This is a genomic window from Agromyces binzhouensis (assembly GCF_042672355.1).
Taxonomy (GTDB): domain Bacteria; phylum Actinomycetota; class Actinomycetes; order Actinomycetales; family Microbacteriaceae; genus Agromyces; species Agromyces binzhouensis.
Window position 1 is genome coordinate 1 of record NZ_JBHXVJ010000004.1, and the last position, 113,515, is coordinate 113,515.

Annotated in this window: 99 protein-coding genes, 3 tRNA genes and 1 rRNA gene (1 of these 103 cut by a window edge); 62 read left to right on the forward strand and 41 right to left on the reverse strand. The window is 71.8% G+C overall.

The window, feature by feature from the left end:
• Window positions 1–94 (forward strand): 5S ribosomal RNA (gene rrf, locus ACFVHK_RS07845); the annotation flags it as partial.
• Between the two features lie 70 nt (window positions 95–164).
• Here rrf and ACFVHK_RS07850 read toward each other — a convergent pair.
• Both ACFVHK_RS07850 and ACFVHK_RS07855 read right to left on the reverse strand, forming a co-directional pair.
• Complete coding sequence (locus tag ACFVHK_RS07850) at window positions 165–1,358, reverse strand: WD40 repeat domain-containing protein (protein ID WP_376928328.1); 1,194 nt, start codon at window positions 1,356–1,358, stop codon at window positions 165–167.
• Between the two features lie 98 nt (window positions 1,359–1,456).
• Window positions 1,457–6,436 carry an nSTAND1 domain-containing NTPase gene (locus ACFVHK_RS07855; protein ID WP_376928329.1) on the reverse strand — a complete coding sequence of 1,660 codons (4,980 nt, stop codon included), beginning with the start codon at window positions 6,434–6,436 and terminating at the stop codon, window positions 1,457–1,459.
• A gap of 388 nt (window positions 6,437–6,824) precedes the next feature.
• On the opposite strand from ACFVHK_RS07855, the gene pulA reads away from it, so the two are divergent.
• Window positions 6,825–13,019 carry a pullulanase-type alpha-1,6-glucosidase gene (pulA, locus tag ACFVHK_RS07860; RefSeq protein WP_449224250.1) on the forward strand — a complete coding sequence of 2,065 codons (6,195 nt, stop codon included), beginning with the start codon at window positions 6,825–6,827 and terminating at the stop codon, window positions 13,017–13,019.
• 150 nt (window positions 13,020–13,169) lie between these two features.
• On the opposite strand, the gene ACFVHK_RS07865 is transcribed toward pulA, so the two are convergent.
• Together ACFVHK_RS07865 and ACFVHK_RS07870 are read right to left on the reverse strand one after the other, a co-directional pair.
• A complete protein-coding gene (locus ACFVHK_RS07865) occupies window positions 13,170–13,571 on the reverse strand; it encodes a hypothetical protein (RefSeq protein ID WP_376928331.1) in 402 nt (133 codons plus the stop codon).
• 185 nt (window positions 13,572–13,756) lie between these two features.
• Window positions 13,757–14,767, reverse strand: a complete 1,011-nt coding sequence (locus ACFVHK_RS07870; RefSeq protein WP_376928332.1) for an o-succinylbenzoate synthase — start codon at window positions 14,765–14,767, stop codon at window positions 13,757–13,759.
• A 136-nt stretch (window positions 14,768–14,903) separates the two neighbouring features.
• On the opposite strand from ACFVHK_RS07870, the gene ACFVHK_RS07875 reads away from it, so the two are divergent.
• The 3 genes from ACFVHK_RS07875 to ACFVHK_RS07885 all read left to right on the forward strand — a co-directional run bounded on the left by ACFVHK_RS07875 (window position 14,904) and on the right by ACFVHK_RS07885 (window position 18,243).
• Window positions 14,904–15,836 carry a 1,4-dihydroxy-2-naphthoyl-CoA synthase gene (locus ACFVHK_RS07875; RefSeq protein WP_376928333.1) on the forward strand — a complete coding sequence of 311 codons (933 nt, stop codon included), beginning with the start codon at window positions 14,904–14,906 and terminating at the stop codon, window positions 15,834–15,836.
• Window positions 15,837–15,894: 58 nt separating this feature from the next.
• Window positions 15,895–17,064 (forward strand): AMP-binding protein, encoded by a 1,170-nt coding sequence (locus tag ACFVHK_RS07880; RefSeq protein ID WP_376928334.1) that lies wholly within the window; start codon window positions 15,895–15,897, stop codon window positions 17,062–17,064.
• Between the two features lie 159 nt (window positions 17,065–17,223).
• The gene (locus ACFVHK_RS07885) at window positions 17,224–18,243 is read left to right on the forward strand and encodes a 1,4-dihydroxy-2-naphthoate polyprenyltransferase (protein WP_376928335.1); all 1,020 of its coding nucleotides are present in this window, start codon (window positions 17,224–17,226) and stop codon (window positions 18,241–18,243) included.
• 54 nt (window positions 18,244–18,297) lie between these two features.
• Here the strand turns inward: ACFVHK_RS07885 and ACFVHK_RS07890 are convergent, their stop codons facing one another.
• Complete coding sequence (locus ACFVHK_RS07890) at window positions 18,298–18,579, reverse strand: DUF4229 domain-containing protein (protein ID WP_129235856.1); 282 nt, start codon at window positions 18,577–18,579, stop codon at window positions 18,298–18,300.
• Between the two features lie 74 nt (window positions 18,580–18,653).
• Here ACFVHK_RS07890 and ACFVHK_RS07895 point away from each other — a divergent pair, with 74 nt between their 5' ends.
• From ACFVHK_RS07895 to ACFVHK_RS07905, 3 genes are all read left to right on the forward strand, one after another.
• Window positions 18,654–19,112: a PLD nuclease N-terminal domain-containing protein gene (locus ACFVHK_RS07895; RefSeq protein WP_129235855.1), complete on the forward strand. Its 459-nt coding sequence runs from the start codon at window positions 18,654–18,656 to the stop codon at window positions 19,110–19,112.
• On the forward strand, window positions 19,105–20,964 hold the full coding sequence (menD, locus tag ACFVHK_RS07900; RefSeq protein ID WP_376928336.1) for a 2-succinyl-5-enolpyruvyl-6-hydroxy-3-cyclohexene-1-carboxylic-acid synthase: 1,860 nt from the start codon (window positions 19,105–19,107) through the stop codon (window positions 20,962–20,964). The genes ACFVHK_RS07895 and menD overlap by 8 nt, the downstream gene beginning before the upstream one ends.
• Window positions 20,965–21,158: 194 nt before the next feature.
• The gene (locus ACFVHK_RS07905; protein WP_376928609.1) at window positions 21,159–21,983 is read left to right on the forward strand and encodes a PPK2 family polyphosphate kinase; all 825 of its coding nucleotides are present in this window, start codon (window positions 21,159–21,161) and stop codon (window positions 21,981–21,983) included.
• A gap of 59 nt (window positions 21,984–22,042) precedes the next feature.
• On the opposite strand, the gene ACFVHK_RS07910 is transcribed toward ACFVHK_RS07905, so the two are convergent.
• Together ACFVHK_RS07910 and ACFVHK_RS07915 are read right to left on the reverse strand one after the other, a co-directional pair.
• The gene (locus ACFVHK_RS07910) at window positions 22,043–23,347 is read right to left on the reverse strand and encodes an isochorismate synthase (RefSeq protein ID WP_376928337.1); all 1,305 of its coding nucleotides are present in this window, start codon (window positions 23,345–23,347) and stop codon (window positions 22,043–22,045) included.
• A gap of 31 nt (window positions 23,348–23,378) precedes the next feature.
• Window positions 23,379–23,663 (reverse strand): DUF427 domain-containing protein, encoded by a 285-nt coding sequence (locus tag ACFVHK_RS07915; protein ID WP_129233391.1) that lies wholly within the window; start codon window positions 23,661–23,663, stop codon window positions 23,379–23,381.
• Between the two features lie 474 nt (window positions 23,664–24,137).
• Between ACFVHK_RS07915 and ACFVHK_RS07920 the strand changes: the two genes are divergently transcribed.
• From ACFVHK_RS07920 to ACFVHK_RS07930, 3 genes are all read left to right on the forward strand, one after another.
• Window positions 24,138–24,857: a demethylmenaquinone methyltransferase gene (locus ACFVHK_RS07920; protein WP_376928338.1), complete on the forward strand. Its 720-nt coding sequence runs from the start codon at window positions 24,138–24,140 to the stop codon at window positions 24,855–24,857.
• Between the two features lie 61 nt (window positions 24,858–24,918).
• Window positions 24,919–26,037 carry a polyprenyl synthetase family protein gene (locus tag ACFVHK_RS07925; RefSeq protein WP_376928339.1) on the forward strand — a complete coding sequence of 373 codons (1,119 nt, stop codon included), beginning with the start codon at window positions 24,919–24,921 and terminating at the stop codon, window positions 26,035–26,037.
• 37 nt (window positions 26,038–26,074) lie between these two features.
• Window positions 26,075–27,454, forward strand: coding sequence for an FAD-dependent oxidoreductase (locus ACFVHK_RS07930; protein WP_376928340.1), 1,380 nt, complete (start codon window positions 26,075–26,077; stop codon window positions 27,452–27,454).
• 64 nt (window positions 27,455–27,518) lie between these two features.
• Here ACFVHK_RS07930 and ACFVHK_RS07935 read toward each other — a convergent pair whose 3' ends face one another.
• Window positions 27,519–27,839, reverse strand: a complete 321-nt coding sequence (locus ACFVHK_RS07935) for a hypothetical protein (protein ID WP_376928341.1) — start codon at window positions 27,837–27,839, stop codon at window positions 27,519–27,521.
• Window positions 27,840–27,914: 75 nt separating this feature from the next.
• Between ACFVHK_RS07935 and ACFVHK_RS07940 the strand changes: the two genes are divergently transcribed.
• The 9 genes from ACFVHK_RS07940 to ACFVHK_RS07980 all read left to right on the forward strand — a co-directional run bounded on the left by ACFVHK_RS07940 (window position 27,915) and on the right by ACFVHK_RS07980 (window position 36,025).
• Complete coding sequence (locus ACFVHK_RS07940) at window positions 27,915–28,574, forward strand: prepilin peptidase (RefSeq protein WP_376928342.1); 660 nt, start codon at window positions 27,915–27,917, stop codon at window positions 28,572–28,574.
• Between the two features lie 255 nt (window positions 28,575–28,829).
• Window positions 28,830–29,030: a Flp family type IVb pilin gene (locus ACFVHK_RS07945; RefSeq protein ID WP_376928343.1), complete on the forward strand. Its 201-nt coding sequence runs from the start codon at window positions 28,830–28,832 to the stop codon at window positions 29,028–29,030.
• 103 nt (window positions 29,031–29,133) lie between these two features.
• A complete protein-coding gene (locus ACFVHK_RS07950; RefSeq protein ID WP_376928344.1) occupies window positions 29,134–29,535 on the forward strand; it encodes a TadE/TadG family type IV pilus assembly protein in 402 nt (133 codons plus the stop codon).
• Window positions 29,523–30,515 (forward strand): TadE/TadG family type IV pilus assembly protein, encoded by a 993-nt coding sequence (locus ACFVHK_RS07955; protein WP_376928345.1) that lies wholly within the window; start codon window positions 29,523–29,525, stop codon window positions 30,513–30,515. Before ACFVHK_RS07950 ends, ACFVHK_RS07955 begins: the two co-directional genes overlap by 13 nt.
• Before the next feature lie 48 nt (window positions 30,516–30,563).
• Window positions 30,564–31,328: a Flp pilus assembly protein CpaB gene (gene cpaB, locus ACFVHK_RS07960; RefSeq protein WP_376928346.1), complete on the forward strand. Its 765-nt coding sequence runs from the start codon at window positions 30,564–30,566 to the stop codon at window positions 31,326–31,328.
• Window positions 31,325–32,743 (forward strand): AAA family ATPase, encoded by a 1,419-nt coding sequence (locus ACFVHK_RS07965; RefSeq protein WP_376928347.1) that lies wholly within the window; start codon window positions 31,325–31,327, stop codon window positions 32,741–32,743. Before cpaB ends, ACFVHK_RS07965 begins: the two co-directional genes overlap by 4 nt.
• Window positions 32,740–34,206 carry a CpaF family protein gene (locus tag ACFVHK_RS07970; protein WP_376928348.1) on the forward strand — a complete coding sequence of 489 codons (1,467 nt, stop codon included), beginning with the start codon at window positions 32,740–32,742 and terminating at the stop codon, window positions 34,204–34,206. The genes ACFVHK_RS07965 and ACFVHK_RS07970 overlap by 4 nt, the downstream gene beginning before the upstream one ends.
• A complete protein-coding gene (locus ACFVHK_RS07975; RefSeq protein ID WP_376928349.1) occupies window positions 34,206–35,159 on the forward strand; it encodes a type II secretion system F family protein in 954 nt (317 codons plus the stop codon). The genes ACFVHK_RS07970 and ACFVHK_RS07975 overlap by 1 nt, the downstream gene beginning before the upstream one ends.
• 8 nt (window positions 35,160–35,167) lie before the next feature.
• On the forward strand, window positions 35,168–36,025 hold the full coding sequence (locus tag ACFVHK_RS07980) for a type II secretion system F family protein (protein ID WP_376928350.1): 858 nt from the start codon (window positions 35,168–35,170) through the stop codon (window positions 36,023–36,025).
• Window positions 36,026–36,043: 18 nt separating this feature from the next.
• Here ACFVHK_RS07980 and ACFVHK_RS07985 read toward each other — a convergent pair whose 3' ends face one another.
• Complete coding sequence (locus ACFVHK_RS07985) at window positions 36,044–36,679, reverse strand: methyltransferase family protein (protein ID WP_376928351.1); 636 nt, start codon at window positions 36,677–36,679, stop codon at window positions 36,044–36,046.
• A gap of 218 nt (window positions 36,680–36,897) precedes the next feature.
• On the opposite strand from ACFVHK_RS07985, the gene ACFVHK_RS07990 reads away from it, so the two are divergent.
• A complete protein-coding gene (locus tag ACFVHK_RS07990; RefSeq protein WP_376928352.1) occupies window positions 36,898–38,019 on the forward strand; it encodes an alpha/beta hydrolase in 1,122 nt (373 codons plus the stop codon).
• On the opposite strand, the gene ACFVHK_RS07995 is transcribed toward ACFVHK_RS07990, so the two are convergent.
• Both ACFVHK_RS07995 and ACFVHK_RS08000 read right to left on the reverse strand, forming a co-directional pair.
• Complete coding sequence (locus ACFVHK_RS07995) at window positions 37,952–38,686, reverse strand: NUDIX domain-containing protein (protein WP_376928353.1); 735 nt, start codon at window positions 38,684–38,686, stop codon at window positions 37,952–37,954. The genes ACFVHK_RS07990 and ACFVHK_RS07995 overlap by 68 nt on opposite strands.
• Before the next feature lie 54 nt (window positions 38,687–38,740).
• The gene (locus ACFVHK_RS08000) at window positions 38,741–39,229 is read right to left on the reverse strand and encodes a YajQ family cyclic di-GMP-binding protein (RefSeq protein ID WP_129233407.1); all 489 of its coding nucleotides are present in this window, start codon (window positions 39,227–39,229) and stop codon (window positions 38,741–38,743) included.
• A gap of 379 nt (window positions 39,230–39,608) precedes the next feature.
• Here ACFVHK_RS08000 and ACFVHK_RS08005 point away from each other — a divergent pair, with 379 nt between their 5' ends.
• Window positions 39,609–40,631 carry a hypothetical protein gene (locus tag ACFVHK_RS08005; protein WP_376928354.1) on the forward strand — a complete coding sequence of 341 codons (1,023 nt, stop codon included), beginning with the start codon at window positions 39,609–39,611 and terminating at the stop codon, window positions 40,629–40,631.
• A gap of 86 nt (window positions 40,632–40,717) precedes the next feature.
• Here the strand turns inward: ACFVHK_RS08005 and ACFVHK_RS08010 are convergent, their stop codons facing one another.
• Complete coding sequence (locus ACFVHK_RS08010; RefSeq protein ID WP_376928355.1) at window positions 40,718–42,454, reverse strand: glycoside hydrolase family 13 protein; 1,737 nt, start codon at window positions 42,452–42,454, stop codon at window positions 40,718–40,720.
• Between the two features lie 121 nt (window positions 42,455–42,575).
• Window positions 42,576–43,595 carry a LacI family DNA-binding transcriptional regulator gene (locus ACFVHK_RS08015; protein WP_376928356.1) on the reverse strand — a complete coding sequence of 340 codons (1,020 nt, stop codon included), beginning with the start codon at window positions 43,593–43,595 and terminating at the stop codon, window positions 42,576–42,578.
• A gap of 177 nt (window positions 43,596–43,772) precedes the next feature.
• Here ACFVHK_RS08015 and ACFVHK_RS08020 point away from each other — a divergent pair, with 177 nt between their 5' ends.
• From ACFVHK_RS08020 to ACFVHK_RS08045, 6 genes are all read left to right on the forward strand, one after another.
• Complete coding sequence (locus ACFVHK_RS08020; protein ID WP_165307681.1) at window positions 43,773–43,937, forward strand: hypothetical protein; 165 nt, start codon at window positions 43,773–43,775, stop codon at window positions 43,935–43,937.
• Between the two features lie 10 nt (window positions 43,938–43,947).
• Entirely contained in the window at window positions 43,948–44,625 is a 678-nt protein-coding gene (locus ACFVHK_RS08025; protein WP_376928357.1) for a PH domain-containing protein, read from the forward strand.
• 110 nt (window positions 44,626–44,735) lie between these two features.
• A tRNA-Tyr gene (locus tag ACFVHK_RS08030) sits at window positions 44,736–44,820 on the forward strand.
• A 108-nt stretch (window positions 44,821–44,928) separates the two neighbouring features.
• Complete coding sequence (locus ACFVHK_RS08035) at window positions 44,929–45,762, forward strand: inositol monophosphatase family protein (protein WP_376928358.1); 834 nt, start codon at window positions 44,929–44,931, stop codon at window positions 45,760–45,762.
• A 1,545-nt stretch (window positions 45,763–47,307) separates the two neighbouring features.
• A complete protein-coding gene (locus ACFVHK_RS08040; RefSeq protein WP_376928359.1) occupies window positions 47,308–48,369 on the forward strand; it encodes a M23 family metallopeptidase in 1,062 nt (353 codons plus the stop codon).
• A gap of 366 nt (window positions 48,370–48,735) precedes the next feature.
• A complete protein-coding gene (locus ACFVHK_RS08045; RefSeq protein WP_376928360.1) occupies window positions 48,736–49,695 on the forward strand; it encodes an endonuclease domain-containing protein in 960 nt (319 codons plus the stop codon).
• Window positions 49,696–49,926: 231 nt separating this feature from the next.
• Here the strand turns inward: ACFVHK_RS08045 and ACFVHK_RS08050 are convergent, their stop codons facing one another.
• Window positions 49,927–51,609, reverse strand: coding sequence for a glycoside hydrolase family 13 protein (locus ACFVHK_RS08050; RefSeq protein ID WP_376928361.1), 1,683 nt, complete (start codon window positions 51,607–51,609; stop codon window positions 49,927–49,929).
• 251 nt (window positions 51,610–51,860) lie between these two features.
• Between ACFVHK_RS08050 and ACFVHK_RS08055 the strand changes: the two genes are divergently transcribed.
• The 6 genes from ACFVHK_RS08055 (at window position 51,861) to ACFVHK_RS08080 (ending at window position 56,986) form a co-directional block, all read left to right on the forward strand.
• The gene (locus tag ACFVHK_RS08055; RefSeq protein WP_376928362.1) at window positions 51,861–53,099 is read left to right on the forward strand and encodes a sugar ABC transporter substrate-binding protein; all 1,239 of its coding nucleotides are present in this window, start codon (window positions 51,861–51,863) and stop codon (window positions 53,097–53,099) included.
• Between the two features lie 82 nt (window positions 53,100–53,181).
• Window positions 53,182–54,804 carry an ABC transporter permease subunit gene (locus ACFVHK_RS08060; RefSeq protein WP_376928363.1) on the forward strand — a complete coding sequence of 541 codons (1,623 nt, stop codon included), beginning with the start codon at window positions 53,182–53,184 and terminating at the stop codon, window positions 54,802–54,804.
• Window positions 54,804–55,784: a sugar ABC transporter permease gene (locus ACFVHK_RS08065; RefSeq protein WP_376928364.1), complete on the forward strand. Its 981-nt coding sequence runs from the start codon at window positions 54,804–54,806 to the stop codon at window positions 55,782–55,784. Before ACFVHK_RS08060 ends, ACFVHK_RS08065 begins: the two co-directional genes overlap by 1 nt.
• 453 nt (window positions 55,785–56,237) lie before the next feature.
• On the forward strand, window positions 56,238–56,732 hold the full coding sequence (locus ACFVHK_RS08070) for a DUF4190 domain-containing protein (protein ID WP_376928365.1): 495 nt from the start codon (window positions 56,238–56,240) through the stop codon (window positions 56,730–56,732).
• A gap of 76 nt (window positions 56,733–56,808) precedes the next feature.
• Window positions 56,809–56,880, forward strand: a tRNA-Thr gene (locus ACFVHK_RS08075).
• A gap of 32 nt (window positions 56,881–56,912) precedes the next feature.
• A tRNA-Met gene (locus tag ACFVHK_RS08080) sits at window positions 56,913–56,986 on the forward strand.
• A gap of 380 nt (window positions 56,987–57,366) precedes the next feature.
• Here the strand turns inward: ACFVHK_RS08080 and ACFVHK_RS08085 are convergent.
• Window positions 57,367–57,774 (reverse strand): winged helix-turn-helix transcriptional regulator, encoded by a 408-nt coding sequence (locus ACFVHK_RS08085; protein ID WP_376928366.1) that lies wholly within the window; start codon window positions 57,772–57,774, stop codon window positions 57,367–57,369.
• A gap of 144 nt (window positions 57,775–57,918) precedes the next feature.
• On the opposite strand from ACFVHK_RS08085, the gene ACFVHK_RS08090 reads away from it, so the two are divergent.
• Entirely contained in the window at window positions 57,919–58,521 is a 603-nt protein-coding gene (locus tag ACFVHK_RS08090; protein WP_376928367.1) for an ester cyclase, read from the forward strand.
• 271 nt (window positions 58,522–58,792) lie between these two features.
• Complete coding sequence (locus tag ACFVHK_RS08095; RefSeq protein ID WP_376928368.1) at window positions 58,793–59,044, forward strand: hypothetical protein; 252 nt, start codon at window positions 58,793–58,795, stop codon at window positions 59,042–59,044.
• 6 nt (window positions 59,045–59,050) lie between these two features.
• Here the strand turns inward: ACFVHK_RS08095 and ACFVHK_RS08100 are convergent, their stop codons facing one another.
• The 3 genes from ACFVHK_RS08100 to ACFVHK_RS08110 are packed head-to-tail and all read right to left on the reverse strand — an operon-like array spanning window position 59,051 to window position 61,610.
• A complete protein-coding gene (locus ACFVHK_RS08100) occupies window positions 59,051–60,061 on the reverse strand; it encodes an LLM class flavin-dependent oxidoreductase (RefSeq protein WP_376928369.1) in 1,011 nt (336 codons plus the stop codon).
• Window positions 60,058–60,675 (reverse strand): alpha/beta hydrolase, encoded by a 618-nt coding sequence (locus tag ACFVHK_RS08105; RefSeq protein WP_376928370.1) that lies wholly within the window; start codon window positions 60,673–60,675, stop codon window positions 60,058–60,060. The genes ACFVHK_RS08100 and ACFVHK_RS08105 overlap by 4 nt, the downstream gene beginning before the upstream one ends.
• On the reverse strand, window positions 60,672–61,610 hold the full coding sequence (locus tag ACFVHK_RS08110) for a VOC family protein (RefSeq protein ID WP_376928371.1): 939 nt from the start codon (window positions 61,608–61,610) through the stop codon (window positions 60,672–60,674). The genes ACFVHK_RS08105 and ACFVHK_RS08110 overlap by 4 nt, the downstream gene beginning before the upstream one ends.
• A gap of 420 nt (window positions 61,611–62,030) precedes the next feature.
• Here ACFVHK_RS08110 and ACFVHK_RS08115 point away from each other — a divergent pair, with 420 nt between their 5' ends.
• Window positions 62,031–62,924, forward strand: a complete 894-nt coding sequence (locus ACFVHK_RS08115) for a hypothetical protein (RefSeq protein ID WP_376928372.1) — start codon at window positions 62,031–62,033, stop codon at window positions 62,922–62,924.
• 10 nt (window positions 62,925–62,934) lie between these two features.
• Here the strand turns inward: ACFVHK_RS08115 and ACFVHK_RS08120 are convergent, their stop codons facing one another.
• The 5 genes from ACFVHK_RS08120 to ACFVHK_RS08140 all read right to left on the reverse strand — a co-directional run bounded on the left by ACFVHK_RS08120 (window position 62,935) and on the right by ACFVHK_RS08140 (window position 67,799).
• Window positions 62,935–64,731, reverse strand: coding sequence for an acyl-CoA dehydrogenase (locus tag ACFVHK_RS08120; protein ID WP_376928373.1), 1,797 nt, complete (start codon window positions 64,729–64,731; stop codon window positions 62,935–62,937).
• 226 nt (window positions 64,732–64,957) lie between these two features.
• Entirely contained in the window at window positions 64,958–66,667 is a 1,710-nt protein-coding gene (locus ACFVHK_RS08125; RefSeq protein ID WP_376928374.1) for a M4 family metallopeptidase, read from the reverse strand.
• 18 nt (window positions 66,668–66,685) lie between these two features.
• Window positions 66,686–67,159, reverse strand: a complete 474-nt coding sequence (locus ACFVHK_RS08130) for a hypothetical protein (protein ID WP_376928375.1) — start codon at window positions 67,157–67,159, stop codon at window positions 66,686–66,688.
• A gap of 66 nt (window positions 67,160–67,225) precedes the next feature.
• Window positions 67,226–67,570, reverse strand: a complete 345-nt coding sequence (locus ACFVHK_RS08135; RefSeq protein ID WP_376928376.1) for a DUF1036 domain-containing protein — start codon at window positions 67,568–67,570, stop codon at window positions 67,226–67,228.
• Window position 67,571: 1 nt separating this feature from the next.
• Window positions 67,572–67,799 (reverse strand): hypothetical protein, encoded by a 228-nt coding sequence (locus ACFVHK_RS08140; protein WP_376928377.1) that lies wholly within the window; start codon window positions 67,797–67,799, stop codon window positions 67,572–67,574.
• 420 nt (window positions 67,800–68,219) lie between these two features.
• On the opposite strand from ACFVHK_RS08140, the gene ACFVHK_RS08145 reads away from it, so the two are divergent.
• The 3 genes from ACFVHK_RS08145 (at window position 68,220) to ACFVHK_RS08155 (ending at window position 72,037) form a co-directional block, all read left to right on the forward strand.
• The gene (locus ACFVHK_RS08145; RefSeq protein WP_376928610.1) at window positions 68,220–69,620 is read left to right on the forward strand and encodes an MFS transporter; all 1,401 of its coding nucleotides are present in this window, start codon (window positions 68,220–68,222) and stop codon (window positions 69,618–69,620) included.
• A gap of 85 nt (window positions 69,621–69,705) precedes the next feature.
• Entirely contained in the window at window positions 69,706–70,641 is a 936-nt protein-coding gene (locus ACFVHK_RS08150; protein ID WP_376928378.1) for an alpha/beta fold hydrolase, read from the forward strand.
• A 4-nt stretch (window positions 70,642–70,645) separates the two neighbouring features.
• Window positions 70,646–72,037, forward strand: coding sequence for an MFS transporter (locus ACFVHK_RS08155; protein WP_376928379.1), 1,392 nt, complete (start codon window positions 70,646–70,648; stop codon window positions 72,035–72,037).
• Between the two features lie 128 nt (window positions 72,038–72,165).
• Here the strand turns inward: ACFVHK_RS08155 and ACFVHK_RS08160 are convergent, their stop codons facing one another.
• Window positions 72,166–72,453 (reverse strand): iron-sulfur cluster assembly accessory protein, encoded by a 288-nt coding sequence (locus ACFVHK_RS08160; RefSeq protein WP_129233909.1) that lies wholly within the window; start codon window positions 72,451–72,453, stop codon window positions 72,166–72,168.
• 110 nt (window positions 72,454–72,563) lie between these two features.
• Window positions 72,564–73,250, reverse strand: a complete 687-nt coding sequence (locus ACFVHK_RS08165) for a hypothetical protein (RefSeq protein WP_376928380.1) — start codon at window positions 73,248–73,250, stop codon at window positions 72,564–72,566.
• Between the two features lie 91 nt (window positions 73,251–73,341).
• On the opposite strand from ACFVHK_RS08165, the gene ACFVHK_RS08170 reads away from it, so the two are divergent.
• From ACFVHK_RS08170 to ACFVHK_RS08195, 6 genes are all read left to right on the forward strand, one after another.
• Entirely contained in the window at window positions 73,342–74,310 is a 969-nt protein-coding gene (locus tag ACFVHK_RS08170) for an aldo/keto reductase (RefSeq protein WP_376928381.1), read from the forward strand.
• A 177-nt stretch (window positions 74,311–74,487) separates the two neighbouring features.
• Window positions 74,488–75,603, forward strand: a complete 1,116-nt coding sequence (locus tag ACFVHK_RS08175; protein ID WP_376928382.1) for a glycosyltransferase — start codon at window positions 74,488–74,490, stop codon at window positions 75,601–75,603.
• The gene (locus tag ACFVHK_RS08180; RefSeq protein ID WP_242492328.1) at window positions 75,600–76,637 is read left to right on the forward strand and encodes a glycosyltransferase; all 1,038 of its coding nucleotides are present in this window, start codon (window positions 75,600–75,602) and stop codon (window positions 76,635–76,637) included. The genes ACFVHK_RS08175 and ACFVHK_RS08180 overlap by 4 nt, the downstream gene beginning before the upstream one ends.
• Window positions 76,634–78,115, forward strand: a complete 1,482-nt coding sequence (locus ACFVHK_RS08185; protein WP_129235103.1) for a glycoside hydrolase family 130 protein — start codon at window positions 76,634–76,636, stop codon at window positions 78,113–78,115. The genes ACFVHK_RS08180 and ACFVHK_RS08185 overlap by 4 nt, the downstream gene beginning before the upstream one ends.
• Window positions 78,116–78,123: 8 nt before the next feature.
• The gene (locus tag ACFVHK_RS08190; RefSeq protein ID WP_376928383.1) at window positions 78,124–79,143 is read left to right on the forward strand and encodes a glycosyltransferase family 4 protein; all 1,020 of its coding nucleotides are present in this window, start codon (window positions 78,124–78,126) and stop codon (window positions 79,141–79,143) included.
• A 53-nt stretch (window positions 79,144–79,196) separates the two neighbouring features.
• Window positions 79,197–81,122: a DEAD/DEAH box helicase gene (locus tag ACFVHK_RS08195; RefSeq protein ID WP_376928384.1), complete on the forward strand. Its 1,926-nt coding sequence runs from the start codon at window positions 79,197–79,199 to the stop codon at window positions 81,120–81,122.
• Window positions 81,123–81,126: 4 nt separating this feature from the next.
• Here the strand turns inward: ACFVHK_RS08195 and ACFVHK_RS08200 are convergent, their stop codons facing one another.
• The 3 genes from ACFVHK_RS08200 to ACFVHK_RS08210 all read right to left on the reverse strand — a co-directional run bounded on the left by ACFVHK_RS08200 (window position 81,127) and on the right by ACFVHK_RS08210 (window position 84,172).
• Window positions 81,127–81,696 (reverse strand): GIY-YIG nuclease family protein, encoded by a 570-nt coding sequence (locus ACFVHK_RS08200; RefSeq protein ID WP_376928385.1) that lies wholly within the window; start codon window positions 81,694–81,696, stop codon window positions 81,127–81,129.
• 116 nt (window positions 81,697–81,812) lie between these two features.
• Window positions 81,813–82,454, reverse strand: coding sequence for a response regulator transcription factor (locus ACFVHK_RS08205; protein WP_129234303.1), 642 nt, complete (start codon window positions 82,452–82,454; stop codon window positions 81,813–81,815).
• Window positions 82,451–84,172, reverse strand: coding sequence for a GAF domain-containing sensor histidine kinase (locus ACFVHK_RS08210; protein WP_376928386.1), 1,722 nt, complete (start codon window positions 84,170–84,172; stop codon window positions 82,451–82,453). The genes ACFVHK_RS08205 and ACFVHK_RS08210 overlap by 4 nt, the downstream gene beginning before the upstream one ends.
• A 107-nt stretch (window positions 84,173–84,279) precedes the next feature.
• Between ACFVHK_RS08210 and ACFVHK_RS08215 the strand changes: the two genes are divergently transcribed.
• The 3 genes from ACFVHK_RS08215 (at window position 84,280) to ACFVHK_RS08225 (ending at window position 86,906) form a co-directional block, all read left to right on the forward strand.
• Window positions 84,280–85,101 (forward strand): universal stress protein, encoded by an 822-nt coding sequence (locus tag ACFVHK_RS08215; protein ID WP_376928387.1) that lies wholly within the window; start codon window positions 84,280–84,282, stop codon window positions 85,099–85,101.
• A 121-nt stretch (window positions 85,102–85,222) separates the two neighbouring features.
• A complete protein-coding gene (locus ACFVHK_RS08220) occupies window positions 85,223–85,810 on the forward strand; it encodes a hypothetical protein (protein ID WP_376928388.1) in 588 nt (195 codons plus the stop codon).
• A gap of 130 nt (window positions 85,811–85,940) precedes the next feature.
• Window positions 85,941–86,906: a phosphodiesterase gene (locus ACFVHK_RS08225; RefSeq protein ID WP_376928389.1), complete on the forward strand. Its 966-nt coding sequence runs from the start codon at window positions 85,941–85,943 to the stop codon at window positions 86,904–86,906.
• Between the two features lie 42 nt (window positions 86,907–86,948).
• Here ACFVHK_RS08225 and ACFVHK_RS08230 read toward each other — a convergent pair whose 3' ends face one another.
• Window positions 86,949–88,694 carry a stealth family protein gene (locus ACFVHK_RS08230; RefSeq protein WP_376928390.1) on the reverse strand — a complete coding sequence of 582 codons (1,746 nt, stop codon included), beginning with the start codon at window positions 88,692–88,694 and terminating at the stop codon, window positions 86,949–86,951.
• Window positions 88,695–88,868: 174 nt separating this feature from the next.
• Between ACFVHK_RS08230 and ACFVHK_RS08235 the strand changes: the two genes are divergently transcribed.
• Both ACFVHK_RS08235 and ACFVHK_RS08240 read left to right on the forward strand, forming a co-directional pair.
• Window positions 88,869–90,221 carry an aminotransferase class V-fold PLP-dependent enzyme gene (locus ACFVHK_RS08235; RefSeq protein ID WP_376928391.1) on the forward strand — a complete coding sequence of 451 codons (1,353 nt, stop codon included), beginning with the start codon at window positions 88,869–88,871 and terminating at the stop codon, window positions 90,219–90,221.
• Window positions 90,222–90,311: 90 nt separating this feature from the next.
• Window positions 90,312–90,806, forward strand: a complete 495-nt coding sequence (locus ACFVHK_RS08240) for an FBP domain-containing protein (RefSeq protein WP_129235640.1) — start codon at window positions 90,312–90,314, stop codon at window positions 90,804–90,806.
• Window positions 90,807–90,834: 28 nt separating this feature from the next.
• Here the strand turns inward: ACFVHK_RS08240 and ACFVHK_RS08245 are convergent, their stop codons facing one another.
• From ACFVHK_RS08245 to ACFVHK_RS08255, 3 genes are all read right to left on the reverse strand, one after another.
• Window positions 90,835–91,602 carry an SGNH/GDSL hydrolase family protein gene (locus ACFVHK_RS08245; RefSeq protein ID WP_376928392.1) on the reverse strand — a complete coding sequence of 256 codons (768 nt, stop codon included), beginning with the start codon at window positions 91,600–91,602 and terminating at the stop codon, window positions 90,835–90,837.
• A gap of 86 nt (window positions 91,603–91,688) precedes the next feature.
• The gene (locus ACFVHK_RS08250; protein WP_129235638.1) at window positions 91,689–91,874 is read right to left on the reverse strand and encodes a DUF1918 domain-containing protein; all 186 of its coding nucleotides are present in this window, start codon (window positions 91,872–91,874) and stop codon (window positions 91,689–91,691) included.
• An 83-nt stretch (window positions 91,875–91,957) separates the two neighbouring features.
• Window positions 91,958–93,511 (reverse strand): PucR family transcriptional regulator, encoded by a 1,554-nt coding sequence (locus ACFVHK_RS08255; RefSeq protein ID WP_376928393.1) that lies wholly within the window; start codon window positions 93,509–93,511, stop codon window positions 91,958–91,960.
• Window positions 93,512–93,642: 131 nt separating this feature from the next.
• On the opposite strand from ACFVHK_RS08255, the gene gabT reads away from it, so the two are divergent.
• The 6 genes from gabT to ACFVHK_RS08285 all read left to right on the forward strand — a co-directional run bounded on the left by gabT (window position 93,643) and on the right by ACFVHK_RS08285 (window position 101,757).
• Entirely contained in the window at window positions 93,643–95,001 is a 1,359-nt protein-coding gene (gene gabT / locus ACFVHK_RS08260; RefSeq protein ID WP_376928394.1) for a 4-aminobutyrate--2-oxoglutarate transaminase, read from the forward strand.
• Window positions 94,998–96,317 carry a Glu/Leu/Phe/Val family dehydrogenase gene (locus ACFVHK_RS08265; protein WP_376928395.1) on the forward strand — a complete coding sequence of 440 codons (1,320 nt, stop codon included), beginning with the start codon at window positions 94,998–95,000 and terminating at the stop codon, window positions 96,315–96,317. The genes gabT and ACFVHK_RS08265 overlap by 4 nt, the downstream gene beginning before the upstream one ends.
• Before the next feature lie 43 nt (window positions 96,318–96,360).
• Window positions 96,361–97,827: an NAD-dependent succinate-semialdehyde dehydrogenase gene (locus tag ACFVHK_RS08270; RefSeq protein WP_376928396.1), complete on the forward strand. Its 1,467-nt coding sequence runs from the start codon at window positions 96,361–96,363 to the stop codon at window positions 97,825–97,827.
• Between the two features lie 119 nt (window positions 97,828–97,946).
• Complete coding sequence (locus ACFVHK_RS08275; protein WP_376928397.1) at window positions 97,947–99,323, forward strand: flavin monoamine oxidase family protein; 1,377 nt, start codon at window positions 97,947–97,949, stop codon at window positions 99,321–99,323.
• Window positions 99,320–100,195, forward strand: a complete 876-nt coding sequence (locus tag ACFVHK_RS08280) for a universal stress protein (protein ID WP_376928398.1) — start codon at window positions 99,320–99,322, stop codon at window positions 100,193–100,195. The genes ACFVHK_RS08275 and ACFVHK_RS08280 overlap by 4 nt, the downstream gene beginning before the upstream one ends.
• Window positions 100,196–100,206: 11 nt before the next feature.
• Entirely contained in the window at window positions 100,207–101,757 is a 1,551-nt protein-coding gene (locus tag ACFVHK_RS08285; protein WP_129235402.1) for an APC family permease, read from the forward strand.
• Between the two features lie 100 nt (window positions 101,758–101,857).
• On the opposite strand, the gene ACFVHK_RS08290 is transcribed toward ACFVHK_RS08285, so the two are convergent.
• From ACFVHK_RS08290 to ACFVHK_RS08305, 4 genes are all read right to left on the reverse strand, one after another.
• Window positions 101,858–102,511, reverse strand: a complete 654-nt coding sequence (locus ACFVHK_RS08290) for an SRPBCC family protein (RefSeq protein ID WP_376928399.1) — start codon at window positions 102,509–102,511, stop codon at window positions 101,858–101,860.
• A gap of 1 nt (window position 102,512) precedes the next feature.
• Window positions 102,513–102,875: an ArsR/SmtB family transcription factor gene (locus ACFVHK_RS08295; RefSeq protein WP_376928400.1), complete on the reverse strand. Its 363-nt coding sequence runs from the start codon at window positions 102,873–102,875 to the stop codon at window positions 102,513–102,515.
• Window positions 102,876–102,941: 66 nt separating this feature from the next.
• Window positions 102,942–104,612 (reverse strand): amidohydrolase, encoded by a 1,671-nt coding sequence (locus ACFVHK_RS08300; protein WP_376928401.1) that lies wholly within the window; start codon window positions 104,610–104,612, stop codon window positions 102,942–102,944.
• Complete coding sequence (locus ACFVHK_RS08305; RefSeq protein WP_376928402.1) at window positions 104,609–105,862, reverse strand: MFS transporter; 1,254 nt, start codon at window positions 105,860–105,862, stop codon at window positions 104,609–104,611. Before ACFVHK_RS08305 ends, ACFVHK_RS08300 begins: the two co-directional genes overlap by 4 nt.
• 183 nt (window positions 105,863–106,045) lie before the next feature.
• Here ACFVHK_RS08305 and ACFVHK_RS08310 point away from each other — a divergent pair, with 183 nt between their 5' ends.
• From ACFVHK_RS08310 to ACFVHK_RS08330, 5 genes are all read left to right on the forward strand, one after another.
• Window positions 106,046–106,663 carry a TetR/AcrR family transcriptional regulator gene (locus ACFVHK_RS08310; protein WP_376928403.1) on the forward strand — a complete coding sequence of 206 codons (618 nt, stop codon included), beginning with the start codon at window positions 106,046–106,048 and terminating at the stop codon, window positions 106,661–106,663.
• An 86-nt stretch (window positions 106,664–106,749) separates the two neighbouring features.
• Window positions 106,750–107,322 carry a DUF937 domain-containing protein gene (locus ACFVHK_RS08315; RefSeq protein ID WP_376928404.1) on the forward strand — a complete coding sequence of 191 codons (573 nt, stop codon included), beginning with the start codon at window positions 106,750–106,752 and terminating at the stop codon, window positions 107,320–107,322.
• A gap of 65 nt (window positions 107,323–107,387) precedes the next feature.
• Window positions 107,388–107,834 carry an FAS1-like dehydratase domain-containing protein gene (locus tag ACFVHK_RS08320; protein ID WP_129235620.1) on the forward strand — a complete coding sequence of 149 codons (447 nt, stop codon included), beginning with the start codon at window positions 107,388–107,390 and terminating at the stop codon, window positions 107,832–107,834.
• A complete protein-coding gene (locus ACFVHK_RS08325; protein ID WP_376928405.1) occupies window positions 107,834–108,271 on the forward strand; it encodes a MaoC family dehydratase in 438 nt (145 codons plus the stop codon). Before ACFVHK_RS08320 ends, ACFVHK_RS08325 begins: the two co-directional genes overlap by 1 nt.
• A 1-nt stretch (window position 108,272) precedes the next feature.
• On the forward strand, window positions 108,273–109,493 hold the full coding sequence (locus tag ACFVHK_RS08330) for a UDP-N-acetylmuramate dehydrogenase (RefSeq protein ID WP_376928406.1): 1,221 nt from the start codon (window positions 108,273–108,275) through the stop codon (window positions 109,491–109,493).
• Window positions 109,494–109,535: 42 nt separating this feature from the next.
• Here ACFVHK_RS08330 and ACFVHK_RS08335 read toward each other — a convergent pair whose 3' ends face one another.
• From ACFVHK_RS08335 to ACFVHK_RS08355, 5 genes are all read right to left on the reverse strand, one after another.
• Window positions 109,536–110,501, reverse strand: a complete 966-nt coding sequence (locus ACFVHK_RS08335) for a diacylglycerol/lipid kinase family protein (protein WP_376928407.1) — start codon at window positions 110,499–110,501, stop codon at window positions 109,536–109,538.
• A gap of 187 nt (window positions 110,502–110,688) precedes the next feature.
• Window positions 110,689–111,339: a response regulator gene (locus tag ACFVHK_RS08340; protein WP_376928408.1), complete on the reverse strand. Its 651-nt coding sequence runs from the start codon at window positions 111,337–111,339 to the stop codon at window positions 110,689–110,691.
• Window positions 111,336–112,535, reverse strand: a complete 1,200-nt coding sequence (locus ACFVHK_RS08345) for a sensor histidine kinase (protein WP_376928409.1) — start codon at window positions 112,533–112,535, stop codon at window positions 111,336–111,338. The genes ACFVHK_RS08340 and ACFVHK_RS08345 overlap by 4 nt, the downstream gene beginning before the upstream one ends.
• Window positions 112,536–112,574: 39 nt before the next feature.
• Entirely contained in the window at window positions 112,575–113,438 is an 864-nt protein-coding gene (locus ACFVHK_RS08350) for an ABC transporter permease (protein ID WP_129235460.1), read from the reverse strand.
• Window positions 113,435–113,515 carry the 3' portion of an ABC transporter ATP-binding protein gene (locus ACFVHK_RS08355; protein ID WP_376928410.1) on the reverse strand. 819 nt of this gene lie beyond the right edge of the window, so only the last 81 of its 900 coding nucleotides appear in the window; its start codon lies beyond the right edge, outside the window; the stop codon is at window positions 113,435–113,437. Before ACFVHK_RS08355 ends, ACFVHK_RS08350 begins: the two co-directional genes overlap by 4 nt.

Genomic DNA, 113,515 nt, shown 5'->3' on the forward strand with positions numbered 1-113,515 from the left:
AACGCCCGGACACATTCCGAACCCGGAAGCTAAGACTCGCAGCGCCGATGGTACTGCAGGGGCGACCCTGTGGGAGAGTAGGACACCGCCGGACACACATTCCAGAAGAGCCACCCCGAACAGGGTGGCTCTTCTGCATTTAACACCCACCCCACAGATCGGTGTCACCCGCGGAGACTGTGGACATGCACGATGCCGTTGTTCTGGACCGCCGCGAGGTAGCGCCCGTCGGGGCTGATCCGGACGTGCGCGATGCGCTGGAGCCCGTCCCCGGGGATCGAGAGCTGCTCCGCGCCGCTCTCGGCATCCCACATCGCGATGGTGCCATCCGAGTGCCCGGTGACGATCGCGGATCCGTCGGGCGCGAACCACGCCGTCTCGAACGGGGAGTCCGCCGAGAGCGTCATGAGTCGTTCTCCGGTGCGAACGTCCCACACCGTTGCCTCCGGCAGTTCGGGGTCGGTCGCGATGACGCGCTCACCGGCCGCATCGAACTCGGCCTTGATCGCCGGCGTCACCATGACCTGGCGCTGCGCGCCCGTCGCGGCGTCCCAGACGACGACCTCGGACGCTGCGGGGCCATCCTCGGCCGGTTCCGCGTCGTGGTCGAGGACGCGCGTGGCGGCGAGCAGGCTCGCATCGGGGCTGAAGGCGACGGCTACGTACTGCGTGCCATCGGGCGCGGGGTAGTTCGCGATCACCTCGCCCGACGTAGCTCGGATCTCGATGCGCGGATCATCGCCCTGGACGACGGTGGCGAGACGTTCCCCGTCCGTGCTCAGGTCCATGCCCCAGATCCATCCCTCTTCGAGTGCCGGCGTCGAGAACAGCGCCTCGCCCGTCGTCGTTCGGAAGAGATGTTCCTGACCCTTCCAACTCGCCGTCGCGGTGAACGCGCCTTCGCGCCCGAGGGAGAGATGACCCGTCTCGAGCCGACCGATGCCCACGGGTGCGGGAATCGTCGATACCTGGACTCCGGTCGCGATCTCATATGTCGACACCGCGCCGTCGATCTCGATGATCGCGATGTGTCGGCCGCTGGGCAGGAACTCGGCCGCGCTGTAGTCGACGTTGCCCTGCGAGTTGCCGTACTCGACACCTCGGACGCTCATCACCTCGGGCAGCGTCGAACCGCCAGGGGCCTCGGCAGAGTCGACGGCGACGGGGCCGTCCCCGCTCCGTTGCGGCGAGAGCGTCGCGCCGAGCAGGTATCCGGTGGCCAGCAAGGCAGCCCCGGCGGCGACCCATCCGAGGATGGGGCCGGCACGGCGACTGCGGCGAGCTCCCGCTTCGGTTCCGACGCGCTCCCGCTGGACGTCCACGTCCTGGACTGCGGACTCGTGTACTGAGGTGTCCATGACGGCTCCTTTGCTCCGGCCGCGCGATGCAGCTGATACCCGAAGGGTCGCGCGCGCGTGTGGCAGCGGCGTGGCGGACGCGTTGCACCACGTTGGCATCAGCCGCAGGTCGGGCGGTCGAAGTACCGCCGGCACTCGTCGTCGGTGAAGCCGCGCGTGAGACGCTGACGCGCGAGAACGACGAGGTCGTCCACGTCGAGCGCCCAGACCTTGACGACTCCGTCTTCGCCCGCCGACGCTGCCTTCGAGCCGTCGGGGCTGAGCGCGACTTGCGCGACGGGCCCGCCGCCGCCGCCGACGGCGAGGTGCTCGACGCCGTTCCGGGCATCCCAGAGACGGATCGTGCCGTCGCGATGTCCCGAGACGATGGAACCACCGTCGCTACTGAAGGCGAGATCCTCGAACGCCGCGTCCGCCTCGAGTGACACGATTCGTGCACCCGACCGGACGTCCCAGACCGTGACATCCGCCCCCGTCACCGTGATCGTGGCGATCCGATCTCCGCTGGGGTCGAAGGCGACGCGATCGGCCGGTGTCCGGATCTCCTGGACGAGGTCCCCGGACGCGCGGTCCCAGATCAGCACTGCCATCTGGGAAGGATCGTGGCCGACGGCAGGCACGCGCGCGGCTGCGACCAGCCGAGCCCGTGCGCTCAAGCTCACGTTGCCGAACGAGCCGCCGGGCTCGGCGGGAAGGGTGAGCACGACGTCGCCCGATGCGTCGTAGACCGAGACCGAGTCGTGATCACCGGTGACGGCGACCGCCACGTAGTCGCCGTCGTCGCTCAGGTCGATGCTCGACAACACAGCATCCCGGCCTTCGTGAGACGTCGTGTCGGCCGTGAAGAGCCCGCGGGCGCCCAGGTCGGAAAGTGCCAGCAGTCCGAGCCGGCTGCCAGCAGCGACGCGAGCTCCTTCGGTGCTGACGTCGAGGTGGACGACACCCGGGTCCTGGCGGCCCGGCAGACGGGTGTCCAATTCCCCGATGTGCCGTCCGGTCTCGGTGTTCGTGACCACCACACGGCCGGACGGATCGACCACGGCGAGCCGGCGACTGTCCGCGAGGAACACGACTGCACGCTCCCCGGAGCCCGAAGGCCGAATGCTCGGAATGCTCGTCCATTCGCCCCCTGCGGTGCCGGCGTCCCAGATGCGGACACTCGTGGCGGCGGTGTCGCCCGTCACCACTCGCGTGCCGTCGGGCGACACCGCCGCCCCGTCCAGCCCGGCCCGCGTGCCACGGGCGGCGTACGTCTGCAAGTGCCGAATGCCGTTCGGCGTGATCGCCGTGAGCATCGCCGTCCCGTCGTCACTCGCCGAGACGAGCACGCCACCCGTCGCGGCCCAGTCGATGCAGGTGACTCGATCGCTGTGGTCGCTGACCGTGTAGAGGCGCTCGCCGGTCTCGGCATCCCAGATGCGGACAGTCGCATCGCCGTGCGCGGTGGCGATCCAGCGTCCATCGGGGCTCCACGCGATGTCCGTGAGGATCGGGTCGTCGATAGGCCCGGACTCGAATCGGCGGGCCGCCGTGTCGATCTCGAAGACCGTGACGGACGGTGATTCGACGTGCTCGCCGCCGACGGCGACGAACGCGCCATCGGGGCTGAAGGACGTCGGCCCGACGGGCGCTGGGACCGCGAGCGCGACGTCGCCGGTGACGACATCCGTGACGCGCAGGACACCGTCGGGCCGGACGAAGGCGATCCGGCTCCCGTCGGGGCTGACCGACATCCCAGTCGCGGATGCTGCCGCCTCGGAGCCGTTCTGGACCGTTCGCACCAAGGCCAGGGTCCCCGAGGACGCGTCCCACACACGCACTGCGCCGTCGATGCCGGCGGTCGCGAGCCGCGAGCCATCCCGGCTGTACTCGATCTCGTCGATCGCACCGTCGTGCGCCTGCACGCCCCTCGTGACGGCACCGGACGTCGCGTCGTGCAGCATCAGGATCCCCGAACGCCCGGGGCCGTCCGTGGCGAACGAGTCACCCGCGGGACTCCAGTCGAGGGCTCCGCCGCTCCCGGTCACGGTCTGCAGCACGCGGGATGCGGTGACTGCCCGGTGCAGCGACTCCTGGGCGGCCCGGGGCACCGGTACGCCGAGGTCCATGGGGGCGTCGACCGCAGCGAGCGACAGCAGCGTCGCCAGTTCCGCGTCGTCGGCGAGCACGGCGTCGGAGGCAGCGGCGAACGCGAGCGAGGTCGCGACGATGCGCGCGTTCTCGGCGCCCCCGCGTTGGGCGACGGCGACGAACCCTCCGACGAATGCTCCGATCAGCGCGACCACCATCACCGCGAGCTGCAGTCGAAGACGCCGCGTGGTGCGGGCGCCTTCCCGAGCGCGTGCGGCGTCGGCCGCACGTTCCCGGTCGCGTGCCTCGCGCGCGGCATCGAGGTAGGCCCGCTCCGGGACACCCAGCGTCTCGGGATGCGCGGTGGCGGATTCCAGGGCGAGCTCGAGTCGCGCACCGCGATAGAGCGCACCCGGATCCCGACCGAACCCCTCCCACTCGGCTGCGGCGTCGCGCAGTCGGCCGAGTGAAACGAGGATCGCCCGGTCCTCGCGGATCCAGTCTCGCAGGCGCGGCCACGCCGACAGCAGCGCCTCGTGGGCGATCTCCACGGTCGGCGCACGCGTGTGCGGGTCGCGGTCGAGGGCGAGAAGTCGGGCATCCGCCCAGCGATCGATCGCGCGATCCATCTCACCTCCGTCGTCGCGATCGGCGAGCTCGGCGCGAGTCTGCCGCCGGCGCGTCGGCTCACCCTCAGGGGTCAGCGTGACGAGCCGCTCGAACAGCGCGCGCGCCACCGCCCTGCTCTCGTCGGGCAATGCGCGGAACAGCCCGTCGGCCCGCGCAGCGATCGCGCCACCGACCCCGCCGAGCTCCCGGTACGCCGCGAGCGTCAGGGTGTCCGCGGTCCGTTCCGCCAGGTCCTGGAGTGTGAACTGCAGGGCGGGCAGCGCGGCCGGCCGGTCGACCACAGCGCTCACGACCTCGGCCACGAGCGGCGGTTCGACGGCGAGCGACGCGCGCGCGGCCGGCCCGGTGATCGCGGACTCCAACTCGGCCGCGGTCATCGCGGGCACGAGGACCGCGCCATCCTGCATGAGGGCAGCGAACCGGGGGACCGCAAGCGCCCGGTCGGAGAAGTCCGCCCGAAGTGTCGCCACCACGCGGAGGCGCGCGTCGGGTGCGCGCAGTGCATCGACGAGCGCGTCCAGGAGCGCCCGACGCTCGTCGGCATCGGCGAGTGTGAACAGCTCTTCGAACTGGTCGATCACGAGGAGCACCTGTGCTCCGTCAGGGGTGAGATCGCGGATCGCACCATCGAGCGCGGACGGGTCGTCGGCGATGCGCCGGACGAGGCCGTGCACCTCTGCCACGGCCACATGGCGCAGCGCCTCGGCGAGCGATCGGAGCGGCCGGGGGCCGGGCCGCATCGTCGTGACGAACCATTGCGACGACCCATGGATGATCCCCGCTCTCACTCGGGGCAGCAGGCCCGCCCCGACAAGGCTCGTCTTGCCGGACCCCGAGCCCCCGAGCACCACGACGAGCCGCCGGCGACTCAAGCGGGCCACGAGCGCATCGACGAGTGCGCCGCGCCCGAAGAAGTCGGCTGCATCCGCCTCATCGAAGGGGCGCAACCCCTTGTAGGGGTTGTCCATGCGGGGCTCCGCTGGGACGCCGTCGAGCGCGATCAGGAGTTCGCGGATGAACTCGTCCATCGGCGGGCCGCCCATCGCGGCCCGGTCGAGGATCGTCCGGATCCCGGGTGTTGCGTCGAGCAGGCACTTCCCCACGAGGTTCGCCATCGCTCGGACATCGTCTGCGGGACGTGGCGCCGGCCGAGCCGTTCCCACGTCGAATCCGTCCAGGTTCGGATCGCCTCGGTGATCGAACAGCACTCTCTCCGCGGTGATGCCCCCGTGCATCGCCCCTGCGGCGTGCGCCATTGCGAGCGCTCCGCCGACGCGCTCCACGAGCGACCGGAGAGCGGAGGTCGCCAGCGGGCCGCGCGCCAGTCGATCGGCCAGGCTTCCGCCGGGCAGCCGGGGCGTCACGAGGTAGGCGCCGCCGGGATCACGCCAATGGTCGAGGAGGGGGACGACGGCCGGATGCCGCAGCGCGGACACGCGCCGGGCGGCGTGTTCGAACGACTGGACGAACCAGGGGGCGTTCGCCACGTCGACGGGCAGGGCGCGGATCACGAGATCGCGATCGTCGCCGTCGGCGTGTGCCGAATGGACGACACCTCGCGGCCCTGCGCCGAGGCGTTGGTCCAACCGGTAGCCGCGGATGCGCTCGCCGACGTCCGCGGACCGCGAGAGGGTCGGGTCGTGCGTGAGCACCTGGTGCTCGAGCTCCGCGAGCGCCGGCGAGGGATCCAGTCCGAGCTCATCGGCCAGCAGTGCACGGTAGACGCGCACCGACTCGAGAGCGTCGGCTTGGCGCCCCGATCGGTGCAAGGCGATCACGAGTTGCACCCGGAACGATTCGCGGAGCGGGGATTCGGCCACGAGCGCCTCGAGGCGAGCGAGGATCTCGCTCGCTCGCCCGCACGCCAACTCCGCGTCGACGAGCCGCTCCCACGCGACAAAGTGGAGTTCCCGAAGGCGCTGGGCTTCGGGATGCGCCCAGTCCTCGTCGGCGAATTCCGCGTACGGGTCGCCGCGCCACAGGGCGAGCGCCTCTCGGCACGCCTGGGCCGCACGATCGGCCCCCTCGCGATCGAGCATCGCCGATGCCGCATGCACGAGACGCTCGAAGCGCGCAGCGTCGAGCGTCTCGTCGTCATCCAGGTGGAGGGCATAGCCCGGTGCCCGCGTGATGATGCTCGCGCCGCCGGAGACGTCCAACACGCGACGCAGGCGAGCAATGTAGCTGCGCAGGGTCGTGGCGGCCGCCGGGGGCGGTGCGCTCGAGAACACGACCTCGATCAATCGGTCGGCGGAGACGATCGTTCCGTGGTGCATGAGCAGCACGGCGAGCAGGCGGCGCTGGCGCGACCCGCCCACGGCCACCTCACGCCCCTCGGCGGTGACGGTGAGTCCACCCAGTACGAGAAACCCGGACATCGGTGCTCCTGGGACCGACTGTAGCCCCTCTGCCACGGTGCGGCGAGGGCGTGGCAGTCCCGTGGCGTCCGCCGGTGCCCTTGCTCCGAGGCGCTGCGCAAGCGCTTGCGGAGCGTCCGTGCGAGCCCGTCGATGGAACCACGCGGGTGAACGTCTCGGGCGTGGGTGAATGCTCCCGGCGCACGATGATGTCGCGCACGACCAGACCAGGATCCATGCGGAATCCCGTCGGCCTGCAGGACACCCGGCGCGGATGGGGGCGGATGATCGCGCGGTCTCATGGCCTCGCGTCGAGTTAATGCAAGCGCTTGCAATCTTGCCTCGCCAGCCGGTAAGGTCGCGCTCAATGTCAGTTGGCACGTCGTCGTGCCGGAATCGGGAGTCAAGGATGACGCAACGGGCGCGTGCTCGCAGCTTGCTGGCTTTGGGGGTGACGGGCGCCGTCGCGGCATCCGTTCTCGCCGTCGTACCGATCGGGGCCGCGGCCGAGGAGGGCGATACGTTCGCCCTCGTCGGCTCGCTGCAGACCGAGCTGGGGTGTTCGGAGGACTGGCAGCCCGCGTGCGCGGACACCGAACTGCTCCCGACCGATACGGCCGGCGTCTACGCCGCCGACTTCACCCTGCCGGCGGGTACGTACGAGTACAAGGTCGCCGCGAACGACTCCTGGGATGCGAGCTGGGGCCTGAACGGCGGCGGCGACAACATCCCGCTGACCGTCGCGGGCGACGCCGACGTGCGCGTGGTCTTCGACGACACCCAGAAGCGCGTCGGCCTCGAACTGCTCGACGTGCGCGGCCCCTACGACGAGGCGACGGATGCCGCGCTCGTCCTGCCGCCCGTGCGCCAGCCGGGCAGCGCCGAGAACTTCTACTTCGTGATGACCGACCGGTTCGCCAACGGCGACCCGTCGAACGACACCGCCGGCATCGCGGGCGACCGCCTCGACCACGGGTTCGACCCCACCGACAAGGGCTTCTACCACGGCGGCGACATCCAGGGCATCCGCGACAACCTCGACTACATCGAGGGCCTCGGGACGAGCGCGATCTGGTTCACCCCGAGCTTCAAGAACAAGCCCGTGCAGGGCGAGGGCGACGACGCGAGCGCCGGGTACCACGGCTACTGGATCACCGACTTCACGCAGATCGACCCGCACCTCGGCACCAACGCCGAGCTCGAGGCACTGATCGCCGAGGCGCACGCCAAGGGCATCAAGGTCTACTTCGACATCATCACGAACCACACGGCCGACGTGATCTCGTACGAGGAGGGCCAGTACTCCTACATCGACAAGGCCACGAGCCCGTACCGCGACGCCGCGGGCGAGGTGTTCGACCCGAGCGCGATCGCGGGCAGCCCCGACTTCCCCGACCTCGACCCGGAGACGAGCTTCCCCTACACGCCGACCATCTCGGCCGAGGAGGCCGACGTCAAGGTGCCGGCGTGGCTGAACGACCCGACCGTCTACCACAACCGCGGCGACTCGACCTGGGCGGGCGAGTCGGTCACCTTCGGCGACTTCGTCGGCCTCGACGACCTCATGACCGAGGACCCGACCGTCGTGGACGGGTTCGTGCAGGTCTACCAGGACTGGGTCGACCTCGGCATCGACGGGTTCCGCATCGACACCGCCAAGCACGTGAACTTCGAGTTCTGGGAGACCTGGTCGACCGAGGTGCTCGACTACGCGCACGCGCAGGGCAAGCCCGACTTCTTCATGTTCGGCGAGGTCTACGACGCCGACCCGGTCAAGCTCTCGCCGTACGTGCGCAACAGCGACATGAACTCGGTGCTCGACTTCACCTTCCAGTCGCAGGCCGTGTCGTTCGCCGCCGGCAACTCGGCGAAGAACCTGCAGTCGCTGTTCGCCGGCGACGACTACTACACGACGCCCGACTCCTCGGCGACCGCGTTGCCGACCTTCCTCGGCAACCACGACATGGGCCGCATCGGCTACTTCCTCGCCAACTCGGGTGACACCGCGGTGCAGCGCGACGAACTGGCCCACGAGCTCATGTACCTCACGCGCGGCCAGCCGGTCGTGTACTACGGCGACGAGCAGGGGTTCGCGGGCACCGGCGGCGACAAGGACGCACGCCAGACGCTCTTCGCGAGCCAGGTCGACGAGTACGTGAACCAGCCGCTCGTCACCGGCGAGAACGCCGGCAGCGTCGACCGCTACGACACGGGCGCGCCGCTCTACACGCACATCGCCGCACTCGCCGAGCTGCGCGAGGCGCACCCGGCGCTCGAGCAGGGCGCGCAGGTCGAGCGGTTCGTCACCGACGGCGCGGGCGTCTACGCGTTCAGCCGCGTCGACCGCGACGAGAAGGTCGAGTACCTGGTCGCCGTCAACAACGCGAACGAGTCGAAGACCGTCGACGTGCCGACGCTGACGGCGGATGGCGCGTTCGAGGTGCTCTACGGCGACGCATCCGCGCTGACTGCCAACGCCGACGGCGTGGCATCCGTCACCGTGCCGGCGCTAGGAGCCGTGGTGTGGAAGGCCGACCGGCAGGTGACCGCCCCCGAGGCCGCATCTGCGATCGCCGTCGACGTGCCCGTTGCGGGCGCCGGCGTCACCGGTGTCACGCCGGTCTCGGCCGACGTCGCCGACAGCACCTGGCAGGAGACGAGCTTCGCCTGGCGCGTCGCCGGCTCCGCCGAGTGGACGCCGCTCGGCACCGCCGAGGACACCACGCCGCGCGTCTTCCACGACACCGCGGGCCTCGCGAACGGCACGCTGATCGAGTACCGGGCCGTGTCGACGGATGCCGCGGGCAACCGCGCCGCCGCCTCGACCTACGCCTCGGTCGGCAATGCCGTGAACCTCGTCGTCGAGGAGGAGCCCGAGCCCGAGATCGGCCTGGTCACCGTGCCCGGCAGCCACAACTCGGAGATGGGCTGCCCGGGCGACTGGCAGCCCGGCTGCGAGGCCGCGAAGCTCACCAAGCGCGCCGACGGCATCTACGCCGGCACGTTCGAGGTGCCCGCCGGCACCTACGAGTACAAGGTCGCGATCAACGGCAGCTGGGCGCTGAACTACGGCGCGAACGGCGTGCAGGACGGCCCGAACGTCACCTACACGACCGAGGGCGGCCCGGTCACGTTCTACTGGGACCCGCGCACGAACGTGTTCTCGTCGACTGCCGAGGGCCCCATCGTGACGCTGCCCGGCAGCCTGCAGTCCGAGCTCGGCTGCCCCGGCGACTGGCAGCCCGACTGCATGGTCACCTTCGCGCAGGACGGCGACAAGGACGGCGTCCACGAGTTCTCCACCGACGGCCTGCCCGCCGGTTCCTACGAGGTGAAGGTCGCCCACGGCCTCTCGTGGGATGAGAACTACGGCGTCGACGGGGTCCGCAACGGCGGCAACATCCAGTTCGTCGTCGCGACCGACGGCGAGTTCGTCACGTTCCGCTACACGCTCGAGACGCACGTGCTCGAGGTCGTCGTCGCCGATCCGCCGCTCGCCGGCATCGGCCAGCAGCGCGCGTACTGGCTCGACGCCGAGACGCTCGCGTGGCCCGCGTCGCTGCTCGGCGGCGGGAACGCGGCCGACCTGGCGTACACGCTCGAGTTCGCGGCCGACGGCGGGCTCGGCACCGCCGGCAGCGCCGTGACCGGCGCCGACCAGTCGGTCGAGCTCGAGTTCCAGTCGGGCGGTATCGGCGATGAGCTCGCCGCGACCTTCCCCCACCTGGCGAGCTACGTGGCGCTCCGCCCGGTCGGCCTCGACCGCGACGCGATCGCCGAGCTCGTCACCGGCGAGCTGCAGGTCGCGCAGCGCAGCGGCGACGCGCTCACCGCGATGACCGGCGTGCAGCTGCCGGGCGTGCTCGACGACCTGTACGCCGACGCCGTGGCATCCGCTGCGCTCGGTGCCTCGTTCGACGACGGCGCACCGACGCTCTCCGTCTGGGCGCCGACCGCGAAGTCGGTCTCGGCCCAGGTGTGGGACACCGGCTCGACCGGCGACCCGCAGGTGCTGCCGGCGACGTTCGACGCGGCATCCGGTGCGTGGTCGGTGGCCGAGGGCGTCGACGCCGGTGACGAGTACCGCTGGCTCATCGAGGTCTACGCGCCGACGACCGGCGAGGTCGAGGAGAACTCGGTGACCGACCCCTACTCGGCGGCGCTCACCGTGAACTCGGCGCGCACCGTGGTGGTCGACCTCGACGACCCGGCACTCGCTCCCGAGCTGTGGGCCGAGACGCCTGCGCCGCTCGTCGAGCGCCAGGTCGACCGCGCGATCACCGAGCTGCACGTGCGCGACTTCTCGATCACGGATGAGACCGTGCCCGAGGACGAGCGCGGCACCTACCGTGCGTTCACCCGCAACAGCGCGGGCACCGCGCAGCTCCGCGAGCTCGCGGCCGCGGGCATCAACACGGTGCACCTGCTGCCGACATTCGACATCGCGACCATCGAGGAGCGCCGCGACCAGCAGGCGACCCCCGACTGCGACCTCGAGACCTTCGGCCCGGCGTCGGAGGAGCAGCAGGCCTGCATCGAGGCGATCCGCGACCTCGACGGGTTCAACTGGGGCTACGACCCGTACCACTTCCAGGCGCCCGAGGGCTCCTACGCGGTCGACCCCGAGGGCGGCGCTCGCGTCGCGGAGTTCCGCGAGATGGTCGGCGCCCTGCACGCCACCGGCCTGCAGGTCGTGCTCGACGAGGTGTACAACCACACCGCCCAGTCGGGCCAGGGCGAGAAGTCGGTGCTCGACAGGGTCGTGCCCGGCTACTACCACCGCCTGAACGCGACCGGCGGCGTCGAGACCTCGACGTGCTGCCAGAACGTCGCGACCGAGCACGCCGTCGCCGAGAAGCTCATGGTCGACTCGACCGTGCTCTGGGCGAGGGAGTACAAGGTCGACGGGTTCCGGTTCGACCTGATGGGCCACCACTCGAAGGCGAACATGCTCGCCATCCGCGAGGCGCTCGACGAGCTCACGCTCGCCGAGGACGGCGTCGACGGCTCGAAGGTGTTCCTCTACGGCGAAGGCTGGAACTTCGGCGAGGTCGCGAACAACGCCCGGTTCGAGCAGGCCTCCCAGGGTCAGCTCGGCGGCACCGGGATCGCGACGTTCAACGACCGCCTGCGGGACGGCGTGCACGGCGGCAGCCCGGTCTCGGGCGACTCGAAGTACGAGCAGGGCTTCGGCACCGGGCTCGCGGGCGAGCCGAACGGCCGTCCCGTGCGCGACGGCATCCGGGACCTCGGCCAGCAGACCGACCTGGTGAAGGTCGGCCTCGCGGGCAACCTGCGCGACTTCGAGTTCACCGGCTCCGACGGGGTCGTGAAGTCGGGCGCCGAGGTCGACTACAACGGCTCGCCGGCCGGCTACGCGGATCACCCGGAGGAGGTCATCAACTACGTCGACGCGCACGACAACGAGACGCTGTTCGACCTCGGCGTGCTCAAGCTCCCGCAGGAGACGTCGATGGCCGACCGGATCCGCATGAACACGCTGTCGCTCGCGACCGTGACGTTCTCGCAGAGCCCCTCGTTCTGGCACGCCGGCACCGAGCTGCTGCGCTCGAAGTCGCTCGACCGCAACAGCTACAACTCGGGTGACTGGTTCAACCGGATCGACTGGACCGGCCAGGAGTCGACCTTCGGGTCGGGCCTGCCGATGAAGGCCGACAACGAGGACCATTGGCCTGTCATGGCCGAACTGCTGGGCGACGAGGCGCTGAAGCCGACCGCGGAGGACATCGCCTCCGCCGAGGCGGCCGCGCTCGACCTGCTGCGCGTGCGATCGAGCGTCGACCTGCTGAAGCTGGGCTCGGCCGAGCTCATCGAGCAGAAGGTCTCGTTCCCGAACGGCGGGGCGGATGCCACGGACGGCCTCATCGTGATGCTCATCGACGACCTCGTCGGTGACGACGTCGACCCCGAGCTGGAGGGTGCCCTGGTCGTGTTCAACGCCTCGGGCGAGGCGATCACCGAGCAGGTCGACGGGCTCTCGGGCCGCGATTTCAAGCTCGCGAAGCCGCTGCAGAACGGCATCGACGAGACCGTCAAGGAGACGAAGTGGAAGGCGAAGACCGGGACGCTGACGATCCCGGCGCGCACGGCTGCGGTGCTCGTCGACGACCAGAAGGTGACGGGCCCGGCGAAGGGCGCGGCCGCGGCCGCGCCCCAGACGGCCGAGGGATCGGCGGCGGCCACCACCGCCCCGACGTCCGACGCTCCGGTCGTGCGCCTGGCCGCCGGTTCGGTGCAGGTCGGCTCGGCGCTCGCGGTCGCGGGTTCCGGCTTCGACTCGGGCGAGCTCGTCCAGGTGTGGCTCGAGTCGACCCCGCGTCTCCTCGAGGCGCAGTCCGCCGGTGCCGACGGCACGGTGGCCTTCGACGTCACGATCCCCGAGGGGACCGAGATCGACGGGCACCACGTGCGGCTGATCGGCGTGGCCTCCGGTGCCGAGGCGGTCGCGGAGCTCACCGTGGTCGGTCCGCTCGGCCTCACCGCGACGCAGGGCGCGCTCGCCGCACTGCTCGGGGTCGCCGCGCTCGCCGCAGCCCTGATCGTGGTTGCGCCGCGCCTGCGGCGCTCGCGGGTCAGGGCCTGAGGTCGCCGGGCGAGGCGGGTGTGCGCCGCCTCGCCCGGACAGTGCGCATCGGCGCCCGGGAGTTCGTCCGGGGCGCCGACGCGCGCGCACCACGATGCCCGGCGCCCCCCCGGCGCCGGGCATCGTCGTCGGCCGTGGGCCGATCGGCCGCTAGAGCGGGATGTCGACGCCGCAGCCGGCGAACGCGGAGAACAGGTCGGCGCCGTGCGCGGCGAAGATCTCGTCGATCCCCTTGCCGTCGGCGGCCTTCGCCTCGTTCGGGTTGTTCCCGGCGACGACGCCGTCGTTGCCGTGCGCGCCCTTGACGTGGATGGTGAACGACATCGGCGCTCCGGTGGCCGCGTACGCGTCGGTCACGCACTCCGCGTCGTCCGGCTCCAGGCCCACGGTGAGCTCCTCGAAGTACACCGTGAACCACGCCTGCGAGTTGGACGCACCCGCGTTGCCCTTCTCGGATCGATTGGGGTTGAAACACTCGTGGGCGTAGGCGGCCATGCCGCTGCCCAGCGTGAGCGCGGCGGCCAGGCCCACCCCGGCGCCGATGTTGGTCATCGTTCTCGAGAACATCCTTGCTCCACTTCGATTCGGGTAGAAACGACCGTCGATCGGGTCGTCGCATCCGACGATGCACGCGATCGGCGTTGATGGACTCAGGGTGCTCCCCGGTATTGTCCGCCGATACCCCCAGAAACGGGGGTATCCTCAGTTCTTCGAATGGTTCGGGAACCGCCTCGTGATCAGGGGGTTTCGATCGCCACGCCGGTCAGGACCGCGAAGCAGCGCTCGAGCCGCGCGAGCCACCAGGCCGCGCGGTCGCCGTCGGCGGCGTACCGGTCGAGCAGTGCCGGGTCTGGATCGATGCGGCGGACGTCGATCGCGCCGCCGCTCGGGAGCAGCGGGTCGCGTGAGACATCCGCCGCCAGCAGCGAGGCCGTGCCGAGCCCGCAGTCGTAGTCGAGCGTCGGGAGCGCCGCGGCGAGGTGCGCGCCCATCGCGAGTCCGACGCTCGTGTCGAGCGCGCTCGAGACGACGATCGGCAGCCCGGCGCGCTCGGCGACGTCGAGCGCGCGACGGATGCCTCCGAGCGGCGCGGCCTTCACGACGAGCAGGTCCGCGGCGCCCGCCGCGGCGACCGCGAGCGGGTCGTCGGCTCGGCGGACGCTCTCGTCGGCGGCGATCGGGATGCCCATGTACTTCGTGCGCGTGCGGATCTCGGCCAGTTCGGGCACGCTCGGGCAGGGCTGCTCGACGTACTCGAGGTCGAACGGCGCGAGCGCGTGGATGGCGTGCTCGGCCTCGTCGACGTTCCATCCGCCGTTCGCGTCGACCCGGATGCGCCCCTCGGGGCCCATCGCCTCGCGCACCGCGCGCACGCGCGCGACATCCTGATCGAGGGTCTGGTCGGATGCCGCGACCTTGACCTTCGCCGTCCGGCAGCCGGGGAACCGCTCGAGCACGGCCGGCACGGCATCGGCGTCGACGGCGGGCACGGTCGCGTTCACGGGGATGCGGTCGCGATGCGCGGCCGGCGCCGGGTTCCAGCCGAAGTCGATCGCGGCGCCGAGCCAGGTCGCCGCCTCCTCGTCGTCGTACTCGGCGAACGGCGCGAACTCGGTCCAGCCCTCGGGGCCCTCGATCAGCAGGGCCTCGCGCACCTCGATGCCGCGGAAGCGCGTGACGAGCGGGAGTGCGACCACCCGAGCGGTCGCGAGGAGGTCGTGCAGGGGCGGCAGGGCGACGGCGCTCATGCGTCGAGTCTGCCACCCCGGCCGTGCCTCGGCCGTGCGGTGAGGTGACGGGAACTGCTGCCGCACGTGCGCGGACGAGCCGTTCGCGTCATCTCGGCAACGGGAGCGCAGGCCGCGCCGAACTAGGCTGGAGGCCATGGCAGTCGAGGTGTCGGAACTGTTCGATCCGAGCGTGTGGGTGGATGCCGCGGCATCCGTAACCGGCGAAGGCGGTTTCACCGACATCACCTACCACCACTCGGCCGACGGTCGCATCGCGCGCATCGCGTTCGACCGCCCCGAGGTGCGGAACGCGTTCCGCCCGCACTCGGTCGACGAGCTGTACCGCGCCCTCGAGGACGCCCGCACGAACCCGCGCATCGGCGTCGTGCTGCTCACCGGCAACGGGCCGAGCCCCAAGGACGGCGGCTGGGCGTTCTGCTCCGGCGGCGACCAGCGCATCCGCGGTCGCGACGGCTACCAGTACTCGGCGGCCGAGGGCGAGGTCGTCCGCGACCCGGCCGCCGCGGCCGCGACCGGGCGACTGCACATCCTCGAGGTGCAGCGGCTCATCCGCTTCATGCCGAAGGTCGTCATCGCGGTCGTGCCGGGGTGGGCCGCCGGCGGCGGGCACTCGCTGCACGTCGTCTGCGACCTCACCATCGCCTCGCGCGAGCACGGGCGGTTCAAGCAGACGGATGCCGACGTCGGCAGCTTCGACGCCGGCTACGGGTCGGCGTACATGGCCCGCCAGGTCGGGCAGAAGTTCGCGCGCGAGGTCTTCTTCCTCGCCGAGGAGTACTCGGCCGATCGTGCGTACGAGATGGGTGCGGTGAACCGCGTCGTGCCGCACGCCGACCTCGAGCGCGAGGCGATCGCGATGGCACGCACCATCCTCACGAAGTCGCCGACGGCGATCCGGATGCTGAAGTTCGCGTTCAACGCCGTCGACGACGGGCTCGTGGGCCAGCAGGTGTTCGCGGGCGAGGCGACGCGGCTCGCGTACGGCACCGACGAGGCGGTCGAGGGGCGCGACTCGTTCCTGGAGAAGCGACAAGCCGACTGGGGTCCGTACCCGTGGCACTACTGATCGCGTCGGCGCGCTGCGCCGGCCAGCGACACCTGACGTGCCGGTGTCGAGGGTCCGCATGAAACCCCTCATCAGGGTTCCCGTCGGCGACGTCGCGAGGCTGATGGGGCAGTTGCGCGAGGCCGTGCTCCTCGACGGGCTCGCGGTGCTGCCCTTCTCCGGAGACGACGAGCCGGACGACCCCATCGAGGCGCTCGTCCCCGACGAGGTCGCCCTCGTGATCGAGACGAGCGGGTCGACGGATGCCCCGAAGCGGGTCGGCCTCTCCGGAGCCGCGCTCCGCGCGAGCGCCGGCGCGACCTCGCGGTGGTTCGGAGGCGTGCACGGACAGTGGCTGCTCGCCCTGCCCGCGACCTACATCGCCGGCGCGCAGGTGCTCGTGCGTTCGCTCGTCGCCGGCACCGAGCCGGCGGTCATGCCCGCGGGCGGCTTCACGCCCGAGGGCTTCGTCGACGCGGCCCGCACGCTCGACCCCGACCGGCCGTGGTTCACCTCGCTCGTGCCCGTGCAACTCGCCCGCCTCGTCGACGCCGCCGACGCCGATCGCTCGGTTCGCGCCGCGCTCGGGTCGTTCGAGGCGATCCTGCTCGGCGGCCAGGCCGCGCCCGTCGGACTCGTCGAGCGCGCGACCGCGCTCGGCGCCCGGGTGCACCGCACGTACGGGTCGAGCGAGACCGCCGGTGGATGCGTCTACGACGGGACGCCGCTGCCGGGCGTCGAGGTGCGGATCGTCGACGGCGAGGTGCAGCTCGCCGGGCGCATGCTCGCCGAGGGCTACCTCGATGACCCCGAGCGCACCGCACGCGCCTTCGCGGTCGATGCCGACGGGCGGCGCTGGTACCGCACGGGCGACCTCGGTTCGATCGGCGACGACGGCCGGCTGCGGGTGACCGGGCGCACCGACGACGTGATGACGTCGGGCGGGGTCAAGGTCGTGCTCGGCGAGGTCGAGCGCGCGGTGCACGGCGTCGACGGGTTCGCCGACGCGGTCGTGGTCGCCGTGCCCGACCCCGAGTGGGGCGAGCGCGCCGCGGTCGTCGGCACCGGGTCGGCGCCGCGCGCCGCGGGCGCGCTCGAGGCACTGCGTGCGGCGACGGATGCCGCGGGGCTGCCCCCGGCCGGTCGCCCCGCTCGCGTCGTCGTGGTCGACGAGCTCCCTCGGCTCGCCTCGGGCAAGCCCGACCGCGTCGCGGCATCCGCCCTCGCCCGGGACGCCGGCGCCGCCTGACGCGATCGATCGCGCGGGCTCCGCGCCGCGTTCGCAGGATCATCGGGTCGATGCGGCGCGCGACCGGGGCGCATCGGCCGTCTCATCATGCGAATCCGCGCGCGGGCTGCCGGCGGAATGGCGGAGCCGACGACGAGGCGCGCGGAATAGCATGTCGGGGTGGCACGCCCGAAGACCCCTCGCACCCCGTCCGCCCAGCCGGCCCAGGCCGCCAAGCCGTCGAGGCCTCGCACGAACGGACGCTCCGGCAACCCGGCCAGGGCGGCCGCGGCGGCGCCGCGCGCGCAGCGCGGCCCCGCGACCTTCCGCGACTGGGTCGGCGGTGCGCGCCTGCGGACGCTTCCGCTCGCGATCGCGCCGGTCGCGCTGGGCACCGGTGCCGGGGTGGTGATGCTCGGCTACCTCGACGAGCCGTTCCATCCGTGGCGCGCGGTGCTCGCGCTCGTCGTCGCGCTCGCGCTGCAGGTCGGCGTGAACTACGCCAACGACTACTCCGACGGCGTGCGCGGCACCGACGAGCACCGCGTCGGACCGGCGCGGCTCGTGGGGTCGGGCGCCGCGACGCCGCGGCAGGTGCTCACGGTCGCGCTGGCGTTCTTCGGCCTGGCGGCCGTCGCGGGGCTCGCGCTCGTCGTCCTCACGCAGCAGTGGTGGCTGCTCGCGGTCGGCGCCGCGGCGATCGTCGCCGCCTGGTTCTACACGGGCGGCAAGCGCCCCTACGGCTACTCCGGGCTCGGCGAGCTGTTCGTGTTCGTGTTCTTCGGCCTGGTCGCGACGGCGGGCTCGACGTACGTGCAGGCGCTCGGCGTGAACCTCGAGTCGTGGACGGGCGGCGTCGGCGTCGGCCTCATCGCGTGCGCGGTGCTCATGGCGAACAACCTCCGCGACGTCGAACAGGACCGCATCGCCGGCAAGCGCACGCTCGCCGTGCTGGTAGGTCCGCTCGTCGGACGGATCCTGTTCGCCGTCTTCATGCTCGCGCCGTTCGCCGTCACGGTGTTCTGGGCGCTGCTCTACCCGCCGGCATGGCTGGTGCTGTTCGCGCTGCTCGCCGCGCTGCCGGCGTGCGCGATCGTCGGCTGGGCGCGCACGCCGCGCGAACTCATCATCGGCCTGCAGCTCGCGAGCGTGACCGCACTCGCCTACGGCGTCGGCATGGGCCTGGCGTTCGCGTACTGAGGGGCGGATGCCGCGGGGCGGGTGCCGCGGGGCGGCGGATGCCGCGGCGCGCCGCTACTCCGACCGACGCTGCTCGGCCTCGTCGACCGCCGAGTCCTCGGCCTCGTCGTCGACCGTGACGACCGGCTGCTCGCGGTGCCGGGCCTCGTAGATACCCTGCGCGAGCTCCTCGCGCTGCCTGCGGAGGAAGATGAGCGACGCGCTGAATCCGAACAGCGCGGCCACGATCACGGAGATCCAGGGCGTGACGCCCGCGACCAGCAGCACCACCAGCGGTGCGGCGAAGAGGAGCACGCGCAGCAGCGTGTAGCGGAGCCAGACGGGGAGGGCCTTCACCCGTTCAGTGTAGGCAGCGCAGTCTGGGTGCCCGCTCCCAGCCGAACGTGATGCGACACGCCTAGAATCGGTGCATGGTCCGCCTCTGGTTGATCGCCGGTGTCGCCGCCGTGGTCTTCACGATCTACGCGGCGGTGGACTGCGCGCTCTTCGATCGCACTCGCATCCGTGGTCTCCCGCGCGGGTGGTGGATCGTCGTGATCCTGCTCGTGCCGGTGATCGGCGCCGCGCTCTGGTTCATCGTCGGCCGTGGTCGGGCCATTCGCGTGGGTCGTGTGAACCCCCACAGCAATGCGCCCGACGACGACCCCGAGTTCCTGCGGCGCCTGCGCGCCGACGCCGAGCACCAGGAGCGGATCCGCCGGCTGGAGCAGGAGCTCGAGCAGCTCGACCACGAGCTCGATGCCGACGCCGACGAGGACGGCCCGGCCGCCCGGCCGCGGGGCGATGACCCGCTCGGCACCGACCGACGACGCAATGACGGAACCGACGGCCCCGGCGAACCCGGACCCTCGGGTCTGCCGAATGGCTGAGGGCCGGTCGGTCGCGAGTCCCGCCACCGCAGCCGCGATCGCGCTGCTCGCGCACTTGGTGCGCGCGGGCGTGACCGATGTCGTCGTGGCGCCGGGTTCGCGGTCGCAGGCGCTCGCGCTCGCCGCGTCGGAACTGGAGCGCGTCGGCGGCATCCGCCTGCACGTGCGCATCGACGAGCGCGGCGCGGGGTTCCTCGCGCTCGGGCTCGCCGTCGAGACCGGGCGGCCCGCGGTGGTGGTGACGACGTCCGGGACCGCGGTCGCGAACCTGCACCCCGCCGTGCTCGAGGCGCACCATGCGGGCGTGCCGTTGATCGTCGCGACCGCCGATCGGCCGGCCGAGCTGCGCGGCATCCGCTCGAACCAGACGACGATGCAGCCCGGCATCTTCGCGGGCGCGGTGCGCCTCGAGCGCGACGTCACCCCCCCCGAAGGCCGTGCGGGTGAGGCGGATGCCGCGGCGCGCCTCGCGCGCGACGCGGTGCGGGCCGCGGTCGGAGTCGACGCCGACGGCGTGCTCGTGCCGCACCCGGGTCCGGGTCCGGTCCACCTGAACCTGCAGTACCGCGAGCCGCTCTCGTCGGCGGTGTCGCTCGACGCCCCGCCGCTGCGCGGGGCGGATGCCGCCGCATCCGTCGACGAGATCACCGCCGCCGCGCGTGGCGACGCGCGGGTCGCGGCGATCGGGCACGGCCCGCGCACGGTCGTCATCGCCGGCGCCGGCGCCGGTCCGGAGGCCGAGGAACTGGCGCGTGCGGGTGGCTGGCCGCTCATCGCGGAGGTCACGAGCGGCGCGCGGTTCGGGCCGAACCTCGTGGTCGCGTACCGCGAGCTGCTGCGCGAGCCCGGCTTCGGCGACGAGGTCGAGCGGGCGATCGTGTTCGGGCACCCGACGCTCTCGCGGGAGGTGCTCGCGCTGGTCCGGCGCGACGGCGTCGAGACGATCGCGGTCGCGCCGTGGGGCGTCGAGTGGTTCGACCCGGGGCACGCGGTCGGCCGGTTCGAGCGCGCCGTGTCGGTCGAGCCGCATGAACCGACGGCCGAGGAGCGCGCGTGGACCGGCCGGTGGGTGCGGGCGAGTCGGATCCTGCTCGACCGGCGCGACGAGGCGGGCGTCGACGACGCCGGTTCGGGCGGGCTGCGCAGCGGGGTCGACGAGACCGGGCACGTCAGCGACTACGCCGCGCAGCGCGCGTACCTGAAGGACCAGCTCGCGCGCATCCGGCAGCCGGTCGACCGTCGCATGCTCGTCGAGGCGCTCTGGGCGGCGACCTGGCCGCACGACCGGCTCGTGTTCGGCGCTTCCCGCCTCATCCGCGACGCCGACCGCAACGTGCCGGGGCGCCGCATCGCCGTGCACGCGAACCGCGGCCTCGCGGGCATCGACGGCACGGTCGCGACGGCGATCGGCATCGCGATCGCGAGCCAGTCGGCGGCGCCGGGTGCCGCCCAGACCGGAGCCGAGACGGATGCCGCTGCGGCGGACGCCGCCGGGACCGCGCCCGCCCGCACGAGCGCGACCGGCATCACGCGCGCGCTGATCGGCGACCTGACGCTGCTCCACGACGTCGGCTCGCTCCTGATCGGCACCGGCGAGACGCGTCCGCGCGTGCTCGTCATCGTGGGCAACGACGGCGGCGGCACGATCTTCGACGCGCTCGAGGTCGCCGGATCCGCCCCGGCCGAGGCGTTCGACCGCGTGCAGTACACCCCGCAGTCGGTCGACCTGTCGGCGCTCGCGAGCGCGTACGGCTGGGAGTACCGCCGTGCTGCGACGCGGGGCGAGCTCGACGAGGCGCTCGGCACGACCGTCACCGGACCGACGCTGCTCGAGGTGCCGCTGGCGCGCTGAGCGTGCGCTGGAGCCCCGCACCCGGGCGGCTGCCGCGCCCGGCGCCGAGCGGCGCACGCCGTCGCACGACCCGGTCGCGGCGCGCCACCCCTTGCCGTGGCATCCGCTGCGCGTCGATGATTGGGGAGCGCCGCGGCGGACGCGGTCATGAGGGGAGCACCGTGGGGCTGGAGAAGTACTGGGCGAGCGATCCGATGGATGTGCTGCGCGTGCGGCAGGACTTCCTGCTGGCGGACCTCGACCCCCACGGCAAGCCCGGGTTCGAGGGCGGCAAGAAGGAGGGCAAGAAGTCGCTCGAGATCGGCGCCGCCATCCTGGCCGACCTGCAGGAGCAGCTGTTCGCGGGCCACCAGATGGGCGACGACCCGAGGCGCGTCCTGCTCGTGCTGCAGGCGATGGACACCGCCGGCAAGGGCGGCATCGTCAAGCACGTGATGAGCGCGGTCGACCCGCAGGGCGTGCAGCTCGCCACCTTCAAGAAGCCCAGCGAGGAGGAGCTCAAGCACGACTTCCTCTGGCGCATCCGCAAGGAGGTCCCCGAGCCGGGCATGATCGGCGTGTTCGACCGTTCGCACTACGAGGACGTGCTCATCGCGCGCGTGCGCGAACTGGCGCCGCCGGAGGAGATCGAGCGGCGCTACGACGCGATCAACGAGTTCGAGGCCGAGCTCGCGGCATCCGGCACCGTGATCATCAAGGTCATGCTCCACATCTCGATGGACGAGCAGCGCGAGCGACTGCTGAAGCGGCTCGACCGGCGCGACAAGCACTGGAAGTTCAACCCGGGCGACATCGACGAGCGGATGCTCGCGCCGAAGTACCGCGAGTCGTACCAGCTCGTGTTCGACCGGACGACGACGCCGTACGCACCCTGGTACGTGATCCCGGCCGACCGCAAGTGGTACGCGCGCCTCGCCGTGCAGCACCTGCTGATCGATGCGCTCGAGTCGATGAAGCTCGACTGGCCGCTCGCCGACTACGACATCGAGCAGCAGAAGGCGCGGCTCGCGACCGGCTGAGCGGGCGGACGGCCCGCGGCGCGGGCAGCGCGGGCAGGGCGCGCGGCGACCGCTGCCGGCTACGGCACGGGCGGCGACGGCGGCGGAGCGCCGAACGCCTCGACGATCGGCCGGAACTTCATGTCGGTCTCGGCGAGCTCGTCGACCGGCACCGAGTCGTGGACGATGCCGCACCCGGCATACGCGCGCACCGTGCCGTCGGTCGACACCTGCGCGCAGCGCAGCGCGATCGCCCACTCGCCATCGCCGTCGGCGTCGACCCAGCCCACCGGGCCGGCGTAGCGCCCGCGGTCGAAGCCCTCGAGCTCGGTGATCGCGGCGAGTGCGACGTTCCGGGGCGTGCCCGCCACCGCCGCCGTCGGATGCACCGCGCGCACGAGGTCGAGCGCGCTCGACCCGTCGCCCAGCGTGCCCTTGAGGTCGGTCGCGAGGTGCCACAGGTTCGGCAGTTGCAGGGTGAACGGCTCGGGGCTCGCATCGAGCCTGGCGGTGTGCGGTGCGAGCGTCGCGACCGCGCTCTCGACGGCCAGGGCGTGCTCCGCGAGGTCCTTGTGCGAGGCGGCGAGCCGCGCGGCCCGGTCGCGGTCGGATGCCGCATCCTGCCCGCGCGACGCGGTGCCGGCGAGCACGCGCGCCGAGACCGTTCCGTGGTCGACGCGCACGAGCGTCTCGGGGCTCGCGCCGATGAGGCCGTCGACGGCGAACACCCACGTGTCGGGGTAGTCGTCGGCGAGCTTCGCGAGCGCGGCGCGGAGTCCGGCGTCCTCGTGCAGCGTGCCGACGATCTCGCGCGCGAGCACCACCTTCTCGAACCGTCCGTCGTCGATGCGGCGCACGGCCTCGGCGACGGCATCGGTGTACGCCTCGGGCGGCAGCGCGCCGGGCGCGAAGCGCACGCGCGGCACGTCGCGCTTCGGTGCAGGTGCGGGCAGCTCGACCGGGGCGGTCGGCGCAGCGGACGCCCCGTCGACGAGCTCGATCCGGGTGACCCACGCCCGCCCGTCGCGACGGCCGAGCACGATCTCGGGAACCACGAGCACGCTCGTCGCGGCGGACTCGTCGGCGAAGGCGATCGCGCCGAACGCGACGAGGCCGCTGCCGGGAAGCCCGACGCGGTCGTCGACGTCGGCGAGCCCGGTCACGCGCCGCCACTCGCGGGCGGCGTCGGCGACGCGGTTCGGCCCGTGCGTCTCGATGCGGAGCACCTCGCCGAGGCCGATGATTCCCTCGCCGCGGCGCATCCAGAGCAGCGGATGCCTCGGGTCGAGGCGCGGCACGAGCGGTGCGGTCTCATCGACCGCGACGGTGCGGACGCGCAACCTCGTGTCGGCGGCGGGAGGGGCCGCGGCATCCGTTCGCGTCACCGGACCAGCCTACGCCGGAGCGTGTGCCGGCTCAGGCCGGGACGACGTCGACGCCGCGCCAGAACGCGACGTGCTCGCGGATCTCGGCGGCCGCGTCGGAGGGCGTCTCGTAGGTCCAGGCGGCGTTCGGGTTGCGCTGGCCGTCGACCTCGACGTGGAAGTAGTTCGCGGTGCCCTTCCAGTGGCACACGCTGCGGTTGTCGCTGGCGACGAAGAACTCGGGGCGGATCGCCTCACGCGGGAAGTAGTGGTTGCCCTCCACCACGACGGTGTCGTCGGACTCCGCGATGACCGTGCCGTTCCAGATCGCCTTCATGCCGTTCCCTTCCTCCGAGCGGATGGCGCAGCCGCGCCGTCCACCACGATCCAACGCCGTCACGCTGAGTTTCCATCCCGATGCATGGAAACTCTCAGGTTCGTGCGCCCGCGGCGCCCGCTCCCAGGAGTTCGCAGGATGAGACACGCGGTGGGTGCTCGTTGAGGGGGATGCGGCGTGTGGTCCTGCGAATTCGCACGCGAGATGCGGGGCTGGGGGGGTGGGATGCGAGTCAGCTCGCCGAGTTCGCAGGATGAGCGGGGCGATGGTCGCCCAGCAGCGTGGATGGCACGTCTCATCCTGCAAACTCGGGCGCGAGCGCGGGTGCGAGCTCGAGCGCGAGTGCGGCAGGCGCCGCGGCATCCGCTCGCCCGCCGTCACCGGCCCGCGCTCACCGCCCCGCCCTCGCCGCCCCGCGCTCACCGCCCCGCCCTCACCGCGCCCGCCCAGCCCGGCGACCGTAGACTCGCAGGCATGACGCGCGCAGACCTCGGCAAGGACCCCCGTGACGTCTCGGCGATGTTCGACCGGGTCGCGGCGCGCTACGACCGCACCAACGCGGTGCTCTCGGTCGGCAACGCCGCACTGTGGCGCGTCGCCACGACGAAGGCCGTCGCGCCGAAGCCGGGCGAGCGGATCCTCGACGTCGCCGCGGGCACCGGCACCTCGAGCGCGAGCCTCGCCAAGTCGGGCGCGAGCGTGGTCGCCGCCGACTTCTCGCCGGGCATGATCGAGGTCGGTCGCCGCCGCCAGGCGCACGTGCCGAACCTCGTGTTCGTCGAGGCCGACGCCATGGCGCTGCCGTTCGGCGACGCCGAGTTCGACGCGGTCACGATCTCGTTCGGCCTGCGCAACGTGAAGGAGCCGAAGGTCGCGCTCGCCGAGTTCCTGCGGGTCACCAAGCCCGGCGGACGCCTCGTGGTGTGCGAGTTCTCGCACCCGCCCGTCGGCGTCGTGCGCGCGGGCTACGACTTCTACCAGAAGGTCGTCATGCCGCCGCTCGTGAAGCTGTCGAGCTCGAACGACGACGCCTACGACTACCTCAACGAGTCGATCCACGCGTGGCCCGACCAGCCGACGCTCGCCGGCTGGATCCGCGAGGCGGGGTGGGCGGATGTCGCGTGGCGCAACCTGACGGCGGGCATCGTCGCGCTGCATCGGGCGCGCAAGCCGATCGCCGCCGCGGAGAGGTGAGCGCCGCGCGTTCGACAAGCTCGCAGCATCCGCTCGGCCGGCTCTCGGTAGGCTGGGGCTCGTGAATCCGAGCCACACGGTCCGTCGCGCCTCCTCGCTCGCGGCCAATCTCGGCCTCAGCGAGCGCGTGTTCGCCTCCGCGGCCGACCGTGCCATGGCCCGGGCCATCGACGACGGGCTCGAGCGCGTCGAGGCGGGGCTGGCCGAGCAGGTCCGCTTCGCGGACACGGTGGCGGATGTCACGAGCCGCTACCTGCTCGAGGCGGGCGGCAAGCGCGTGCGGCCGATGCTGACGCTGCTCACCGCGCAGCTCGGCGACGGCTCGGTCGACGACGTGGTCACTGCGGCCATGGCGATCGAGATCACGCACCTCGGCTCGCTGTACCACGACGACGTCATGGACGAGTCGGAGCGCCGCCGCGGGGTGCCGAGCGCGCAGACGGTGTGGGGCAACTCGGTCGCGATCCTCACCGGCGACCTGCTCTTCGCGCGGGCGAGCCAGCTCATGGCGAAGCTCGGGGAGCGCGCCATCCGCATGCAGGCCGACACGTTCGAGCGCCTCGTGCTGGGCCAGCTCAACGAGACCGTCGGGCCCGACCCCGACGAGGACCCGATCGAGCACTACATCCAGGTGCTGGCCGACAAGACGGGCTCGCTGATCGCGGCGGCCGCGCAGTCGGGCATCATCTTCGGCGGCGCCGATCCGGCGCTCGAGGCGCCGATCATCGAGTTCGGCGAGAAGATCGGCGTCGCGTTCCAGCTCATCGACGACGTCATCGACCTGTCGCCCCAGCCGGAGGAGACGGGCAAGGTCCCCGGCACCGACCTGCGCGCGGGCGTCGTGACGCTGCCGCTGCTGCGGCTCGAGGAGCTGGCGAAGGCGGATGCCTCGTCGGCCGACCTCCTCGACCGCATCCGTCGCGACGTGCTCCCGGCACCGGCCGACGAGGCGGGCGATCCGTTCGACACCAACACGCTCGCCGCCCGCATCATGCCCTCGCGGGCGACCGTCGACGCGATCGTCGACGAGCTCCGCGAGCACGAGGCCACGCGTTCGACGCTCGCGGAGGCCCATCGCTGGGCGCATGAGGCCGTCGCGGCGCTCGCGCCCGTGCCCGAGGGCAGCGTGAAGAAGGCGCTGACGCGCTTCGCCGACACCATCGTGGAGCGCTCGAGTTGAGCCCTGCTCCTTCGACGACGACAGGAGGTCACCGACGGTGACGAGGAACAAGTTGCGCCTGGCCATCGTGGGCGCGGGCCCGGCCGGCATCTACGCCGCCGACATCCTGCTCAAGTCCGAGCGGAACTTCGACGTGTCGATCGACCTGTTCGACCACCTGCCGGCGCCGTACGGGCTGGTGCGCTACGGCGTCGCCCCCGACCATCCGCGCATCAAGGGCATCATCACGGCGCTCCGCGAGGTGCTCGACCGCGGCGACATCCGCATCTTCGGCAACGTGCGCTTCGGCGAGGACATCACGCTCGCCGACCTGAAGAAGCACTACAACGCCGTCATCTTCGCCACCGGCGCGGTGAAGGACGCCGACCTCAACATCCCGGGCGTCGAGCTCGAGGGCAGCTACGGGGCGGCCGACTTCGTCAGCTGGTACGACGGGCACCCCGACTACCCGCGCGAGTGGCCGCTCGACGCGCAGTCGGTCGGCGTCATCGGCAACGGGAACGTCGCGCTCGACGCCGCGCGCATGCTCGCGAAGCACGCGGAGGACCTGCTGCCGACCGAGATCCCCGCGAACGTCTACGAGGGACTGTCGCGCTCGCCGGTCACGGACGTGCACGTGTTCGGCCGTCGCGGCCCGACCTCGGTGAAGTTCACGCCGCTCGAGCTGCGCGAGCTCGGCGAGCTGCGCGACGTCGACATGATCGTCTACGACGAGGACTTCGACTACGACGACGCCGCGCGCGCGGCCGTCGCGGGCAACAAGCAGGTCTTCGTGATCGACAAGGTGCTGCAGCAGTGGCGCAAGCGCGAGACCGGACAGGCGTCGCGTCGGCTGCACCTGCACTTCTTCGCCAAGCCCCTCGAGGTCGTCGACGACGGCAACGGCCGCGTCGGGGCGCTGCGCTACGAGCGCACTGCGCCCGACGGCGAGGGCGGGGTCGTCGGCACCGGCGAGATCCGCGAGATCCCGATGCAGGCGCTCTACCGCGCGGTCGGCTACTTCGGGTCGCCGCTGCCCGGCATCCCCTTCGACAAGAAGTTCGGCGTCATCCCGAACCACGAGGGCCAGGTGCTGATCCGCGACAAGGAGACCGGACAGTCGCGCCAGATGTACGGCGTCTACGCGACCGGCTGGATCAAGCGCGGGCCCGTCGGCCTCATCGGCCACACCAAGTCCGACGCCATGGAGACCATCAAGCACCTCATCAACGACCTCGGCAACTGGTGGCGGCCCGAGTCGCCGTCGGAGGAGTCGGTGATCGAGCTGCTCGAGTCCCGAGGCATCCAGTGGACCGACCTCGACGGATGGCACCGCCTCGACGAGCACGAGCAGGCGCTCGGCGCCGCCGAGGAGCGCAAGCGCATCAAGGTCGTGCCGCGCGACGAGATGGTGGGCATCTCGCGGGGCGAGGTCTAGGCGACCGATTCCGGGCGCTCGGGGACACCGACGCGCACCGTGCCGACCTTCGACGCGTCGGCCGTCACGACTGTCGCCCGACCGGGGGCTCGCCGACGTACTCGTGCGCCTCGCGCGCGAGCTCCGACCAGAGCTCGCGGTCCGCGACGCGGACCCACGTGCGGCTGTCGCCGCCGCGCGTCGAATGGAACGGTACTGCGATGCCGCGCTGCTGCAGGTCGGACGACCGTGCCTCCGGAAGCTCGACCACGAGGTCGCCGCCCTCGAGGAACGCGAAGAGGTGGCCCTTCACGAGCAGCCCGTCGGGCGTGGCATCCACGTCGTAGTCGGTGTCCTGGAGCAGTTCTTCGGTGACCGCATCGAAGGTCGCCTGGGCCTCGTCCATGTCATCCCCCTCATCGGTGCCGTCGTGGGGAGCCTACGCCGCACGCGCGGCGCGCGCCGCGCTACGCTGCACATCATGCCGCTCGCCCCCGTCGCCCTCGCCGTCGGGGCCGCCCTCCTCGGCGCCGTGCTCGGCTGGTGGCCGCTCGCGGCGTGGGCCGCCCGCAACATCCGTCGCGACGCAGCAGAGCGGATGCCCCTCCGCGCGCTCCGCGCCTGGTCGGCGGGCACGACCGCCCTGCTGTTCGGGGTGCTCGCCTGGCGGTTCGGCCTCGACCCCGTGCTGCCGGCGCTCCTGGCGCTCGCCGCCGCCGGAGTCGCCCTCTCGATCGTCGACCTCACCGAGAAGCGGCTGCCCAACGCCATGGTGTTCCCGACGCTGCTCGTGGTCGCGGTGCTGCTCGTGGTGGGCGCCGCGCTCACGGGGGAGTGGCTCCGCCTCGCGTGGGCGGCCGCCGGCTCCGCCGGCATGTTCCTCTTCTACTTCGTGCTCGCCCTCATCTCGCCGAAGGCGATGGGCATGGGCGACGTGAAGTTCGCGCTGCCGCTGGGGTTGGTGCTCGGCTGGTTCGGGTGGGTGATGTGGATCGCCGGGCTGATGGGGGCGTTCCTGGTCGGCGGCGTCGTCGCGATCATTGCGCTGGTGCTGAGGCGCGTGACGCTGAAGGGGTCGGTGCCGTTCGGGCCGTCGATGGTGGCGGGGGCGGTGCTGGCGATCGTCGCCTTCGGGGCGTGAATCGGGTCCGAGACTCCGGATCGGTGCCTCGTGTCCCCTGATGATCGGCGAGGTGTACCCCGAATCGCGGACTTTAGCACTGAAGTGAGTGGTCTTCGGTTACGCGGGGATCACGTTTGTCCCCCTGCGTGTCCCCAGTGAAGGGGTACCCCGAAATGGGGCATAGCGGTGGATTCGTTCGCATCGATACGGTTCACTGGCCGCTTGCCGAGGTGGGCGGCACCCGAAAACTGTTCGACCCGAAGGGTGTCTCTCATGTCCAAGCTTCTCGCCAAGGCCCAGGCCAAGGCCATCAGCCGCATCGCGGAGATCCGCGCCAAGGAGGAGGGGGCGACCGCCGTCGAGTACGGCCTCATGGTCGCTTTAATCGCCGTCGTGATCATCGCCGCGGTCACCCTCATCGGTACGAACCTCGACGCCATCTTCGACCTGGTCGGGACTGCGCTTACCCCCTGATTCAGCGCCGCGAGTCTGTTTCGCGTCTTCATGCACTGGAGGTCGTCTCACGACGGCCTCCAGTGCATGGACATTTCCTGAGGAGTGCTGAACGGTGAGGATTGTGTCCCTGCGCAAGGAGCGAGGCGCTGCGGCGGTCGAGTTCGCCCTCGTCCTACCCATCCTGCTTGCCCTGATCCTTGGCATCTTCGAGTTCGGACGACTCTTCAACATCCAGATCCAGCTGTCGAACGCCGCACGCGAGGCCGCACGGGTGATGGCGATCCGCGACAACGTCGGCGAGGCTCAATCGGCTGCGGTCGCCACCGCGCCCGCGTTGAACCCGGCCATCGACCCCGGTCAGGTGCTCCTCAGCGTCGGAACCTGCGAGGATCTCGACGAAGGTACTCCGGTACACGCGACCATCACCTACACCGTCGACTTAATTGTCCCAGGGTTCTGGGAGTGGGCGACCGGCACTACGTTCGATCTCCAAGCGGAAGGGCAGATGGTATGCGGCGGGTGATCGAACGACTTCGGCACGCTGAGCGTGGCGCGAGCGCGGTGCTAGTAGGACTGCTTATCGTGCCCCTGATCGGCGCCACCGCTATCGCCGTCGACGTGGGTGCGTTGTACGCCGAACGCGCCGCTCAGCAGAACGGTGCCGACGGTGCTGCGATGGCCGTCGCGACCGCATGCGCCGCCGATGAATCCGCCTGCGGCGCGAACGCAGGCAGCATCGCGAGCGAGTTCGTGCTGCAGAACTCGTCCATCTCGAGCCCCGCTGCGCTCGCACCGCAGATCGACTACGACGCCAACCGGGTGACCGTCACGACCGAGAACGCCGTGAGCCATCCGCTCGCCTCGGTCCTCACGGGCACGAACTCCACGAATGTCCAGGCCGTCAGCTCGGCCGAGTGGGGCAGCCCGAACTCGGGCGTCGTGCTCCCACTCGCACTCTCGCTCTGTGAGTTCCAGGACCCGACGCTCGAGATCCGCGTGCTCATCGAGTACCACCAGACAAGTGAGAACGACTGCACCCGCTCCGACGGCCAGCCCGTCGAGGGCGGGTTCGGCTGGCTCGACCTCGAGGGCGGCCAGTGCGAGACGTTCATCGACCTCGACACCGGCTTCGTCGGGAGCGATCCCGGCATCGATCCGGCAGCCGAATGCGCCTACCTCTTCAACGACCTCGAGGGAGAGACCGTGCTCGTGCCGGTCTACGACGGGGGCAACGACATCAACGGCCAGAACGGCGAATTCCACATCATGGCCTTCGCCGCCTTCGTCGTCACCGGCTGGAAGCTCACCGGTGGCGGGCCCGGCGTGTTCAACAATCCCGATCCGCTCTCGCCCGGCTGTGTCGGCGCCTGCCGGGGCATCCAGGGGTACTTCACGGAGTGGGTCGACCTCGGAGCCGACTGGGAGGTCGGCGGTCCCGACTTCGGAGTCGACGTGGTCCGACTCGTCATCACCGACAGCCAACTCGCAGACCTGCTCGACTGATCCCGACGACCCGGGAACCCCCGCCGCCCGACCCGAAAGCATCCCACAATGAAGACTCGCATCATCGGAGCCCTCGTCGCCCTCGTCCTCGCAATCGTGGGCACCGTCGTGCTCGTCGGATACGTCCGGGGGGCCGACCAGCGGGCCGCCGAAGGGGCCGAGTTCGTCGACGTGTACGTCGTCGACGAGTCGATCCCCGAAGGCACGCCGGCGGCCCAGATCGAGGAGTTCATCTCGCTCACCGAGTTGCCGGCCATTTCGGTCGCAGAGGATCGGGTCACCGACCTCGCCGATCTCGAGGGCCTGGTCACGGCAGCGGAGTTGCTCCCAGGAGACCAGTTGCGTGAGGAGCGGTTCGTGGACCCGGCCGTCCTCGCGGCTCAGGGCGAGGTGCCGGTGCCCGAGGGTATGCAGGAGGTCACCGTGGCGCTCGAGGTGCAGCGCGTGGTCGGCGGCGCGATCCAGCCCGGCAGCCGGATCGGCATCGTGGTCACCAACAAAATCCAGCCAGGCCAGCCGAACGCGGAGGGCACGGTGACGACCTCGCCCGCGACGCGGTTCATCGACAACCAGGTGCTCGTCACACGGGTTCAGGCCGGCTCGACCTTCACCCCAGCGGACGGAGAAGAGACGACGACCGCCGTGCAGAACATCATGGTCACCGTGGCGATGACTGCCCCGCAGATCGAGAAGCTCGTCTGGGCACGCGAGATGCAGGAGGACGATATCGCTGGAGTCTGGCTCACCCTGCAGAACGAGGACACGAGCATCGACGGCTCGCAGCTCATCGGACCAGCCAACATCCTGCCGTGACCCGATACCTGCTCATCAGTCGCAGTGTCGAGTACGAGTCCCGCCTCGGCTCGATGCTCGGCAGCGAGCTCGCGAGCGTCGCCGGGGAGTACCTGAGCTTCGGAGTCGATCAGGTCCTGGCCCAGGTTCCGGGCCAGGTGCCGCATATCGTCCTCGTCGGTCCGGTGGTCAACTACGAGGAGTCGCGGCAACTCGTCGAGTCCCTCCTCGAGCAGTATCCGCACGTCGGCATCATCGTGGTTCGTGAACAGCGGGCGGACCTCGAGGACTGGGTCGACGGAATGCGCCTGCATGCCGTGCTCGCACCCGATGCGAGCGAGGCGGTCTCGCTGGCGCTCTTCGCCCGACTGCGTGACTGGCTTGCACAGGCGCACGACATCGACACCACCCTCGGCGATTGGGGCGATCGGGCCTACGTCCCGGTACAGGAGCCGGCTCAGGAGGCTGCCGGTCCAGCTGGGGACGACGACCTCCTGCGCCGCCTCGTCGCTGGCTCCACCCTGACGCAGGCGGAGTCGATGCCCGAGCCGCAGGCGGTCGACGAGCCGGAGCCGGAACCGGAGCCGGAACCGGAGCCGGAACCGGAGCCGGAACCCGAGCCGGAACCCGAGTGGCTCTTCCCGGCGGAACTGCCCGAAGGGGCCAGAACTGATGTGCTCGCCGTCGTCGCTCCGAAGGGAGGACAGGGTAAGACGACCGTCTCGGTCAACCTCGCGGCGGCGCTCGCCTCAGCCGCGCCGAACTCGGTGGTGCTCGTCGATGCCGACGTCCAGTTCGGCGACATCGCGACGGCGCTCGACCTGGAGCCGACCCACACGCTGGTCGACTCCGTGCAGGTCGCCGCGAGCGGTGACGAGCTGGCGCTGAAGACCTACCTCCTCCGTCATCCGGAGGGCTTCTACGTCATACCCGGGGCCGCCTCCCCTGAGGCCGGAGACGAAGTCTCGGCGGAGCAGCTCGGTGCACTCCTCCGTCGGCTCGCCGGCATCTTCCGGTACGTGATCGTCGACACCACGCCGGGTCTCGGCGAGCACACGCTCGCCGTGCTCGAGAATGCCACGGACGGGGTCTTCGTCACCAACATGGGGGTTCCGAGCCTCCGCGCCATGAGGACGGAGCTCGAGCTCCTGCAGCAGGTCGGGCTCCTGCCCTCGAACCGTCACCTCGTCCTGAACTTCACGGATCGGCACAGCGGCCTCACGGTGCGGGACGCCGAGCGCATCGCGGGCGTCCAGATGAACGTGGTCATGCCCCGATCGAGCGCCGTGCTGCTCGCGAGCAATCGCGGGGTCCCGCTTGTCGTGAGCGATCCGAGGGATCACGCCGCAGTTGCGCTGCGAGACCTCGCGCTGCGCATCGACCCCGAAGCCCATGCCCGACGCCGACGCACCATGAGAAGGGCGGCCGCAGAATGAGGTTGAACGAACGACTCGACGCCGCGCGGGGCATCCGACGCACTCCGGATGTCCCGCCTGCTCCCGAGAGCCCCGTGGTCGACGAGATCGACGAGCTGGAGCCGTCCGTCGGGCGGAATGATGACGTCCAACCGGAGATCGTCCCGATCCCGGCAGCGCACATCGAACCGACGGCCGACCCGTTGGCCGGATTCAAGGAGTCGGCCGCGCAGGAGCTGTTCTCGCGGATCGGGAACCGCCTCAACGACTCCTCGATGACCGAGGAGAAGCTGCACGCGCTGGCCCGGGCCGAACTCAGCCAGATCGTCGCCACCGAGCAGACCGCGCTCACGAGCGCCGAGCGGAATCGCCTCATCGACGAGATCGCGGCGGATGTGCTCGGCTATGGGCCGCTCGAACCGCTGCTCGAAGATCCGACCATCACCGAGGTCATGGTCAACCGCCACGACCAGATCTACGTCGAGCGCAGCGGACGCCTCCAGGAGTCCTCGCTGCGATTCACGAGCGAGGCGCAGCTCCGCCGCGTGATCGACCGCATCGTGTCGCGCGTCGGACGGCGAATCGATGAGTCGTCACCTCTGGTCGATGCACGCCTCGAGGACGGATCGCGTGTCAACGCGATCATCCCGCCCCTGGCGGTCAACGGGCCGTCCCTCACCGTCCGGAAGTTCGCGCGGACCCCGTACACCGTCGAGGACCTGATCTCCTTCGGCACGATGAGTCGCGAGATGGCGACCGTCCTCGACGCCGCGGTGCGCGGACGACTCAACATCCTCGTCTCGGGCGGCACGGGCACCGGCAAGACCACGCTGCTCAACGTGCTGTCAGCCTTCATCCCCACGAGCGAGCGCATCATCACGATCGAGGACGCCGTCGAGCTGCAGCTGCAGCAGGACCACGTGGTCAGGCTCGAGTCGCGCCCGTCCAACATCGAGGGACGAGGCGAGGTCACCATTCGCGACCTCGTCCGGAACTCGTTGCGCATGCGTCCGGACCGAATCGTCATCGGCGAGGTTCGAGGCGGCGAGAGCCTCGACATGCTCCAGGCCATGAACACGGGCCACGAGGGCTCCATCTCGACCATCCACGCGAACTCGCCTCGAGACGCCATCTCGCGCATGGAGACCCTCGTGCTGATGGCCGGCATGGACCTGCCACTGCGGGCCATTCGCGAGCAGATCGCCTCCGCGCTCGACATCATCATCCAGATCGGGCGGCTGAAGGACGGGACCCGTCGCATCACGCACGTCACCGAGGTGCAGGGCATGGAGGGCGACATCGTCACGCTCCAGGACGCGTTCACCTTCGACTACTCGGCCGGCATCGACGAGCACGGACGCTTCCTTGGCCACGCCGCCGCCACTGGTGTGCGGCCCAGATTCGCTGAGCGCCTCGCGGACGTCGGGATCCCGCTGCCGATGTCGGTCTTCCAGCCGGAGTTCCGCACGGCCCGGGAGTTCTGATGAGCCCCATCACGTTGGTCCTCGGCGTCTCCATCGCCCTCCTCGCGCTCCTGGTGCTGGTGCTCTTCGTCTTCTTCCCTGCTCCACCGCGGATCAGCAAGAGCCGTCGCGTCGCGCCGGGGGAGGAGATCGACACCGCCCTCAGCCGGATCGCCGGGCGGACGGTCTCGGCGGTCGAATCGGCGACCCGCGGGCGCGACGACAGCATGCGGCGCTACCGGCTCGAGCAGGCCGGCATCAAGATGGAGCCGGCCGGGTTCACGGTGGTCACCATCTCAGCGGCCGTCGTGCTCGCGATGCTCGGGTTCGTCCTCGGATGGGGCACGTTCTGGTCGATTCCGCTGGCCCTGGTCTTCGGCGCACTCGCGTTCGTGGGCTCGCGGATCATCGTCGCGGTTCGGACGAGTCGGCGACGCGCGAAGTTCGAGTACCAGTTGGACGACACCCTGCAACTCCTCTCCGGTGGTCTGCGTGCGGGGCACAGCCTGCTGCGAGCCATCGACTCCGTCTCGCGCGAAGCCGATGCACCGACGTCCGAGGAACTCGCACGCGTGGTGAACGAGACCCGGCTCGGGCGAGACCTCGGTGACGCCCTCGGCGTGACGGCCGAGCGCATGCAGAGCGACGACTTCTCGTGGGTGGCGCAGGCGATCGCGATCAACCGCGAGGCCGGGGGCAACCTCTCGGAGGTGCTCGATCAGGTCGCCCACACTATTCGCGAGCGCAATCAGATTCGACGGCAGGTACGGGCACTGAGCGCCGAGGGGCGCCTGTCCGGAATCATCCTCGTCGTGCTTCCGGTCGCGGTCTTCCTCTTCCTGCTCTGGGTCCAACCCGGCTACTTCGCGCCCATGTTCACCAGCCTCATCGGGTGGATCGCGCTGTTCATCGCGTTCCTGCTCCTCGCCGGGGGCACTATCTGGATGTTCTTCACCGTCCGCGTGAAGTTCTAGGAGAGCTCATGAACGCGATCGGACTCGTCGCCGCCTTGACCGTCGGCATCTCCATCGGCCTCGTGGCCTGGTTCCTCATCGGAGCGGGCAGGGCCAGGACAGCCGAGACGGGGGTCGAGGAATCGGCCGCGACCGCCGTCCAGCGAACCTCGTTCTCCGAGAGCCTGGTCAAGGCGGCCCCGAAAGGCTACATCGGCTGGCTGGAACGCCAGATCACCTACGCTGCACGACCGGCCGGCTGGTCGATCACCCGGATCTTCGTCTGGAAGACCATCCTCGTCTCCACCGCGTTCGTCCTCGGCTGGCTGTTCATCGCGTCCGACCCCGCTCCGATCCGCGTGATCCTCGTGATCGCAGCGTTCGTCCTCGGGTTCTTCCTTCCCGACGTGCTGATCAACAGTCGTGCCCACGACCGGCAGACTGCGATCCAGCGCGCGCTTCCCGACACGCTCGACCAGATGACCATCGCCGTCGAGGCCGGGCTCGGGTTCGACGCGGCGATGGCGAAGGCCGGCCGGAACGGCCGCGGGCCGATGGCCGAGGAGCTCATCCGAACCCTCCAGGACATGAGCATCGGGCGCACGCGTCGCGACGCATACGCCGCCCTCGAGCAGCGCACGAACAGCGAGGACCTCCGGCGATTCGTCCGGGCCGTCCAGCAGGCCGATGCCTACGGTGTCGCGATCGCCGACGTGCTTCGCGTGCAGGCCGGCGAGATGCGCGTCAAGCGCCGTCAGCGGGCGGAGGAGCAGGCGATGAAGATCCCGGTGAAGATCGTGTTCCCGCTCGTCTTCTGCATCCTCCCCGTGCTCTTCATCGTCATCCTGACGCCGGCCGTGATCGGCATGATGGCGGCGTTCGGCTGACCGGATTCGCCAGCCCGATCAGAACAGCCCTGGCACGAAGCGCTTCGTGCGCACCTTGTACGCCGCGTACTCAGGGACGTGCTCTTCTAGCAGGCGCTCTTCCTGAATTGCGCGGTACACCTGGACAGAACCGGTCAGGATGAGGATCCCGACCTTGGCCCAGCTCGGGGAGAAGCAGACAGCTCCGGTGAGGGTGATCATCTCCCCGACGTAGAGCGGGTTCCGGATGAACCTATACGGGCCGTGCTGGACGAGCGGCCTGACTTTCGCTTCCACGCCGAAGCTCCGACCGAGCGTGACGAGTGAGTAGACGCTGAACGTCATTCCGACGGCCATGAGCGCTACCGCAAGAAGCTCCACGCCGGCCGGCACCTCGGAGCCTCCGAGAAACGCGAACAGGAAGGGAAGAAAGGTTCCGACATATGCCGCCGCGGTCGGCGCGAACCCGCTGCGCCGAGCGCTGGCTGGTGCTCTGATGATCAGCAGCAACACAGCGACGAGGTAGAACGCAGTCAGCAGGATCAGATATGCGACGTGGAGGAAGTCCGCCAATCCGGATGCGGCCTCGCGCTGACCGTTGGTGAAGAGCGTGAACGACGTAAGGAGCAGCAGGAACACCATGATGGGCAGGAGGATCAGGCGCTCGACGTCCATCGTCTTCAACTGCTCGCGTAGCCGCATGACCCCTCCGGTGCGTCTGGTGAACGTGCCGGAGCCGTGGCGGCGAGTTTCGGCGACGTGGGCTCGATCATATCCGGACCGTTGCCGCGATCGATGGCCTGGGCGGGATTCGCCCAGCCCTCGATTCCACGCCTCCCATCGTCGACGAGGACGCCGCTGCGCCGCGGTCCTCGACGCCTAGGCTTGGCCGCATGGACCCGGCGACGACCGAGGGGCACCGGGAACGGCCCGACGCGGGGGAGGGCTGGGTGACCGACGTGCTCGGGCCCGGGTTCGAGCAACTCACGCTGCCGCTCGCGCCCGACGACGAGGGCGAGGTGGTCGCGACGCTCGTGCGGTACACCGGCGGGGCGAACGGCGACGGGGCGCCGCCGTCGCCGCGCCGCTGGCGCTGGCCGTGGGAACACGAGCCCGAACCACAACCTCAGCCCGCGGCATCCGGATGCGACGTGCTCTACGTGCACGGGTGGAGCGACTACTTCTTCAATCCCGAGCTGGCGCGGTTCTGGAGTGATGCGGGGGCGCGGTTCTACGCGCTCGACCTGCGGAAGTACGGGCGGAGCCTTCGGGAGTGGCAGACGCCCGGGTACATGACCGACCTGGCCGTGTACGACGAGGACATCGAGGCGGCGCTCGGCGCCATCGCGCGCGAGGGTGGGCCGGAGGCATCCGCTCGGCCGTTGATCCTGGTGGGGCATTCGACCGGGGGGCTCACGCTCAGCCTGTGGGCGGCGCGCAACCCGGGGCGCGCGGCGGCACTCGTGCTCAACAGCCCGTGGCTGGAGTTCCAGCTGAGCGGGATCGGGCGGCAGGCGATCCAGCCGGTCATCGGGTTCCGGGCGCGGCTCGACCCCATGGGGCCGCTGCCGAACGTCGACCTCGGCTTCTACACGCGGTCGATCGCCAAGGAGCTCGACGGCGAGTGGGAGTACGACCACGCCTGGCGGCCCGACCGCGGTTTCCGCACGCACCCGGCGTGGCTCACCGCGATCCTCGCGGGGCACGCGACCGTCGCGGCCGGCATCGACGTCGGCGCGCCCGTGCTGACCCTCGTGTCGGCGCGGTCGGTGCTGCAGGCGACGTGGGATGACGCGATGCTCACGTCGGACATCGTGCTCGTCGTCGACGAGATCGCGCGCCAGTCGTTGAAGCTCGGGCCGAACGTCACCGTCGCGCGCATCGACGGGGCGCTGCACGACGTGTTCCTGTCGCGGGAACCGGCGCGGGCGGCGGCCTACGCCGCGGTCACGCGGTGGCTCGAGGGGTATGCACCCGGAACGGACCGCGAAGCGCCGCCCACTGCAGGAGCATGATCGTCTTCGCATCGACGATGTCGGCGCCGATGCGGTCGAGGGCGTCGTCGAGGTCGAGCTCGAGCACCTCGATGTCCTCGCCCTCGTCGGCGAGGCCGCGCCGAGAGCCGGGCGCGACCGACCCGCGCACGTACGGCGCCGCGAAGAAGTGCAGGCGCTCGGTCACCGAGCCGGGACTCATGTAGACGTCGAACACGTGCTCAACCTCGCCCACGACGTGCCCGGTCTCCTCCTCCGCCTCGCGGCGGATCGCGGTCTCGGGATCGTCATCGTCGAGCAGGCCCGCCGCCGTCTCGATGAGCATGCCGTCGGGGTGCTCGTTGACGTAGACCGGGAAGCGGAACTGCCGCGTGAGCAGCACCGTCCGCGCCTCGCGGTCGTAGAGCAGGATGGTGGCGCCGTCGCCGCGGTCGTAGGTCTCGCGCTCCTCGAGGGTCCACGAGCCGTCGGCGTGCTGGAAGTCGAACGTCGTCGCACGCGTCACGTACCAGTTCGAGGTGAGCACCCGAACGTCGCGGACCCGCACGCGCGGGTTGCGGTCGAGGTCGCGGCCGACCCGGTCGAGGCCGGTGCGCCCACGACGATCGGGCACGTCGACGCCGGGCAGCGGCGCGGGCGTCTCCGCTGCGACGCCGGCCCGCGGCATCCGCTCGTTCTCGCTCGTCATGCGGTGATGATCGGGTCGGCGCGGCAGTGGGTCAGTGCGTCGGCGCGTCGCGCGTCAGCGGAAGTTGACGAACTGGAGGTCGACGTCGAGGTCGGCGGCCTTCAGCAGGCGGATGGTCTCCTGCAGGTCGTCGCGGCTCTTGGACGAGACGCGCAGCTCGTCGCCCTGGATCTGGGACTTCACCGTCTTCGGAGCCTCGTCGCGGATGAGCTTGCCGATCTTCTTCGCGTGCTCCTGGTCGATGCCGTTCTTCAGGCCGATCTCGATGCGGAACTCCTTGCCCGACGGGTAGGGCTCGCCCGCGTCGAGCGACTTCAGCGAGATGCCGCGCTTGATGAACTTCGACTGCACCACGTCGAGCACGGCCTTCACGCGCTCGTCGGTCGAGGCCTTCAGCAGGATCTTCTCGCCCGACCACTCGACCGACGCCCCCACGCCCTTGAAGTCGTAGCGCTGCTCGACCTCCTTGCGGGCCTGGTTGACGGCGTTCTCCGCCTCCATCTTGTCGACCTTGCTCACGATGTCGAACGTCGAATCAGCCATGCGCGCCAGTCTAGCGAGGGGGCCAGCGGATGCCACGGCCCGCCTGCCCCCCCTCGCACCCACGCCGCCCCATCCCGCCCGGCGCGGCGTGGACCCGCGCCGCGCGGCCAGCACCGCCCGGCCAGCCCCGCCCGGCCAGCCGCGCCCGAACCGGCCCGCCCTCGCACCCGCGGTCGGGCTGTGCGCTCGCGGTCGGATGCAGGATGGCCTGCGCTGCACAGATCGACCGTCCGCGCGAGGCGTCCCTGCGAGGCGGGGCGAGGCGAGGCGAGGCGGGGTGGGGGAGCGAGCACTCCTCCGCAGGGCGGGCCCCGCGAGGGGACTGCACGGATCGTCGATCGCCGGTGCCGCTGCGCGCCCGACCGCGCAGCATCGAGGCATGCGCGAACCGTTCCCGACCCGTGACCACGGACTCGTCTACGCGCTCGACCTCCGCAGCGTCGGCCGGGAGCGCGAGCTCTACGCGGCGGCGAAGGCCGGCACGATGGAGCGGCTCAGGCCCGGCGCCTACCGATCGAGGCCGCCGACGGACCCCGGGGTCTCGCCCGCCGAACGCGATCGCAGCCGCTACCGGATGATGGTCCGCGCGGCAGCCGCGCAGCTCGATCGCCCGGTGTTCACCGGTCATTCGGCGATCGCGCTCGCCGGCATGCCGATCCTCGGCCCGTGGCCCGACGAGGTGTTCGTGCTCTCGAGGAACGGCACGGCCAGCCGCCGTCGCGGTGTCGTGACGATCGCCCGCACTGCGGACGTCCCGATCACGGTGCGCGCCGGCATCGCGATGACGTCCATCGAGTTCTCGCTGATCCAGCTCGCGCGGCGCGCTCCACTCGAGGCGGCGCTCACTGCGACCGACGCCGCGCTGTACGCGCCGCCGTGGGGCGGCGCTGTTCCGCGGACCACCATCCACCGACTCCGCCGCGAACACGAGCGGCTGCTGCCGTACCCGGGGAGCCGACGCATGGACGAAGTGCTCCGACGGGCGACGGATGGCGCTGCCACGCCCCTCGAGACCCTGAGCCGCCTCGTGATCGAGGAACTCGGCTTCCCCCAACCCGTGCTGCAGCACCGCCTCAGGCTGGACGAGCTCGAGCGAGACGCGTACCTCGACTTCTGGTGGCCCGACCACGGCGTCGTCGGTGAAGCAGACGGCCGAGGGAAGTATCGCGGCCGCACCCGGGCGGCGGCATCGGGCGCCAGCGGCACGCGTGATCCGGCCGCGCTCGCCGCGGCGACGGTGATCGACGAGAAGCGCCGGGAGGACGCCATCCGTCGCCGTGTGCGCGGCTTCGCCCGCTGGGACTGGGCTGAGGCGATGCGTCGTCACCCGATCGACCACTACCTGACCGCCGCCGGTCTCCCCAAGACACGTCGCCCACGTCGTCTGCTCACGCAGAAGTGAGATCTGTGCACTCGAGGTCGATCCGAGGGTGACCGCCAGTGCACAAGTCGGCCGTCTACGCGCGGGGCGCGGGGCGCGGGGCGCGCTCAGCGGAGCCAGAGGGTGGTCTCGGGCGGGATGGCGGCGGGGGCGGGCGTGGCGGCGGCGCCGGAGGCGGCGTCCGAGGCGCTCGAGAGGACGACGTCGAGGCCGGCGAGGCCCGCGGGGAGCGTGAACGGCGTCGTTCCGAAGTTCGTCACCACGGTCCATCCGGTCGGACGCTGGAACGCGAGCACGTCGGCCGCTGCGTCGGCCCCGCCGGCACCCTCCTCGAGCGTGATCCAGGCCAGCTTCTCGGCACCCTGCAGCTCGTGGCGCAGCGCGAGCGCGCGGCGGTACATCGAGAGCGTTGAAGTGGGGTCCGACTCCTGCGCGGAGACCGCGTACGACGCGAACCACGCCGGCTGCGGCAGGTGCGCGGCATCCGAACCGGCCGGCCCGAAGCCGAACGACGGCGCGTCGGCGATCCAGGGCAGAGGCACGCGGCATCCGTCTCGCCCGACCTCGACGCCGGCGTTGCGGAAGAACGACGGGTCCTGGCGCTCCGAATCGGGGATCTCGGGGACCTCGGCCAGCCCGAGCTCCTCGCCCTGGTAGAGGTACGCGCTGCCCGGGAGGGCGAGGAGGAAGAGCGTCGCGGCGCGCGCTCGCCGGAGCCCGCGTGCCGCGTCGACCACGGGCGAGACCCCGCCCGAGAGCAGCCACGCCTTGCCGAGGTCGTACTCGAACGTGTGGTCGTCGGGGAGGCCGTAGCGCGTCGCGTGCCGCACCACGTCGTGGTTCGAGAACACCCAGGTGTTCGACGAGCCCGTCTCGGCCGCGAACGCCATGTTGCGGTCGACGATCTCGTGGAACTCCGCGGCGTCGAAGTTCGCGCGCAGCAGGTCGAAGTTGAACGCCTGCCCGAGGCTCGTCGGCGCCGCGTATCGGTGACGGCGGGTCGGTGCGACCCACGCCTCCGCGACCGCGATGCGGGGAGGGTCGTACTCGTCGAACACCGTGCGCCACTCGGCGTAGATCTCGTCGAGCTCCTCGCGATCCCACAGCGGGTGGGAGCCCTCGGTCGAGAGCTTCGTGGCCTCGAGCTCGGCGTGCGAACGCAGCGGGTAGGTGAGGTCCTTCGCGAGGCCGTGCGCGACGTCGACCCGGAAGCCGTCGACGCCGCGGTCCGACCAGAAGCGGAGGGTGCGGAGGAAGTCGTCGCGGACCTCGCGGTTCGCCCAGTTCAGGTCGGGCTGCTCGGGCGCGAACAGGTGAAGGTAGAACTGTCCGTCGCCCACGGGCTCCCACGCCGACCCGCCGAAGATCGACTGCCAGTCGCTCGGCGGCTCGGTGTCATCCGGGCCCTCGCCGTCGCGGAAGATGTAGCGCCCGCGTGCCGCCGACCCGCGCGGCGACGCGAGCGCCTCGCGGAACCACTCGTGCCGGTTCGACGAGTGGTTCGGCACGATGTCGGCGATCAGGCGGATGCCTGCAGCATGCAGCGCCGCGATCATCTCGTCGAACTCGGCGAGCGTGCCGATCTTGGGATCGACGTCGCGGTAGTCGTCGACGTCGTACCCGCCGTCGGCCAGCGCCGACGGGTAGAAGGGCGAGAGCCAGACCGCGTCGACGCCGAGTTCGACGAGGTACGGGATGCGCGAGGTGATCCCGCGGAGGTCGCCGATGCCGTCGCCGTTCGCGTCGGCGAAGCTGCGCGGGTAGATCTGGTACACGGCGGCCTGGCGCCACCAGTCGGGGTCGGCGGCGAGCACGGTGGCGTCGTCGAGCGTGGCGTCGGTCATGACGGCTTCCTCTCTGGAGCGGACGGCCGGATCGTTCAGCGGGTGCCGCGCGCCGGCGAGGGCTCGGGCATCCGCGCAGGCTAGCCGATCCGACTTCGGATCCTCCACGGAGGCGCGCGCGTCAGCGCTCGGGCGGGACCGCCGTGGAGGAGCGCACGCGGAGCTCGAACGGCAGGGGAGTCGCGGCCGGCGGCGCGGCATCCGGGCCCGGCTCGAGCTGCTCCATCAGGATCTCGACCGCCTTCTCGCCCTGGCCGCGCGGGAACTGCGCCACCGTGGAGAGGCCGAAGAACTCCGAGAGGTCGTAGTCGTCGATGCCGATGACCGAGACGTCGCGCGGCACGACCATGCCGAGGTCGCGCGCGGCGAGGATGGAGCCGATGGCCATCTCGTCGGACGCGGCGAAGATCGCGGTCGGCCGATCGTGCGGAACCCCGAGCAGCTGCTTGGCGGCGTGGTAGCCGCCCTGGATCGTGAAGTCCGCCGGGGCGAAGATGCGGGGGTCGGGGTCGACGCCCGCGTCGCGCAGCGCCGCCTCGTACCCGAGTCGGCGGTTCGTCGGCAGGTGGAAGTCGAGGTCGAACTCGAGGTCGCCGCCGATGTGGGCGATACGGCGGTGCCCGAGGGCGAGGAGGTGCTCGGTCGCGAGCCGGGCGACCGCGGCGTCGTCGATCGTGAGCGTGCGGACGCCCGGGATCGGGCCGCCGACGCCGACCAGGGGCTTGCCGAGGTCGTGCAGGCGCTGCACCTCGTGCTCGGTGAGCTCGAGCGAGACCGCGACCACGGCGTCGACCCGCTGGCGGAGCAGGAAGTGCTCGAACACGCTCGAGCGCTCGCGGCCGTCGCCCGACAGGTTGTACAGCGTGACGTCGTAGCCGTGCCGGAGCAGCGCCTGCTGCGCGCCCTCCAGCACCGATGCGAAGAACCACCGGTTGAGGAACGGGATCACGACGCCCACGTTGCGCGTGCGACCCGACGCGAGGCTCGACGCGTTGGACGAGACGACGTACCCGAGCTGCGCCGCGGCATCCACCACCTTGGCCTTCGAAGCCGGGGAGACGTGGCCGCGACCGCTCAGGGCGCGCGAGACCGTCGCGGTGGAGACCCCCGCGAGCTTGGCCACCTCTTCGATGCCGACCATGGATTCCTCGCCTGACGCCGTCCGCCGGGAGCGCGGACCGGGCCAGCCGATCCTATCGCCGAGCGGAGTGGCGCGTTGAGGGCCGACCCGGCGTGCGGTAGAAATGAGCGGGTCCGGGGCGGGCCTTCGGGGGGCCTGGCTTGCCCACACCCACCTCTACTCGAAGGGACCACCGCCGTGAAGTGGGTCAAGCGCATCGCCATCGGGCTCGTCATCGGGTTCGCCCTGTTCTACACGATCACGAGGCCCGAAGATGCCGCGAACGCGGTCCAGGGCGCCTTCGCCGCCGTCTGGGGCGCCGCCGAGGCGGTCGGCCGCTTCTTCACCTCGCTCGCATCCTGACGGAGCGCACGTGACCGCCGACGCCCGCAGCATCTTCGACCCCCGCGTCGAGCGGTTCCTCATCGCCGACGAGGGCGAGGTCGTCGTCGACGAGGTCGCGAAGCACTGGGCGGCGATCGTCAAGCCGGTGCTCGGGCTCGTGGCATCCGTGCCGTTGCTGCTGCTCGCGTTCGTGGTGCCGCCGCAGGCGTGGTGGCTGCCGGCGGCGCTCGCGATCGGCCTCGCCTGCTTCTGCCTCTGGCGGATCCTGCAGGCGCAGATGGACCGGTTCGTCATCACGAACATGCGCGTGTTCCGGGTGCACGGGATCCTCACCCAGAACATCGCGACCATGCCCCTCTCGCGGATCCTCGACATCTCGGTCCACCGGCCCGTGCTCGGCCGGATCTTCGGCTTCGGCCACATCGTGTTCGAGTCGGCCGCGCAGCGCCAGGGGCTGAACGAGATCCGCTACGTGGGATCGCCGAACGAGCGCGACCTCACGATCCAGCGCGTCATCGCCCGGGCCGGCCTGCGCGGGCCGCTCAACCGGGCGACGGGGGTGCCGCTGGGCGGCGGGCCCGGCGCGGGGGGCGGCGGCTCGCAGGGGTCGTCGGCGACCGGCGCGGCGCCGCGGCTCTCGCCCGCGACGAGCGAGCGCGCCGACGGGCTCGGGCCGAACGACACCGTCCCCATCGAGCGGCTCTGACGCAGGCTCCGACGCTCGTCGAGGCCGCACCGGGCTCGATTTCTCGCATCGGCCGACCGCGGGTATCCTTGTGTGGCCCCCGGTCATGTGAACAACGTGGTCGGGCGTTCGGCGAGTTACCCAAGCGGCCAAAGGGATCTGACTGTAAATCAGCTGTCTACGACTTCGGGGGTTCGAATCCCTCACTCGCCACCACGTCGAAGCCCCGGTTCTCCGGGGCTTCTTCCGTTTCCGGGGGCGGATGCCGCGACCTCGCGCGTCACCGCCGCCCGGCCCGCACGCGGTCCGCAGTAGCGTGGGGGCATGACCGAGAACGCCGCCGCTGCGGCATCCGTCGACCTGCTCGCCATCGCCCGCCGGATCGCCCTCGCGGCGGCCGAGGCGGCCCTCGAGGAACGCCGGAAGGGCATCAGCGTCGCCGCGACGAAGTCGACGCCGACCGACGTCGTGACCGCCGTCGACCGAGACACCGAGGAGCGCATCCGCTCGATGATCCTCGACGCGCGCCCCGACGACGGCATCTTCGGCGAGGAGGACGACACGCACGTCGGCTCGAGCGGACTCAACTGGGTGGTCGACCCGATCGACGGCACGGTCAACCTGCTCTACGACATCCCGGCGTGGTCGGTGAGCATCGCGGTGGTCGACGGCCCGCCCGACCCCGGGCACTGGCACGCGCTCGCCGGGATCGTCGTCAACCCCGTGACCGGGGAGGTGTTCGAGGCGAGCGTCGGCGGTGGGGCCCGGCTCGTCGACGGGCTCGGGGAGCGCGAGCTCCGGGTGAACGATGACGTGCACCTGTCGCGGGCGCTCGTCGCGACCGGCTTCGGGTACGCGGCCGACCGGCGGGCCGGCCAGGCGGCGGTGCTCGTCGACGTGCTGCCGCGCATCCGCGACATCCGTCGCATCGGGTCGGCTGCGCTGGACCTGGGCGCGGTCGCCGCGGGCCGCCTCGACGCGTTCTACGAGCAGGGCCTGAACCCGTGGGACCACGCGGCGGGCGCGCTGATCGTGCGCGAGGCCGGCGGACGGGTCGGCGGGCTCGGCGGGGCGGGCGAGAGCGATCGGATGCTCGTCGCGGCGGCGCCGTCGCTCTTCGACGACCTGACCGCGCTGCTCGAGGAGGCCGGGGCCTGACGTCTCCGCGGGCCGTGCGACACGCCCGGGCAGTGCCGTCGTCGCATCCGCCCGTGGCCCGCGCCGGGAATCCGGACGACCATCTCCGCATTCCGCCCGACATGGCGATCCGGTGATCGACCGGTTACGCTTTACCAATCCGTGATCTCGGCCCGCCCGGAGATGACGAGCCCCCCGTCAGCCCCTCTCGAACGAGCGAAAGTCCCCCACGTGCCCGAGTCCCCCCTCGTGCCCGACCATTCAGCGCCAGGCACCAGAGACCGCTTGCGGTCCGAACGCACGCCGACGCGCCGCGAACTGCGGGACCGCTCCGCATCCTCCTCCCCGGCCGAGCCGGCCGACCGGCGGGTCGGCGACTCGGCCGTCGGCGTATCCGGAGGCATCTCCTTCGAGTCGTACCTGCCGTCGGGTGGCGCCTCGGCATCGGCGGCGGGCCCTGCGAGCGAGCCCAGGCGGCGGGCGGATGCCACGGGGCCGCTGCGTCCGCGCGATCGCCGCGAGGCGGCGGTCGATGCCGGCCCGGCTCACCTCCCGTCCCGCGCTGACCGCCCGGCGACGCAGCCCGTCGCCCCGACGGAGTCGCGCCGCCTGCGGCGCGACCCCCTACCCGCGCAGGAGCCGGCCCCCGCCCGCCGCGCCTCCGCAGCCCCGCCGGCGAGCCCCGCCCTGCCGGCCGCTCCGCCTCCGACCGGCGCCCAGGCGGCACCCGCGAACCCCGCGCTGCGGACCGGCCGCCGTGCGGCCGCCGGACCGGTCGACGTCCCGGGCTCGGGGCTTCGCGCCGACCGGCCCGGCTCCGCACCACGGCCCTCCTCGGCTCCGCCTTCCTCGGCTCCGCCTTCCTCGGCTCCGACGAACTCCGCGCACTCGCCGTCCGCCGGTCCGACCTCCGCCGCTCGCGGGATCGGCCGCGCTGCGGTCCCTGCTCCGACGTCTGCCGACCGGGCGCACCGGCCCGAGCCGGGCGCACCGGCGCCCGACTGGACGCCGCAGCGACGCCCCGACCCGGCCCGCACCCGCGAGGCCGACCTGCGAGGCCCGGCTGCGCGTCCCGCGCCCACTGCGCACCCGGAGCGCGCTCCGCATCGACCGCAGCAGACCGGCGCCGGCGTCGTCGCCCGCCCCGGCGACCCGCGCGTCGGCCCGCAGCCCCAGGACGCTCCGCGACGGCCCCAGCAGGGGCAGACGGGTGCGCCGGCCCCTCGACCGGTTCCGCCCTCGCGTCCGGTCTCGAACGGCGCCGCCGGTCCGGTGCCGTCGGATCGGACGCGGCCCCACGCGCCCGATGCCGCGCCCCGTGGTCCGATGCCCGGTCGCAGGCCGACCCCCCAGTCGCCGGATGGTCGGCAGACCGGTGCGCTCCGTCATCCAGAGGCCGACCCGCGCATCGGCCCGGGAGCCGCCCGTCCCGAGCGCGCTGCCGGTGCGCCCCAGCGCCAGGGCGCCCCGCGCCCCGCGACGGACGCGCCCGCCGGACCTCGTGACCCCCGACTCGGCGCACGGACGGATTCCGAGCCGCGTGCCGGCCGTCCCGGCGACCGGGCCGTGGAGCGCCGCGCCGGGCAGCCGGCCCCGAGGCTCGACTCGCTCCCCGCCGAGGCCCGCCGATCCGCGGCATCCGACCCCGCCGTCATCACCGCGACCGACGTGAGCGACCTCTTCGGGCTCGGCCACCGCGAGGACCGGGACATCGACGCGAGCCTCGAGGCAGCTCGCCGAGAGGGTCGGACCGCCCCGTCGTCCGCCGGTCCGCACGAATCCGGGCGCCCCGCGGCATCCGCCCACCGCACGCCCGTCGGCCGACGGACCCCGGCCGATCGTCGCGCGCCGCAGCGCCCCGAGGGGCGCGCTCAGGACGGGCCCTTCTCGTCCAAGGCCGCGCCGCGCCCGTCTCGGAAGCGCGCGCTGACGACGCGGTTCGCGAGCGTCGTCGCCATGGGATTCGTCGCGATGCTCGCCGTCGCGACATCCGTCCCCTCGCTCTCGCTGCTCACCCCCGCGGAGGTGCAGGCGATGGCGCTCTCGCAGAACACCGGCACCACGCTCGACGGGCAGCGCGTCGACATCTCCGGCGGCGCGCTCGCCGCGGGCGTCGGCCGCGAGGACTACCAGGCGCAGACCATCGAGGAGTACGCGCAGGCCGCGGGCATCCGCGCCGAGGCGACCTTCACGAACAACCCGCTCGGCACGATCCAGTGGCCCTTCGCGGTGGGCGTGCACATCGGCGACCGGTTCGGCTACCGCAACTGCTACGGCTGCTCGTCCGACCACCACGGCCAGGACTTCAACCCGGGCCTCGGCGCGCAGATCCAGTCCATCGCCGACGGCGTGGTGTCCAACTCGACCGATTCGGGCGGCTCGCTCGGCGTCGTGACCATGGTCGACCACGTCATCGACGGCCAGGTCATCACGAGCGTGTACGCGCACATGGAGTACGGCTCGCGCCGCTTCGAGGTCGGCGACACCGTCGAGGTCGGCGACGTCCTCGGCACGACCGGCAACACCGGCATGTCGACGGGCCCGCACCTGCACTTCGAGATTCGCATCGGCGGGATCAACGGGTACTGGGTCGACCCGCTCGAGTGGCTGTACGCGAACACCAACTGACGCGGCATCCGGCGTCGGCGGCGCGGCCGCTCCGCGCGTCTCCACGGCCCGGCCGCTGCGGGCGTCTGCGGCCCGGCCGTTGCGGGTTCGGCTCGGCTCGTGCCGTGCGTTCGGAGGATGAGGCGAGTCTCGGTCCGCCCGGCAGCCGCATGGACGCGTTCATCCTGCGAACTCGATCCGGTCGATGACGGCCCGGGCCGTGCCCGCCGCGGATTCGCAGGATGAGACGGAAGGTCGGCCCGGTTCGCGCGACCATGGCGCGTGGCATCCTGCGAACTCGCCCACGGCTCAGCCCGCCGGGCGCGGTGCGCGTGGGTTGTGCACAGGGCGGCTCCGCATCGACTCCGTTCGGCCAGACTGCGGGGCGTGCCCGACTCTCCGTCCGTCGACCCTGCCGCCGCGATCCGAACCCACGGCGGAGCGCTGCCCTACCGGACCCTCGATGAACTCGGCGTGCCGCGCACCGCGGTCCGGGCTGCGGTCCGCGACGGAGGGCTCCTGCAGGTTCGGGAGCGGTGGTTCGCCGTGCCGGATGCGCCGGACGACGTCGTCCGAGCGGTCCGGGTCGGCGGGAGCCTCACGGCGGCGTCCGTCGCACGGCTCGAGGGGCTCTGGATCCGCGACGATCGGCGGCTGCACGTGCGCGTTCCTCGCACGGCGGGGCGGTTGTGGTCGCCATCGCCGGTGCCGGCGCTCGGTCGCCGCAATCCGCTCGACCGCACGGCTCATGGCGTCTGCGTGCACTACCGGACGGTTCCGGGCCGCTCGACCGCGCGCGACGGAGTGGTGCTCGCCCTGGCCGAGATGGCGGTGTGCGCGCCACGACTCGACGCGCAGATCGCGGTCGACTCCGCACTCTCGCTCGGCAGGATCACGCGCGACGATCTCGGGGTGCTCCGCGGCATGCTCGGTGCGAGTCGTCGGCGGATCGCGGATGAGGCCGACGCCGGATGCCAGTCCGGGACCGAGACGATCGTGCGCCTGCTGCTGCGTGGACGCCGCGTGCCGCATCGAACGCAGGCATGGATCGCGGGTGTCGGGTACGTCGACGTGCTCGTGGGGGATCGGCTGGTCGTCGAGATCGACGGTGAGGGATTCCACACCGGTCCCGAGTTCGAGCGCGACCGGCGTCGCGACTTCGAGCTCGCCATGCGGGGGTACCTGGTCTTCAGGGTGAGCTACTCGATGGTGATGCACGAATGGCCCGCCGTGCGCGAGGGCCTGCTCGCGCTCGTCGAGCGCGGTGAGCACCGATGGGGCGCGCGGGCGCGCGAGCACGAGCGCGATGTGCGTCGTTCGCTCGCGCGGCGGCATCCCGGCGCGTGACTCACCCGCCGAGTTCGCAGGATGACGCGGCTCACGTGGCGCCTACGGCGGGCATGAGGCGGCTCATCCTGCGAACTCGCGACGGTGCCCGGCCGTGCGCGCGCCGGGCCGATCGAATTCGCAGGATGAGGGGCGCCTGGGTGCCCGGGCGGAGGGGATGGCGCGTGTCATCCTGCGAACGCGCGCGGTCGGGCGCCGCGGGGCGCGCGTCGCCCGACGCCCGGCGCGCGGCTACGCCGCGAGCCAGGCGGTGGTGTCGCCGGGGAGCGTGCGGCCGTCGAGGACGGCGCTCGCGAGGATCACGTCGCCCGCGGGGAGCTCGACCGGGTCGCTTCCGGTGTTCGCCACGACGAGCACGCTCCCGTTGCGGACGGCGAGGACGTCGTCGCCGAAGCCCTCGATCCACTCGAGGTCGCCGGTCGCGAGCGAGCGCGCGCGGCGCTCGGCGAGGAGCGAGCGGTACAGCTCGAGCGTCGAGCCGGCGACGCCCCGCTGGCGGTCGCGGGCGAACTCCGCCCACTGGGCCGGCTGCGGGAGCCAGGTCGTGTCGGTCGGGCCGAAGCCGTAGGACGGCGCGTCGGACTCCCAGGGCAGCGGCACGCGGCATCCGTCTCGGCCGTAGCGCTCGCCGTCGGTGCGGAACCAGGTCGGGTCCTGACGCGCCTCGTCGGGGAGGTCGACGGCTTCGGGCAGGCCGAGCTCCTCGCCCTGGTAGATGTAGGCGGAGCCGGGGAGGGCGAGCATGAGCGCCGTCGCCGCCCGTGCGCGGCGAAGGCCGACGACGGGGTCGGGAAGGCCCGGGCTCTTCGGCCCGATGCCGTGGCCCTGCAGGCTGTCGGCGGTGAGCGCGAGGCGCGAGGCGTGGCGGATGACGTCGTGGTTCGAGAGCACCCACGTCGAGGGTGCGCCGACCGCCGCGAACGTCTCGATCGAGTGGTCGATCACGGAGCGCAGCGGCGCTGCCTCCCACGGGGTCTCGAGGTAGGCGAAGTTGAACGCCTGGTGCATCTCGTCGGGGCGGACCCACTTCGCGACGCGCGCCAGCGGGTCGACCCACGCCTCGGCGGCGAGGATCCGCTCGCCGTCGTACTCGTCGAGCACCTTCCGCCAGTCGCGGTAGACCTCGTGCACGCCCTCCTGGCCCCAGTACGGCGCACCGACGTTCTCGTCGTGGATCTCGGGCTCCAGCGCGACACCGCCCTCGAGGCCGTGCTGGTTGCCCCCCATCGAGCCGGCGTCGGCGGGCGGGGTGTAGTCGGGGAGCCCGTCGGCCTTGATGAGGCCGTGCGCCACGTCGACGCGGAACCCGTCGACGCCGCGATCGAGCCAGAAGCGCAGGATGCGGCGGAACTCCTCGCGGACCTCCTCCTGCTCCCAGTCGAAGTCGGGCTGCGAGCTGTCGAAGATGTGGAGGTACCACTGGCCGGGGGTGCCGTCGGAGTTCGTGGTGCGGGTCCACATCGACCCGCCGAAGACCGACTCCCAGTTGTTCGGCGGGAGCTCGCCGTGCTCGCCCTTCCCGTCGCGGAAGATGTAGCGGGCGCGCTCGGGGCTGCCGGGGGCGGCGGCGAGCGCCTCCTGGAACCAGGGGTGACGGTCGCTCGAGTGGTTCGGGACGAGGTCGACGATGACCTTCAGTCCGAGTCGGTGGGCTTCGGCGAGCATGTCGTCGAAGTCGGCGAGCGTGCCGAAGAGCGGGTCGACGTCGCAGTAGTCCGCGACGTCGTAGCCGGCGTCCTTCTGGGGCGACGTGTAGAAGGGCGAGAGCCAGATCGCGTCGACGCCGAGGTCGGCGAGTTCGGGCAGGCGCGAGCGGATGCCGGCCAGGTCGCCCATGCCGTCGCCGTTCGCGTCGGCGAAGGACCGGGGGTAGATCTGGTAGATCGCGGCGGTGCGCCACCATTCGGAAGTCATGGAGAAAACCTTAAGCCAATCTCAGTGATCTGGAAGCGCTTGCACGTTCAGGCGCCCCGCAGGAGCCTACCAAGCCGGTATCGATCATGTAACGCCGAGTTGTCAATGTGACGCGAAGCAGGTATACCTGAAACCGCTTGCAATCACATCGCGGGCAACCACATACGGAAGAACGGCCTTTCGAGCACGGTGCGCGGAACTCCCCACCAGGCGAAGGCGCCGATCTCACGCACACTGAGAAGGGCACACCAATGCGGGTGAACAAGAAGAGCCTCCTCGCGGCCGGCGCTGTCGCCGTCGTCGCGACCCTGGGTCTCGCTGGCTGCGCCGGCAGCGACTCGGGCGAGGGCGACAACGGCGCATCGGCCGGCGGCACGCTGACCGTCTGGGTCGACGCCGAGCGCGTCGACGCGCTGAAGGGCGCAGCCGAGGCCTACACGGAGGAGACCGGCGTCGAGGTCGAACTCGTCGGCAAGGACAACGCCACCATCAAGGACGACTTCATCCAGCAGGTGCCGACGGGCGAGGGCCCCGACATCACCATGGGTGCGCACGACTGGCTGGGCGAGCTCTCGACCAACGGCGTCGTGGCTCCGCTCGAGCTCGGCGACTCGTCGGCGGACTACCTCCCCGTCGCGATCGACGCGGCGACCTACGAGGGCACCGTCTACATGCTCCCCTACGCGGTCGAGAACATCGCCGTGCTGCGCAACGCCGACCTCGTCACCGAGGCCGCGACGAGCTTCGACGACATGATCGCCAAGGGCGAGGCCGCCGGCCTCGAGCAGCCGTTCGTCGTCGAGCAGGGCGCCGAGGGCAACCCCTACCACCTCTACCCGTTCCAGACGGCGTTCGGCGCACCTGTCTTCGGCAGCGGCGCGGAGGGCTACGACCCCAGCGACCTGCAGCTCGGCAACGAGGGCGGCGTGGAGTTCGCGAACTGGCTCGCCGGCCAGGGCAAGAACGGCACCGGCGTCTTCAACACCGACATCGACGGCGACATCGCCAAGCAGGCCTTCCTCGACGGCACCGCGGCCTTCTGGCTGACCGGTCCGTGGAACGTCGGCTCGGCCATCGACGCCGGCCTCAACGTCGCGATCGACACCGTGCCCAGCCCGACCGGCGAGGCCGCCTCGCCGTTCGCCGGCGTCAAGGGCTTCTTCGTCTCGTCCGAGTCGGAGAACAAGGTCGCCGCGAACGACTTCCTCGTGAACTACATCGGCACCGAGGACGTCCAGCTCGAGCTGTTCGAGGCGGGCAACATCCTGCCCGCGCTCTCGGCCGCCGCCGAGACCGCCTCGAGCGACCCGATCATCGAGGGCTTCGCGGCCGTCGGCCAGGAGGCCGTTCCGATGCCGGCCATCCCCGCCATGGGTTCGGTGTGGCAGTACTGGGGCATCGCCGAGGCCTCGATCATCAACGGCGAGGACCCGACGGCGACCTGGGAGAAGCTCGCCGCCGACGTCCAGGCTGCGATCGACGCCAAGTAACGCCTGAGGCTCCGGGCCGGATGCCGCCGCGCATCCGGCCCGGAGCCACTCGCATCCCGAGCGTTCAACGAGAGAGCAGCAGATGAGCACCACGATCGACGAGGACGTCGCCACCGGCTCGGCGACTCCGCCCACGAAGCGGCAGAAGCGTGCCGCACGCATCGCGGACGCCGCGTCAGGCGGCATCCGCTCCATCCTGGTCAAGCTCCTGCTGCTCGGCATCGTCGACGCGATCGCGGTCTACGCGATCCTCGTCCTCGCGCTCTCGCAGGACTGGCTGATCCTCGCGATCGTGGTCGGCGTCACCGCGCTCGTCAACTGGATCTACTTCTCGCGGCGCACCCTCCCGGCGAAGTACCTGACGCCGGGCGTCATCTTCCTCGTGCTGTTCCAGGTGTTCGTGCTGGTCTACACGGGCTACATCGCGTTCACCAACTACGGAACCGGGCACAACGGCTCCAAGGAGCAGGCGGTCAGCTCGCTCATGGCCGCCTCGCTCGAGCGAGTGCCCGACTCGCCCACCTACCAGGTCACGGTCGTCGACCAGCTCGGCACGCTCGGCCTGCTCGTCACCGACCCGGACGGAGACGCGAGCCTCGGCACCACCGAGCAGCCGCTGCAGCCCGTCGACCCGACCGAGGTCGACGGCGGCAAGGCCGTCGCGGTCGACGGCTGGACCACTCTGCAGTTCAGCGACGTCATCGCCCGCACGAACGAGATCACCGAGCTCGCCGTGCCGTTCTCCGACGACCCGAACGACGGAGCCATCCGAACCCCCGACGGATCGAACGGCTACCTCTACACGTCGAACCTCGAATACGACGAGGCCGCGGGCACCATGACCGACCTCTCGACGGGCACGGTCTACTCCGACATCGGCACGGGCGCCTTCACCGCCGAGGACGGCACCGAGATCCTTCCCGGCTGGCAGATCACCGTCGGCTTCGACAACTTCGTCCGCGCCGTCACGGACACCCGCCTCGCGGGGCCGCTCGTGTACGTCACGCTCTGGACCTTCGCGTTCGCGCTCATCTCGGTCGCCACCACGTTCTTCCTGGGCCTGTTCCTCGCGATCGTCTTCAACGACATGCGCATGAAGGGCCGGCGCTACTACCGCGTCGCGATGATCATCCCCTACGCGATCCCGTCATTCCTCTCGGCGCTCGTCTGGGCGGGGATGATGAACGAGAGCTTCGGCTTCATCAACCAGGTGATCTTCGGCGGGGCCTCGATCCCATGGCTCACCGATCCATGGATGGCGAAGCTCTCCGTGATCATCGTGAACCTCTGGCTCGGGTTCCCGTACATGTTCCTCATCTGCACGGGTGCGTTGCAGTCGATCCCGGACGACGTGAACGAGGCATCCAGCATCGACGGCGCCTCGGCGTGGCAGACGTTCCGTCACATCAAGCTGCCGCTGCTGCTCGTCTCCGTCGCGCCGCTGCTCATCGCGTCGTTCGCGTTCAACTTCAACAACTTCAACGTCATCTACATGTTGACGAACGGCGGGCCGCGCGACACCGGCGCGCCGATCCCGGTCGGCTTCACCGACATCCTCATCTCGATGGTCTACAAGGTGGCCTTCACCGGCCAGAACCGCGACTACGGCCTCGCCGCGGCGTACTCGATCATCATCTTCATCGTGGTCGCGGTGATCTCGATCATCGCGTTCCGCCGCACCAAGTCGCTCGAGGAGATCAACTGATGGCCGAGAAGAAGACGCTTCCCGGGCCCGATGACGGCCTGCTCTGGGGTGAGACGCCGATCATCCCGGGACCGAAGTCTGTCGAGCACGTCGATCACGGTCAGCCTGCACACCCCAAGCGCCGATTCCGCTTCGGCAAGTGGTTCGCGGCGACCGGATGGCGCCACCTCGTCGGCATCGTCGTCGTCGCGTTCGCCCTCTTCCCGGTCGTGTTCGTGATCTCCTCGTCGCTGAACCCGAACGGCACCCTGACCGGTTCGAACGCCCTGTTCTCGCAGATCGGGTTCGACGCGTACGCGCGGATCCTGACGAACCCGCAGGTGCCGTTCACGACCTGGTTCGCGAACACGCTGATCATCGCGGGCATCACGGCGATCCTGACGGTGTTCCTCGGTGCGCTCGCGGCGTACGCGTTCTCGCGCATGCGGTTCACGGGCCGCCGGTTCGGCCTCATCACGATCGTCGTCGTGCAGATGTTCCCGCAGATGCTCGCCGTCGTCGCGATCTTCCTCGTCATGAGCGCGATCAGCGACTGGTTCCCGGCGATCGGCCTGAACACCCACATCGGCCTGATCATGGTGTACCTCGGCGGAGCGCTCGGCGTGAACACGTACCTCATGTACGGGTACTTCAACACGATCCCGGCGTCGATCGACGAGGCGGCGAAGATCGACGGCGCCGGTCACGCGCGCATCTTCTTCACGATCATCCTGCGCCTCGTCGCTCCGATCCTCGCGGTCGTCGCGCTGCTCTCGTTCATCTTCTCGGTGAACGAGTACGTCGTGGCATCCGTGATCCTGATCGACACCGAGAACCAGACGCTCGCGGTCGGCCTCACGAAGCTCGTCTCGAACCCGCGGTACGCGGACTGGGCGGCGTTCTCGGCGGGCGCCGTCATCGCGGCCCTGCCGGTCGTGCTGCTCTTCCTCTACCTGCAGAAGTACATCGTCGGCGGGCTCTCGGCCGGCGCGGTGAAGTAGGCGCGCCCGATCGCCACAGGCGGTGCCGCGCGGGGCGGCCGCGTCCGGAGCTCAGGACGCGGCCGTCCCGTCGTGCGGTCGGCGAGGCGGTTCGCTCCGGGCGGAGCGGCGATGCGCGTGGGGTTGCGGAACTCCGAGCGCCCCCCGATCGTCGGCGCGTCACCGACGGACCGCTTCCGGGCTCCGCTGCCGGGTGGGAACGTCGTCACCATCGGCGGGTGTGAAGCCCGTCGTACCCACCGAAACTGACGACATTCGCCGCCGTCCATCCACGTTCACGGTCGGTCCCACTTGGTCTCGCTGGCGCGCAGCAGCGTGGCAGCAGACGCGGCCGCCCTGAGCGACCCGCTGGGGCGACGGATGCCTCCGGCTCGCCCTCGCTCCGAGCGATAGCATGGCGGCCTGACCCACCCGCGCGTCCTCCCGTCATCCGAACCCCGGAGCAGCCCTGCCATGAGCGCCCTCACGCCCCCGCCCGTCCCGCCCGCGCCCCCGGTCCCGCCCGCAGGGCCATCCGACGCCGCGACGCTGCCGTACGGTACCGCGCCGCTCATGGCGGCACCCGGCGACACGGGCTACGCCGATTCCGCGTCCGCCTACGGCCCCGCGGCTCCGGCCTACGGATCCGTGCACGGCGCGGCGCCCGTGCCGTGGACGCCTCCCGTCGCGGCCCCGCAGAACGTGCTCGCCTGGGTCGCGTTCGGGCTGGGGCTCGGCGCGTTGATGCTCGGTCCGATCAGTTCGATCGCCGCGATCGTGTGCGGGCACATCGCCCGCGCACAGATCCGCCGCACGGGCGAGCAGGGCGCCGGAGCGGCGCTCACCGGACTGATCTTCGGCTACGTCCTGACCATCGGAATGGGCCTCGCGATCGTGCTCTACGTGCTGTTCATCGTGGCGATCTTCGCCGGCGCGGCGTACTCCTCCGGGGTGCCGACGAGCCTCTGATCGAGCGGCCGCCCACCGATTTAACGCACGCGCGCCGAGGTGATATTCTCGTGTGGTTGCCGCGACAGCGGCACACGCCCCGATAGCTCAGTGGTAGAGCACTTCCATGGTAAGGAAGGGGTCGTCAGTTCAATCCTGACTCGGGGCTCTGGTTCCTCCGGTTCGCCGGAGAAGCCTCGCGGCGGGGTAGCTCAGGTGGTTAGAGCACACGGCTCATAATCGTGGTGTCGCGGGTTCGAGTCCCGCCCTCGCTACAACAGCAGAATCTCGCGGATCTCAGGCCCTTCGGGCCGAACGTAGACCGCTCGTCTCGATTCGCCTGACCACATACTGACCGAGAGTGTCGCGCATTAGCTCGATGATCTCTGCACGGCCCGACACGTGGGTCTAGAGCGACGACGCGGCCAATGCCTGGATCGAAGACGTCCGACGCGACGTTTCGTCGTTCAAGAGCTACGCGAACTGGCGCGCACGGCGTCCACACTCGCCGTGGGCACCCGCTCGTTGCGATGCTCGCGGGAGAATACGTGCCGCACGACTCGATCGGAGGGGCGGAACGTGAGCCCGCAACAGTTCCGGAGCCCCCCACCATCGTCGGGGTGAACATCGCCGGCCCATGCGTCCGTCACGGAGTTCAGGCCCTGCGCTGCTCGTCGTACCTTCGGCGGGCCTCGAGCACATTCGGCATGTGTCCCTCGAGATGGGAGAAGAGGTCCACGAGGATCTTCGACGTGTGCCGACCGATCGGCGTGAGGCTGTACTCGACGTGGGGTGGGATGGTCCCCATCACCTCTCGCTCGACGAAGCCGTCGCGCTCGAGCGCGTGCACGGTCTGCGAGAGCATCTTCTGGCTCACGCCATCGACGCGGCGTCCGAGTTCGTTGAATCGCAGGGGCCCGTCATTGAGTGCGCCGAGGACGAGCGCCCCCCATCTGCCCGTGATGTGCTCGAGCGTCGGCCGCGACGGGCACGTCCGCGCGAAGACGTCGTACTCCTGCTCGCCGCCTTCCGGGGCGCTCGGATCTTCGCCGTCAATCCTCACCGTTGCAGTATACCCAGCAGAGAGTGCTTCGCAAAAGAATGCACATACTGAATCGCAGCACTCACTTGCAGTAAGCACTAACGAATGGATACTGTCTCATCCTCGGCGACCCGCAGGAGGCCGCCACGATCAAGGAGAGAACACATGCTCAGTCGTCGCACACTGATGCAGTACGGATCGGCCGCGGCATTCGGCGCGGTCGCGCTCGGTTCCGTCGCCGACGGAGGAGGCGCCGCCCAGACGGCATGGGGCGGCCCCATCGGAGACCCCGCCACCGACCCGGTGCCCAACCCGGACTTCCCGAAGGGGCTCAGCAGCGCCGAGCGCTCGAACCTCGAGACGTTCGACGCGCTGGACTTCGACGTCTTCACCCACGCGGACTGGGATCGTCTCGGCGAGAGCCACGCCGAGCACATCCGAGTGCACTGGCCCGACGGGCACTACACGGACGGGATCGACACGCACATCGCAGACCTCGCCGCGCTGTTCGTCTGGGCACCGGACACGCGGATCCTGGAGCACCCCTTCCGCCTGGCGACCAACGAGCTCACCGCGGTGACGGGCGTGATGCGCGGCACCTTCACGCGCCCGATGCCGGATGGCAAGGGCGGATTCATCCAGCCGAACGGGAAGGCCTACGCCATCAACATGGCCACGGTCGGAATCTGGAATCGGCAGGGCACGATGGACGAGGAGTTCCTGTTCTGGGACAACCTCACGTTCTATCAGCAGATCGGACTTGCCTGATCCAATCCGCGGAGCGTCGGTGAGGGGGCGGTCCGGGTTCCGGTCGACCCCCTCGCCGGCGCATCGTCCGGCCGAGCCGACCAAGCTCACGGGCCGATGACCCCGACGGTGACGTTGACTGCTCGACGTCCGGCGGGCTTGCCTTCGAGCGCGCAACAATGCCGAGCGTCGAGGTCGTGGACACCGCGTGCGTGACACTCGAACGCGCAGAGACGGTGACCTCGCGATAGCGGTGACCGGCACGAAGGTCCGAGGATCGCAGGTGCTCACGATGACCCCGGCGAATGACGGAGCCACGCCGGTGGACGTCGTGATCCGGTCGCCCTATGGGACGGTCGGGGGCGGCCAGCTCGCGTCGGGCGCGACGAAGTCCTACGACCTCGACACCGGCGTGCCGCGCCTGCCCGCGTTCACCCTCGCGGTGGTGGCCACCGCACCGGACCGGACCGAGCGCACGCACGAGGTGCTGTACCCGGGCTCGGTTCACCCTGGCGGAGGAGTCGGAGCTGGCGGCGCGCTGTGACGAGCGTCACAATGCCTGCCGCACCTCGGGAAGCACCTCCGTCGCCAGCAGCTCGATGGACTTCAGGGTCTCGCGTTGACCAAGCCCGCCGAGCCCGACCTGGGCGAGGAACCTGGAGTGTCCGAGGATCTCTCGCTCCCAGAGGATCTTGTCGACGATCTCCGACGGGCTGCCGGCGAAGAGCGCACCGCCGGGGCCGGCCCACGCGTCGAGCGTTTCCCGGTCCAGTCGGGAGGTGCGCGGCATGTTCTGGGCGAAGTACGCCGCGTAGTGCGGGAAGAACGTCTCCCGGGCCTCGTTCGTCGTCCTGGCCGCGAAGAAGTGCGAGGTCACGCCGAGCCTCGGAGCGGGGTGGCCAGCGTGCGCCGCGGCCTCGCGGTGGAGTGCCGCGAGCGGCGCGAAGCGTGCCGGCGCGCCCAGCACAGCGAGGTACATCGGCAGCCCGAGGGCGCCCGCGCGGAACGCTGATTCCGGAGTGCCGCCGACTGCGAGCCACACGGGCAGCTCGTCCTGGAGGGGGCGCGGCCATACTCCGGCCTCGTGGAGCGCCGGCCGAGTCGTGCCCTCCCAGGAGACGACATCGGACGTGCGCAGTTCGAGCAGGAGATCGAGCCGGTCGGCGAAGTACTCGTCGTATCGACTGAGATCCTGCCCGAACAGCGGGAACGACTCGAGGTACGCGCCGCGCCCCGCGGTGAGCTCGGCGCGACCCCCGCTCAGGAGGTCGAGTGTCGCGAACTCCTCGAACAGGCGCACAGGGTCCGCGCTCGAGAGCACCGTGACCGTGCTGGTGAGCCGGATGCGTTCGGTCTCGCGGGCGGCGGCCGCGAGGATCACCTGCGGGGATGAGACGGCGAAGTCCGGCCGGTGATGCTCGCCCACCCCGAACACGTCGAGCCCCGCCTCGTCGGCGACCCGCGCCCATTCGAGGACCTGCTCCAGCCGCGTCCGGGGGTCGTGCGCACCTCCCGAGAGCTCGCCGAAGGTGAAGATGCCGATCTCGAACGCGTCGTTCACGGCGTCGCCGGATTCAGGAACGCCTGCACGTCGGCCAGCATCCGTGCGTCGATGCCGTGCGCGAGGCCCGGGTAGCGCCGCGACGTCGCGGTGGCGTGCTCCCGCAGCCAGGCGTCGGTGCGCTCGACGGCGGCGGTGGTGATGACCCGGTCGTCCTCGCCCCGCCCGGAGAAGACCTCGGGGCGCTCCTCCCTCAGCAGTGCGTCCGCGGGCTGCGCGGCCGCCTGCACGAACCCGCCGAGCACGACCGCAGTGCGTGCGCGGTCGGGCCGGGTGCGCAGGAGCTGCGTCGCCATCAGGCCGCCTTGGGAGAACCCGATCGGCACGAGCGTGGTCTCAGGGGGCAGCACGTCGTCCACCCAGGACCAGATCGCGTCGGTCGCGGCTCCGACGGGGGCAGGATCCGGGTCGCCGGGTTCGGTGATGTGGAACCAGGCCGATGCTCCCGGGGCCAGCGGGATCGGCGCTTCGAGCGACGCCCAGGGCATCCCGGCCGGGAGGGCCGAGGCGAGCCCGGTGAGGTTCCGGGCATTCGAGCCGTACCCGTGCAGGAAGAGCGCCACGCGGGCGGGGTTCTCGCGGAGGTCTGTCGAGGCGAGCGCGCGCAGGGTCATCGTGCGAGCACCTCTTCGATGCCGGCGCCGGGCAACGCCACGGTGACCTGCGTGCCCCAGGGGTCCGCGAGGACGACCTGCTGCCCGTGGTCGGCGAACGGGAGCCGGTAATGGGCGAGTCGCGCGGTGAGCGCGTCGAGGTCCTCGCGCGTGGGTACCGCGATCGCGACGTCGCCGAGTCCGAGGCTCGCTGCGCGAGGGCCCGCCCCGGCGCTGTTCCACGTGTTCATGGCCACGTGATGGTGATAGCCTCCGGCGGACGCGAACAGCGCGCCGGGATAAGTGGCGACGGTCGTCTCGAACCCGAGCGCGTCGACGTAGAACGTGCGAGCGGCTGACAGCTCGCCGACCTGCAGGTGCACGTGCCCGACCCGGCCGTGAGCCTCGCCGACGGCACCGATCGCGGCATTCGTCAGGTGCTTCTGCAGGTACGCGTTCGGGTCGAGGTGCAGCGTCGACATCTGCAGTTCGCCGTTCACGTACCGCCACTGGTCGCGGGCGCGATCGGTGTACAGCTCGATGCCGTTGCCCTCGGGGTCGGTGAAGTAGAACGCTTCGCTGACGAGGTGGTCACTCGACCCTGCGAAACGGGAGCGCGGGTCCTGCGCCGCACGGAGTACCGTCGCGGCCAATGTCGCCGCATCGTCGAACAGGAACGCGGTGTGGAACAGCCCGGCCTCCCGCGGGCTCCCGGCCGGAAGTCCGGGCGTGCTGACGAGCCGCAGCATCGGCGTGCTCCCGCGCCCGAGGACGCGGTGCACCTCCGCGCCCCGAGCGCGCTCCTCGAGCGGCGCGAGCGCAAGGGCGTTCGTGTAGTACGACGACATCCCCTCGAGGTCGCCGACCCGCAACGTGACCGCGGCCATGCCGGTCGCTGCGCTGAGCGTGCGGTCGGGCGCCGCGCTCGATCGGGCTGGACTCGGTTCCGTCGTCATGCCGGCCTCCGCGGGTATCGATTTGGTTGTACCTACAACCATACCTCGGCGGCTGCCATTCCCGTGCCGGTCGTCCCTGCCACAGCGTCATGGCGTCGGACTGCTCAGACCGGAATATGCACTCGATGCCGTCCGAGACGTTCCCAGCCGCCTCGAGTGGAGTGGCTCGCGCGGCATCCGTTCTCTCAAGGAATCCCGGTCCAATCCGAGACGACACGAGATTTCCGGATCGCGAGGAAAGACAACTTGGGTCGTTCGCTTCCCGATGCGGCCTCGCGGCAGGCGGGAACCCCTCGACTCCACGCCCTCTAGCGCATCCGCCGCCTCGAGTCGACCACGTGCGCCGGGCTGCCGGCCGACCTACCGTGTCGGGGGAGGTGCGCTCGAATGGACAGGCGGCGGGACCCGGCGCGGTCCACGGTGACGGACGAACCCGACACGGGCACGTCGTCGGTGCCGGTCCGGGCCGAGGTCGCTGCCCCGGCTCGCGCGGAGGCCGACCCGCCGACCCGCCGCGAGGCGCTCGCCGCGGCGCGCCCGCGCGAGCGGCCCGAAGCGGAGCGCATGAACGCCGCCGAGCGCCTGGCGAAGCGCCTGGACCGCCCGATGGGCATCCTCGGCATCCTGTTCCTGTTCGTGGTGCTCGGGCAGGTGCTCGCGCAGGATCCGACGCTCACGACGGTCTTCTCCGTCTTGGGATGGATCTTCTGGTCGATCTTCGTGGCGGAGTTCGCCCTGCGCGCGTTCGTCGCCCGGTCGGCGGCGTTCTGGCGGCGCAACTGGTGGCAGGTCCTGTTCCTCGCCGTGCCGTTCCTCCGCTTCTTCCGGGTGCTCACGTTCTTCCGCGTCGCGCCGATCGCGCGGCTCGGCGGCGTGCTCTCGGCCGGTGTCCGCGGCTCACGGTCGGCCGGGCGGCTGGTGTCGGATCGGATCGCCGTGCTGGCCGCCGTCACGGCGGTGGTCATCCTCGCGGCCAGCCAGCTGCACTACCTCACCGGCGTCGGCATCAGCTACGGCGAGGCCCTGTACCAGACCGCGCTCGCGACGGTCACGGGCGCTCCGCTCGACGGGGACTCGACCCTCACCCGGATGCTGCACGTGGTGCTGTCGGTGTACTCGGTCGTGGTGTTCGCGACGCTCGCGGGCTCGCTCGGCGCATACTTCCTTCAGAAGCCCGTGGAGCGGCGTCGCGAGGCCGAGGCCGACGCCGAGACCGAGACCGAGACCGAGCGTGCGGCGTCGGCGCCACGCGCGACGTCCGCTCGAACGGAGCCGGGGGCCGCGCCGATCGGCGCGACCCCCGGTGACCTCTGACGGCGACGCGTCAGACGCGCGCCGTGCGCCGCACCACGTCGCCGAGCGCGTCGGCGTCGAGTGCGAACAGGTCGCGCGACCCGGCGGTCGCGGGGCCGACGAGGCCGGACACCGCGGGGAGCAGCTGCTCGGCGTAGAACCGGGCCAGCGGCAGCTGCGTCGCGCCGATGGCGTCGCCGTCGAGCTCCCGGGCGGCGAGCGCGGACTTCGCGAGGAGCCATCCGCCGACCACCAGCCCCCACATGCGCAGGTACGGGCTGGAGCCCGCGAGCACCGAGTTCGGGTCGGAGGCGCCGGTGTTCAGCATCCACGCCGTCGTCTGCTCGAGCTCGTCGAGACTCGTGTTCAGCTGCGCCCTGATCGACGCGAACTCATCGCCCGCCGCCGCGAGCTCGCCGTCGAGGTCGCGCATCGAGGCGATGAACTCGAGGGCGGATGCCCCGCCGCGGACGCCGAGCTTGCGCCCCACGAGGTCGGCGGCCTGGATGCCGTTCGTGCCCTCGTAGATCGCGGCGATGCGCACGTCGCGGTAGTGCTGGGCGGCGCCGGTCTCCTCGATGAAGCCCATGCCGCCGTGGACCTGCAGCGCGAGGGACGTGAGCTCGTTGCCGAGGTCGGTGCCGAACGACTTGCAGATGGGGGTGAGCAGTCCCACGATCTCGTCGGCGCGGGCGCGGGTCGCGGCATCCGGATGGTGGGTGGAGATGTCCACGTGCACGGCGTTCAGCAGCATCATGCGGCGGAGCGCGGCGATGTACGACTTCTGCGTCATGAGCATGCGGCGCACGTCGGGGAAGTCGATGATCGGCGAGTCCTCCGTGGCGCCGATCGCGCGGCCCTGGATGCGATCCTTCGCGTAGTCGAGCGACTGCTGGTACGCGCGCTCGGCCACCGCGAGCCCCTGCGTGCCCACCGAGAGGCGCGCGCTGTTCATCATCACGAACATGATGCGCATGCCGAAGTTCTGGTCGCCGATGAGGTACCCCGTGGCGTCCTCGTACGACAGCACGCAGGTGGGGGAGCCGTGGATGCCCATCTTGTGCTCGACGCCGAGCGTGTGCACGCCGTTGCGCTCGCCGAGCGAGCCGTCGTCGTTCACGAGGAACTTCGGCACGATGAAGCACGAGATGCCCTTGGTGCCGGCGGGCGCGTCGGGGGTGCGGGCCAGCACGAGGTGCACGATCTGCTCGCTCAGGTCGTGGTCGCCGAACGTGATGTAGATCTTCTGGCCGGTGATGCCGTACGTGCCGTCGGGGCGCTTGACGGCCTTCGTCGTGAGGGCGCCCACGTCGGAGCCGGCGTGCGGCTCGGTGAGGTTCATCGTGCCGGACCACTCGCCGCTGACCATCTTGGGCAGCCAGGCCTGCTTCTGCTCATCGCTGCCGTAGTGCAGGAGGGCCTCGATCGCGCCCTGCGTGAGCAGGGGCGCGAGCGAGAAGGCCATGTTGGCCTCCATCGTCAGTTCCTGGATGGCGAGGCCCACCGTGCGCGGGAAGTCGCCGCCGCCGAACGCCTCCGGCAGGGGGACCGACCCCCAGCCGGCCTCGACATAGGCGGCGTACGCCTCCCGGAACCCGGTGGGTGTCGTCACCGTGCCGTCGGCGTTCAGGCGGGCGCCCTCCACGTCGCCGGCGCGGTTGGTGGGTGCGACGACCTCGGCCATGAAGCCGCCGACCTCCCCGAGGATCTCGGTGACCATGTCGAGGTCTGCATGCTCGAAGCCCGGAAGCTCGGCGACCCGGTCGTAGCCCACGACGTGCGCGAGCGTGTACGCCAGGTCGGCGACGGGCGGACGGAAATCAGTCATGTTCGGACTGTAGGCGCGGCCATCCGCTTGAGGGGCGAATCTGTCGCTATCGACGAGGCACGGCGGTCGAACCCGCGCCGGACTTGTGTCTCTCGGCAGTCGGACACGCCCACCCGCAGTCGTCTCTGCCCGCCGTCGTGCGTCGATCGTGCCATCCCATTCCACGGCCGGTCCCGGGTCAGGGGCTCATCGCGGACGTCTCCTCCGCATCGGCGTGCTGGGCGGCTCAGACGATCCCGACCTCATCGAAGGCGGCTTCGATTGCCGAGAGCTTCTTCGTCTGCTGATCGAGGGGAAGCGCGCGGAAGAGGCTGCGCGCGCTCGAGATGACCGCGCGTCGGCTGTCGGCGAACTGGGAGGTACGCGACAGCCGCTGCGTCAGTGCGAGGTAGAAGACGGCTGCCACCTCCGTCGTCGTGAGCGTCGGGAGATCGTCCTCGCCTCGGGCGGTCAGGAGATTGAAGGCTGCCTTGTTGTGGATCCCACTGTTGATGTGGACGCCGCCGTAGTCACCCAGGCGCGTGTTCGGCAAGACCCTGAAGTCGTCCATGTGATCCGGCTGATTGAAGCGTGGTGGGTCGGAGAGGTCACGGAAGGGCTCGTCACCAGGAAGCAGCCGGTCGCCGAGCTGCCAATCCCATGAGCGCGGATCATCGTTGTCGAAGTTGGCGATGATCGTGCCGAAGATGTCCGAGTAGGACTCGTTCAATGCGCCGGGTTGGAAGGCATACTCCAGGCGGGAGGTGAGGTCGGTGACGCCATGGAAGATCTCGTGGGCCACCACGTCGACGTTCGCCGCCAGGGACCTCAGCTCGTTTCCCCGCAACACCTGTCCATACACCATCTGCCTCGCTCGAGGGCTCCAGTACGCGTTCCGCCACTCGTTGTTGCCGCGGCTGTCTGCCGCGACCACGCAGTTGACGGTCGAGACCATCGCCCCGCCGAGGTTGTCGATGTTGTTCCGACGAAGGACGGTGCGCATGAACTCGGAGATGGCCGCGGCGTTCGCGTGCGAACTGACGGCCGCCGGTGACCAGGTCGGGGGATTGACGATCAGTTCCCCCGGGAGCAGGTGGGAGTTCATGTCCGGATCCCCGAAACGGAAGTCATAGGTTTCGACGTTGTGCACCGGATCGCGGAGGACGAGCCGCTCCCCGTCGGTCGACGCGAGCATCGTGCGCTGCTGACCGAATGCGTCGACGGCCGTCTGCGTGTCGGCGGCGACAGCGCTCGGCGTCCTCGGCAGTACCGCGACCACGTTGCCGTGGTGCGCGTCGACGACGAAGTCGACGAAATGGGGTGGTTCCAGCTCGTACTCGGCGTCGGCAGCTCGCTCCTCGTCGGACAGCGCGACCGGCACGTCCTCGAGGAAGTAGACGAGCCGCCACGTGTCGGCTTCTCGGTCGAAGTAGTACTGGAGTTGCGGGACGACGCCGTCCAGGGCGGGAGCGTAGCCGTCGGGCGCTCCCCTCACCGTCTCGAGCGCCGCAGAAGGAGAGATCGCCGCGATGGGTTCGACACCCGACGGCTCGCCGAGAGCCGAGTCGATGGCCACCAGGTCGTTGGCCTCGTCGACCTCGACGCTCACGAGCGAGCCGTAGACCGGGATGCCGTTCAGGGTCTGGCGGAACTTCACGATGCGTGTGCCGGTGAGCGGGACGGTCTCGGTGTCGATCGTCTTGAACACGCTCGCTGCACCCTGCGACTCCGGGGCGGTGAAGGTCGGCGCGGCGGGGCTTTCCAGGGCCTGGCTGAGGTACATGCGCGCTGCCGTCTCCGGGTCCACGTTCGTCAGGTCGGAGAGGCCCTCGGGAGCCATCCCGAGATGGGCCGCTCGCTCACTTCGCAACTGGCGGAGCGCACCGGTCGACGAGTCGTCCCACGCGTGCATCGAGAACGCATTCAGGCCATTGCCGGTGTTCGGTTCACTGGGCATCGGGTGCTCCTTCGGTCGTCAGTGCGGGGGCGGGTTCGGGGCGAACTCCGTCGAGATGAGGTGCAGCGCGTGGAGCGGCTGCGGGCTGACGCGGAACCCGACGGACCGCGCGGTCGCCCGCTCCGTCGGGTCCTCGCCGACGTAGATGCATCGGGCCGCGGGCAGATCGGCGCGGTCCCGCGCGCGAGTGAACAGGGCGGGCTGGGACTTGTCCATGCCCTCGACCGAGGAGAAGAGGCACAGGTCCTCATCGACGAGGGCGCCCAGCCCCGACGTCGCGAGGACGTTCATCATCGTCCCGAAGGTCTCGTCGCCGGTGTTGGAGATCAGGCCGATGGCGACCTCGAGGTCGCCGCCGCCGGCGATCCGGGCCGATCCGAGGGCGTCGGGGACGAGCGGATACATCGCCAGCGCCACGAGCCGGCCGTGCTCGACGATCGGGCTCGCAAGCGTGTCGCCGATATCGAAGAACACCGCGATGCCTTGCACCATGACAGCCCCCTACCGCATGACACAGTCCTACTCCTTACGCGCGAGCTATTGCTTCGCGCGCCGCGATCACTGCTGCAGAACGATGGAGTGGTTGAAGCTCGTCGTCGGCACGATCAGCATCCGCAGTCCGAGGATCCGGCTGTCCGTGCTGCCGGTGCGCCAGCACCAGTCGAAGGCGCGGTTCGGCAGCTGGGTCGTGAAGGGGCCGGCCCACTGCAGCCCCTGGTCGTTCTCAGCGAACCAGAAGTACTTCGCGCCGTTGGACGCGCCCCCACGGACGGTCGCGCGTCCGCCGGGCCCGATGGCCCACCAGCCCTTCTTGGCCCAGTTGTCGCCCTCGCAGCCGGGCGAGTGGTATGCCAGGGCGACGTACGCGGTGGCCGCCGTGCCGTTGTGGACGTAGAGGGCCATCTCATCGCTCCTCGATCGCGCGTGGGTTCGAGGCGTCCGAGGCGTCCGAGGCGTCCGCCGTGGCCGCATCGGGTTCGAGGACACCGGGACGATGCACCTCGGCCGTGGACTCGCGACCCTCATCGGCGCGAGCGGTCGTCGGGCTCTCCTCCTCGGAACCGGGCGGCGGTTCGTACGCGCTCGCCTCGTCCGCGCTCAGCGCGCGGGAGAGCTGTCCGGAATCGTTCATCTGGCACCTCGATTCGACTGAAGCGTCACCCCAGCGGCCGTCCTGGACGGACTACGGCCCAAGCTCCGCGTCGCGGCGCGATCGACACGTCGACCGTGCGGCCCCCACCGCGGGATCGGGTGTGACGATGATCATTCCCCCTGCGTCCGCATGACCTGCAGCCCCGGACAAGCGAATTATGGACCCGGCGAACCTGCCCGTCAATAGCCGATTCTGGACCACTCACCGCGGCCGGGCCGCGGGCGTTCTGGTCTGGGTCGCACCTCCGGTGGCCCGTCCGAATCGGGAATGGACGAAGGCTCCGTGCGTTGGGTTTCAGGGGAGGCTCGCGCCGAGGTTCCCCGGTACCCAGGAGGGCACGTGACCGGACAGACCGCCGTCGGACTGCGCTCCGAGCGCGGGCCGGTGCTCGCCGCCCTGATGCTGTGCACCGGGCTCGTCGCGATCGAGGCGACCATCCTCGCCACTGCGGTGCCGTCGATCGTGGCCGACATCGGCGGGTTCGCGCAGTTCCCGTGGCTGTTCTCGATCTACCTGCTCGCCCAGGCCGTCTCGGTGCCGGTCTACGCCAAGCTCGCCGACACCGTCGGGCGGAAGCCCATCATGCTGGTGGGCATCGGCGCGTTCCTCGTCGGCTCGATCCTCGCGGGATTCGCGTGGGACATGACCTCGCTCATCGTGTTCCGGGCGATCCAGGGGCTCGGCGCAGGCGCGGTGCTGCCCGTCTCGATCACGATCACGGGCGACATCTACACGGTGCGGGAACGCGCGCGCGTGCAGGGGTACATCGCGAGCGTGTGGGCCGCGTCATCCGTCATCGGCCCCTCGCTCGGCGGACTGTTCGCCGAGTTCCTCTCGTGGCGGTGGATCTTCTTCGTGAACATCCCGCTGAGCCTCATCGCGGCGTGGATGCTGATCCGCAACTACCACGAGACCGTCGAGCGGAAGAAGCACCGCATCGACATCGCCGGTGCCGCGGTGCTCACCGTCGGGCTCACCCTCCTCATCCTCGCGGTGCTCGAAGGCGGCCAGGCCTGGGCGTGGAACTCGTGGCAGAGCATCGGCGCGTTCAGCGTCGCCGCCCTGCTCCTCGTCGTGTTCGTCCTCATCGAGCGGCGGGCTGCGGAGCCGATCCTCCCGCTCTGGCTCTTCTCGCGGCGACTCATCGTCACGACGTCGCTCATCTCGCTCGGCGTCGGCGCGGTGCTCATCGGGCTGACCTCGTACGTGCCGACCTTCCTCGAGGTGTCGGCGGGGGCGACGCCGATCGTCTCGGGTCTCGCGGTCGCGGCCCTCACGCTGGGCTGGCCCATCTCGGCCTCCCAGTCCGGCCGGCTGTACCTGCGCGTCGGCTTCCGGAACACCGCGTTCCTCGGGCTCGGCATCACCGTGCTCGGCGCGGCCGGGCTCGTGGCCGCGACGTTCGTTCCCAACCCCGTCACGACCGCCCTCGCCTGCTTCGTGGTCGGCCTCGGGCTCGGCCTCGTGGCGTCGCCGACGCTCATCGCCGCGCAGTCCTCGGTGGCGTGGTCGGAGCGCGGGGTCGTGACCGGCGCGAACATGTTCCTGCGATCGATGGGCAGCGCCGTCGGCGTCGCGATCTTCGGCGCCGTGGCGAACGGCGTGATCGCCGACTCGGGGCTCGGCGCGCATTCGGCCGCGGCCATCCAGGCCGCGTCGGCGGCCGTGTTCATCGGCGTGGCGATCGCCGCCGTCGCGACCATCGCCGGCGCCGTGGCCATGCCGAGTGCCCACGTCGACGACATCGAGCATCGACCGGCGGAGCCCGCGGAGGCCGTCGGACCCACGACGGCGGCCTGACCCGGGCCCCGACACGCCGTGGGCCGGAGGTCCCAACGGGGATGACCCGTTCGTGGTCTGATACGCCCGACGAGGGGGTGCGTCGATGGCCAAGACGAGCGCGGCTGCCGCGGAGCGGTGGCGTGAGCGCCGGACACCGCGCCGCGCGGTCTCCCGTCTCCAGGAGCGGTGGACCGTGGTCGACGGCGTCGACGTGTTCTACCGGGAATCACCGGACCCTCCGCCCGATGCCCGGGTCATGATGCACGTGCACGGGTTCGGCATGTCGGGCCGATACCTCGTCCCGACCGCCGAACTGCTCGCCGACGAATTCCACACGTTCGTGCCCGACCTGCCGGGATTCGGCCGCAGCGGTCGGCATCCCCAGGGGCTCGACATCCCGGACCTCGCGCGGGCGGCCGCCCGGTTCCTCGACGATCGCGGGATCGAGAAGGCGACCCTCGTCGGGAACTCGATGGGATGCCCCGTGATCCTCGAGTTCGCCGCCAGCTTCCCGGACCGCATCGACCGCGCCGTGCTCGTCTCGCCTGCGGGCGGGGTGTTCAACCGCCCCCTGTCGCGGGCGATGCGCCAGCTCGCGCAGGACGGCACGCGCGAGCCCCCTCGGATGGCTCGGGTCGCCGTGCCCGACTACGCGCGGTTCGGCGTGCCGAGCACGCTGAAGCTGTTCCGCGCGCTCACGCAGTACCCGTCGCTCGAGCGACTGCTCGAACTCCAGCTCCCGTCGCTCGTCGTCCTCGGAGATCGCGATCCGCTGATGCCCGGTCCCGCCCGCGTCCAGGAGGTGGCCGGGCAGATCGACAACCACGTGCTGGCCGTGACGATCGAGGGTGCCGCACACGCGATCAACTTCAGTCACGCGCGCGCGCTGGCGCACATCATCCGGCGCTTCATGGACGACCTGCCGATCATCGACGACCCGACCTGGACCGACGGCACTCGCGTGGTCGAGATCCACCGCGGCGTGCACCATCCGCCGGCGAAGGGCGCCGAGGCGGCGGACGCTGAGTCGACGGGCTGACTCCATGACCGAGGCGAGCACGTCCGACCGGCTCGACCGGAGCGCCGTCGTCACCCTCGTCGCGCTGTCCCTCGGCATCCTCGTCGTCGCGAACGACTTCACCGCGCTGAGCGTCGCGGTGCCGAGCATCGAGCACGACCTCGACACGAGCCTCAACCGTGCGCAGTGGGTCATCAACGGGTACACCGTCGTGTTCGGCGTGCTCATCGTCACGGGCGGCAGGCTCGCGGACCTCTTCGGGCGGCGTCGAGTGTTCGTGATCGGTGCCCTCGTCTTCGGCGCGTTCTCCCTGCTCGGCGGACTGGCGCCGAACATCGGACTGCTCATCGCGGCGCGGGCGCTCATGGGCATCGGCGGCGCGATGATGTGGCCATCGGTGCTCGGCATGGTCTACGACATCGTCCCGAAGTCCCGCAGCGGGCTCGCGGGCGGCCTCATCATCGGCGTCGCAGGGCTCGGCAACTCGATCGGGCCGCTGCTCGGCGGGATCCTCACCGACACCCTCGGCTGGCGGTGGATCTTCTTCGTCAACGTGCCCGTCGCGCTGCTCGCGGTGCTGGTCGTGCTCCGAAACGTCCCGGAGTCGACGCGCGGCGGCGGCGTCCGCGTCGACTATGCCGGCATCGCCAGCCTGTCGGCCGCCGTGGTGCTCGTGCTCGTCGCCCTCGACGTCGGCAGCGCGAACACGTTCGGATCGCCGTGGGTGCTGGGCATGATCGCGGTCGGGGTGCTGCTGCTGCCCGTCTTCGTGTTCATCCAGCGGCGGCAGGGCGACGACGCGCTCGTGCCGCGCCGCGTGGTCGCCAGCCGGCAGTTCAGCGGCGCGCTGATCTCGATCCTGCTCCTCGGCTCGGTCTTCTTCGGGGTGCTCGTCTACGTCCCCCAGTACCTGGAGAAGGAGCTGGGGTGGAGCGCCTTTGCGGCGGGCGCCGGTCTCCTGCCGATGATGCTCGTCTTCGCCACGGTGTCGTTCGCGGCGGGGCCGCTGTACCACCGCATCGGGAGTCGGCTCGTCATCGGGATCGGGGCGGCCTGCCTCACAGCCGGCGTGCTCGTGATCGCCCTGGTCATCGGCACCGGCTACCTGCCGCTCGTGCCCGGGCTCGTGCTCTGCGGGATCGGCGTCGGCCTGTACTTCTCCGCGGTCACGACGGCCGCCGTCACGGCCGTGCGACCGGAGGACTCGAGCCTGGCGGGCGGCATCGTCTACATGGGCAACGTCGCGGGCGGGTCCCTCGGACTGGGCGTGAACACGGCGATCGTGCTCGCCGCCGCCACGTTCACGGTCGGCATCCGCAACGCCTTCCTCGTCGACGCGGCGCTCGGCGTCGTGGGCACGATCGTGGCGATCTCGCTGATCCGCTCGGAGGGATCGAAGACGCGCACGCCGTCGTAGCGGTGCACGACCACCACGGCGGGCGAGCCGACGGTGACCCCGGAACAGCCGAGACGGGTCGGTCCCGCCGAACCGGAGTCCGGCGGGACCGACCCGTCGTCTGCGCGCCCGCGCGAGCGGGCGCGACGTCAGAGCGCCTGCGGCAGGATGTCGAAGGACACGCGTCCGTCCTCTGCGACGCTGGCGTCGAGCGTCTTGTCGTCGAGCGCGATTGTCGCGCGCTCGCCGAGGTACACCCGGGCGCCGGACTGCTCGACCACGGCGTCGCCCGATTCCGGGGCGGGCGTGATCGAGACGCCGAACTGGGTGGCGTCCGTGTCCTCGGCCTCGATGCGCAGCCCCGATCCCTCGGGAGCGCCGTTGCCGGCGACGATCTCCTTCACGACGGTGGCCGCGGTGTCGGTCAGTGTCAGCATGTCGTCCTCCTCTGATCGCGAGTCGGCCACGTTTCCAGATCGGGCGGAGGAACGCCACCCCGAGACGCGCGTTTCGCTCATCGCGTACCCTCGCGCCCGCGCGCGTCGCCTCAGGCCGACGGCAGCGGCTCGCTCGTGCCCCGGAGCAGCACGGGGAGCGTGCGCGTCGCATAGGGGGACGCGTCGAAGTCCTCCTCGCGGTTGCCCATCAGCAGCCAGCTCTCGAAGGACCGCTCGTAGGTGTCGACGACGACGCGCACCGCGAGCGTCGGCGACCAGGTGAAGCGCCGGTCGAGCTTGGCCATGAGGTCCTCGAAGACGGGGACGAGCTGCTCGACGAACGACCGCTCGGCCGCCGCCGCGGCGTCGCCGTCCCCGCCCTGCGAGGTCAGCGCGCGCAGTCGGCGCTGGGCGCGGATGATCAGCCCGCCGCGATCGAGCGGCCACGAGTCCGCGAGCATCCGCGCGGCGACGCCGACGGGATCGTCCGATTCCGGGCCCGCCGCGTCGGCGCCGTCCGCATCGGCGTCGGAGCCCGCGAGGTCGATCGCGTCGAACGCGTCGACCGCCGAACGGAGCCGGTTCACGCAGTCGTGGACCAGCTGCTCGTTCACCGCGTCGAGCAGCGCGTCGTCGGTGGCGAAGAACCGGCGGAACGCCGTCGGGTGCACGCCGTTCTGCTCGCAGATGTCGGCGATCAGGCGGTCGTCGAGCGCCCGCCCCGATCCGAGTGCGACGCGCGCCGCCCGCGTCAGCCGGTCGATGGTGACCTGACGCTGCTCGCTCCCTCGGCTCACGCCCGGCCTCCGCTTCCGTCTCGTCCCGACCCTCGACGAGCGTACTCCCCGCTGCTGCGTCGGTCGCCGGGGCCGCGTAGGCTCACGCATCGTGCAGGAACCCTCGGCTCACGACCCGGCGTCGCGCGCCGCGCTCGCCCCGCTCGGCCTCGGTCTCGCCGCGCTCGGCCGGCCCGCGTACATCACCGCCGGCCGCGACGCCTCGCTCGGCGACGACCGCAGCGTCGACGCGATGCGGGGGCGTGCGCACGCGATGCTCGACGTCGCGTGGGCCCGCGGCATCCGCTTCATCGACGCCGCCCGGTCGTACGGGCGCGCCGAGGAGTTCCTCGGGTCCTGGCTCGCCGCGCATCCGGAGCGCCGCGCCGAGCTCGAGGTCGAGTCGAAGTGGGGCTACGCGTACGTCGGCGGGTGGCGCATGGACGCCGACGTGCACGAGCGCAAGGAGCACTCGCTCGCCATGCTCGAGCTCCAGTGGCCCGAGACGCTCGCCGCGCTCGGCGGCGCGCCCGACCGATACCTCGTGCACTCGCTGACCCCCGACAGCCCGGCGCTCGCCGACGAGGCGCTGCTCGACCGGCTGCGCGAGCTCGCGGCATCCGGCGTCGCCGTCGGCGTCTCGACGAGCGGGCCCCAGCAGGCCGACGCGCTCGACGCGGCGCGCGAACTGCCCGACTCGCCGTTCCGCACCGTGCAGGCGACGTGGAACCTGCTCGAGCCCTCGGTCGGACCCGCCCTCGCGCGGGCGCATGCCGCCGGCTGGTTCGTGGTCGTGAAGGAGGCCGTCGCGAACGGCCGGCTGACGAGTGCGGGCGATGAGACGGATGCCGCTGCGCTCGCCGCGGCCGACGGCCAGGCGCTCGACGCGCTCGCCATCGGCGCGGCGCGCGACCAGCCGTGGGCCGACGTCGTGCTCTCGGGTGCGATGACGCCCGGGCAGCTCGACGCGAACCTCGCCTCGCGCGCGCCGGCGCCGTCCACGGATGCCGGGGCGCTCGGCGCGCTCGCCGAAGCCCCCGCCCACTACTGGTCGGCTCGGAGCGCGCGCGACTGGAGGTAGGCGCCGCCGCAGTGTCGAGGAGCGGGGCTCGCTCCCAGCCGCGTCGGCTAGCCTGCGCGAAGGCCCGAGTGACTTCGGGTACCGGATGGCTCGACGCAGCGCGATCCCACGAGAGGTGCCGACCGGCAGACGTCTCGCATCGCGGAGTTCGACTCCGTCCGATCGAGAGCGACATCCGTGCCCCGATTCAGCATCCTCTCCACCTTCCCGCCCACGCGGTGCGGCCTCGCGACCTTCTCCCGGTCGCTCGCCGACGCGCTGCTCGCGATCGGCTCGGACCCGATCCGCATCGTCCGAGCCGTCGACGACCTCGACGCGCCGAGCCCCGGACTCGCCGCGGGGATCGCGGTGGTCGGAGAGCTGCACGTGGACCGTCCCGATCGCACGCAGGCGACCGCTCGGCTGTTGAGCGCCGCCGACGTGGTCATCGTGCAGCACGAGTACGGGATCTACGGCGGCGACGACGGCAGCGACGTCATCGCCGTGCTCGAATCGCTCACCTCGCCCTCGATCGTCGTGCTGCACACGGTGCTCGCCGCGCCGACGGACGGCCAGCGCGCGGTGCTCGAGCGGGTGGTCGCGGCGGCGACCGCCGTGGTCGTGATGACGGAGGCGGCGCGCGCGCTGCTGATCCGCCACTTCCGCGTCGACGTGAGCCGGGTCTCGGTCATCCCGCACGGCGTGCCGGAATGGACGACCCCGGCCGCAGGCCATGCCGGCGACCGCACGACGGTGCTGACATGGGGCCTGATCGGACCGAGCAAGGGACTCGAATGGGGCATCCGCGCCATCGCCTCGCTCGGCGACGTCGCGCCGGCGGTGCACTACGAGATCCTCGGCGAGACCCACCCGAAGGTCGTCGCCCATGAGGGCGAGGCGTACCGGGAACGGCTCGAGCAGCTCGCCGAGGAACTGGGCGTCGCCGACCGGGTCGCGTTCGACTCGCGCTACCTCGATGCCGACGCCCTGGCCGGACGGGTCGGCGCGGCCGATCTCGTACTGCTTCCCTACGACTCCCGCATCCAGGTGACGTCGGGCGTGCTGGTCGAGGCGCTCGCCGCGGGGAAGCCGGTCATCGCGACCGGGTTCCCGCACGCGCGGGAGCTGCTGCACCCGAGGATGATCGTCGCGCACGAGTCGCCCGCGTCGATCGGCGCCGCCGTCCGAGCCGCCATCGCGCGCGCCGAGCCGGTGGAGGCCCGGCCACAGGGCATGAGCTGGACGGCCGTGGCGGGCCGGTTCCGCTCGCTCGCGGATTCGCTGGTCGCCGCACGGGTCGCGAGATCCGCGTGAGCACGCAGGCGCCGTCGATCGGGCTGCCGTACGCGCACCTCGTCGACATGACGGACGGGCGCGGCCTGTTCGAGCACGCGCTCTACGCCCAGCCGCGCCGCGCCCACGGGTACTGCGTCGACGACGTCGCCCGCGCGCTCGTCGTCGTGGTTCGCGCGCAGTCGTCGTGGCCCGTCGTCCAGCGATTGGGCGAGACCTACCTCCGCTTCGTCGAAGGGGCGGTGATCGCGGATGGACGCGCCCACAACCGGATGAACGAGGCGGGCGAGTGGACGGACGAGCCGGGCATCGGCGACTGGTGGGGGCGTGCGGTTGCTGCGCTGGGGGCGGTGGTCGCCGACCCGTCCGACCCGACCGCACGACTGCGCGCCACGCGCGCGCTCCAGCACGCCCTCGCGCAACGGCCGACGGAGGTCCGCACGCTCTCGTTCGCCGTGGTCGGCGCCGCGGACCTGCTCGCCGTGCGCCCGCGATCGTCGCTGGCTCGCGAGTTCCTGACCTACGCCCTGGCCCGTCTGCCGCGGCATCGGATCGCCGAATGGGACTGGCCGGAGCCGCGCCTTCGCTACGCGAACGCCTCCCTTCCCGAGGCGCTCATGGTGGCCGGCCGCGCACTCGGCGACGAGGACGCCGTCGATCGCGGGCTCGGGTTCCTGCGGTTCCTCCTCGAGCTCGAGACCCGCGACGGGCACCTCTCCGTGACGGGCCACTGCGGCCGAGGGCCCGACGGGATCGGGCCCGGGTTCGACCAGCAGCCGATCGAGGCGGCGGCGATGGCGGATGCCTGTGCGCGGGCCTTCCGACTGACCGACGACCCGTACTGGCGCGCCGGCGTGGCCCGGGCATTGGGGTGGTTCACCGGCGACAACGACCTCGGGATCGCGATGACCGACCCGCTCACCGGTGCCGGATTCGACGGGCTCGAGCCCGGCGGGCGGAACGAGAATCGCGGCGCGGAGTCCACGTTGGCCGCCCTCAGCACGTTCCAGCGGGCCCGCGAGGTCGGGCTCTCCCCTCGAACCGGCCGCTCGTGACCCCCCGGCTCGCCGACCTCGGCGCGGAGCTCGTCCTCGACGCGACCCGCGTGATCCTCCGCCTGTTCCTCCCCGGGGAAGGCCTGACTCCGACGCGATCCCGCGCGGCCGACGTGGTGGCGCGCATCACCGCGCTGAGCCGCGCGGAGATCCGCGCGGCATCCGACGAACTCGTCGCCGCCTTCGGCGATCGCCACGACGACCTCGACGAGCAGCTCGCGCGGCATGCCGAGACGGTGGCGTTCCGCACCCCGACGGACCTCCGGCCGGAGCCGGCCCTCGAAGTCGTGCTCGGGGCCGCGTTCACGGCCGAGTACGCGGTCGAGGCCGCGGCGCTGTGCAACCCCAGCGCCATGGTGCACCCCGACCAGTCCGGGCTCGACGAGCACCAGCTGCGGCTCGCGATCGCGCTGCGATGCATCGGCGAGGGGCACGTGTCATCCGTCGGGTTCGCCTCGGCCGTCATCGGCCCGGGTCGACGGTGGGAGTTCGAGCCGCGTGCATCCCCGATGGCGACCCCGGCCATCGGGGACGGCACCTGGACCAGGGAGGGCCTGCGGGAGGCGCTGGAGAGCGAGCATCGACTCAACGAGCTCTCGGGCGCCGTCATCCGGGCGCTCCCCGACGAGTTCCGCACCTCCGAGCTGGAGACGGCGATCGGGGCCGTGCCCGCCGACCTCACGCGGCGCCGCGAGGCGCACGGCGACCTGGACACCATCCGGACGATGGCGTGGTCGGCGTACTCGGCGAGCTTCGCCCCCGAGACCCGGCTGAGCCAGCGGGTGCTCATGCCCGTGAGCGACGAGGAGTCGAACGGGATCGAGGACGCCCGGTTCGTGTCGTTCACCGATGCCGACGGCACGGAGGAGTACCGCGCGACCTACACCGCGTACGACGGGCGGTCGATCGCGCCGCGCCTGCTCGTCTCGCGCGACCTGCGGTCGTACAGCATGCACCGGCTGCTCGGGCCGGCGGCCACGAACAAGGGGATGGGACTGTTCCCGCGCACGATCGACGGCATCCACTGGGCGCTGACCCGCACCGACGGAGAGAACATCTCCATCGCCACGTCGGCCGACGGCCGCAGCTGGGAGTCGGCGGGCGTCGTGCGACGGCCCCGGCACCTCTGGGAGACCGTGCAGCTGGGCAACTGCGGGTCGCCGATCGAGACCGATCGCGGATGGCTCGTCATCACGCACGGCGTCGGACCGATGCGCCGGTACTCGATCGGCGCCATCCTGCTCGACCTCGACGACCCGCGTCGCGTCCTCGCCGACCTCGCGTCGCCGCTCCTGCGACCGGACGGCGATCTGCAGGACGGCTACGTGCCCAACGTGGTCTACTCGTGCGGCGGCATCGTGCACGACGGCACGCTCTGGCTGCCCTACGGCGTCGGCGACCAGCGCGTGCGCGCCGCCGCGATCGACCTCGACGAGCTGCTCGACGCCCTCGAGCCGACCGGGGGGCGGTCGGCGTGAGGGTCGCCATGCTCGGGCCGATCGCCTGGCGCACCCCGCCGGTGCACTACGGGCCGTGGGAGCAGGTCACGAGCCTGCTGACCGAGGGGCTCGTGCGCCGCGGGGTCGACGTCACCCTCTTCGCCACGGCCGACTCGATGACCTCGGCCCGGCTGGAGTCGGTCGCACCGCACGGGTACGGCGACGACCCCGCGATGGACGGCCGCGTCTGGGAGGCGATGCACGTCGCGGAGGCGCTGCGACGATCGGCGTCGTTCGACGTGATCCACAACCAGCTCGACTGGCTGCCGCTGGCGTTCTCGCGATCGTGGCGGGCGCCGATGGTGACGACGATCCACGGCTTCAGCGGGCCGGACATCCTCCCCGCCTATCGGGCGTCGGACTCGGCGTACGTCGCCATCTCGGATGCCGACCGCGCGCCCGAGCTGCACTACGCGGCGACGATCCACCACGGCATCGACGTCGACGCGTTCCCGTTCACCGGATCGCCGGGCGAATCGCTCGCGGTATTCGGCCGCATCCACCCCGACAAGGGGATCGTCGACGCGATCGAGATCGCCCGGCGCGCCCGGCGGCGGCTGGTGATCTGCGGCCCCGTCCACGACCGCGACTACTTCGCCGACGAGGTCGAACCGCGGCTCGACGGCGACCGGGTCGTGTACCTCGGCTCGGTCGGCTCCGCCGAGCGAGCGCGCGTGCTCGGCTCGAGCGCCGTGCTGCTGCATCCGATCCACTTCGACGAGCCGTTCGGCCTCTCGGTCGTCGAGGCGATGGCGTGCGGCACCCCCGTGGTCGCGTACCGCCGCGGCTCGATGCCGGAGGTGGTCGACGACGGCGTCACGGGGTTCGCCGTCGAGCCGTCGGATGCCGCAGCCGCCGCCTCGGCCGTGGACCGCGCCGCGCTGCTCGACCGGGCGGAGGTGCGCGCCCGCGCCGCGGCGCGCTTCGGCGTCGAGCGGATGGTCGACGCGTACCTGCGCGTGTACGCGGACGTGATCCGAGCCGCCGGAGCCCCGGCGTCCGGCTGACGCCTCGGACCCGGCACCCTGCCGTCGTCCAGCCGCGAGGACTACCCTGAAGCGTGACTTCCGACGACATCGCCATCGAGGCAGAGGCTCCCCAGGAGCCCACGACGCCCACCTTCGCCGACCTCGGACTCGAGGGGGCCGTGCTCCGGGCGCTCGACGACGTCGGCTACGAGACGCCCTCCGCGATCCAGGCCGCCACGATCCCGACGCTCCTCGAGGGGCGCGACGTCGTCGGCCTCGCGCAGACCGGAACCGGCAAGACCGCCGCGTTCGCACTGCCGATCCTCGCCCGGCTCGACACCTCCGACCGCAGCCCGCAGGCGCTCGTGCTCGCCCCGACCCGCGAACTCGCACTCCAGGTCTGCGAGGCGTTCGAGAAGTACGCGGCGCACCTGCCCGACCTGCACGTCCTGCCCGTCTACGGCGGGCAGGGCTACGGCGTGCAGCTGTCGGCGCTCCGCCGCGGCGTCCACATCGTCGTCGGCACGCCCGGCCGCGTGATCGACCACCTCGACAAGGGCACGCTCGACCTCTCGGGCCTCAAGTACCTCGTGCTCGACGAGGCCGACGAGATGCTCAAGATGGGCTTCGCCGAGGACGTCGAGACGATCCTCGCCGACACCCCCGACGAGAAGCAGGTCGCGCTGTTCTCGGCGACCATGCCCGCCGCGATCCGCCGGATGTCTGAGCAGTACCTCAACGACCCCGAGCAGATCACGGTCAAGACGAAGACGCAGACCTCTGCGAACATCACCCAGCGCGTGCTCGTCGTCGCCCACGCCCGCAAGGTCGACGCGCTCACCCGCATCCTCGAGGTCGAGGACTTCGGGGGCGTCATCATCTTCGTCCGCACCAAGAACGCGACCGAGGAGCTCGCCGAGAAGCTCCGGGCGCGCGGCTACGAGGCGGCGGCGATCAACGGCGACATCGCGCAGGTGCAGCGCGAGCGGACCGTCGAGCAGCTGAAGAGCGGCAAGCTCGACATCCTCGTGGCGACGGATGTCGCGGCCCGCGGCCTCGACGTCGAGCGCATCACGCACGTGGTCAACTACGACATCCCCACCGACCCCGAGCCCTACGTGCACCGCATCGGCCGCACCGGTCGCGCGGGCCGCACCGGTGACGCGATCAGCTTCGTCACGCCGCGCGAGCGCGGGCTGCTGGCCCGCATCGAGAAGACCACCAAGCAGCGCATGACGCCCATGGAGCTGCCGAGCGTCGACGAGATCAACGAGTCGCGGCTCAGCCGGTTCGACGACCGCATCTCGGCCGCGCTCGAGCAGACGGAGCGCATCGGCGGCTTCCGCGACATCATCTCCCACTACGTGCGTCACCACGACGTGCCCGAGACGGATGTCGCCGCGGCCCTCGCCGTCGTCGCGCAGGGCGATTCGCCGCTGCTCCTCGAGCCCGAGCCGGAGCCCGCGCCGTACGAGCGCGGCCGTGACCGGTTCGACCGCGACGACCGCGGCCGCGACCGGTTCGACCGCGACGATCGCGGAGGCCGTGACCGGGGCGACCGGCAGCCGCGCGCGGGCATGGCGACCTACCGCCTCGACGTCGGCAAGCGCCACCGCGTGATGCCCGGGCAGATCGTCGGCGCGCTCGCGAACGAGGGCGGGCTCGCGCGCGACGACTTCGGCGCCATCCGCATCCAGGCCGACTTCTCGCTCGTCGAGCTGCCCGCGAACCTGCCGAAGGACGTGTTCGACCGGCTCGCCGACACCCGGATCTCGGGGCGCCTCATCGACCTCCGCCTCGACACGGGTGGGCGGCCGCGCCGCCAGTATGACGACCGTCGCGGCGGCGGGCGCTCCTACGACCGCGACCGCGGCTCCGACCGCGGGTACGGCGGCGGCGGACGCGGGTACGACCGCGACCGTGGATCGGGCGGCGGCCGAGGATACGACGACCGCGGCCACGGCGGCGACACGGGAGACGGACGCAAGCCGCGCAAGCCGCGGCACGGCAAGTCCTGAGCGCTCACGCGCGGCGGGCGAGTTCCTCGCTGCGCCAGCGGTCGTAGCGGTCCCACGGGTCCTCGCCGCCTGCGGCGAGTTCGGCGACGTGCCGGGCGAGCGGCTCGTCGAAGCGGAACCACTCGCGCCCGGGCCACCGGGACGCGGCGAACTCCGCGTGGCGGCGCTGCTCGAGGGCGCGCCCGCCGCGCTCGAACGCGAGCACCTCGTCGTGCGGGATCGCCGCGAGCCGCTGCCTGGGGTTCGATGAGGTGCCGATCTTGACGCGCTCGCGCCAGCGGACGTAGTACACGACGTCGACGCGCGGCGGCGGCAGCTCGGCATCCGCAACGTCGCCGAGGCGCCATTCGCAGGTCGCGCAGACCCACCCCGACGGGTACCGCACGCCGACCCGCGACCCGCACACCCGACAGGCGCCGGGCAGCACGTCGGTCACCCCGTGCTCGCGGGCGATCCAGTCGTGGGCTGCGAGCAGGTGCAGCGTGCACATGCGGAGCGGCGCGCCGGGTTCGGCGGGCGCCCCGCACGGCCCGCGCTCGTCCACGGCCGTGCAGGCCGCGGCATCCGTCGTCATGCGCCGAACGCTACGCCGGCCCTCCGACAGGCCAGCCGAGTGCGGATTCTGCGGTGGAGTGCGCGTCGGGATCCGCCTCCAGCGCAGAAACGGCACTCCGGCCGGCGCGGGATCGGTCAGTCGTCGCCGTGGGTGCGGCGCTCCATCTGGTAGATCGCGGCCTGCGTGCGCCGTTCGAAGCCGAGCTTGGAGAGCAGCCCCGAGACGTAGTTCTTGACGGTCTTCTCGGCGAGGCCGAGCTGCTCGCCGATCTGGCGGTTCGTGAGTCCGTCGGCGATGAGCGCGAGCACCTGCCGCTCGCGGAGGTTCAGCGCGCTGAACCGCGGGTCGTCGTGCTCGTCGGCCTTCGCCTGCTGCGACACGCGCGCCGCGATCGAGCGGTCGATCAGCGACCGGCCGGACGCCACCTTCCGCACGTCCTCGACGATGGTCGTTCCCCGCACGTTCTTCAGCACGTACCCTGCGGCGCCGGCGAGCACGGCCGACATCGCGGCCTGGTCGTCGTCGTACGCCGTGAGGATCAGGCAGGCGAGTTCGGGATGCCGCGACCGCAGCTCACGGCAGAGGTCGATGCCGTCGCCGTCGGGGAGTCGCATGTCGAGCACGGCGACATCCGGCTTCGTCGCCTCGATCCGAGCCAGCGCCTGCGCGACCGTGCCGGCCTCCCCGACGACCTCGAGGTCGTGCTCGCGGTCCAGCAGCTGCGCGACGCCGCGCCGGACGATCTCGTGGTCGTCGACGAGGAACACACGGGTCATGTCGTCGGGTCTCCTTCCGGGGAGGTGATGGGTGCCGTCCACCGGGCTCGGGTCCCGGCGGCGCTGCTGTCGAGGTCGAATGCGCCGCCGAGCCGCTCGGCCCGGACGCGGAGGTTCTCGAGGCCGCTGCGCCTGGCCGCGTCGCCGATGCCGCGTCCGTCGTCGGACACCTCCGCGGTGACGCGTGCGTCGGCCGCGACGATCGAGAGGGTGACGGATGCCGCGCCCGAGTGCTTCACGGCGTTCGAGAGCAGTTCCCGGACCGACGCGGTGAGCTCGTCGGCGAGCGCCCCCTCCGAGAGGAGGTCGACCGGGCCCGCGAACGAGACCGCGACGGGCTGGGGGAGATGCCGTGACGCGCCGCCGGCGAGGTCGAGCACCCGGTGGCGCAGCGTCGGCGCGCCTCCGTCCTGGGGCGTCAGCGCGAACACGATCGTGCGCACCTGCGCGATGGCCTCGTCGATCGCCTCCACGGCCGATCCGAGGCGTTCGGCGACGGCGCCGGGGGAGTCCGCCGCCGCGGCCTCGAGGTCGAGCCCGGCGCCGTAGAGCTGCTGCACCACGTGGTCGTGCAGGTCGCGCGCGATGCGCGCCCGGTCCTCGAGCAGGAGGCCCCGCTGCTGCGCCTCACGTGCTGCGGCGAGTTCGCGGGCGAGGGAGACGCGGTCGGCGAGGTCCTCCGCGATGCGCATCTCGGCGGCGGTGAAGTGCGGCGCTCCGGGCCGCCGGGCGGCGGCGATCACGGCGCGCGGCGCACCGCCCGATCGGAGCGCCGCGAACAGCACCGGGCCGCAGGACCCGTCGTGGCTGAGCGCGAGCGCGTCGGGCGGTTCGACGCGTCCACCGGGGGTCGCGCGGGTCTCGCCGCCCTCGAGCACCACCGCGCCGAGCGTCCGATCGGCGTCGATCACCGTCCCGGCGAGGCAGTCGTCCGCGTCCTCGCCGCGTACCTCGAGGACGCGCACCGACGTGCGGTCGTCGCCGACGAGGATGGCGATGCGATCGGCGGCGCCGCGGTCGACGAGTTCGTCGGCGAGGAGTGCCGCCGACCCCTCGACGGAGGAGGTCAGCAGGGCAGAGACGACCTGGGCGGATGCGGCGGCCCACGCCTCGCGCGTCCTGGCCTCCGCGTATCGACGTGCGTTGTCGATCGCGAGCCCGGCCGCCGTCGCGAGCGCGGAGATGAGCTCGACGTCCTCGTCGCTGAAGGTGCCGCCGCGGCGGCGATTGGTCAGGTAGAGGTTGCCGAAGACCTCGTCGCGGACCCGTACGGGGACGCCGATGAAGTCGCTCATCGGCGGGTGGCCCTCGGGGAACCCGACCGATCGGGGGTCGTCGGCGATCGTGTCCAGGCGGATCGGGTCGGGGTGGTCGATGAGCGCGCCGAGCAGCCCTCGGCCCTCGGGCAGGTGCCCGATCCGCTGGACGGTGTCCTCCGGCATCCCGACGTGGACGAACTCCTCGAGCCCGCCCTGCGGGGCGAGCACCCCGAGCGCACCGTACTGCGCGTCGACGAGCTCCACGGCCGACGTGACGATGCTCCGCAGCACCTCGTCGAGCTCGATCTCGCCGATCACCGACCGCGTCGCGTTCAGCAGTGCGCGCAGCCTGCCCTGCGTGCGCATGACCTCGCCCGCGCGCTCCACGAGTTCGTTGAGGGCGCGGTCCAACTCGGATCGCGGCCCCTCGGGGAACGACAGCGGCGCGGGGTGCGGCATGCCACCTCCATCAGGCGGATGCTTGCGAATCTACCACCCGGCGTGTCGCGGTCGGGCGAGGGACCAAAGGCCCCGGTACGGGGGCCAGCGGCGCGGATGCTGGAGCCATGACGATCGTGGTCGGCGCCGACGGGAGTGTCGCGAGCCGTGCCGCCGTCGAATGGGCGGCTCGGCGTGCGCAGCGCACCGGGGATGCGCTCGTCCTGGTCACCGTGGTCGACGACGGCTGGGGCAGCCTCGGAGGGTCGGCCCTGGTCGAGCTCCGGGTGACCGCGGAGGATCGTGCCGAGCGCGAGGCGGACGTCGCGCGTCGGATCGCGCCGGAGATCGAGGTCCGCGGCGTCGTCGCCGTCGGGAGCCCGATCCTGACCCTCGCGGAGGCGTCCCGCGACGCCGACCTCGTCGTGGTCGGAACGCACAAGGTGGGGTACTTCCACGGTCGCGCGATGGGCTCGCGCAGCCTGCAGCTCGCCGCGGTCGCCGCGTCGCCGAGCGCCGTGGTCCCCGTGACCTCGTGGCGCGGCCGTTCGGGCGTCGCCGTCGGGGTCTCGGAGGGGCCCGACAGCGACGACGCCGTTCGCTTCGCGGCGGAGGAGGCCGACCGGCTGGGGGAGCCGCTCGTCCTGCTGCGCGCGGCCGACGGCGACCACGTGGACGAGCGGGCGCTCGAGCGGGCGGCGGAGATCGTCGCCGAGCGCGCGCCCGACGTCCAGACCGACGTCCGCAGCGCGGGCGGCGACGCCGCCGAGGCGCTCATCGCGGTGTCGCGCCGGGCGGTGCTCACGGTGACCGGGCGGCGCGTCGCGAGCCGGGGGTTCCTGCCGCTCGGCCGCACGAACGCCGACCTGCTCATGAACCTGGCGGGACCCGTCGTCGTCGTGCCGCAGGTGGCGGTCGAGGCGTACCTCGTCGGCTGGGCCGTCGCCTGATCCGTTCGTCGGCGAGCGGATGCCGCATCCGGCGTGTGCGGCTCGAGACCCCCCGTTCGGGAGGTGCCGACGCCGTTCCGCAGGTATGCTGCTGCACTGCGGCAGTACGACGGACGAGGCGATGGACGGCATGGAAGACCCCGGGGCGGGCCAGGGTGCAGGGCGGCGAGGCCGTCACGCGGCCCCTCCCGCCGGTCCGACCGGTCCGCTGAGCCGGGCCGTCGCCGCAGCGGCCGCCGCCACGGCGGGCGCGCTCGCCGCCGTCTCCGGCGCGATCGCACGGTTCCGTGCCGGTCCCGTGCTGCCCTGGATCTCCGCGCACCGACTGCTCGTGCTCATCGCGGGCGCGCTCGTCGTCTCCGGCGCGGCGTTCGCCACGACCGCCGCGGTGATCTCCCAGCCTCCGGTCGCCGAGGGCGACGGATCGGTCGACGACGACGACGACGACGCCGGGCCGCGACCGAGTTCTGAGTTCGTGATGCCGAGTCCCATGACCGGCTCGCCGACGGCGACGACCGCACCGCCGACCGCACCGGCGACGCCCACGACGCCCGCCCCGAGCGTTCCGGCCGACGACGCGCCGATCGAGCCGGAGCCGACGACGGCCGTCGAGCCGACGACCGCCCCGGAGCCGACCGAGGAGTCGAACGGCAACGGCCGGCCGGATCCGCCCGGCGCCGAGAACCGTCCCGACAAGTCGAAGGACTGACCGCCCGAGCCCCGTCGCGCCGCTCGTCCCGTTCAGCTCCGTCACACTCCGCAGTCACCGGGCGTTCGGATCGGTGTGGTGCGCTAGCGTCGTGTCCACCCGGACGCACCCCGCAACGATCGGAGCCCACGTGAGCACCCGGCAGGCCGAGCACCCTCGGCCGTCGCACTTCCTCCTCCACGTCAGCGACACGCACCTGCTCGCCGGAGGCGGGCGGCTCTACGATCGCGTCGCGGCCGACCGGCACCTGAAGGAGCTCTTCGAGCAGTTCGAGGCGTCCGGCGGGCGTCCCGACGCCATCGTGTTCACCGGGGACCTCGCCGATCGCGGCGAGCCCGAGGCGTACGAGCTGATCCGGCGAATCGTCGACCCCGTCGCGGCCAGGCTCGGCACGCGCGTCATCTGGGTCATGGGCAACCACGACGAGCGCGACGCGTTCCGGCGCGGCCTGCTCGGCGACGGCATCGGCGGGCAGCGGCCGGTCGACCGCGTCGACGACGTGGACGGGCTGCGCGTGATCACGCTCGACTCGACGGTTCCCGGCCACCACCACGGCGAGCTCTCGGGCGATCAGCTCGACTGGCTGGCCGAGGAGCTCGCCATCCCCGCACCGCACGGCACGATCCTCGCGATGCACCACCCGCCCGTGCCGAGCGTGCTCGACCTCGCCGTGTCGGTCGAGCTCCGCGACCAGCCCGCGCTCGCCGAGGTGGTCGCGGGCAGCGACATCCGCTCGATCATCGCCGGGCACCTGCACTACTCCTCGACCGCGGCGTTCGCGGGCATCCCGGTCTCGGTCGCGTCGGCGAGCTGCTACACGCAGGACCTCACGGTGCCGACCGGCGGCACGCGCGGATGGGACGGGGCTCGCGCCTTCAACCTCGTGCACGTGTACCCGACGACCGTGCTGCACTCGGTCGTGCCGCTCGGCGACCACGCGCCGCTCGACTTCATCGACCCGGCGGAGTCGGCCCGGCGGCTCTCGGCCGACGGCATCGTGATCCCGGATGCTCCCGCGGTGTCTGCCGCGGCACCGTCCGGCGCCGAGTTCCAGCCGCTCGCCGTCACGCCGTCGACGTCGGCGCTCCGCTCGTAGGCGGGGCGGGGCGGGTCGGGTCGAGGCGAGGCGCCGGCGCCGTCAGGCGGTCAGGCTCGGCCGTTCGTCCGTCGCGGCGGCCCGTGCGGCGGCATCCGACTGGGGCTTCTCCCAGGGCGCCGCGAACGGGAAGTAGCGTTCGAGGAACTCGATGACCGCCTCGGTGCGCTCCTCGACCGAGATCTCGGGGAAGCTGCCGTCGTTCAGGCAGAACATGTCCATGTCGCGGCGCTTCAGCAGCCGCTTCATCGCCGGCAGGGCACGCTGCAGCGTGGTCTCGATGTACTTGACCTTCGCGTCGGTCTGCACGACCGCGCGCCCGGTGAGGAGCGCGAAGTAGTGGTACAGCGAGTTGGTGACGGAGATGTCGGTCGCCGAACGGAATCGGCTCGCCGCGGTGCGGCGGAACTCCTCGGGGAAGGTCGCCTCGAGGTCGGCCATGACGCTCCGGCGGAGCGGGGCGGCGCAGTGCTCGAGGTGGCGCGTCGTGACCTTGCCGAACTTCGCTCGCAGCAGCGCGCGGTTCACGCGCGCCGCGTTCTCGAACCCCGACCGGCTCGGGTCGGACTCGCCGAGGCCGATGCGGGTGCCGGCCTCGACGAACTTCGTGATCCCGCCGGGCGAGAAGAACAGGTCGGGCGACACCGGCCGGCCGAAGAACATGTCGTCGTTCGAGTAGAGGAAGTGCTCGGCGATGCCGGGGATGCGGTGCAGCTGGCTCTCGATCGCATGCGAGTTGTACGTCGGAAGCACCGAGGTGTCGGCGAACATGTCCTCGGCCCGCACGACCGTCACCTTCGGGTGCCTGGCGAGCCACGCCGGCGGGCGCGAGTCGGTGCAGATGAAGATGCGGCGCACCCACGGGGCGAAGAGGTAGACCGAACGGAGCGCGTACTTCAGCTCGTCGATCTGCCGGTAGCGGGCCTCCGAGTCATCGCCCTCGCCGACGACGTAGGTCTGCATGCGCCGGGCGCGCTCGCGCAGGAACTCGACGTCGGACCCGTCGACCCACGAGAAGACCATGTCGATTTCGAAGTCGACGTCGCTCGCGAGCGGCTGCCACATGTGCTCGAGCGTGCGCCAGTCGCGGCCGTGCAGGTGCACGGTCTCCTCGACGGCCTCGCCGCGCGGGAGCGTGCGACGCATCAGCGCGTTCTCGATCGGGGCCTCGATCACGTCGTCGCCGAAGCGCCAGAACTCCAGCTGGACCGCTGACTCCGCACCGTAGCGCAGTCGACCGACCGGTTCGATGCGCGGGCGGTAGAGGCGTACCGCCAGCGGCTTGCGCTCCGTGGAGAGCATGCCGTCGGCGACGAGGACGTCCGGGCCGTCGACCGACTTCTGCGGCAGGAACGTCGCCGAGTAGAACGGCTCGTTCGCGAACGCGGTCGCGAGCGAGCGGACGACGCGCTTGCGGTCGCGGCGGTCGACCGCGATCACGGGCCGCCCGCCGTCGCGGCGCACGAGCAGGTAGTCGACGCGGCCCGCGTCGAGGGCGGATGCCACGGCGAGGAGGTCCTCGACCATCGACTCGTGCGGGGTCGCGTGCCCGTTCCGCAGTGCGTACTGGCCGCGGCGCACGACGAGGTCGTCGCGGTCGAATCGCGCATGCTGGGCATCGGGTTCGACGATGACGAGCTCCGGGCTCCCGCTGAGCTGCAGTCCGCGATCCGCGTCGGGCACGCGCCGGTGGAAGGCGTCGCCCTCGATGCGGAGGCGGAGGTCGCGGGGCTGCTCGGGCTCGTTCGTCATCACGTCGTGGGGTGCTCCGGTTCGGTGGGGGCGCATGGCGCGAGTGCGCCGGATGGGTCAATCGTACGTCCGCGCAGGAGTGCGTTCGCGGCGCTCGACGGCGCCACCGTGTTGCGCTGCGTGTCGCGCGGTGACGCACGGTGACGGACCGCCGTTGAGGCGCCGGACCGGGCTTCCGTAGCCTCGACGGACCCCCAGCCAGGAGGCGTCATGACCAGCACCGCGACCACCGTGCCCGCTGCCGCACCCGCCGCGTCGGGCGCGCCCGACGTCGCCGGCGCGATGCGCATCGGGCCCGGCCCGCTCGCCGAACTCGTCGACGCAGGGCTCGAGGTCCCGGTGCTCGGCGGCGGCAGGGTCCGGCACGTGAACCTCGACGTCGCGGCATCCGCCCCGGCGCTCGCCTCGGTCGCGGCGCACGTCGCCGCCGTGCTGCCGTACTACGCGAGCGTGCACCGCGGCACGGGCTACGCGTCGCAGGCGTCGACCGCCCTGCTCGAGGACGCCCGCATCCAGGTCGCGCGGCACGTGGGCGCGCGACTGGACGACCTCGTGGTCCTCACGCGCAACACGACGGACGCGCTGAACCTCCTCGCCGGCGCGGTGCCCGGCGAGACCGTGGTGCTCGACATCGAGCACCACGCGAACCTGCTGCCCTGGGAGCGCCGCGGGCGACGCGTCGTCGTCGCACGGCCGACGTTCGCGGCGACGCTCGAGGCGCTCGCAGCCGAGCTCGCGCGCCGCCCGGCCGCGCTGCTCTCCATCACCGGCGCATCGAACCTCACGGGCGAGGTGCTCCCCCTCGACGCGGTGGCCGACCTCGCGCACGCGCACGGCGCACGACTCGCGGTCGACGCCGCGCAGCTGCTGCCGCACCGACGAATCGACCTCGCGGGCACCGGCATCGACTACCTGGCCTTCTCGGGGCACAAGGCGTACGCGCCCTTCGGGGCGGGAGCGCTCGTCGGCCGCGCCGACTGGCTCGATGCGGCGGCCCCGCACCTCGCCGGCGGCGGCGCCGTCGAGTCGGTGTCGGTCGAGGCCGCCGTGTGGAAGACCGGGCCCGAACGGCACGAGGCGGGCACGCCGAACGTCGTCGGCGCCGCAGCGCTCGCGCGCGCCCTGGTCGAACTCGAGCGGCTCGGTGACGACGCGCGAGCCGCCCACGAGGACGCGCTCGCCGCTCGGCTGCACGACGGGCTCGCGGCCCTGCCCGGCGTGCGCGTGCTGAGCGGGTTCGGCGACCTCGACGATCGGCTCGGGATCGCGACCATCGAGCTCGAGCGCGGATCGGTCGGGCTCGTGGCCGCCGCGCTCGCCGCCGAGCACGGGATCTCGGTCCGCGCCGGACGCTTCTGCGCGCACCCCTTCTTCGACCGCCTCGCGACCCGGGCGAACGGCCTCCGGGTCAGCCTCGGCGCGGGCTCGTCGGCCGACGACGTCGATCGCCTCCTCGACGCCCTCGCCCGGCTCGTCGCCGACGGCCCGGCGCACGCCTACGACCGCACCCCCGCCGGATGGTGCCCGCGGACTGACGACCGCCCGCGCCCGAGCTTCGCCTGACACCCGAGCGCCGGCGCGGGGAGCCGGCATCGGCGTGCGCCCGGTGCTCGCGGCGACGCGCCTACACTGGTTCGGGTCGAAGGGGGTCGGATGCGTCCGCTCAGCGAGGACGAGCTCCGGTCGTCGTTCGTGAACGCGACCGATCGGGAACTCGAGGAGCTCGAGCTGCCGCTCGAGTACCTGCTGGTCGACTGGGAGCACGTCGACGCCCTCGCCTGGCGCGACCGGAAGGCCGGACGACGCGGCTACCTCGTGACGCTCATCGACGACGAGCCGGTCGGCATCGTGCTCCGGGCGGCGGACCCGCCGGCGTCGCGATTCCGTGCCGGGATGTGCAACCTGTGCCACACGCAGCAGCCCGCCAACCAGGTCACGATGTTCTCCGCACGACGCGCGGGCGAGGCCGGACGGAACGGGAGCACGGTGGGCACGTACGCGTGCAGCGACCTGTCGTGCCAGGAGAACGTGCGCCTGCACGCCCCGCTCGCGCCCGCCGAGGTGCGGAGCGGCTCGCACGCGTGGTCGCGCATCGACGGCCTCGCGCGTCGCACGCGCGCGTTCGTGCGAGGCGTGCTCGCCGACTGAGCGCGGCGCGTCGGGCGCGCTGCCCGGGTCAGGCGTCGAGCGCGACGGGCTCGAGCGTCGGACGCTTGGCCGTGCGGCCGTCGCCCGACGACCGCCCGGTGAGTCGTCGGCCGATCCAGGGCAGGACGTACTCGCGGTAGTACGTGGCGGTGTTGCGGCTCTTCCGGCCGGCGGGCGCGGCCGCGACCTCGGCGACGCCCCACTCGTCGGGCACGGGCACGCCGAGCGCGGTGAGCACGTTCGAGGCGACCTTCGCGTGCCCCAGCGAGTTGAGGTGCAGCTTGTCGGCCGACCAGTAGCGGATGTCGCGGAGCGACCGGTCGCTGAAGTTGTCGACGAACGTGACGCCGTCGAGCTGCGCCAGGTCCTGCAGCGCGACCGTGAGGCGCGCGCCGCGCGCGTCGAACACGCGGCCGAGCGGGAGGTGGTCGGTCGGGTTCGCGCCGCTCAGCATGAGCACGTGGATCCCCGCGTCGCGGATGCGGTGGATCGCCAGCCGGAAGCGGTCGGCCACCACCTCCTCGGGCATGCGCGGGCGCAGCATGTCGTTGCCGCCGCCGTTGAAGCTGATGACCTCCGGGCCGAGCGCGATGGCCGCGTCGAGCTGCTCGTCGATGATCGGGCCGAGCTTGCGGCCCCGGATCGCGAGGTTGGCGTAGCGCACCGGCTCCGGCGCGGCCGCCTTCGCGAGCCCGAGCGCGACGAAGTCGGCCCAGCCGCGGGAGACGCCGTCGGGCAACTCGTCGCCGACGCCCTCCGTGAAGCTGTCGCCGATCGCCGCGTACGAGTGGAACATGACCTCCACGCTATCGCGGGGCATCCGCCGCCCGGACCCTGCGCCCGCGCCGGCAACACGCCGGCGGGTCGGGTCGGCGGGACGGGTCAGTGGGCGTGCTCGAGCTCGCAGTCGGCGCCCGGGTAGAGCAGCGCCTCATGTCCGTCGTCGAAGCGCACGAGGTAGGGCGGGCCGCCGTCGGCGCCGCGCACCTCGAGGACCTCGCCGTGCTTCTCCGCACTGCCCACCTGCTTGCCGTGGATGACCAGCCGGTCGCCGACCGTCGCCTGCATCGCGAACCTCCTCGTCCTCCCGTCAGGGTACGCCGACGCGCCCGGGGCCGGTAGGGCCTCCGACCTCCGGCAGTCGGGCCGCGTCACTCGGTCGCGAGGAGGGCCGCCCACAGGTCGGCGCGCGCGTGGAATCCGGAGAGGTCGCGACCGAGGAGCTTCTCCGCGAGCGCGATCCGGCTGCGCACGGTGTGCCGATGCACGCCGAGCTCCTGCGCGGTCGCGTCGAACTGCCCGCCGTGCTCGAGCCAGGTCCGCGTGGTGTCCAGCAGTGTCGTGCCCTGCTCGCGGTCGTACTCGATGAGCGGCTCGAGCGTCGCGCGGGCGACCGCCCGCGCGTCGGTGCGGGCGAGGAACGCGAGGACGCCCTGCCGGCTGATGTCGTCGAACCACACCACGCCGGGTGCGGTCTCGCGGGCCCGCTCGACGGCGCGCAGCGCCTGCTCGTGCAGGCGGGCGAGTTCGCCGAGGGATGCCGCGTCCGAGACGCCGACGGGCACGTCGAACTCGTTCGCGACCTCGTCGGCGACCTCGCGGTCCTCGTCCTCGCAGACGATGACGACCGATTCGCCGTCGCGGCCGAAGAACAGGCGCCCGTCGCGGTCGTCGACCCGGAGCTCGAGGAACTCCGCGAGTCGGTCGGCGTGCTCCGGCGGCAGGTCCGCCACCGCGACGCGCACCGGTTCGGCGGGCAGCGGGCCCCACATCTCCGCGGAGACGTCGGCCGCGAGGTCGACGTCGCCGGCGAGCATCGACCGCAGCAGGCCCGAACGGAGGTGCCCGCGGGCCCGGTCGAGGTCGCGGTTCTGCTCCAGCGCGAGCCCGGCGAGCGCGATGACCGCGGTCACCACCTCCCGGCCCGCCTGGTCGAGCTCGGGGGAGTCGCCGATGGCGAGCACGCCGCGCAGCGCACCGCCGGCGCCGAGCGTCTGCAGGGTCATCCGCTGCGCCCTGCCCACCGAGGCGCCCGCCTCGAGCGTGCGACTCGCGCGCTGCCCGCGTCGGAGCATCGTCCGCGCCTCGCCGACGACCTCGCCGAGTGCGGGCTGGCCGAGGCCGCCGACGGGCGCCTCGCGGTCGAGGGCGCCCGCGGCATCCACCAGCCCGACCCACGTGCCGAGGCGGTTGCTCAGCTCGCTGAGCGTCGCGCCCAGGCCGTCGGGCCGGAGCGCGGCGAGCGAGATCGCGCGCTGCGCCTGGAGCGCCCAGGCCTGGCGGGCGTTCGCGTCGGCGGCGTTGAGTTCGGCGATCGTGCGCGCGACGCGGATGAACGGGGTGCGGTACGGGACCTCGAAGAGGGGCACGCCGTGGCGTGCGCAGGCCTCGACGAGGAGTGCGGGCGTGCCGTCGCGGACGACCTCCGTGCCGAAGCCGAGGGCCGAGACGCCGGCGCCCGCGAGACGCGCGACGTACGCGTCGAAACCGGCCGGGTCGTCGCTGCCGCTGTCGGCGCCGAACTGGGTGCCGGTCGTGAGCAGGACCTGCCCGGGCTCGATGAACGGCGCCGGATCGGCGAGGTCGGAGCTGTGGACCCAGGGCACCGCGGCGTCGAGGGCATGCGCCGGCAGCGACGCCGCGTCGGTCAGCAGCGTGAGCGCGAGGTCGTCTCGGCCGAGCAGGGTGCGCACGGTGGGCTTCACGGCAACCTCCTCGATGTACGCCGCGTCGAGCAGTACGGGTTCGAGTGTACATCGGGGAGGGGGTGGCATCCGTTTCGGGCTGTCTACCATTGCCCGACATCGCCACCGTCGTCACCGCATCGGAGCACCCCATGACCATCGTCGAAACCACGGCCACCACCGTCGGCGGCCCCGCCCTCCCGCAGGAGCGCCGCCTCGTCACCAGCATCCCGGGCCCGCGCTCGCAGGAGCTCATCGCCCGCAAGGCGCAGGCCGTCGCGAAGGGCGTCGGGCACACCATCCCCGTCTCGGTCGTCGCGGCCGGCGGCGGCGTCATCGTCGACGCCGACGGCAACTCGATCATCGACCTCGGCTCGGGCATCGCCGTGACCGGCGTCGGCAACTCGAACCCGCGCGTCGTCGACGCCGTCAAGGCGCAGCTCGACGCCTTCACGCACACGTGCTTCACGGTCGCCCCGTACGACGGCTACGTCGCCGTCGCCGAGAGGCTCAACGAGCTCACGCCCGGCGACCACGAGAAGCGCTCGGCCCTGTTCAACTCGGGCGCCGAGGCCGTCGAGAACGCGATCAAGGTCGCGCGCCACCACACGAAGAAGATGGCCGTCGTCGCGTTCGACCACGCCTACCACGGCCGCACGAACCTCACCATGGGGCTCACGGCGAAGAACATCCCCTACAAGAACGGCTTCGGCCCGTTCGCGCCCGAGGTCTACCGCGCGCCGCTCAGCTACCCCTTCCGCGACGGCGGCCTCTCGGGCGCCGAGGCCGCGGCCCGCGCGATCACGCAGATCGAGAAGCAGATCGGCGCCGAGAACCTCGCCGCGATCATCATCGAGCCCATCCAGGGCGAGGGCGGCTTCATCGTGCCCGCCGCCGGCTTCCTGCCGGCGCTCGTCGAGTGGGCGAACGCGAACGACGTCGTCTTCATCGCCGACGAGGTGCAGACCGGCTTCGCCCGCACCGGCGCCTGGTTCGCGAGCGAGCACGAGGGCATCGTGCCCGACATCATCGTCACCGCGAAGGGCATCGCCGGCGGCCTCCCGCTCTCGGCCGTCACAGGACGCGCCGAGATCATGGACTCCGCCATGGCCGGAGGCCTCGGCGGCACCTACGCCGGAAGCCCGCTCGCCTGCGCCGCCGCCCTCGCGGCCATCGAGTCCTACGAGGAAGACGGCCTCATCGAGCGCGCGAAGCAGATCGGCTCGGTGCTCATCGGCCGCCTCAACGCGCTCCGCACGGCCGACCCGCGCATCGGCGACGTCCGCGGCCGCGGCGCCATGGTCGCCGTCGAGCTCGTCGACCCCGCCACCGGCGCGCCCGACGCGGCGCTCACGGCGAAGGTCGCCGCGCACGCCCACGCCAACGGCGTGCTCGTGCTCACCTGCGGCACCTACGGCAACGTCATCCGCTTCCTCCCGCCGCTCACCATCTCGGACGACCTGCTCGTCGAGGGCCTCGAGGTCGTCGCGGAAGGGCTGCGGAACGCATGAACCCCGTGACGGCGACGACGGCGTCGCCCGTGATCCCGACCGCCGCGGCATCCGCCCTCGCGGTCGCCGACGCCGAGCCGACCCCGCTCGTCGACGCCCGCGCCCAGCTGGCCGAGGCGATCGACCTGCTCGGCTACGGCGACGGCCTGCACCGCATGCTCGCGACCCCGCGCCGCGAGATGGCGGTCGCCGTGCCGCTTCGGCGCGACACCGGTGAGACCGAGGTGTACCTCGGCTACCGCGTGCAGCACAACTTCAGCCGCGGCCCCGCCAAGGGCGGCCTCCGCTACGCGCCGAACGTGAACCTCGACGAGGTGCGCGCGCTCGCCATGTGGATGACCTGGAAGTGCGCCCTGCTCGACGTGCCGTACGGCGGCGCGAAGGGCGGCGTCGCGATCGACCCGCGCGACCACTCGGTCGGCGAGCTCGAGCGTGTCACGCGCCGCTACACGAGCGAGATCCTGCCGATCATCGGACCGGAGCGCGACATCCCCGCGCCCGACATCGGCACCGACGAGCGCACCATGGCCTGGATGATGGACACCTACTCGGTGAACTCCGGGTACACCGTGCCCGGCATCGTGACCGGCAAGCCCATCTCGCTCGGCGGCTCGCTGGGCCGCGCCTCGGCGACCAGCCGCGGCGTGACGCACATCGCGCTCGCCGCACTGCGGCACGCGGGCATCGAGCCGTCGCGCGCCTCGGCCGCCGTGCAGGGCTTCGGCAAGGTCGGTGCGGATGCAGCGCGCTTCCTCTCCGAGGCGGGCGTGAAGGTCACCGCCGTGAGCGACCAGTACGGCGCCGTGCGCAGCGACGCCGGCCTCGACATCGAGGCGCTCTCCGACCACGTGCGCGCGACGGGCTCGGTCGTCGGCTTCGCCGGCGGCGACGGACTCGACCGCGACGCGGTGCTCACGCAGGACGTCGACCTGCTCGTCCCGGCCGCGGTCGAGGGCGTGCTGCACGAGGGCAACGCCCGCGACGTGCTCGCGAGCGTCGTCGTCGAGGGCGCCAACGGCCCGACCACCCCGGCCGCCGACGCGATCCTCCGGGAGCGCGGCGCAGTCGTCGTCCCCGACATCCTCGCCAACGCGGGCGGTGTCATCGTCTCGTACTTCGAATGGGTCCAGGCCAACCAGGCGTACTGGTGGCGGGTCGACGAGGTCGAGAGCAGACTTGAGGAGCGGATGCTGAACGCCTGGCGTCACGTCCTCGGCTACGCCGAGGCCCGCGACCTCTCGCTCCGCACCGCCGCCACGGCGCTCGCCGTCGAGCGCGTCGCCGAGGCGCACCGCCTCCGCGGCCTCTACCCGTGATCGCGCGCCACCAGCGCACACCGAACGAACGGACACTCCGAGCATGACCACTGCAACGCAGGAATCCGCACTCCTCGATCAGGTCGCCGACGGCCTCTACATCGGCGGCGAGTGGATCGCGGCCGAGGACGGCCGGACCTTCGAGGTCCGCGACCCGTCCACCGGCGACGTGATCAAGACCATCGCCGACGCCTCGCCCGCCGACGGCATCCGCGCGCTCGACGCGGCCGTGGCCGCGCAGGCCTCGTGGGCCGCGACCGCGCCGCGCGAGCGCGGCGAGATCCTCCGCCGCGCCTTCGACACGCTCATGGAGCGGGCCGAGGACTTCGCCCTCCTCATGACGCTCGAGATGGGCAAGCCGCTCGCCGAGGCGCGTGGCGAGGTCAAGTACGGCGGCGAGTTCCTCCGCTGGTTCAGCGAGGAGGCCGTGCGCATCACCGGCCGGTACGGCTGGAACCCCGAGGGCACCGGCCGGATCGTGGTCGCGCAGCGCCCCGTCGGCCCGTCGTACTTCATCACGCCGTGGAACTTCCCGCTCGCGATGGCGACCCGCAAGATCGCGCCGGCGCTCGCCGCGGGCTGCACCGTGGTCGTCAAGCCCGCCGCGCTCACGCCGCTCACGACCATCGCGTTCGTGCAGCTGCTCGAGGAGGTCGGGCTTCCGAAGGGCGTCGTCAACGTCGTCACGACGACGAGCTCGTCGAAGGTCTCGGGCCCGATCATCGCCGACCCGCGCCTGCGCAAGCTCTCGTTCACCGGCTCGACCGAGGTCGGCCGCAAGCTCATCGAGCAGTCGGCGCAGGGCATCCTCCGCACCTCGATGGAGCTCGGCGGCAACGCGCCGTTCGTCGTGTTCGAGGACGCCGACCTCGACAAGGCGGTCGAGGGCGCCATGGTCGCGAAGTTCCGCAACATCGGCCAGGCCTGCACGGCGGCCAATCGCTTCATCGTGCACGAGTCGGTCGCGGCCGAGTTCGCGCGCCGCGTCACCGAGCGGGTCACCGGCATGAACGTCGGCCGCGGCACCGAGGACGACGTGCACATCGGCCCGCTCATCGACGACGACGCGGTCGCGTCGACGCACGAGCTCGTGACGGACGCCGTCTCGAAGGGCGCCACCGTCCTCGCCGGCGGTTCGGCGATCGAGGGAGACGGCTCGTTCTACGCGCCGACCGTGCTGGGCGACGTGTCGGACGACGCCCGCCTGCTCCGCGAGGAGATCTTCGGACCGGTGCTCGGCATCACCACGTTCGCGGACGAGGACGAGGCCGTTCGCCTGGCCAACTCCACCGAGTACGGCCTCATCTCGTACGTGTTCACGCAGGACCTCGCCCGCGGCCACCGCATGATCGACCGCCTCGACACCGGCATGATGGGCCTGAACACGGGCCTCGTCTCGAACGCGGCGGCGCCCTTCGGCGGCGTCAAGCAGTCGGGCATCGGCCGCGAGGGCGGCTTCGAGGGCATCCACGAGTTCCTCGACACGAAGTACACCCTGATCCCGGCCTGACCGCCGGCGACGGATGCCGCGGCCCGCGCCGCAGGTCCGCCGCGCGCCGCGGCATCCGTCCCACCCTCTCCGCTCCGCTCCGGAGCGCCGCAGCACCACGCACAGAAAGCACCTCCACCATGGAACGCATCGACACCGACGTCGTCATCGTCGGCGCAGGCGCCGCCGGCCTCACCGCCGCGACCGAGCTCGTGAAGGCCGGGCGCGACGTCGTCGTGCTCGAGGCGCGCGACCGCGTCGGCGGCCGGCTCTGGACCGGCGACGTCGACGGCGCCATGCTCGAGATCGGCGGCCAGTGGGTCTCGCCCGACCAGGACGCGCTCATCGAGACCCTCGACGAGCTCGGCCTCGAGACGTACGAGCGCTACCGCGAGGGACGGAACGTCTACATCGCCGAGGACGGCGAGCGGCGTCTCTTCGAGGGCGAGATCTTCCCGGTGCCCGCGCGCACCGAGGGCGAGATCGTCGGCCTCATCGAGAAGCTCGACCAGCTCGTCGCCGAGATCGATCCCGAGCAGCCGTGGGCGCACCCGCGCGCGAAGGAGCTCGACGAGATCTCGTTCGCCGAGTGGCTCGGGACGCAGACCGACGACGAGGAGGCGAAGCTCAATATCGGCATGTTCATTGCCGGCGCGATGCTCACCAAGCCGACCCACGCGTTCTCGGCGCTGCAGGCGCTGCTGATGGCGGCCTCCGCGGGCTCGTTCTCGAACCTCGTCGACGCCGACTTCATCCTCGACAAGCGCGTCGTCGGCGGCCTCCAGCAGGTGCCGCTGCTCCTCGCCGAGCGCCTCGGCGACGCCGTGAAGCTCGGGCAGCCGGTGCGCACCGTCCGATGGAACCCGGAGGCGCCCGAGGCCGGCGTCACGGTGATCAGCGACTCGCTCGAGGTGCACGCCTCGCAGGTCGTGCTCGCGCTCGCGCCGATCCTGTACGACCGCATCTCGTACGAGCCGCCGCTGCCGCGCCTCCAGCACCAGATGCACCAGCACGTCTCGATGGGCTTCGTGATCAAGGTGCACGCCGTCTACGAGACGCCGTTCTGGCGGGAGCAGGGCCTGTCGGGCACGGCGTTCAGCCCGTACGAGCTCTCGCACGAGGCCTACGACAACACCAACCACGGCGACACCCGCGGCACGCTCGTCGGCTTCGTGTCCGACGAGGCCGCCGACGAGGTGTTCCGGCTGAGCGCGGAGGAGCGCAGGGAGCGCATCCTCGAGTCGCTCTCGCACTACTACGGCGAGCAGGCCAAGCACCCGGTCGTCTACTACGAGTCCGACTGGGGCTCGGAGGAGTGGACGCGCGGGGCGTACGCCGCGAGCTTCGACATGGGCGGCCTCGCGCGCTACGGCGCCGACCTGCGCACGCCGGTCGGTCCGATCCGCTTCGCCTGCTCCGACATGGCGGGCAAGGGGTACCAGCACGTCGACGGCGCCATCCGCATGGGGCGCGTCGTCGCCGCGCAGGCGCTCGAGGCGATCGAGGCCCGGGCATGACCGCGTCGGGCATCCTCGTCGGCTACACGGCCAACGCCGCCGGCGCCGACGCGCTCGCCGTCGCGAGCCGGCTCGCGGCGGCGGCCGGCGCGCCGCTCGAGGTCGTCATGGTCCTGCCGTCCGAGGCGGGCAACTCCAGCGTCCCGGCCGACGCGGGCTACGAGCGGTACCTCCGCGCGCAGTCCCGCGAGTGGCTCGAGCAGGCGTCCGAGCACCTGGGGGCGGATGTCGCCTCGAAGCTGCACCTGCGCTACGCCGAATCGTTCGCCGAGGGCCTGATCGACGCCGCGCACGAGTTCGACGCGCGACTCATCGTCATCGGCACGGCCCGCGGCGGCCTCCTCGGCCGGTCGCGCATCGGGTCCGTCGCGAACGAGCTGCTGCACTCCTCCGACGTGCCGGTGCTGCTCGCGCCGTCCGGCTCGCGCGAACTGCCCGCCTCGCAGGGGATCACGCGCATCACCGCGGCGGTCGGCACGCGCCCGGGGGCCGACGCGCTCCTCGAGTCGGCGATCCGACTCGCACGTGCGACGGGCGCGCCGCTGCGCCTGCTCTCGCTCGTGCCCATCGACCTTCCCGCCGGCCTCGACGCCGACCTCGCCGCGCTGACCAGCTCGGTGCACGCCGAGGAGGTGCTCGACGAGGCCCGCCAGGCACTGCCGGAGGGCATCGAGGCGACCGTCGAGACCGCGACGGGCGAGACCATCGAGGATGCCGTGCGCGCCCTCGACTGGCACCAGGGCGAGCTCGTGCTCGTCGGCTCGAGCCGCCTCGCGGCTCCGCGCCACCTCTTCCTGGGTTCGACCGCGGCGAAGATGCTGCGCGAGCTCCCGGCGCCCATGATCGTGGTGCCCCGCACCACCCTCACCTGAAAGACGCTGCAATGTCGCAACACTCCTCCAGTCCTGCCCCGCTGACCGAGGCGACCCGCGCGGTCGACTCGAACGAGCACGGCATCACCAAGAAGGGCCTCTCGGCCGGATCGGTCGGCCTGATCGGCGCGATCGTCATCGGAATCTCGTGCATCGCGCCCGCGTACACGCTGACCGCCGCGCTCGGGCCGACCGTGTCCGAGGTGGGCACGCAGGTCCCCGCGATCATCCTGCTCGGGTTCATCCCGATGCTGCTCGTGGCCTTCGGCTACCGTGAGCTCAACCGCCGCATGCCCGACTCGGGCACCTCGTTCACGTGGGCGACGCGGGCCTTCGGCCCGTGGATCGGGTGGATGGCCGGCTGGGGCCTCGTCGCGGCGACGATCCTGGTGCTCTCCAACCTCGCGGGCATCGCGGTCGACTTCCTGTTCCTCGCGATCTCGCAGATCGTGGGCAACCCCGAGATCGCCGGGATCGCCGCGAACCCGTTCGTCAACGTGGTCGTGTGCCTCCTGTTCATGCTCGGCGCGACGATGATCTCGTACCGCGACATGCGCACCACGCAGAAGCTGCAGTACTGGCTCGTCGGGTTCCAGGTGATCGTGCTCGTGGTCTTCTCGGGCGCCGCCCTGATCGAGGTCGCGAACGGCAACGCGTTCGACGCGACGCCCATCGAGCTCAGCTGGTTCAACCCGTTCGCGGTGAGCGACTTCAGCGCGCTCGCGGCAGGGCTGTCGCTGTCGATCTTCATCTTCTGGGGCTGGGACGTCACGCTCACGATGAACGAGGAGACCAAGGGCTCCGAGCGGACGCCCGGTCGTGCGGCGACGCTCTCGGTGCTCATCATCGTCTCGCTGTACCTGCTCATCTCGGTCTCGCTCATCTCGTTCGCGGGCGTCGGCGACGGCGAGTACGGCCTCGGCAACCCCGACATCCAGGACAACGTGTTCTTCGCGCTCGCCGGCCCGGTGCTCGGCCCGCTCGCGATCCTCGTGTCGCTCGCGGTGCTCACCTCGAGCGCGTCGAGCCTGCAGTCCACGTTCGTGTCGCCCGCGCGAACGCTGCTCGCCATGGGCCACTACGGCGCCCTGCCCGAGAAGTTCGCGCGCGTGAGCCCCCGCTTCTTCACGCCCGGGTACGCGACGATCGTGTCGGCGGTCGTGGCATCCGTCTTCTACGCGGTCATGCGGTTCGTGAGCGAGAACGTCCTGTGGGACACGATCACCGCGCTCGGCATGATGATCTGCTTCTACTACGGCATCACGGCGTTCGCGGCGGTGTGGTTCTTCCGGAAGACCTGGTTCCGCTCGGTGCGCGAGTTCTTCTTCACCCTGCTGTTCCCGCTCGTGGGTGGCGTCATCCTGTCGGTGCTCTTCGTGACGACGCTCGTCGACAGCATGGACCCGGACTACGGCAGCGGGTCGAACATCGGCGGCGTCGGCCTCGTGTTCATCCTCGGCATGGTCGTGCTGCTCACGGGCGTCGTGATCATGATCTGGCAGGCGATCAAGCGCCCGGCGTTCTTCCGCGGCGAGGTGCTCTCGCGGGCGTCCGCCGACTGAGCTCGTGCGGGCCGGCGTCTCCTCACCGTGCCGGCCCGCACGTGAACGCGAACCGCCCCGCCGGCGACACCCGGCGGGGCGGTTCGGCGTACGGCCTCGGCTACTCGGGCATCGGCGCGGGAGCCGCGCCCGTGTACATGCCGTATACGAGGTCGGCCGCGGCGGCGGCGGTCGCCGGGTCGGCGCCGGCCGCGACATCCGCCTCGGCCCATCGGTCGGCGCTGAGCCGCATGAACGCCACGCCCTCGTCGGTCTGCGACCACTCGGCGGAGTCGTCGGGCCGGATCTCGCGCGTGGTGAAGTGCAGCCCGAGGCCGAGCAGTGCGCCGTCCCAGCCGATGCCGGTGGGGGAGGGGCCCATCTGCGCCCACATCTCGTCGGTGACGTCGGCGGCGCGTGCGACGTGCTCGAGCTCGAAGCGCGTGTGCTCCGCGTCGACCTCGGTGAGCCGGACGGTGATCCAGGTCGTGCCGCCGCCGTACTCCCACGTCGCGCTGAACGAGTTGGGCGCGTCGCACGCGGTGATCGTGCCGCCGGCGTTCCCCTCGAGCTGGTAGCTGCCGCCGAGGCGCAGGTCACCCGCCACGGGCAGGAACCAGCGCGGGATCCGCTCGGCCGTGGTGAGGGCGTTCCACACGTCGTCGATGGGCGAGGGATACACCTGCGCGAGCGTCTGCACGCGCATGCGCTCGCCGTCTCGTTCCTCGGTGCCGACGGTGCGGTCGACCGCGTCGATCTGTGCTCGGATGTCCATGTCACTGCTCCTGGTCGGGTGGTCGGGTCGCCGCCGCGATGCGGCGCTGCCTCCGTCCGCGGGCGAGCTCGGTGCCGAGGGCGTCGAGTCGGGGCGTCCAGAACCGCTCGAACGGCGTGAACCACTGCGCCGCCTCGGCGAGCGGTTCGGGATCGAGCGTGTACAGGCGCCTCGTGCCCTCCGCGCGCACGGTCGCGAACCCGGCTTCTCGCAGCACGCGGAGGTGCTGCGAGACCCCGGGCTGGCTGATGCCGAACTCGGCGTGGACGATGCGCCCGACGTCGCCTGCGGCAAGCTCGCCGTCGGCGAGCAGCTCGAGGATCCGGCGTCGGACCGGGTCCCCGAGGATGTCGAGCGCGTGCATGCGTCCATTCTTCGCTCGTCACTTATATAAGTCAAGAGCGAATGAATGGGTGTCGGCGCGGGCCCGTCAGGCGACGGCGCGCGCCGCCTCGCGCTCGTCCGCGGCGGCCTCGACCTCGTACACCGTGCCGCCCGCGACGACCGTGCGGATGACGCGTGCCTCGAGGAGCGCGTCGTCCCCGAGCTCAAACGGGTCGCGGTCGACCACCGCGAAGTCCGCCGCGAGTCCCGGTGCGATCCGGCCGCGCGCGTCCTCCTCGCGGCACGAGAACGCGGCGTCGCGCGTCGCATGACGCACCGCGTCGGCGAGCGGGACGGCGTACTCCGGGTGGTTCGCGGGGAACGAGGGGTCGAGCGCCGAGCGCCGGGTCGCCGCCACGTACAGGTTGGGCAGCGCCTCGTGCGGCGCCGTCGGCGCGTCCGTCGAGAACGCCAGGACGGCGCCCGCGTCGGTGATCTCGGTCCACGGGAAGCCGCGGTCGGCGCGCTCGTCGCCGAGCATCGCGGCCCAGTTCGCCCAGATCGCGGGATCGGCGTGCACGGGCTGCATCGACGCGACGACGCCGAGGCGCGCGAGCCGCGCGACATCCGCCCGGTCGACGTACTCGAGGTGCTCGATGCGATGCCGACGGTCGCGCTCGCCGTTGACCTCGTGCGCGTGCTCCAGCGCGTCGAGGGCGATGCCGCTCGCGGCGTCGCCGATGGCGTGCATCGCGACCTGCAGGCCCGCGGCATCCGCGGCCGCGACCACGGGCTCGAGCGCGTCCAGGGGCCAGATCGGCTCGGCGTTCGAGCCGTCGACGTACGGATGCCGCATCGCGGCCGTGCACGCATCGATCACGCCGTCGAGCACGAGCTTGATCCCCGCGATGCGGAGCCACGGCGCGTCGACCTCGCTCGCGAGCTCGACGGCCCGCGCGACCTGGGCGAGGTTCGCGTCGGCATCGCCGGTGTTCGCCACGAACCAGTGCGCGACGACGCGGACGGGCAGCGTGCCGCCGCGACGGTCGGCGGCGCGACGGAACGCGGCGAGCCCGAGCTCGTCGAAGGCCATGTCGACGACGCCCGTGACGCCCGTCGCGAGGTACGCGGCGATCGTGCGCTCGACGGCGGCGTCGCGGTCGGCGTCGGTCGCCTGCTCGGCGAGGTGCTCCCAGGCGTACTGCTGCGCGGCGGTCTCGTAGAGCATGCCGTTCGGCTCGCCCGTGGCGTCGCGCCCGATGCGCCCGCCGATCGGGTCGGGCGTGTCGCGCGTGATGCCGAGCTCCACGAGCGCCGCCGAGTTCACCCAGCACGAGTGGTAGTCGTTCGCGTCGAGGTAGACGGGCACGTCGGGCAGTGCCGCGTCGAGCATCGCCGAGGTGGGCGCCCCGCCCGGCACGGAGTCGAACAGCCAGCCGCGGCCGAGCACGCGGGGCGCGTCGGGGTCGGCGGCGCGGGCCGCGACGAGGCGCGACCGGATCTCGTCGAGCGTGCGGGCGTCGGTGAGGCCCACGCGGCCGAGCGCCTCGCCCATCATGACGAGGTGCGTGTGCGCGTCGACGACGCCCGGCAGCACGAGTCGCCCGTCGAGGTCGACGACCTCGGCGCCGTCGGAACCGGCGGGGCCTGCGGCGGCCCGCACCTCCTCCTCCGAGCCGACGGCCACGATGCTCGTGCCGTCCACGGCGATCGCCTCGGCCCACTCGGGCTCGTCGGCCGTGAAGACCCGCGCGTTCACGTACACGGTGCGGCTCATGCGCGGACCTCCTCTGCGTCGGCCGGCGCCGCCGGCCGCCGGGCCGCGGCATCCGTCGCCTCGGCGGCCTGGGCTGCGCGCGAGAACCGTGCCACGAGGACGACCGGAGTGATCAGTGCGAAGCTCGCGACGCCGAGCACGATGCCGAAGCCCGCGAACCCGAGCGCCTCGACGAGCGCGGCGCCGATGACCGGGGTGAGTGCCGAGCCGACGAGGTAGACCGCGAGCAGCGGTCCCGACCAGCGTCCGTCGGCGTCGAGCGCGGCGGCCGTCGCGACGAAGTAGAGGAACGCGACGGCGTAGACGGTGTTCCAGGCGATGAACACGACGATGAACGCCGTCGGGTCGGTGACGGTCGACTCGATCATCTTGAGCACGCCGCCCGTGGCGAGCAGGATCGCGAGCGGCAGGGCTCGACCGAACCGGTCCCCGACGACGGTGACGAGGATGGCGCCGAGGATGCCGCCGGCGGTGGCGCCGCTCAGCGCGAGGCCGAGGCCCTCGGGGGTGAGTGCGGCCTGCTCGGCGCCCATGACCCCGGCCATGGCCCAGAGCGAGTCCTCGCTCACGGCCCAGAGGGCGAAGCAGGCGAGCAGTGCGAGTCCGGCGATCGTCACGCGGCGCGAGCCCGTCGAGACCCCGGTGACGGATGCCGCGGGCGCGCCGGTCGCGGCCGGGCCGATGATCGGCGCCGCGGGCAGCCATGCCGTGGTGGCGAGCATCGCGACCGAGAACACGGCGAGCACGCCGAACACGCTGGCCGGTGCGAGGCCGATCATCGGCACGATGGCGAGGATCACGGTGATCACGGCGCGGTTGGCGAGCCCGTTGACGCCGGCCACCCGCTCCGGGTTGATGAACGCGGCGAGGGCCGCGCCCGAGGAGGCGACCGCGCCGCCGGCACCGATGCCGCCCGCGATGAGTCCGGCGACGACGGCGGCGGGTGCCGGGACGAACGCGGCGATGCCGAACCCGGCTGCGGCGACCGCGAGCCCGATGCGCGCGACGGCGAGGCGCCGCGGGCCGGCGCAGAGCCGGGCGACGGCCAGGCCGGTGATCGCGGTGGCGAGGAGCGTCGCGGTGACGATCCAGCTGGCGGTGAGGACGTCGGCGCCGAGTGCCGTCTGGAGTGCGGCGATCATGTACGGCGAGAGGTTCACGCCGAGGTAGCCGGCGATGCCGATGCCGAAGGTCGCGACGGCGCCGGGAAGGCGGAGTGGGACGCGAGCAGTGGGAACGTGGTCGGTCACGGGAGGTCTCCTGTCGGGGAGTGCACGTCGTCGTGCAAGAGGGAGGTTCGCGGTTCGCCCGGTGCGGCATCCGCTCTAACGAATGGTGTTCGTTTATTATCCACGCCGACCCGCCGGATGGGAAGGGGTGATTCGGAAACCGTCAGGACGCCGCCCTAGGCTGGGCGCGACGAGGAGGTGCGCATGCCGAGGCCGAAGGTGCCGCTCCTCTCCGCCGATCGCATCGCCGACGCGGCGCTGGAACTCGTCGATTCCGGCCGGCCGTTCGGCGTCAACGCCCTCGCCCGGGCGCTCGGCGTCACGCCGTCCTCGCTCTACAACCACGTCCGCGGGCGCGACGAGATCATCGAGCTCATCCGCGGCCGCATCGCGGGGCAGTACCTGGCCGACCTGCCCGAGGGGACGTGGGACGAGGTCGTCGCCACGACCCTGCGCAGGCAGCGGCGCATGTACGCCGACCACCCCAACGCCATCCCGCTCATCGTCGGCAAGACCATCACCGACCCGCTCGTCATCGCGAGCTACGACAACCTCGCCACCGCGCTCCTCCACGCCGGATTCCCCGATGACGAGGTCCTCACCGTCGTCGCGATCCTCGACTCCTTCGCGCTCGGGTTCGGCCTCGACCTCGCGTCGCCCGACGACATCTGGCAGCCGCAGGGGCCGACCGAGACGCTCGGGCGACTGCTCGCCGGCGCGGAGCGCGGCGCCGCGCGCTCCGACCGGGCCTTCGAGGAGGGGCTCGAACTCCTCCTCGACTCGCTGCGGCTCCGGCTCTCGCGGCTGCGCGAGACCGACTGACGCGACGCCGGGGTTCCCCGCGCCGCGCGCGGCGGCTAGCGTGAGCGGGGGCGCCCGGGGAGGGCGCACAGGGGGAAGGACGGGCCGTGGCCTCGTACGACGACATCATCGCCAACATCCCGATCGCCGACCTCGCCTCGCGGCTCGGCGTCGACGAGGCGACCGCCCGCGCGGCGGTCGACCAGGCGCTGCCCGCGCTCCTCGGCGGCATGGGGGCCAACGCACAGGATGCCGCGGGCGCGGCCTCGCTCGAACGGGCCGTGCAGCACCATCCGCCGCAGCTGTTCGAGGGCGGCGTGGACCTCGACGAGGTCGACGAGGGAGACGGCGAGAGGATCGTGCACAACGTCTTCGGCGCGAACACCGACCAGGTCGTGAACAAGCTCGGGTCGACGGAGGGGAAGGCCGATCCGGGACTCATCCAGAAGCTGCTCCCGATCCTCGCGCCGATCGTGCTGAGCTTCCTCGCCGGGCAGTTCTCGAAGCGTCAGCAGGGCGGGGCGACGGCCGCCCCGACCGGCGCTGGGGGCGGCATCGGCGACCTGCTCGGCGGATTGCTGGGCGGTGCCGGGGGTGGCGGCGCCTCCGGCGGCTCGGCCGGTGCGCTCGGCGGGCTGGGCGACCTGCTCGGCGGCCTGCTCGGCGGCGGCAAGCGCTGAGGCCGCGCTGACGCTGCGCTGAGGCCGCGCGGAGCGGCGCCGAGCGCCCTGCGTAGACTGGCACGGTGCCAGTGAACCCCGAGCTGCAGGGGCGCGAGTTCGCGCCGACCGCGCCGTACCTCGTCGGCCGCGAGAAGGTGCGCGAATTCGCGCGCGCCGTGTTCGCGGCCAACCCGATCAACCACGACGTCGACGCCGCGCGCGCCGCGGGCCACGCCGACATCGTCGCGCCGCCGACCTTCGCGGTCGTCGTGCAGGAGCACACGCTCGCGCAGCTGCTCGCCGAGCCCGACGCGGGCATCGACTTCACCCGCGTGGTCCACGGCGACCAGCGGTTCACGTCGACGCGGCCGATCGTCGCGGGCGACGAGCTCACCGCGACGCTCACGGTGTCGAGCGTCAAGACCCTCGGCGCGCACTCGATGGTCACCGCCGAGTCCGTGATCACCGACGCGGAGGGCGCGCACGTCGTGACCGCGATCTCCACCCTCGTCGTGCGAGGAGACGACTGATGACCGAGACCGTCGCGGCCCCCGACTTCGATGCGCTCGCCGTCGGCGACGTGGTCGCCGAGCGCGAGTTCCACCTGACGCGCGACTCGCTCGTCCGCTACGCGGGCGCATCGGGCGACTTCAACCCGATCCACTACCGCGACGACGTCGCCGCGTCGGTCGGCCTCCCCGGCGTGCTCGCGCACGGCATGCTCACGATGGGCCTCGCCGTGCAGCCCGTCGTCGACTGGGCGGGCGACCCGGGTCGCGTCGCCGACTACCAGGTGCGCTTCACCCGGCCCGTCGTCGTCGACCCCGAGGCCGGGGCGGATGTCTCCGTCACGGCGAAGGTCGGCCAGCTCGACGCCGAGGCGCGCGCCGTGCGCGTCGACCTCACCGTGACCTTCGAGGGCGCGACCGTGCTGGGCAAGGCTCAGGTGCGCGTGGTGCTCGCCTGACATGAGCGAGCCGGGCACCACCGAGGGAACCGTCGAGCAGCACGGCGTGCCGTTCTCCGACCTCACGACGCTCCGCGTCGGAGGGCCGATCGATCGACTCGTCACGGCGACCCTGCAGCGCGAGCTCGTCGACCTCGTCCGCGAGGCCGACGCGTCGGGCGGGCGGTGGATGGTCGTCGGCGGCGGCTCCAACCTGCTCGTCGGCGACGACGGGTTCGCGGGCACCGTGATCCGGATCGCGACGAAGGGCATCGAGGTGCTCCCCGGCGCCGGGCCCGGAAGCGTGCACCTGCGCGTGCAGGCCGGCGAGGTCTGGGACGAGCTCGTCGCCTTCACGGTCGAGCGCGGCTTCTCCGGGCTCGAGGCGCTCAGCGGCATCCCCGGCTCGGTCGGCGCGGCGCCCGTGCAGAACATCGGCGCCTACGGCCAGGAGCTCTCCGACGTGCTCATCGGCATCGAGTTCCTCGACGAGGGCGCCGAACGCCCGCGCCGCATGTCGGCCGACGAGCTCGAGCTCGGCTACCGCACCTCGGTGCTGAAGCAGGGGCTCGCCGGGGTCGTCGTCTCGATCGAGATCGCCCTGCACGACACGACCGCCGAGCGCGAGGTGCTCGGCCAGGCGCTCGGCACTCCCGTCGCGTACGCCCAGCTCGCTGGCGCGCTCGGCGTGCAGCTCGGCGACCGCGTGCCCGTCGCCGACGTCCGCGACGCGGTGCTCGCGCTCCGGTCGGGCAAGGGCATGGTGCTCGACCCCGACGACCCCGACTCGGTGAGCGCAGGCTCGTTCTTCACCAACCCGATCGTCTCGGAGCGCGTCGCGCGCACGCTTCCCGGCGACGCCCCGCGGTGGTACCTCGAGCCGGACGAGCCCGACGAGGTCGTGCCGCTCGCCGAGCTCGAGGCCCAGTCGCCGCTCGACGCGTTCCTCGCGCACCAGGCCGAGGTCGAGGCCGCCGAGGCGCACGCGCACGCCGACCCGGGCGAACCGCTCGTGAAGCTCTCGGCGGCGTGGCTCATCGAGCACAGCGGCATCCGCCGCGGGTTCGCCCTGCCGGGGTCGCGCGCGGCGATCTCGTCGAAGCACACGCTGGCGGTGACGAACCGGGGCGGAGCGAGCGCCGAGGAGCTCGCCCAGCTCGCGCGGTTCGTGCAGGGGCGCGTCCAGGCCGAGTTCGGGATCGTGCTGCACCCCGAACCCATGCTCGTCGGCGTCGATCTCTAGGCCGCGGGCCCGGCGCCCGCCCAGTGCCGCAGCGCCGGAGCGTCAGCGCGCGGCCTCCTCCCCGGACCTTGTCGCCGACGGCCGGTAGACGTCGACCGCGCCCGGCATCACCCGGATCCGCGTGCGGTACCCCGGTGCCGACAGGTCGGCGGTGGCCGCGGCCGGCGCCTCGAGCGCGACCTCGCCGTCGTGCACGAACCCGGGCGGCCGTCCGCTCCTGGGCCGCACGTCGACCGTCAGGTCTGCGGTCGCGAACGCCTCGACCCGCTCGGGCACGAGTCGAAGGGCTCGAAGCACGGCGGCCGTCCGCTGGCCGAACGCGAGCGCCGCGATCGCGCCGGTCCGCGAACCGCGGTGCAGGACGCGCACGTCGAGCAGGCCGTCGTCGAGTTCGCGCCGTTGCAGCGGCGCATGGATGCCCCGGTCGTTGCGCCCGACCCCGACGAAGAGCGCCCAGACCTCGGCGCGGCGGCCCCCGATCACGACCGCCACCGGCTCCGACCGCCGCAGCACCCGTTCCGCGGCGAAGATCCCGGCGAGCCACTTCCCGAGCCGCGGCCGCACGCGCTCGCGCAGCGCGATGACGTCGGGATAGACGCCGACCGACGCGGAGTTCATGACCGTGATCGGCGCGGCGTCGCCGAACGCGAGCTCGGCGACGTCCGCCCGCACGCCCTGGCCCGCCTGCAGGGCGTCGACCGCGTCGTCGACGGACGCCAGGCCCACCGTGCGCGCGAAGTGGTTGAACGTGCCGCCCGGAACGACGAGGAGCGGCACCCCGGCGGCGCGGGCCGCGTGCGCGACCGCGCCGACCGATCCGTCGCCGCCGCAGACGCCGACGATGCGCGGCGGCGCCGGCCGGGCGAGGGCGTCGGCGACGACCGCGGCCGGATCCTCGCCAGGGTCGAGGAAGCGCAGTTCGGCGCGCGGGAGACGGGTGCGCAGCACGGTCGCGGGGTCGGAGCGAACGACGCTGGTCCCCGCCGAGCGGTTCAGGACGATGAACACGCCGTCACCGTCGGGCGACGCGGCGAGCCGGCGATCACGGCCGGGCGCCGGGAGGCGGGGACGCGGGACGCGCCATGCGCGAGCGGTGCGCCCTGCGTTCGGTGTCGTTCGACCGGATCCCACCGGCTCAGCGTACGGGTCCCGAGACGCCGTCGGGCGCGACCGCGCCCCGCGGCGCGCGACCCGGTCAGAGCAGCCCGAGCTCCATCGCCCGTGTGACCGCCCGCGTGCGATCGCTCACCTCGAGCTTCTCGAACACGTGGATGAGGTGCGTCTTCACGGTCGCCTCGCCGATGTGCAGCATCCGACCGATCTCGGGGTTGGAGCGGCCGTCGGCGACCAGCCGGAGCACGTCGAGCTCGCGCGGCGACAGCGTCGGCGCGGGGTCGGCCGCGGCCGTCGCCCCCGTGCGCACGCGTGCGACGAGCTTCGCCGCGATCGACGGGGCGAGCACGGTCTCGCCGGCGGCGACCGAGCGGATGCCGGCGAGGATCTCCTCCTGCGGTGCGGCCTTCAGCAGGTACCCGCTCGCACCCGCCTCGATCGCGGCGAGGATGTGGTCGTCGGTCTCGTACGTCGTGAGCACCAGCACCCGGGTGCCGGTCCCGCCGACGGATGCCACGATGCGTTCCGTCGCGGCGGCGCCGTCGAGCACGGGCATCCGCAGGTCCATGAGCACCAGGTCGGGCTGCAGCTCGGTCGCGAGCGCGACCGCCTCCCCGCCGTCGACGGCCTCGCCGACCACCTCGATGCCGGGCTCGGAATCGAGCAGCCCGACGATGCCGGCGCGGACGATGGGATGGTCGTCGGCGACCACGACCCGGATCGGCTCGCTCATGCGTCGGCTCCCGCCGTCGCGTCGCGTCGTTCCTCGGCTCGGCGCGAGGGGACGACCACCCGCAGCACGGTCCCGCCGTCGCGGCCGGCGCCGAACTCGAGTCGCCCGCCCACGAGCGAGACCCGATCGCGCATGCCGACGAGCCCGAAGCCGCCGTCGCCGGGCACGGCGTCGCCGGGTCCGACGCCGTCGTCGCGGACCGCGAGCACGATCTCGGGCGGCACGCCCGCCGTGGTGACCACGATCTCGGCCACGTTCGCGCGCGCGTGCTTGCGGACGTTCGCGAGCGCCTCCTGCGCGCAGCGCAGCAGCACGACCTCGAGCTCGCGGTCGAGCCCCGCGGCATCCGTCGTCACCGACACGCGCACGCCGGTCTCGCGTTCGAACGTCGCCGCGAGTCGCCGCAGCGCCTCGCCCAGGCCGCCGTCGGATTCGATCGGCGCGAGCGACGCGACGAGCCCGCGCGCCTCGGTGAGCGCCTCCCGGGCCATCTGCTCCATGAGCTCGACGTCGCCCCGAGCGGATGCCGCGGCCTCGCCGTCCACTCCGGCGAGCCGCCGCTCGGTGCGCTGGGCGACCATCACCATCCCGGTGAGGCTCTGCGCGATCGTGTCGTGGATCTCGCGGGCGAGCCGCGCCCGCTCGTCGGCCACGCCCGCGTCGCGGTGCATGGCGGCGAGCTGGCCCTGCGCCGCCTGCAGCTCCTCGAGCAGGCGAGCGCGCTCCTCGCCGAACTGCGCGATGCGCGTGATCCAGAGGCCGAGCGCGATGCTGAAGCCGACCGAGAGCGCGGCGATCGCGGAACCGGTGACGAGGCCCGCGGGCCCCGACCGAGCTGCGTAGCCGAACACGATCGCGACGGCGATGGCGAGGTTCGCGATGATCGCACTGCGCGTCGACGGCGAGGTCGACCAGACGAACGGGTAGAGGAACGCCTGCAGGATCGCGAACGACGGCTCGATCGCGGTGCCGACCGCGAGGAGCACCGCGTACGTGATCGAGACCGCCAGGTGCGTGCGGGTCGTCGCGACCGGCACGCACCGTCGGCCCCACGCCAGGTGGACCAGGAGGAACGCCCCCGCGACCGCCCACACGCCGACGTCGTCGGCGCCGAACGGCGGGTCGAGCAGGGAGACCGCGGCGATCACGACCGCGACCGCGACCGCCGCGGCATCCCACCACCGCACGTTCTGCATGGACTCAGGCTCCCACAGGGTGCTCGCGTCGCGCAGCACTCACGCGTCGCGCCGGATCCAGCGGAAGGTGAGGCGGCTGAGGACCAGGCCGATGACGAGCCAGGCGAGCAGCGCGACCGCGACCCAGCCGAGATCCCACGCACCGTTCTGCTCGAGCACCGCGAAGTCCTCGGGCAGGAACACGGCGCGCATGCCCTGCGCCATCCACTTGAGCGGGAAGAGGCTCGCGACGTTCTGCATCCACTCGGGCAGTTGGTAGAACTGCAGGTAGACGCCCGAGATGAACTGGAGCACGAGCAGGATCGGGATCACGACCGCCGCAGCGGACTTGCCCGAGCGCGGCACCGAGGAGAGCGCGATGCCGAGCAGGGCCGAGGTGCCCACGCCGAGCACGAACACCCAGGCGAAGGTCGCCCACTTCTCGGGTTCGGTGGGCAGCGCGATGCCGAACAGCGTGGCCGCGGCGACGAGGAGCAGCGCCGCCTGCAGCACGCCGGTCACGAAGACCTGCCCGATCTTCCCGATGAAGTACGACACCGGCGACAGCGGCGTGCCGCCGAGGCGCTTCAGGGTGCCGTCGGACTTCTCGATCGCGATGTCGATCGCGAGGTTCTGCACGCCGGAGAGCAGCATGCCGGCGGCCAGGAGGCCCGGCAGGTAGTACGCGCCGACCGAGACGCCCTCCATGCCGGGAGCCGGCTGGATGTCTCCCGCCGAGCTGAACGCGGCGGTGAAGATGCCGAGCATGATGAACGGGAAGAGGAAGGTGAAGAACACCGCGTCGGGGGAGCGGAAGTAGCTCCGGACCTCGTAGCCGATGCGGGAGCCGCCGAGCGCGAGACGCCCGGGGCGGCGGGTGCCGGCGGCGGTGCCGGCCACGGTGGTCAGGTCGGTGGTGCTCATGCGAGAGCCTCCTCGGTGTCGATGATCTCCGCACCGGAGGCGCGGACCAGGTCCAGGTAGATGTCCTCGAGGCTCGG

Bases quoted from the DNA above. Each gene is read 5' to 3' on its own strand.
- ACFVHK_RS07850 (WP_376928328.1), bottom strand. From the start codon at position 1,358: ATGGACACCTCAGTACACGAGTCCGCAGTCCAGGACGTGGACGTCCAG.
- ACFVHK_RS07855 (WP_376928329.1), bottom strand. From the start codon at position 6,436: ATGTCCGGGTTTCTCGTACTGGGTGGACTCACCGTCACCGCCGAGGGG.
- pulA (WP_449224250.1), top strand. From the start codon at position 6,825: ATGACGCAACGGGCGCGTGCTCGCAGCTTGCTGGCTTTGGGGGTGACG.
- ACFVHK_RS07865 (WP_376928331.1), bottom strand. From the start codon at position 13,571: ATGACCAACATCGGCGCCGGGGTGGGCCTGGCCGCCGCGCTCACGCTG.
- ACFVHK_RS07870 (WP_376928332.1), bottom strand. From the start codon at position 14,767: ATGAGCGCCGTCGCCCTGCCGCCCCTGCACGACCTCCTCGCGACCGCT.
- ACFVHK_RS07875 (WP_376928333.1), top strand. From the start codon at position 14,904: ATGGCAGTCGAGGTGTCGGAACTGTTCGATCCGAGCGTGTGGGTGGAT.
- ACFVHK_RS07880 (WP_376928334.1), top strand. From the start codon at position 15,895: ATGAAACCCCTCATCAGGGTTCCCGTCGGCGACGTCGCGAGGCTGATG.
- ACFVHK_RS07895 (WP_129235855.1), top strand. From the start codon at position 18,654: ATGGTCCGCCTCTGGTTGATCGCCGGTGTCGCCGCCGTGGTCTTCACG.
- menD (WP_376928336.1), top strand. From the start codon at position 19,105: ATGGCTGAGGGCCGGTCGGTCGCGAGTCCCGCCACCGCAGCCGCGATC.
- ACFVHK_RS07905 (WP_376928609.1), top strand. From the start codon at position 21,159: ATGGATGTGCTGCGCGTGCGGCAGGACTTCCTGCTGGCGGACCTCGAC.
- ACFVHK_RS07915 (WP_129233391.1), bottom strand. From the start codon at position 23,663: ATGAAGGCGATCTGGAACGGCACGGTCATCGCGGAGTCCGACGACACC.
- ACFVHK_RS07920 (WP_376928338.1), top strand. From the start codon at position 24,138: ATGACGCGCGCAGACCTCGGCAAGGACCCCCGTGACGTCTCGGCGATG.
- ACFVHK_RS07935 (WP_376928341.1), bottom strand. From the start codon at position 27,839: ATGGACGAGGCCCAGGCGACCTTCGATGCGGTCACCGAAGAACTGCTC.
- ACFVHK_RS07940 (WP_376928342.1), top strand. From the start codon at position 27,915: ATGCCGCTCGCCCCCGTCGCCCTCGCCGTCGGGGCCGCCCTCCTCGGC.
- ACFVHK_RS07945 (WP_376928343.1), top strand. From the start codon at position 28,830: ATGTCCAAGCTTCTCGCCAAGGCCCAGGCCAAGGCCATCAGCCGCATC.
- ACFVHK_RS07955 (WP_376928345.1), top strand. From the start codon at position 29,523: ATGCGGCGGGTGATCGAACGACTTCGGCACGCTGAGCGTGGCGCGAGC.
- cpaB (WP_376928346.1), top strand. From the start codon at position 30,564: ATGAAGACTCGCATCATCGGAGCCCTCGTCGCCCTCGTCCTCGCAATC.
- ACFVHK_RS07970 (WP_376928348.1), top strand. From the start codon at position 32,740: ATGAGGTTGAACGAACGACTCGACGCCGCGCGGGGCATCCGACGCACT.
- ACFVHK_RS07975 (WP_376928349.1), top strand. From the start codon at position 34,206: ATGAGCCCCATCACGTTGGTCCTCGGCGTCTCCATCGCCCTCCTCGCG.
- ACFVHK_RS07980 (WP_376928350.1), top strand. From the start codon at position 35,168: ATGAACGCGATCGGACTCGTCGCCGCCTTGACCGTCGGCATCTCCATC.
- ACFVHK_RS07985 (WP_376928351.1), bottom strand. From the start codon at position 36,679: ATGGACGTCGAGCGCCTGATCCTCCTGCCCATCATGGTGTTCCTGCTG.
- ACFVHK_RS07990 (WP_376928352.1), top strand. From the start codon at position 36,898: ATGGACCCGGCGACGACCGAGGGGCACCGGGAACGGCCCGACGCGGGG.
- ACFVHK_RS07995 (WP_376928353.1), bottom strand. From the start codon at position 38,686: ATGACGAGCGAGAACGAGCGGATGCCGCGGGCCGGCGTCGCAGCGGAG.
- ACFVHK_RS08000 (WP_129233407.1), bottom strand. From the start codon at position 39,229: ATGGCTGATTCGACGTTCGACATCGTGAGCAAGGTCGACAAGATGGAG.
- ACFVHK_RS08005 (WP_376928354.1), top strand. From the start codon at position 39,609: ATGCGCGAACCGTTCCCGACCCGTGACCACGGACTCGTCTACGCGCTC.
- ACFVHK_RS08010 (WP_376928355.1), bottom strand. From the start codon at position 42,454: ATGACCGACGCCACGCTCGACGACGCCACCGTGCTCGCCGCCGACCCC.
- ACFVHK_RS08015 (WP_376928356.1), bottom strand. From the start codon at position 43,595: ATGGTCGGCATCGAAGAGGTGGCCAAGCTCGCGGGGGTCTCCACCGCG.
- ACFVHK_RS08035 (WP_376928358.1), top strand. From the start codon at position 44,929: ATGACCGAGAACGCCGCCGCTGCGGCATCCGTCGACCTGCTCGCCATC.
- ACFVHK_RS08050 (WP_376928361.1), bottom strand. From the start codon at position 51,609: ATGACTTCCGAATGGTGGCGCACCGCCGCGATCTACCAGATCTACCCC.
- ACFVHK_RS08055 (WP_376928362.1), top strand. From the start codon at position 51,861: ATGCGGGTGAACAAGAAGAGCCTCCTCGCGGCCGGCGCTGTCGCCGTC.
- ACFVHK_RS08060 (WP_376928363.1), top strand. From the start codon at position 53,182: ATGAGCACCACGATCGACGAGGACGTCGCCACCGGCTCGGCGACTCCG.
- ACFVHK_RS08065 (WP_376928364.1), top strand. From the start codon at position 54,804: ATGGCCGAGAAGAAGACGCTTCCCGGGCCCGATGACGGCCTGCTCTGG.
- ACFVHK_RS08070 (WP_376928365.1), top strand. From the start codon at position 56,238: ATGAGCGCCCTCACGCCCCCGCCCGTCCCGCCCGCGCCCCCGGTCCCG.
- ACFVHK_RS08090 (WP_376928367.1), top strand. From the start codon at position 57,919: ATGCTCAGTCGTCGCACACTGATGCAGTACGGATCGGCCGCGGCATTC.
- ACFVHK_RS08095 (WP_376928368.1), top strand. From the start codon at position 58,793: ATGACCCCGGCGAATGACGGAGCCACGCCGGTGGACGTCGTGATCCGG.
- ACFVHK_RS08105 (WP_376928370.1), bottom strand. From the start codon at position 60,675: ATGACCCTGCGCGCGCTCGCCTCGACAGACCTCCGCGAGAACCCCGCC.
- ACFVHK_RS08110 (WP_376928371.1), bottom strand. From the start codon at position 61,610: ATGACGACGGAACCGAGTCCAGCCCGATCGAGCGCGGCGCCCGACCGC.
- ACFVHK_RS08120 (WP_376928373.1), bottom strand. From the start codon at position 64,731: ATGACTGATTTCCGTCCGCCCGTCGCCGACCTGGCGTACACGCTCGCG.
- ACFVHK_RS08125 (WP_376928374.1), bottom strand. From the start codon at position 66,667: ATGCCCAGTGAACCGAACACCGGCAATGGCCTGAATGCGTTCTCGATG.
- ACFVHK_RS08130 (WP_376928375.1), bottom strand. From the start codon at position 67,159: ATGGTGCAAGGCATCGCGGTGTTCTTCGATATCGGCGACACGCTTGCG.
- ACFVHK_RS08135 (WP_376928376.1), bottom strand. From the start codon at position 67,570: ATGGCCCTCTACGTCCACAACGGCACGGCGGCCACCGCGTACGTCGCC.
- ACFVHK_RS08140 (WP_376928377.1), bottom strand. From the start codon at position 67,799: ATGAACGATTCCGGACAGCTCTCCCGCGCGCTGAGCGCGGACGAGGCG.
- ACFVHK_RS08145 (WP_376928610.1), top strand. From the start codon at position 68,220: ATGCTGTGCACCGGGCTCGTCGCGATCGAGGCGACCATCCTCGCCACT.
- ACFVHK_RS08150 (WP_376928378.1), top strand. From the start codon at position 69,706: ATGGCCAAGACGAGCGCGGCTGCCGCGGAGCGGTGGCGTGAGCGCCGG.
- ACFVHK_RS08155 (WP_376928379.1), top strand. From the start codon at position 70,646: ATGACCGAGGCGAGCACGTCCGACCGGCTCGACCGGAGCGCCGTCGTC.
- ACFVHK_RS08160 (WP_129233909.1), bottom strand. From the start codon at position 72,453: ATGCTGACACTGACCGACACCGCGGCCACCGTCGTGAAGGAGATCGTC.
- ACFVHK_RS08190 (WP_376928383.1), top strand. From the start codon at position 78,124: ATGCTCGGGCCGATCGCCTGGCGCACCCCGCCGGTGCACTACGGGCCG.
- ACFVHK_RS08200 (WP_376928385.1), bottom strand. From the start codon at position 81,696: ATGACGACGGATGCCGCGGCCTGCACGGCCGTGGACGAGCGCGGGCCG.
- ACFVHK_RS08205 (WP_129234303.1), bottom strand. From the start codon at position 82,454: ATGACCCGTGTGTTCCTCGTCGACGACCACGAGATCGTCCGGCGCGGC.
- ACFVHK_RS08210 (WP_376928386.1), bottom strand. From the start codon at position 84,172: ATGCCGCACCCCGCGCCGCTGTCGTTCCCCGAGGGGCCGCGATCCGAG.
- ACFVHK_RS08215 (WP_376928387.1), top strand. From the start codon at position 84,280: ATGACGATCGTGGTCGGCGCCGACGGGAGTGTCGCGAGCCGTGCCGCC.
- ACFVHK_RS08220 (WP_376928388.1), top strand. From the start codon at position 85,223: ATGGACGGCATGGAAGACCCCGGGGCGGGCCAGGGTGCAGGGCGGCGA.
- ACFVHK_RS08230 (WP_376928390.1), bottom strand. From the start codon at position 88,694: ATGCGCCCCCACCGAACCGGAGCACCCCACGACGTGATGACGAACGAG.
- ACFVHK_RS08235 (WP_376928391.1), top strand. From the start codon at position 88,869: ATGACCAGCACCGCGACCACCGTGCCCGCTGCCGCACCCGCCGCGTCG.
- ACFVHK_RS08240 (WP_129235640.1), top strand. From the start codon at position 90,312: ATGCGTCCGCTCAGCGAGGACGAGCTCCGGTCGTCGTTCGTGAACGCG.
- ACFVHK_RS08245 (WP_376928392.1), bottom strand. From the start codon at position 91,602: ATGTTCCACTCGTACGCGGCGATCGGCGACAGCTTCACGGAGGGCGTC.
- ACFVHK_RS08250 (WP_129235638.1), bottom strand. From the start codon at position 91,874: ATGCAGGCGACGGTCGGCGACCGGCTGGTCATCCACGGCAAGCAGGTG.
- gabT (WP_376928394.1), top strand. From the start codon at position 93,643: ATGACCATCGTCGAAACCACGGCCACCACCGTCGGCGGCCCCGCCCTC.
- ACFVHK_RS08265 (WP_376928395.1), top strand. From the start codon at position 94,998: ATGAACCCCGTGACGGCGACGACGGCGTCGCCCGTGATCCCGACCGCC.
- ACFVHK_RS08270 (WP_376928396.1), top strand. From the start codon at position 96,361: ATGACCACTGCAACGCAGGAATCCGCACTCCTCGATCAGGTCGCCGAC.
- ACFVHK_RS08275 (WP_376928397.1), top strand. From the start codon at position 97,947: ATGGAACGCATCGACACCGACGTCGTCATCGTCGGCGCAGGCGCCGCC.
- ACFVHK_RS08280 (WP_376928398.1), top strand. From the start codon at position 99,320: ATGACCGCGTCGGGCATCCTCGTCGGCTACACGGCCAACGCCGCCGGC.
- ACFVHK_RS08285 (WP_129235402.1), top strand. From the start codon at position 100,207: ATGTCGCAACACTCCTCCAGTCCTGCCCCGCTGACCGAGGCGACCCGC.
- ACFVHK_RS08290 (WP_376928399.1), bottom strand. From the start codon at position 102,511: ATGGACATCCGAGCACAGATCGACGCGGTCGACCGCACCGTCGGCACC.
- ACFVHK_RS08295 (WP_376928400.1), bottom strand. From the start codon at position 102,875: ATGCACGCGCTCGACATCCTCGGGGACCCGGTCCGACGCCGGATCCTC.
- ACFVHK_RS08300 (WP_376928401.1), bottom strand. From the start codon at position 104,612: ATGAGCCGCACCGTGTACGTGAACGCGCGGGTCTTCACGGCCGACGAG.
- ACFVHK_RS08310 (WP_376928403.1), top strand. From the start codon at position 106,046: ATGCCGAGGCCGAAGGTGCCGCTCCTCTCCGCCGATCGCATCGCCGAC.
- ACFVHK_RS08325 (WP_376928405.1), top strand. From the start codon at position 107,834: ATGACCGAGACCGTCGCGGCCCCCGACTTCGATGCGCTCGCCGTCGGC.
- ACFVHK_RS08330 (WP_376928406.1), top strand. From the start codon at position 108,273: ATGAGCGAGCCGGGCACCACCGAGGGAACCGTCGAGCAGCACGGCGTG.
- ACFVHK_RS08340 (WP_376928408.1), bottom strand. From the start codon at position 111,339: ATGAGCGAGCCGATCCGGGTCGTGGTCGCCGACGACCATCCCATCGTC.
- ACFVHK_RS08345 (WP_376928409.1), bottom strand. From the start codon at position 112,535: ATGCAGAACGTGCGGTGGTGGGATGCCGCGGCGGTCGCGGTCGCGGTC.
- ACFVHK_RS08350 (WP_129235460.1), bottom strand. From the start codon at position 113,438: ATGAGCACCACCGACCTGACCACCGTGGCCGGCACCGCCGCCGGCACC.